Source organism: Colwellia sp. 6_MG-2023, assembly GCF_030547765.1.
Lineage (GTDB): Bacteria > Pseudomonadota > Gammaproteobacteria > Enterobacterales > Alteromonadaceae > Colwellia.
The window spans coordinates 1-97,171 of sequence record NZ_JAUOPP010000020.1 but is presented as its reverse complement, the minus strand read 5'-3'; the positions used below and the strand labels follow the sequence as shown (position 1 = coordinate 97,171).

Annotated in this window: 88 protein-coding genes, 5 tRNA genes and 4 pseudogenes; 36 read left to right on the top strand and 61 right to left on the bottom strand. The window is 35.4% G+C overall.

The window, feature by feature from the left end; genetic code table 11:
- The first annotated feature begins 297 nt into the window (after positions 1–297).
- On the top strand, positions 298–2,412 hold the full coding sequence (locus Q4503_RS13395) for a TonB-dependent siderophore receptor (protein ID WP_303602576.1): 2,115 nt from the start codon (positions 298–300) through the stop codon (positions 2,410–2,412).
- Positions 2,413–2,495: 83 nt separating this feature from the next.
- Positions 2,496–3,644, top strand: coding sequence for a DUF1624 domain-containing protein (locus tag Q4503_RS13390; protein ID WP_303602573.1), 1,149 nt, complete (start codon positions 2,496–2,498; stop codon positions 3,642–3,644).
- A gap of 135 nt (positions 3,645–3,779) precedes the next feature.
- Here the strand turns inward: Q4503_RS13390 and Q4503_RS13385 are convergent.
- The 7 genes and pseudogenes from Q4503_RS13385 to Q4503_RS13355 form a co-directional block, all read right to left on the bottom strand.
- Positions 3,780–4,316, bottom strand: a pseudogene (locus Q4503_RS13385) (tyrosine-type recombinase/integrase).
- Between the two features lie 326 nt (positions 4,317–4,642).
- Positions 4,643–5,281 carry a PEP-CTERM sorting domain-containing protein gene (locus Q4503_RS13380; RefSeq protein ID WP_303602572.1) on the bottom strand — a complete coding sequence of 213 codons (639 nt, stop codon included), beginning with the start codon at positions 5,279–5,281 and terminating at the stop codon, positions 4,643–4,645.
- 940 nt (positions 5,282–6,221) lie between these two features.
- Complete coding sequence (locus Q4503_RS13375) at positions 6,222–6,896, bottom strand: haloacid dehalogenase type II (RefSeq protein WP_303602571.1); 675 nt, start codon at positions 6,894–6,896, stop codon at positions 6,222–6,224.
- 443 nt (positions 6,897–7,339) lie between these two features.
- Positions 7,340–8,536, bottom strand: a complete 1,197-nt coding sequence (locus tag Q4503_RS13370) for a putative manganese transporter (RefSeq protein WP_303602570.1) — start codon at positions 8,534–8,536, stop codon at positions 7,340–7,342.
- 133 nt (positions 8,537–8,669) lie between these two features.
- On the bottom strand, positions 8,670–9,176 hold the full coding sequence (gene sodN, locus Q4503_RS13365; protein WP_303602569.1) for a superoxide dismutase, Ni: 507 nt from the start codon (positions 9,174–9,176) through the stop codon (positions 8,670–8,672).
- Positions 9,177–9,186: 10 nt separating this feature from the next.
- On the bottom strand, positions 9,187–9,378 hold the full coding sequence (locus Q4503_RS13360; protein ID WP_215972717.1) for a hypothetical protein: 192 nt from the start codon (positions 9,376–9,378) through the stop codon (positions 9,187–9,189).
- A gap of 131 nt (positions 9,379–9,509) precedes the next feature.
- A complete protein-coding gene (locus Q4503_RS13355; protein WP_303602568.1) occupies positions 9,510–9,830 on the bottom strand; it encodes a hypothetical protein in 321 nt (106 codons plus the stop codon).
- A 502-nt stretch (positions 9,831–10,332) separates the two neighbouring features.
- On the opposite strand from Q4503_RS13355, the gene Q4503_RS13350 reads away from it, so the two are divergent.
- A complete protein-coding gene (locus Q4503_RS13350) occupies positions 10,333–11,232 on the top strand; it encodes a LysR family transcriptional regulator (protein ID WP_303602567.1) in 900 nt (299 codons plus the stop codon).
- A 90-nt stretch (positions 11,233–11,322) separates the two neighbouring features.
- Here the strand turns inward: Q4503_RS13350 and Q4503_RS13345 are convergent, their stop codons facing one another.
- From Q4503_RS13345 to Q4503_RS13335, 3 genes are all read right to left on the bottom strand, one after another.
- The gene (locus Q4503_RS13345) at positions 11,323–13,602 is read right to left on the bottom strand and encodes an FdhF/YdeP family oxidoreductase (RefSeq protein WP_303602566.1); all 2,280 of its coding nucleotides are present in this window, start codon (positions 13,600–13,602) and stop codon (positions 11,323–11,325) included.
- A 443-nt stretch (positions 13,603–14,045) separates the two neighbouring features.
- Positions 14,046–14,492: a response regulator gene (locus tag Q4503_RS13340; RefSeq protein WP_215972721.1), complete on the bottom strand. Its 447-nt coding sequence runs from the start codon at positions 14,490–14,492 to the stop codon at positions 14,046–14,048.
- Positions 14,493–14,553: 61 nt separating this feature from the next.
- Positions 14,554–15,621, bottom strand: a complete 1,068-nt coding sequence (locus Q4503_RS13335; protein WP_303602565.1) for a hybrid sensor histidine kinase/response regulator — start codon at positions 15,619–15,621, stop codon at positions 14,554–14,556.
- A gap of 289 nt (positions 15,622–15,910) precedes the next feature.
- Between Q4503_RS13335 and Q4503_RS13330 the strand changes: the two genes are divergently transcribed.
- The 4 genes from Q4503_RS13330 to Q4503_RS13315 all read left to right on the top strand — a co-directional run bounded on the left by Q4503_RS13330 (position 15,911) and on the right by Q4503_RS13315 (position 21,593).
- Positions 15,911–17,614 (top strand): EAL domain-containing protein, encoded by a 1,704-nt coding sequence (locus tag Q4503_RS13330; protein WP_215972723.1) that lies wholly within the window; start codon positions 15,911–15,913, stop codon positions 17,612–17,614.
- A 66-nt stretch (positions 17,615–17,680) separates the two neighbouring features.
- Positions 17,681–18,907 carry a GAF domain-containing sensor histidine kinase gene (locus Q4503_RS13325; RefSeq protein WP_303602564.1) on the top strand — a complete coding sequence of 409 codons (1,227 nt, stop codon included), beginning with the start codon at positions 17,681–17,683 and terminating at the stop codon, positions 18,905–18,907.
- A gap of 124 nt (positions 18,908–19,031) precedes the next feature.
- On the top strand, positions 19,032–20,477 hold the full coding sequence (locus Q4503_RS13320) for an ATP-binding protein (RefSeq protein WP_303602563.1): 1,446 nt from the start codon (positions 19,032–19,034) through the stop codon (positions 20,475–20,477).
- A 144-nt stretch (positions 20,478–20,621) separates the two neighbouring features.
- Positions 20,622–21,593: an AEC family transporter gene (locus tag Q4503_RS13315; protein WP_303602562.1), complete on the top strand. Its 972-nt coding sequence runs from the start codon at positions 20,622–20,624 to the stop codon at positions 21,591–21,593.
- Between the two features lie 3,355 nt (positions 21,594–24,948).
- On the opposite strand, the gene Q4503_RS13310 is transcribed toward Q4503_RS13315, so the two are convergent.
- The 17 genes from Q4503_RS13310 to rlmE form a co-directional block, all read right to left on the bottom strand.
- A complete protein-coding gene (locus Q4503_RS13310; protein ID WP_303602561.1) occupies positions 24,949–25,131 on the bottom strand; it encodes a hypothetical protein in 183 nt (60 codons plus the stop codon).
- Between the two features lie 529 nt (positions 25,132–25,660).
- Positions 25,661–26,398, bottom strand: a complete 738-nt coding sequence (locus Q4503_RS13305; protein WP_303602560.1) for an NUMOD1 domain-containing DNA-binding protein — start codon at positions 26,396–26,398, stop codon at positions 25,661–25,663.
- Between the two features lie 348 nt (positions 26,399–26,746).
- Positions 26,747–27,157, bottom strand: coding sequence for a hypothetical protein (locus Q4503_RS13300; RefSeq protein WP_303602559.1), 411 nt, complete (start codon positions 27,155–27,157; stop codon positions 26,747–26,749).
- On the bottom strand, positions 27,157–27,618 hold the full coding sequence (locus Q4503_RS13295; RefSeq protein WP_303602558.1) for a hypothetical protein: 462 nt from the start codon (positions 27,616–27,618) through the stop codon (positions 27,157–27,159). The genes Q4503_RS13300 and Q4503_RS13295 overlap by 1 nt, the downstream gene beginning before the upstream one ends.
- Complete coding sequence (locus Q4503_RS13290; protein WP_303602557.1) at positions 27,615–28,049, bottom strand: hypothetical protein; 435 nt, start codon at positions 28,047–28,049, stop codon at positions 27,615–27,617. Before Q4503_RS13290 ends, Q4503_RS13295 begins: the two co-directional genes overlap by 4 nt.
- 12 nt (positions 28,050–28,061) lie before the next feature.
- Positions 28,062–28,241 carry a hypothetical protein gene (locus Q4503_RS13285; RefSeq protein WP_303602556.1) on the bottom strand — a complete coding sequence of 60 codons (180 nt, stop codon included), beginning with the start codon at positions 28,239–28,241 and terminating at the stop codon, positions 28,062–28,064.
- A 17-nt stretch (positions 28,242–28,258) separates the two neighbouring features.
- A complete protein-coding gene (locus tag Q4503_RS13280; RefSeq protein WP_303602555.1) occupies positions 28,259–28,681 on the bottom strand; it encodes a hypothetical protein in 423 nt (140 codons plus the stop codon).
- 14 nt (positions 28,682–28,695) lie between these two features.
- Complete coding sequence (locus Q4503_RS13275; RefSeq protein WP_303602554.1) at positions 28,696–28,986, bottom strand: AlpA family transcriptional regulator; 291 nt, start codon at positions 28,984–28,986, stop codon at positions 28,696–28,698.
- A gap of 102 nt (positions 28,987–29,088) precedes the next feature.
- Positions 29,089–29,943, bottom strand: coding sequence for a DUF6387 family protein (locus Q4503_RS13270; RefSeq protein ID WP_303602553.1), 855 nt, complete (start codon positions 29,941–29,943; stop codon positions 29,089–29,091).
- Between the two features lie 92 nt (positions 29,944–30,035).
- Positions 30,036–31,286 carry an integrase domain-containing protein gene (locus Q4503_RS13265; RefSeq protein WP_303602552.1) on the bottom strand — a complete coding sequence of 417 codons (1,251 nt, stop codon included), beginning with the start codon at positions 31,284–31,286 and terminating at the stop codon, positions 30,036–30,038.
- A 165-nt stretch (positions 31,287–31,451) separates the two neighbouring features.
- Positions 31,452–31,536, bottom strand: a tRNA-Leu gene (locus tag Q4503_RS13260).
- A gap of 45 nt (positions 31,537–31,581) precedes the next feature.
- Entirely contained in the window at positions 31,582–31,992 is a 411-nt protein-coding gene (gene secG, locus Q4503_RS13255; RefSeq protein ID WP_303602551.1) for a preprotein translocase subunit SecG, read from the bottom strand.
- Between the two features lie 2 nt (positions 31,993–31,994).
- On the bottom strand, positions 31,995–32,765 hold the full coding sequence (gene tpiA / locus Q4503_RS13250; protein WP_215972729.1) for a triose-phosphate isomerase: 771 nt from the start codon (positions 32,763–32,765) through the stop codon (positions 31,995–31,997).
- Between the two features lie 147 nt (positions 32,766–32,912).
- Positions 32,913–34,250 (bottom strand): phosphoglucosamine mutase, encoded by a 1,338-nt coding sequence (gene glmM, locus Q4503_RS13245; RefSeq protein ID WP_303602550.1) that lies wholly within the window; start codon positions 34,248–34,250, stop codon positions 32,913–32,915.
- Between the two features lie 72 nt (positions 34,251–34,322).
- A complete protein-coding gene (gene folP, locus Q4503_RS13240) occupies positions 34,323–35,171 on the bottom strand; it encodes a dihydropteroate synthase (protein WP_303602549.1) in 849 nt (282 codons plus the stop codon).
- A 90-nt stretch (positions 35,172–35,261) separates the two neighbouring features.
- Positions 35,262–37,217: an ATP-dependent zinc metalloprotease FtsH gene (ftsH, locus tag Q4503_RS13235; protein WP_215972732.1), complete on the bottom strand. Its 1,956-nt coding sequence runs from the start codon at positions 37,215–37,217 to the stop codon at positions 35,262–35,264.
- A gap of 191 nt (positions 37,218–37,408) precedes the next feature.
- Positions 37,409–38,050 carry a 23S rRNA (uridine(2552)-2'-O)-methyltransferase RlmE gene (rlmE, locus tag Q4503_RS13230; RefSeq protein WP_215972733.1) on the bottom strand — a complete coding sequence of 214 codons (642 nt, stop codon included), beginning with the start codon at positions 38,048–38,050 and terminating at the stop codon, positions 37,409–37,411.
- 425 nt (positions 38,051–38,475) lie between these two features.
- Between rlmE and yhbY the strand changes: the two genes are divergently transcribed.
- Entirely contained in the window at positions 38,476–38,772 is a 297-nt protein-coding gene (gene yhbY / locus Q4503_RS13225) for a ribosome assembly RNA-binding protein YhbY (protein ID WP_215972764.1), read from the top strand.
- A gap of 124 nt (positions 38,773–38,896) precedes the next feature.
- Here the strand turns inward: yhbY and glnS are convergent, their stop codons facing one another.
- The 3 genes from glnS to Q4503_RS13210 all read right to left on the bottom strand — a co-directional run bounded on the left by glnS (position 38,897) and on the right by Q4503_RS13210 (position 43,568).
- Positions 38,897–40,567, bottom strand: a complete 1,671-nt coding sequence (gene glnS, locus Q4503_RS13220; protein WP_215972734.1) for a glutamine--tRNA ligase — start codon at positions 40,565–40,567, stop codon at positions 38,897–38,899.
- Positions 40,568–40,691: 124 nt separating this feature from the next.
- Positions 40,692–42,551 (bottom strand): M1 family metallopeptidase, encoded by a 1,860-nt coding sequence (locus Q4503_RS13215; protein WP_303602548.1) that lies wholly within the window; start codon positions 42,549–42,551, stop codon positions 40,692–40,694.
- A gap of 153 nt (positions 42,552–42,704) precedes the next feature.
- On the bottom strand, positions 42,705–43,568 hold the full coding sequence (locus tag Q4503_RS13210; protein ID WP_215972765.1) for an OmpA family protein: 864 nt from the start codon (positions 43,566–43,568) through the stop codon (positions 42,705–42,707).
- 327 nt (positions 43,569–43,895) lie between these two features.
- Here Q4503_RS13210 and rnt point away from each other — a divergent pair, with 327 nt between their 5' ends.
- A complete protein-coding gene (rnt, locus tag Q4503_RS13205; protein WP_215972736.1) occupies positions 43,896–44,567 on the top strand; it encodes a ribonuclease T in 672 nt (223 codons plus the stop codon).
- Positions 44,568–44,680: 113 nt separating this feature from the next.
- Here rnt and Q4503_RS13200 read toward each other — a convergent pair whose 3' ends face one another.
- Positions 44,681–45,286 (bottom strand): peroxiredoxin, encoded by a 606-nt coding sequence (locus Q4503_RS13200; protein WP_215972737.1) that lies wholly within the window; start codon positions 45,284–45,286, stop codon positions 44,681–44,683.
- 92 nt (positions 45,287–45,378) lie between these two features.
- Positions 45,379–45,723: a Grx4 family monothiol glutaredoxin gene (locus Q4503_RS13195; protein WP_252727445.1), complete on the bottom strand. Its 345-nt coding sequence runs from the start codon at positions 45,721–45,723 to the stop codon at positions 45,379–45,381.
- 302 nt (positions 45,724–46,025) lie between these two features.
- Between Q4503_RS13195 and sodB the strand changes: the two genes are divergently transcribed.
- On the top strand, positions 46,026–46,610 hold the full coding sequence (gene sodB / locus Q4503_RS13190; protein WP_303602547.1) for a superoxide dismutase [Fe]: 585 nt from the start codon (positions 46,026–46,028) through the stop codon (positions 46,608–46,610).
- A 93-nt stretch (positions 46,611–46,703) separates the two neighbouring features.
- Here sodB and Q4503_RS13185 read toward each other — a convergent pair whose 3' ends face one another.
- From Q4503_RS13185 to Q4503_RS13160, 6 genes are all read right to left on the bottom strand, one after another.
- Positions 46,704–47,135: a phosphate ABC transporter substrate-binding protein gene (locus tag Q4503_RS13185; protein WP_252727446.1), complete on the bottom strand. Its 432-nt coding sequence runs from the start codon at positions 47,133–47,135 to the stop codon at positions 46,704–46,706.
- 10 nt (positions 47,136–47,145) lie between these two features.
- On the bottom strand, positions 47,146–48,315 hold the full coding sequence (locus Q4503_RS13180) for a porin (protein ID WP_303602546.1): 1,170 nt from the start codon (positions 48,313–48,315) through the stop codon (positions 47,146–47,148).
- 121 nt (positions 48,316–48,436) lie between these two features.
- Complete coding sequence (locus tag Q4503_RS13175; RefSeq protein WP_215972740.1) at positions 48,437–50,056, bottom strand: methyl-accepting chemotaxis protein; 1,620 nt, start codon at positions 50,054–50,056, stop codon at positions 48,437–48,439.
- 298 nt (positions 50,057–50,354) lie between these two features.
- Positions 50,355–51,068, bottom strand: coding sequence for a fatty acid metabolism transcriptional regulator FadR (gene fadR / locus Q4503_RS13170; RefSeq protein ID WP_215972741.1), 714 nt, complete (start codon positions 51,066–51,068; stop codon positions 50,355–50,357).
- Positions 51,069–51,201: 133 nt separating this feature from the next.
- Positions 51,202–51,840: a GNAT family N-acetyltransferase gene (locus tag Q4503_RS13165; protein ID WP_215972742.1), complete on the bottom strand. Its 639-nt coding sequence runs from the start codon at positions 51,838–51,840 to the stop codon at positions 51,202–51,204.
- Positions 51,841–52,038: 198 nt separating this feature from the next.
- Positions 52,039–52,416, bottom strand: a complete 378-nt coding sequence (locus tag Q4503_RS13160) for a DUF3192 domain-containing protein (RefSeq protein WP_215972743.1) — start codon at positions 52,414–52,416, stop codon at positions 52,039–52,041.
- Positions 52,417–52,593: 177 nt separating this feature from the next.
- Here Q4503_RS13160 and Q4503_RS13155 point away from each other — a divergent pair, with 177 nt between their 5' ends.
- Complete coding sequence (locus Q4503_RS13155; protein WP_303602545.1) at positions 52,594–52,908, top strand: hypothetical protein; 315 nt, start codon at positions 52,594–52,596, stop codon at positions 52,906–52,908.
- A gap of 73 nt (positions 52,909–52,981) precedes the next feature.
- Here Q4503_RS13155 and syd read toward each other — a convergent pair whose 3' ends face one another.
- Positions 52,982–53,587: a SecY-interacting protein gene (gene syd / locus Q4503_RS13150; protein WP_215972745.1), complete on the bottom strand. Its 606-nt coding sequence runs from the start codon at positions 53,585–53,587 to the stop codon at positions 52,982–52,984.
- A 56-nt stretch (positions 53,588–53,643) separates the two neighbouring features.
- Between syd and queF the strand changes: the two genes are divergently transcribed.
- The 6 genes from queF (at position 53,644) to Q4503_RS13120 (ending at position 60,752) form a co-directional block, all read left to right on the top strand.
- The gene (gene queF, locus Q4503_RS13145; RefSeq protein ID WP_303602544.1) at positions 53,644–54,519 is read left to right on the top strand and encodes an NADPH-dependent 7-cyano-7-deazaguanine reductase QueF; all 876 of its coding nucleotides are present in this window, start codon (positions 53,644–53,646) and stop codon (positions 54,517–54,519) included.
- 523 nt (positions 54,520–55,042) lie between these two features.
- The gene (locus tag Q4503_RS13140; protein ID WP_303602543.1) at positions 55,043–56,638 is read left to right on the top strand and encodes a GGDEF domain-containing protein; all 1,596 of its coding nucleotides are present in this window, start codon (positions 55,043–55,045) and stop codon (positions 56,636–56,638) included.
- Positions 56,639–56,701: 63 nt separating this feature from the next.
- A complete protein-coding gene (gene ppnN, locus Q4503_RS13135) occupies positions 56,702–58,048 on the top strand; it encodes a nucleotide 5'-monophosphate nucleosidase PpnN (RefSeq protein ID WP_215972748.1) in 1,347 nt (448 codons plus the stop codon).
- A gap of 2 nt (positions 58,049–58,050) precedes the next feature.
- Positions 58,051–58,911, top strand: coding sequence for a flap endonuclease Xni (xni, locus tag Q4503_RS13130; protein WP_303602542.1), 861 nt, complete (start codon positions 58,051–58,053; stop codon positions 58,909–58,911).
- A 65-nt stretch (positions 58,912–58,976) separates the two neighbouring features.
- Positions 58,977–59,372: a DUF3192 domain-containing protein gene (locus Q4503_RS13125; RefSeq protein WP_215972750.1), complete on the top strand. Its 396-nt coding sequence runs from the start codon at positions 58,977–58,979 to the stop codon at positions 59,370–59,372.
- Positions 59,373–59,744: 372 nt separating this feature from the next.
- Complete coding sequence (locus Q4503_RS13120) at positions 59,745–60,752, top strand: isocitrate dehydrogenase (RefSeq protein WP_215972751.1); 1,008 nt, start codon at positions 59,745–59,747, stop codon at positions 60,750–60,752.
- 95 nt (positions 60,753–60,847) lie between these two features.
- On the opposite strand, the gene rlmM is transcribed toward Q4503_RS13120, so the two are convergent.
- The 4 genes from rlmM to Q4503_RS13100 are packed head-to-tail and all read right to left on the bottom strand — an operon-like array spanning position 60,848 to position 63,989.
- Positions 60,848–61,927 carry a 23S rRNA (cytidine(2498)-2'-O)-methyltransferase RlmM gene (rlmM, locus tag Q4503_RS13115; protein ID WP_303602541.1) on the bottom strand — a complete coding sequence of 360 codons (1,080 nt, stop codon included), beginning with the start codon at positions 61,925–61,927 and terminating at the stop codon, positions 60,848–60,850.
- Positions 61,924–62,346, bottom strand: coding sequence for a DUF423 domain-containing protein (locus Q4503_RS13110; RefSeq protein ID WP_215972753.1), 423 nt, complete (start codon positions 62,344–62,346; stop codon positions 61,924–61,926). Before Q4503_RS13110 ends, rlmM begins: the two co-directional genes overlap by 4 nt.
- Positions 62,339–62,998, bottom strand: a complete 660-nt coding sequence (locus Q4503_RS13105; RefSeq protein WP_303602540.1) for an alpha/beta family hydrolase — start codon at positions 62,996–62,998, stop codon at positions 62,339–62,341. Before Q4503_RS13105 ends, Q4503_RS13110 begins: the two co-directional genes overlap by 8 nt.
- Positions 62,999–63,056: 58 nt before the next feature.
- The gene (locus Q4503_RS13100; RefSeq protein ID WP_159819514.1) at positions 63,057–63,989 is read right to left on the bottom strand and encodes a transcriptional regulator GcvA; all 933 of its coding nucleotides are present in this window, start codon (positions 63,987–63,989) and stop codon (positions 63,057–63,059) included.
- Positions 63,990–64,308: 319 nt separating this feature from the next.
- Here Q4503_RS13100 and Q4503_RS13095 point away from each other — a divergent pair, with 319 nt between their 5' ends.
- Positions 64,309–64,605, top strand: coding sequence for a hypothetical protein (locus tag Q4503_RS13095; protein ID WP_303602539.1), 297 nt, complete (start codon positions 64,309–64,311; stop codon positions 64,603–64,605).
- 331 nt (positions 64,606–64,936) lie between these two features.
- Here the strand turns inward: Q4503_RS13095 and Q4503_RS13090 are convergent, their stop codons facing one another.
- Positions 64,937–65,245, bottom strand: coding sequence for a hypothetical protein (locus tag Q4503_RS13090; protein ID WP_303602538.1), 309 nt, complete (start codon positions 65,243–65,245; stop codon positions 64,937–64,939).
- Between the two features lie 445 nt (positions 65,246–65,690).
- Here Q4503_RS13090 and Q4503_RS13085 point away from each other — a divergent pair, with 445 nt between their 5' ends.
- A complete protein-coding gene (locus tag Q4503_RS13085; RefSeq protein ID WP_303602537.1) occupies positions 65,691–66,707 on the top strand; it encodes a kelch repeat-containing protein in 1,017 nt (338 codons plus the stop codon).
- Complete coding sequence (locus tag Q4503_RS13080; RefSeq protein WP_303602536.1) at positions 66,704–67,420, top strand: Sir2 family NAD-dependent protein deacetylase; 717 nt, start codon at positions 66,704–66,706, stop codon at positions 67,418–67,420. Before Q4503_RS13085 ends, Q4503_RS13080 begins: the two co-directional genes overlap by 4 nt.
- Before the next feature lie 109 nt (positions 67,421–67,529).
- Here Q4503_RS13080 and Q4503_RS13075 read toward each other — a convergent pair whose 3' ends face one another.
- A complete protein-coding gene (locus Q4503_RS13075) occupies positions 67,530–68,849 on the bottom strand; it encodes a M20/M25/M40 family metallo-hydrolase (RefSeq protein ID WP_303602535.1) in 1,320 nt (439 codons plus the stop codon).
- A gap of 179 nt (positions 68,850–69,028) precedes the next feature.
- On the opposite strand from Q4503_RS13075, the gene Q4503_RS13070 reads away from it, so the two are divergent.
- Both Q4503_RS13070 and Q4503_RS13065 read left to right on the top strand, forming a co-directional pair.
- Positions 69,029–69,679, top strand: a complete 651-nt coding sequence (locus Q4503_RS13070; protein ID WP_303602534.1) for a YidC/Oxa1 family membrane protein insertase — start codon at positions 69,029–69,031, stop codon at positions 69,677–69,679.
- A 76-nt stretch (positions 69,680–69,755) separates the two neighbouring features.
- Positions 69,756–70,121 (top strand): cupin domain-containing protein, encoded by a 366-nt coding sequence (locus Q4503_RS13065; protein ID WP_303602533.1) that lies wholly within the window; start codon positions 69,756–69,758, stop codon positions 70,119–70,121.
- Between the two features lie 668 nt (positions 70,122–70,789).
- On the opposite strand, the gene Q4503_RS13060 is transcribed toward Q4503_RS13065, so the two are convergent.
- The 3 genes from Q4503_RS13060 to Q4503_RS13050 all read right to left on the bottom strand — a co-directional run bounded on the left by Q4503_RS13060 (position 70,790) and on the right by Q4503_RS13050 (position 73,388).
- Positions 70,790–72,400, bottom strand: a complete 1,611-nt coding sequence (locus Q4503_RS13060) for an oleate hydratase (protein WP_303602532.1) — start codon at positions 72,398–72,400, stop codon at positions 70,790–70,792.
- A 443-nt stretch (positions 72,401–72,843) separates the two neighbouring features.
- Positions 72,844–73,143, bottom strand: coding sequence for a type II toxin-antitoxin system RelE/ParE family toxin (locus Q4503_RS13055; RefSeq protein ID WP_303602531.1), 300 nt, complete (start codon positions 73,141–73,143; stop codon positions 72,844–72,846).
- Complete coding sequence (locus tag Q4503_RS13050; RefSeq protein ID WP_303602530.1) at positions 73,131–73,388, bottom strand: type II toxin-antitoxin system Phd/YefM family antitoxin; 258 nt, start codon at positions 73,386–73,388, stop codon at positions 73,131–73,133. Before Q4503_RS13050 ends, Q4503_RS13055 begins: the two co-directional genes overlap by 13 nt.
- 501 nt (positions 73,389–73,889) lie before the next feature.
- Here Q4503_RS13050 and Q4503_RS13045 point away from each other — a divergent pair.
- The gene (locus Q4503_RS13045; protein ID WP_303602529.1) at positions 73,890–76,586 is read left to right on the top strand and encodes a M14 family metallopeptidase; all 2,697 of its coding nucleotides are present in this window, start codon (positions 73,890–73,892) and stop codon (positions 76,584–76,586) included.
- Positions 76,587–76,750: 164 nt separating this feature from the next.
- On the opposite strand, the pseudogene Q4503_RS13040 reads toward Q4503_RS13045, so the two are convergent.
- The 6 genes and pseudogenes from Q4503_RS13040 to Q4503_RS13015 all read right to left on the bottom strand — a co-directional run.
- Positions 76,751–76,829: pseudogene (locus Q4503_RS13040) on the bottom strand (Type I secretion system protein TolC); the annotation flags it as partial.
- 55 nt (positions 76,830–76,884) lie between these two features.
- Positions 76,885–77,040 (bottom strand): annotated as a pseudogene (locus Q4503_RS13035) (transposase); the annotation flags it as partial.
- A 133-nt stretch (positions 77,041–77,173) separates the two neighbouring features.
- Positions 77,174–77,707, bottom strand: coding sequence for a hypothetical protein (locus Q4503_RS13030; RefSeq protein ID WP_303602528.1), 534 nt, complete (start codon positions 77,705–77,707; stop codon positions 77,174–77,176).
- Positions 77,708–78,076: 369 nt separating this feature from the next.
- Positions 78,077–78,487, bottom strand: a complete 411-nt coding sequence (locus tag Q4503_RS13025; RefSeq protein WP_303602527.1) for a hypothetical protein — start codon at positions 78,485–78,487, stop codon at positions 78,077–78,079.
- Positions 78,484–79,155: an HNH endonuclease signature motif containing protein gene (locus Q4503_RS13020; protein WP_303602526.1), complete on the bottom strand. Its 672-nt coding sequence runs from the start codon at positions 79,153–79,155 to the stop codon at positions 78,484–78,486. Before Q4503_RS13020 ends, Q4503_RS13025 begins: the two co-directional genes overlap by 4 nt.
- A gap of 110 nt (positions 79,156–79,265) precedes the next feature.
- Positions 79,266–81,041 (bottom strand): DUF4209 domain-containing protein, encoded by a 1,776-nt coding sequence (locus tag Q4503_RS13015; RefSeq protein ID WP_303602525.1) that lies wholly within the window; start codon positions 81,039–81,041, stop codon positions 79,266–79,268.
- Between the two features lie 756 nt (positions 81,042–81,797).
- Between Q4503_RS13015 and Q4503_RS13010 the strand changes: the two genes are divergently transcribed.
- The 3 genes and pseudogenes from Q4503_RS13010 to Q4503_RS13000 form a co-directional block, all read left to right on the top strand.
- Positions 81,798–82,238, top strand: a complete 441-nt coding sequence (locus tag Q4503_RS13010; protein WP_149602704.1) for a hypothetical protein — start codon at positions 81,798–81,800, stop codon at positions 82,236–82,238.
- Positions 82,239–82,617: 379 nt separating this feature from the next.
- Entirely contained in the window at positions 82,618–83,592 is a 975-nt protein-coding gene (locus Q4503_RS13005; protein ID WP_368506799.1) for an integron integrase, read from the top strand.
- A gap of 128 nt (positions 83,593–83,720) precedes the next feature.
- A pseudogene (locus tag Q4503_RS13000) lies at positions 83,721–83,891 on the top strand (peptide deformylase); the annotation flags it as partial.
- Positions 83,892–83,997: 106 nt separating this feature from the next.
- On the opposite strand, the gene kdsA reads toward Q4503_RS13000, so the two are convergent.
- The 7 genes from kdsA to hemA all read right to left on the bottom strand — a co-directional run bounded on the left by kdsA (position 83,998) and on the right by hemA (position 90,908).
- The gene (kdsA, locus tag Q4503_RS12995) at positions 83,998–84,840 is read right to left on the bottom strand and encodes a 3-deoxy-8-phosphooctulonate synthase (protein WP_303602524.1); all 843 of its coding nucleotides are present in this window, start codon (positions 84,838–84,840) and stop codon (positions 83,998–84,000) included.
- Between the two features lie 84 nt (positions 84,841–84,924).
- Positions 84,925–86,181 (bottom strand): DUF819 domain-containing protein, encoded by a 1,257-nt coding sequence (locus Q4503_RS12990; RefSeq protein WP_303602523.1) that lies wholly within the window; start codon positions 86,179–86,181, stop codon positions 84,925–84,927.
- Between the two features lie 52 nt (positions 86,182–86,233).
- On the bottom strand, positions 86,234–87,061 hold the full coding sequence (locus Q4503_RS12985) for a tetratricopeptide repeat protein (protein WP_215974471.1): 828 nt from the start codon (positions 87,059–87,061) through the stop codon (positions 86,234–86,236).
- 30 nt (positions 87,062–87,091) lie between these two features.
- A complete protein-coding gene (locus Q4503_RS12980) occupies positions 87,092–87,460 on the bottom strand; it encodes a SirB2 family protein (RefSeq protein ID WP_215974472.1) in 369 nt (122 codons plus the stop codon).
- A 24-nt stretch (positions 87,461–87,484) separates the two neighbouring features.
- Complete coding sequence (prmC, locus tag Q4503_RS12975; protein ID WP_303602574.1) at positions 87,485–88,324, bottom strand: peptide chain release factor N(5)-glutamine methyltransferase; 840 nt, start codon at positions 88,322–88,324, stop codon at positions 87,485–87,487.
- A 60-nt stretch (positions 88,325–88,384) separates the two neighbouring features.
- A complete protein-coding gene (prfA, locus tag Q4503_RS12970) occupies positions 88,385–89,473 on the bottom strand; it encodes a peptide chain release factor 1 (protein ID WP_215974473.1) in 1,089 nt (362 codons plus the stop codon).
- A gap of 166 nt (positions 89,474–89,639) precedes the next feature.
- Positions 89,640–90,908: a glutamyl-tRNA reductase gene (gene hemA / locus Q4503_RS12965; RefSeq protein WP_215974474.1), complete on the bottom strand. Its 1,269-nt coding sequence runs from the start codon at positions 90,906–90,908 to the stop codon at positions 89,640–89,642.
- Between the two features lie 219 nt (positions 90,909–91,127).
- Between hemA and lolB the strand changes: the two genes are divergently transcribed.
- From lolB to Q4503_RS12915, 10 genes are all read left to right on the top strand, one after another.
- Positions 91,128–91,772: a lipoprotein insertase outer membrane protein LolB gene (gene lolB, locus Q4503_RS12960; RefSeq protein WP_303602522.1), complete on the top strand. Its 645-nt coding sequence runs from the start codon at positions 91,128–91,130 to the stop codon at positions 91,770–91,772.
- Between the two features lie 46 nt (positions 91,773–91,818).
- The gene (gene ispE / locus Q4503_RS12955; RefSeq protein ID WP_303602521.1) at positions 91,819–92,760 is read left to right on the top strand and encodes a 4-(cytidine 5'-diphospho)-2-C-methyl-D-erythritol kinase; all 942 of its coding nucleotides are present in this window, start codon (positions 91,819–91,821) and stop codon (positions 92,758–92,760) included.
- 90 nt (positions 92,761–92,850) lie between these two features.
- Positions 92,851–93,798, top strand: coding sequence for a ribose-phosphate pyrophosphokinase (locus tag Q4503_RS12950; RefSeq protein WP_215974477.1), 948 nt, complete (start codon positions 92,851–92,853; stop codon positions 93,796–93,798).
- A 239-nt stretch (positions 93,799–94,037) separates the two neighbouring features.
- Positions 94,038–94,667 carry a 50S ribosomal protein L25/general stress protein Ctc gene (locus Q4503_RS12945; RefSeq protein WP_215974482.1) on the top strand — a complete coding sequence of 210 codons (630 nt, stop codon included), beginning with the start codon at positions 94,038–94,040 and terminating at the stop codon, positions 94,665–94,667.
- A gap of 47 nt (positions 94,668–94,714) precedes the next feature.
- Positions 94,715–95,299, top strand: a complete 585-nt coding sequence (gene pth, locus Q4503_RS12940; RefSeq protein ID WP_303602520.1) for an aminoacyl-tRNA hydrolase — start codon at positions 94,715–94,717, stop codon at positions 95,297–95,299.
- An 87-nt stretch (positions 95,300–95,386) separates the two neighbouring features.
- Entirely contained in the window at positions 95,387–96,478 is a 1,092-nt protein-coding gene (ychF, locus tag Q4503_RS12935) for a redox-regulated ATPase YchF (RefSeq protein ID WP_215974479.1), read from the top strand.
- Between the two features lie 182 nt (positions 96,479–96,660).
- Positions 96,661–96,737, top strand: a tRNA-Met gene (locus Q4503_RS12930).
- A gap of 41 nt (positions 96,738–96,778) precedes the next feature.
- Positions 96,779–96,863 (top strand) — tRNA-Leu (locus tag Q4503_RS12925).
- Between the two features lie 25 nt (positions 96,864–96,888).
- Positions 96,889–96,963: transfer RNA gene (locus Q4503_RS12920), tRNA-Gln, on the top strand.
- A gap of 131 nt (positions 96,964–97,094) precedes the next feature.
- Positions 97,095–97,169 (top strand) — tRNA-Gln (locus Q4503_RS12915).
- Positions 97,170–97,171 lie beyond the last annotated feature (2 nt).

The window sequence follows — 97,171 nt, the reverse complement described above, 5'->3', positions numbered from 1 at the left end:
CACCAAACTTAATCAAGGTAAATTAAGCTTAGTTTATGGATTGAATTTCATCCACGTTATTATGGGTGGCCTAATAAGTTGTTATGGGTGGCCAAATAAGTTAAACAAAAGAAATTCTACTGAAAATTACTACGTGTGTTGCTGTTATTCATTGAATTCATCGTTTAAAGCGAAAGTTTATCACGAATTAAATAGCCAAACCCTTTCTCTTTATTTGTGTTGTTTTACTTGTAACTCTAGGATTCTTCAGTGTTATGTTGTAACATCACTATTTTATCACAAGCATTGAGAGTGTCAGTGAACAAGCAGTTATTATTTTCATTATTCGCCATATCTAATAGTGCCTTAGCACAAGATAATATTAATCAAGCTTCAGATACACCAGAAAATATTGAACATATTGAAGTGAAAAGAATATGGCAGCCTTATCGTGGCAACGTGCCACTTATAGAAACACCACAAGCAGTTGATAGAATTAATGCTGAAACTTTAGAAATTAAGAGCATCACCCGCTTTATGGAAGCATTAGAATTATTGCCGAGTATTGTTAGACAAAATAACTCCGGTGGTATGTTTGATAGCTTTGCAATTCGCGGCTTTTCTGGTGATGAAAACAATCCAACTGGTTATCTAGTTAATGGTTTCAACTCTCGTGGTTATAACGGTAATCGTAGTACTACAAATGTTGAAACAATTGAAGTGATGAAAGGGCCAGGTTCAGCTTTATATGGTCAGGGTGAGCCAGGTGGTACTATTAATATCATCACTAAGAAACCACAATTTGATAAACAAGGTTATATCCAAGGCACCATTGGTAACTACGATAAAAAGCAATTTGAATTTGATTATACAAATGGCTTAAATGATGAAATGGCATACCGCTTAAATGGTTCGTATGAAGATTCTGATACCTATCGTGATCATGTTTTCATAGAAAGCTTACATTTAAATCCATCATTCTTATGGAACATTTCTGATGACACCAGTTTTAGCTATGAAATGGAAGTGCTTGATCAGAAAAAACCTTTAGATCGCGGTGTATATATTTTCGATAACTATTTTGATTCCGTTGACGCTGAAGATTTTTATGGAGATATTCGAGATGGTGCTCATGTTGTTGAAGCGTTAGGGCATCAGTTACTTTTAAATCACAAGCTAAGCAATGACTGGCACCTATTGGCTGGTTTAGCGTACCGAGATTCATCATTTAAAGGTCAATCATCAGATACTGAACTGTCTGCTGGTCGTCAGCTAGTTTATACCAACCCGAACTTACTATCTCGCCAACGAAGAGAGCGTGACTATCAAGCAGATGATTTATCCACTCGTTTTGAACTAAGTGGTGAACTAGAGCTTGGAGGTTTCAAAAATAATATTTTAATTGGCTTAGATTATTATCAATCTGATTTAAATACTGATTATAGCGTTTGGCGTACAGCTTGGGGTTCAGGTGATACAACCTATGCGATTGATCCAAATAATCCTGATTATACGCAGGAACAACCAACAACATCTCCGACAACGCAAACAATGGAAGAACAGGAAGGTTTAGGTTTATATGCTCAAAACCTGATAGAACTTACCGAAAAAGCAAAACTTTTGGTTGGTTTCAGAGTTGATAATTTTAAGCAAGATATATTGAATAAAATTATCAATGAAGCTCAAGATCAAGAGCAAATGGAAGTAACGCCTCGCATTGGTTTTGTTTATAGCTTAAATGACTCTATAAACTTGTATTCAAGCTATGCCCAAGGTTTTAGGCCAAATCCAGGCCTTGATGCTGATCGAAATGCCTTTGATCCTGAAGAAACTACATCTTTTGAGGTTGGCGCAAAATGGGAAAACATTGCTAATCTTTTTTCAGGCAGCATTGCTCTATTTGATGCAGAAAAAACTAATATGTTAACGTCTGAGCCTGATACAGGCCTTTCAGCAACGTTAGGTGAAGTTGAAAGCCAAGGTATTGAGTTTAATTTAATTACAGAGTTGACCGATAATACGAGTATGGAGTTAGCCTATTCTTATACTGACGCTCGCACTGCTAATGATGTGATTAATTCAGATTGGGGCGTGCCCATTCCAAAAGGATCTCGTCTAATTAATGTTGCTGATCATATCGGTCACCTCTCATTAAGACACCAGACTAACTTCATGGGTAAAGAAACATATTTAGCAACTACAGTAAGCTATATAGGCGATCGTTTGGGTGAAACAACCGATGCCAATTATATTTTACCTTCATATACCTTAGTGAATGTATCTGCGGTCATGGATCTCAATAGTCAGCTAAGTTTGAAACTAGATATCAACAACTTATTTGATGAAAAGTATTTTGAAAATTCATATCATAAACTTTGGACGATGCCTGGTTCACCTATTAACTATACTGCGAGTATTAAATATCAGTTCTAAACTATGGCGTTAGTTTCGTAAAATAGCAAAACAGCCTGAATATTCGGGCTGTTTTTTTTGTTAATATTACATAATGGTAAATGATGACAAATCTGCAAAATCTTAAAAAGCGTATTCCTTCAATCGATATTCTACGCGGCCTAGTGATACTATTTATGTTGGTAGATCATGTGCGTGAGCGTGTTTTTCTTCATCAGCAAGTTGAAGATCCAATGATTATTGATGAAACAAGCTCTACGCTGTTTTTCACCCGGTTTATGGCTCACTTTTGTGCTCCTGTTTTTATTTTACTAACAGGGTTAAGTGCTTGGTTATATGCAAATCCACAGGATAAACCTCAGCGAAATGTACATTCATTTCTCCTTAAACGAGGCTTGTTTATTATTTTCCTTGAAATAACCTTGGTCAATTTCTCTTGGTTTGGGAATTATCACGCCTTGTATTTACAGGTTATGTGGGCAATTGGTTTAAGTATGATAGCTTTAGCTGCTTTAACTTACTTACCTCATCGTGTTATTGGGCTTATAGGTATCACAATTATCTTTGGCCACAATGCTCTTGATTTCATTTCTTTTGCACCAGAGGAATTTGGCTATTCTCTATGGACGATTTTGCATGACCGAGGATATTTATTTACGAGTGATACGTTTAAAATAAAAGTCTCTTATCCTACGTTGCCGTGGGTTGGGGTAATTTGTTTAGGGTACTTTATTGCCCCTATCTTCTCTCCAAAATTTGATATTAATAAGAGAATACGCATACTTTTCAGCTTAGGGGCATTCAGTTTACTTACACTATTTATCATTCGCTTAGGTAATATTTATGTCGAACCCGTAATGTGGACTAGCTTTGATAATTGGCTTCTAACGGTGCAATCGTTTATTAATTTTACAAAATACCCACCATCATTAGGCTTTTTGTTAATTACTTTAGGTGTAGCTTTTATTGTATTAGCACTGTTAGAAAAGAGCAGTGCCGATAATTTTAACTTCCTAATACATTATGGCTCAGCACCATTATTTTTCTACTTACTGCACTTATATGTACTGCTGATTTTATATTGGGTATTAGTGAGTATATTCGGTGCTAATAAAGGAATTTATTATGGAGTAGATAGTGTTTGGCAAATATGGGCTCTTTCAATTGTGCTTAGTTTAGTACTGTATTTTCCCACGAAAAAATTTTCTAATTTCAAGAAAAACACTCACCAAGCTTGGGTAAAATACATGTAATTTTGTAATAATTATTGACTTTCCAATACCTTCGCTTCTGCCACAAAATCGTCTTTTATGGCAGTTTTATATTTCTGACGTACGTCTTCAATGGTGGCGTAGATGCCAGTTCCTAAATGTAGAACTGGCATATTATTAAGAATCGATACTTTCTGAAATCTCAAGAGCATCATCTACCTCTATTCCTAAATATCTGACTGTGCTTTCAAGCTTTCGATGGCCTAACAATAATTGGCATGCTCTCAAATTTTTAGTTTTTTTGTATATCAATGAAGGCTTAGTTCTTCTCATCGTATGAGTTCCGTATTGAGTTTGCTCTAAACCTATCGTGGAAACCCAAGCATCAACAATTCTTCCATACTGACGTGTTGATAGATGTTCTGACGAATGTATTCGTGATTTAAACAAATAATCGTTTGGGCTTAGATGAAAATTTGTAATTAAAGCTTAAACTGAATTTCGTGTAATTTCGGTAAGTTCAAATTAAACGGGTAATCCTGTCTTTTGTTGCACAATAATAGCTCTCGACTGAATAGTTTTTCCGTAGGCAATATCCCTTATTTTCAGAGTTACTAAATCGTATCCTCTTAATTAGCTATCAATAGCAAGATTAAAAAGTGCAAGGTCTCTTATATTATTTACTAACTCTAGCCTTATTCGGATTGCCCAAATTTATTGAAGCTTAAGCGGTAATTTTTGCCCTACAATTTTGTTTTTATTCCAAGGCTCGGTTGGTGTATAAACGGTTAAAGAAAACATGATAGTTCTCCGTTATTAATGGAGAACTATCATGTTTTCTTGTGAGCTTTAAGCTCAAAGCTGCCGTTGACATCAAATTTCTAAATAGCAACAGTAAGCCTAAACAGGTCATTAGATATATTAAAAAACGCCTATCTAATTGGAGGGGCGTTTCTTGATGATTATCAGCAATATTGGTTACATGTGCTTATTCAGGCATACTGTCATTGATAATTAATCTTGATACTGAATCGTTAAACTTAAAATTGCTTCTTAAAACGGCGTGATGCTAAACCAATCATTCCTAATGCAAAAATAGCAAGAGTGGCGGGTTCCGGTACGACCTCGACGTCGGACCTGACTAAATACGTGCCGCTAATCTGACTACCGTTCCCACGGTATGCGTTAAAATCATTCGCGTAATCAGGCCCATAAATTTCTAAATTACCGTCATAGGTGTCGTTCACTACACCGGCAATATTTAGGACACCATCTTCATTACTGTATAGTCCGAAACTAGTTGTGGTGCTAGTACTGGTAAACGAAAGGCCAAATAATTGTTGAAATATCTTAGCTTCGAGGCCTAACTCCGTCGTTGCTAATATACTGGTTTGATAACCACTGGGATTGTACGTAGGTGCAGTGAAGTTGTTTTGAAATAAACTCGCGATTTCTGAATTTGTCGCATGGCGCCACCCCGTAAACGCGGTGCCTGCATGGTTATAACTCATGTTAGCAGTAAGCGATAAGTCAAGCCATGTGATGCCAGATTTGTCGTCGTAAACTGCCAAATTGTCGTTAACGGCCGTATAATCGGCTTGTATTAGGCCGGCGGATGCTAAGGGGCTGAAAGATAGTACGATAGCTGTGCAAAGTATTAACAATAGTTTAGGAGTCATTCGATATTCCTTTTTGTTTTTTCAAAAATTTGGGTAAGTAACCGTTTAAATATTAATTCATTAATTCATTAATTCATTAATTCATTAATTCATTAATTCATTAATTACTGCACAATAATACCAAAGCAATAAATACGCCAAAACATAAAAAGCAATAAATGTCAATAAGATGAGTTTTTATACAATTATCTGATTCTTAAATGTGTAAAAAAAAATGACAAAACAAATAGTATAATTTGTTGAATGTATAGTATTTTTAAATATGGGTGTGATTTTAGATGGTTTTAACCTAAAAGCTTATTGCAACGATTAAATTATAAAGGTTTGGCAGTGTATTTTATTAAAATTTATGGTGTTAAATGTTGTATTTTATAGTTAATCACCCTTACAGGCCCATATATTAACCACTTAGTAACTGAATTTTAATCATATGGTTTGATAATGTATCTGTTGGTATAGATAGAGTATAAGATACTGATTTAACGTAATATATTATTAATTTACATATCTGCAGTATTAACATTGAACGAGATTTAAAAATAAACATGTGTACGAACGGAGCAAGTATCACTTGTTAGCCAGTTTAGCCCTCACCTAATCAAGGTTTAAAAAGTTAATTTTATGCGCTTTAGGTTATCAGAAACTGCAAAAATCCTCCTGTTCTGTTTTGTCAGTTTTGGAACGCTGCCTACAAAGGCGCTTTCGTCCGCTTTGTCGGATCAGCGGTCAATAATGAAAAATTATTCAGTGACCGCTGTGGTGGCATAGTTATCTATCAGGATGAGGATCGGTTTACGTCTTCTAAACAGTTAAAATAGTTATTTAAAAACTTGACACTATCACACATTGGGACACGAAGCGTGATAGTGTTTATATCCTATTTTAATAGTATATTGAAATTTATAGCCGCTGTTTGAGCTGCGATTAAATCATTAAATTATCATCTGTTACTTTTGATAATTTGCTCGGCAATACCTTCCATTGTAGACGCTATGATATCTGGTTTTATATATAAAGGATTATAGGGTGCTCCAAATCTGTCAACAAAGGCAGCTTTTAATCCAGCACTTAATGCACCATGCGTATCCCAATCATGTGCGGCAACTAATCTAATATCCTTAGCAGGAACAGCCAGTTTTTTTACCGCATATTGATAAGCATTATTAGACGGTTTGAACGTGCCAGCACTTTCAACAGAAATGGCATCATCAAAATATTCATTTAAACCCGCATTGCTTAGCTGAGATGAAAGTAAGCTTGTTGAAGAGTTTGAAAAAGCAATAAGAGTAAAACCTGCCGCACGTAATTTTACTAGCGCTGGTATTATATCACTGTGTGCAGGCAGGCTCGCCAATGTTTTAAGTATGTTAGCGTAATCATCATCAGATAATGTTAGTGCTAAACGACCCGCTATTGATTTTAATGCAGCTAATGCCAAACTTTTAAAGTCTGTTTGAACATCAGTGACTAAACATACTGTTGAAGAATGCAGGAGCATTGAAAACCATCTATCCATATGGCTTTCATCACCAAAATATTGTTTAAAGGTAGGCTTTAAAATACTTAGGTTTAAGACAGTCTCGTTTATATCAAATAAAATCACTTGATGATTCATACCAACTCCACAAATTAGCTAAAGGAAAAATGACAATGGGTAGTGATTAAAAATATTGTCAATTTGACCTTAAATAGGCGTTCAACACTACTCATTTTGGTAAAGATACGCAAGCCTGCAATTCTAATTTGTACATGAATCGTAAGGTATTGCGCGTTTTATCTTTGTCTATAACACCTAACCTTTGAACTGCTTGTATTAATAACACAAACTCATTAGCAATCTCGCTTAAATGGTCTTTGGTGACATCGATTAGATCGTGAACATCTTAATAAGTCCTCAATAAGAGATGAGCAACAAACGCGATTTTTTAACATCTCGTGAAATAAAAAATGAGAATCAATAGCGATTTAACACGTTATTTACGGTTAAAGCCGGTATAAGCAATATGAAACTAACTCGTATATTAAATTTTATATCGACGCTAAATAAATTAAGTTTCCTTATTCAAATAGCCAATAATAGCCGTAAGCAGCGGTTAATGCAGGAATGGTAGAGTAAAGAGTTGCAACCAATGCAACTTGTGGTGATAACGCAATAGCAGGAAATAAGGCATCGCCATCGTTGCTAATAGCATTACCTATTTGTGCTGATAATGGGATAGCACCAGATAAATACAAAGAAGTTGTTATAATTTGAGGGCCACAACCAGGGATCACGCCAACTAAAACGCCAATTAATGGCGAGAGCGCTCTGTATTCAATGAATATAGCGGCTAATTGAAAATCGCCATAGCGCATTGCCAATTCAAAAGCGATAAACGCCACGACAACCCAACAAACAACAAAGTTAGTATCTAAAGCGACTTTTTGAAAGACTTTATCGTGCCTGGATTTTTTATCCTCAGCGACAATTGATTCAAAATTAGTGACTTCGCTAGTAATAGCCCACAATATAATTAACACTAAGCATAAAGCTGCCCCTATCATTTGCAATGTTACATTATTCAGGCCAATTAACGAGGCAACATCAACCTGACCTGCAAATAAAAAACTAATGACGACACAAGGTATTAACAACCATTGCCATAAGAGGCCTTGTATTTTTAAGGCTTTAGGTAACTCTTTTTCTATAGGAGTGGCTTTTTCGGAAATTGTTAATTCCTTTACCGTTTGACGTAAAAAGCTAGGATCATGTATTGCATTAACAATAACACCAGATAAAATACCAACACATAAACATATAGCAACGACCATTAAACCTGTTACAGGCTTTGTTGCTAGTATAAGAAATGCGGCATCCCCCATTGTGGCAGTTAACACCGCAACAACAGATCCAAAGCCCATTTGACCTTTTACAAATTGAGTAATGACAATAATGGCACCACCGCAACCAGGTAACACTCCCATGGCACTTGCGGTTAGCACTTCATAAATAGGCTTACGTTCACCCTTTTTACTAACGTATAAACAGCTAAGCTTATTGGCAAATAAATGATAAATAGCTAATGTAAACGCGACAAAAACAGCTACTTGCCAAAAAGCATCAGCAAGTACGGTAAGCATAAGATCATGCGTTTTTGGTTGAAATAGCAGAATACAAAGAAAAACCGGTAATAGCATTCTACGATAACAAGGTAGCGATACCTTATTTGTTAAATTATAAGCTTTAGCTAATACAAAATTGAGTGAATGATTCATCATTGACTCTTTTTAAGTTTAGACATCCCTATAACTAGCCCAAAACATTGGGTTTTATTATCTGGTTTTAATTTTTCAGCAGATAAACTGCCACTCTTTTTATTTTTTACAGTTAACAATTTAAGCACAACCATTAAATCGACTTTAGTACAGGATAGCTTAAAGATTCTGCTGGTGGATAAGGGCAAATAGCACGATAAACTTCAATGCCTTTAGTTTCCCAAAAGATTTCAACAAACTGATTTACTTTATCCAATAGCTTTACACTAGCTTCACGATTTATGCTTTGTTTCGCCTTAGAAGCTGCCAACATAATTTCATGTGTTAGTGCGTGCAAATTTTGATGACTATCTAATTGAGGTTGCTTTATATAATCTCCCCAAATAATAAGTATCTCTTCCTTTACTTTATTTCCATGTGCTTCTTTCTCATTAACTAAACGAATAAATGTCGCTTGTTGCTCGAGAGTTAACGATTCACAGTCTTTTAATTCATTTAACAAATCAACCATTCTGATCATTGTAAGCACTGCTAGTTGTGCTGTAATAGGATCATAAATTTTACAAGGTATATCACAATGCGCGACAGCTTGATCGAAGGGATATTTAGTATCAATTTTAGCTAATAGATCAAAAATCATTATAAGTACCTTACTTTTTCTTGTTAAAAAAACGGTGCTTTTTTGTAAATTGATAAATAATTAAACCAATACCAATAACGAGAGGAGCAACCCAGAGTAAATGAATGAGCCCTGCCATAGGATCACTATGATCATGACCTGAATGCGAAAAGCTTGGAGCAGAAACTGATAACAATAAAATGACGATATATAACCTAAACATCTAATTTTCCTTTAAGTATTAATGAATAACGTTTTCTTGTTGCTGTAGTAATAATTTTAATGAGTCAAACCTGTCAATGCAGTCATCACAAATGACGTGCTTTTTGTTGAACAGTAGTATGGGAGATAGTATTAATGAAAGGCCTTTAAAGCAATTAACTTAATGTCTTCATCATCTACTTTAGCGTTAGTTACTTCTAACAGGTATTCGTGTGGCACCATCAAAAATCTTAATGCTAAACTGATGTTTCCTTGATGTTCATAAAGCGCAGATAAATTATGACATGAACAAACCCAAGCCATTAACGTGTCAGCACACAAAGGATTATTACGATAAGAAAAAGCTAATAAGTCATATGCTTCGCTATAAAAGTTCTCCGCTTTACTCCATTCCTTTTCATGAAAGCAATGATTACCAAGCTTTAGCAGCGACTGCCATTGTTGATGTTCCATTTATGCTACCTCACTGATTTACTATTTTAAAATAATCGAAGACCATTCAAAGCAATACTTTATTGACCTATTTGGTAGGTGTGTTTCACCTTTTAACGAACCAAATGATAATCACTCTCATTTGTATTTGCAAGTTTAATTTAATCTTTTATAACAAAACTATTAAATAGAAGCGTGCGCCAATGAAATAATTGTTACTCAGTTAGACAGTTTGATTTAGTGATATTTATTTAATGGTTGTAGTATTAATCTCTACACACAAATTTTTCTTCATAATAAATTGAAGACCGGTAATCTTTAAAAGCCTAGTATTAATAATGTACACAGACAGTTGATTCAACAACCATTATTAATGATATTCATACTACTTGACTATATTAGACACAACACTTACATTAAAAATACGAATAATAAAAACATATCTACATTCTTATAAAGAATACTATTATTAATACTAGATGTAATATTCATAATAGTGAGTTGGGGTTAGCGGGGAGATTTGATGAAAATTGATTTAAACTTATTTGTGGTATTTGAAGCCATATATTGTGAAGGAAATATTACTAAGGCGGGCTCAGCACTTAACTTATCACAACCAGCAATTAGTCATTCGTTAAGTAAACTGCGTGATCATTTTGGTGATCCTTTGTTTGTTCGTCAAGGTAATAAAATGCGTCCAACCGCGGTAGCCAATAATGTGGTTGCTGATGTTCGAGAAGCATTACGACAATTACAAGTATGTTTAGCACAATCTCGTCAATTTGAGCCTTCAATATCGCGTAAAAGTTTTAATATTTCATTACATGGCACCCTAGAAGCGTCTTATCTTCCGCCATTGATGCAGCGTTTAAAAAAAGAAGCACCATTAATTAAGCTTCAGAGTAGTAGACGGGTAAATCGTAGTAATATAGAAAATAAACTTGTTAGTGGTGATATTGACTTGGCGATAGATACACTTTTACCTGTTAGCGAAAACATTTCACATACCAAGTTAGAACAAAGTGAGTTAGTAGTTTTAGCCCGAAAAAATCATCCAGATATACAATCGACTCTAAGTTTAGACGAGTATCTTGCGCAAGATCACGTGCTGGTATCATCTCGTTCAGTGGGTACAAGTATTGAAGATTTTGAACTTGCTCGATTAGGACTTCAACGTAAAATAGGCTTAAGGTGTCAGCATTCATTTTCAGCTTGTAGAGTTATTACAAATAACAATATGCTATTTACCATAACAAAAGTTACCGCGATGATGTACGCTCAATTACTCGATTTAGTTATTTTTCCTTTACCAGTAAGTTTACCTGATGTTGATGTTCATTTGTATTGGCACAATAAGGTAGATTTAGATCCTGCAAATAAATGGTTAAGAAATAAAATTATTTTATCTGTTTCGGAGCTCTAAAATAACCTAGAGACAAAAAAGAGGCCTGCTATCAGGCCTCTTCTTGCACTTTTCTATTTCACTAATCCATTAAATTAATAACGATTAACGTTATACTTTCTCTAGTGAAATAGGAATAGATTTATAAGTGGGTGTACCACAGCCATCAGCAATACTTTCAAGTGGTACCAAAGGGTTAGTTTCAGGGTAATAAGCCGCAACACAGCCTTGTGGTATAGTATACTCAACCACTTTAAAGCTTTCGACTGAACGTTCAATATCATCGTTTGAAATTGTGGTAAGTTTAACATAATCCCCCTGCTCTAACGATAATTTTTCCATATCGTCAGCATTAACAAAAATAACTTTACGCTCGCCATAAACACCTCGGTAACGATCATCCATACCATAAATGGTTGTATTATATTGATCATGAGAACGTAGCGTTTGTAATGTCAGCACCATATTATCAGTTCTATCTTGCACCTTTTCATGCGCTAACTCTTCGGGTAATGAGGCTGTTGAGAACATCGCTTTTTTAGTTGGCGTGTTCCATTGACGCTTCGCTGCGGGGTTCGTTAAATAAAAACCTCGTCTCGCTTTTATTTGCTCATTATATTGTTCAAAACCAGGAATAACCTCACTAATATCGTCACGAATATAAGCATAGTCGCTGGCCAATTTATGCCAATTAACTGTTTTATTGCCTACTGAAGCTGCTGCTATTCCTGCAATAATTGCTGTTTCTGAACGTAAGTGCACAGAGGCTGGTTCATTTTGCCCTCGTGAACTATGTACCATACTCATAGAATCTTCTACGGTAATACATTGTTCACCGCTTTGTTGAGTATCTATTTCAGTTCGACCTAAACAAGGTAAAATCAGTGCTTTTTTTCCTGTCATCAGATGACTACGATTAAGTTTAGTACTAATTTGAACCGTTAAATCACATTGCGATAATGCCGTATATATACGTTTAGTATCAGGAGTAGCAGCAGCAAAATTGCCACCTAATGCAATAAAAACTTTAGCTTTATTGGCTAACATTGCGTGAATTGATTCAACGGTGTTAAAACCATCATCACGAGGAACGCTAAACGAATATTTTTGTGCTAATGCATCAAGAAAGTCCATAGATGGTTTTTCATTAATGCCCACAGTACGGTTACCTTGTACATTTGAATGTCCACGTACAGGACATGCACCAGCTCCTGTTTTACCAATATTACCTCTTAACATCAGTACATTAACAATTTCTCTTACTGTCGCTACTGAGTGACTATGTTGAGTAATTCCCATTGCCCATGTAAAAATTGCTTTCTTACTACTTACATAGATATCGGTTATTTGCTCAATATCTTCTCTTGTTAAGCTACATTGGCTAATTATTTTATCCCATGAGCTTAATTCAACACTGCGTTTATATGCTTCAAAGTCTTGACAATGTTCATTAATAAATTCTATATCGAGTACAGATTTATCTTGTTCAAATCTTTCAAATAAACTTTTTGCTACACCACGTAATAAAGCCATATCACCACCTAATCGCGGTGTAAAATAATATTGGCTAATTTTAGTGCCTGTAAAAAGAATCATTTCTTTTGCACTTTGTGGATCTGAGAACTTTTCTAAGCCGCGCTCTTTTAAATTATTAATCGAAACAATCGTAGCACCGCGCTTACTTGCTTTACGTAATGTGCCCAGCATACGCGGGTGATTAGTTCCTGGGTTTTGACCAAAAACAAAAATAGCATCCGCTTCATTAAAGTCTTCCATGGTAACGGTACCTTTACCAGTACCAAGGCTATTTGTCATGCCTACTCCCGATGCCTCATGACACATGTTAGAGCAATCAGGAAAATTATTAGTGCCAAGTACTCGACCAAATAATTGATACATATAGGCAACTTCATTACTTGCTCGACCCGATGTATATAATAATGCTTCATTAGGCGAAGACAAATCAGCAAGGCTATCGGCAACTATACTAAAGGCTTTATTCCAACTAACTGGTTGATAATGATCGCTCTCGCCATCATAAAACATTGGTTCAGTTAAGCGGCCACTTTTTTCAAGTGAGTGATCATCCCAGCTTTTTAATTCTGTTATTGAATGTTGCTTAAAAAAAGTAGCATCAACACGTTTACTAGTTGCTTCCCACGCAATTGCTTTTACACCGTTTTCACAAAAATCTATTTTGCCAGCCGTTGATGAATCCCCCCAAGCACAACCAGGGCAATCAAAGCCTCCTGGTTGATTTGCTCGAAGTAAGGCTTTTACGCCCTTCATAGCATTTTCACTTTGAATAATATGTTTAGTTGAACTTTTCAGTGCGCCCCAACCACCGGCAGCAGGAGAATAGGCTGGGTTATTTGAATTTGTTTTAGACATGTAATATCTCTTTTAAACGAATCGTGTTATTTCCCAGATTGAAAAAATAGCAGTTCGCTTGCGAGCAGAGCTAACAGTTAAATCAATTGGGTTTTCATAATGAAACTAAGGCTGATAAGCATACACAAGCGACGGTAGAAATTAAATAATGACTGCATTGATTTGTAATAAGACGATAAATCAATTAACGATATAGTGCTGCTTATTGGTATCTTAGCTAAGTAATTTTAGTCGAATTTAATTGTGTTATATTTTAAAAAATAACTCAATTAAATTCGACTTTTGCTGCTTTAATTTAAACATTGATTTAATAAATTTTACTTATTAAATTTTTTATTGTTTAATTAGCTTTTGGAAATATATAAATGCAATAAGAACTGTACCTATGTCAAGCATAAACTGGTATACACAGTGCTATTTTAGTATGAGGTTGTATCAATAATTTATTTTGTCGGTAACTCAGCAGTGAGTACCCAATAATAATTTAACTCCTTCATTTTCTTTGTAAAGTCTTCAAACTTTAACGGTTTAGTAACAAAACCACTAGCGCCTAAACCATAACATTCTTTTATTTCTGGTGACGTGTTTGACGTACTAATCATCACCACAGGAATATCTTTGAGCAGAGCGTCTTCTTTCATTATTTTTAAGGTAGCAATACCACTTTGTTTAGGCATTCTAATATCTAAAAATACAATATCAGGGCGAGTAAATTTATGAAGATCTTCAAATGGAGCTTCGTTTCTTAGGTAAGCAATAGCCTCCTCACCATCCATTACATGCGTTATTGAATTTTTAATATTAAATTCATTGAAAGCATCCATCATCAATTCTGCATGATCAATATTGTCTTCTACCATTAATGCCGACATTAGCTTAAGATTATCCACGTTACGTCCTCTAGTGGTTTAATTAATTTTAAAACAACCTTTTAATTACTAAAATGTGTAATCATTCTTTGTTAAATTTTAGGATAAATTGACTACCAACACCTAACTCTGAATGTGCCTCAATACTGCCATTATGATGCTCAATAATACGCTTAACGATACTTAACCCTAAACCTGAACCGCCAAATTTCATGCCATTGGCAAGGCGATTAAATGGTGAAAATATTTTTTGTACATGTTTTTGCTCGAAACCAATACCATTATCTTTCAAAATAACATCAACATGATTGCCATGCGCTCGCACAGATATATCAATAATAGGGTAACCATTATTAAACTTTATACTATTAACAATTAAATTTTGGAACAATATTTGAAGTAAAGTACTATTGCCTTGAATAGTCGTTAATTCATTAGGTATATTTAATTCGAAATCTACTTGCAGAGCACCTTTAAGGGAAGAAGTTACATTTTCAATCACTGACTTTACGCAAACGGACTCAAAAACCTGATCGGTATAACCTACAGACAGGTAATTATGCAAATTAGATACTAATTTATGTACTTCTGTTGTACTTTTTTCAATATACTCAAACCACTTCAATTCCGTTGGTGTGCAGCTAGTTCGTTCCATTAAGTCTGATTTTAATGATCTTGATACGCCCATTATACGGGTAATATGCCCGTTAAAATCATGAGATAAGCTAGCACAAAATACTTGCATATCTTGGTTGTATCCCGCCACTATTTTTTGATGACGGAATCGCTCAATAGCATATAAACATGTTTTATAAAGTAAAGCAGGAGTTAAAGAGTCTTTTGGTAAATAGTCTTGTATCCCTTTTTTCAGCAAATTTCGTGCAACATCACTACTGTTTAATGATGTTAATGTCACCATAGGTAATGGATTAGTTTGTGAACTTAGCCATTCTACGGTTTCAATTATAGTTGAATCGGGAAGTTGTAAATCACACAAGCATATATCAAAATTTTCTGATAATAGTAAACGCTTCCCTTTAGTTAAGGTATCAGCCCGAACTACCTCCACATCTATTTCCGTAATCGACATAAATGCATCGTCAATAATATCAAAATGATCAGTGTTATCTTCTATAATTATCACTCGCATGCTTTATGTAATCCGTTGTTATTTTTTTAAGAGTACATTTAATAGTTCAAAATTAGACAATATTAATATGTGCTGCTAGTGTAAAGGTACATAATAAAATGTATATTTATTAAGCATAGTCATATATTAATTTAAAGTACAAACTCTTAGTAAATAAAAACACTTTAGGGTGATTAAAATATTTTCGTGTATATATTTTTAACTTTTCCAACGACAGTTTTTTCATTTTTACTTAGAAAATAATTACTTAAAACGTCTAAAAGTTATGCTTAAAAGGATTTATTCTGCAATGAAAATACTGATTGTTGATGATAATGAAATTGATATCGCACTTGCAAAAAGAGCGCTAGGAACATCTTTAGAAAATAATTATGAAATCAAAGGAACTGATTGTGTAGCAAAAGCGCTTGTATTAATCGATGAAGAAGTATTCGATATTATATTACTTGACTATCATATGCCTGAAATTAATGGTATTGAAATGATTATTGAGATGCGTTCACGTCCCAATTTAGGTAATACAGCAATTATTGTTATTAGTGCCGCAGAAGATATATCAATCGCCCTCAATTGTATTGAAGCTGGTGCACAAGACTTTATTCCTAAAAGCGACATTTCACATATTAAGCTATCTCAAGCAATTATTCACTCTAAAAAGCGCTTTGAAATGGAACAAAGAATGCAGGAAAGTTATTTGGCCTTAAAGAATATGGCTGAAACTGATCAATTAACTGGCTTACATAATCGTCATTATTTCGATGAAACGTTAAACATTATGATTGCTAATAGTGATCGTTTAAAGCTTTCTGTTGGCATGCTCATTTTAGATCTAGATGATTTTAAGCATATTAATGATTCATTAGGTCATCACGCTGGAGACATACTTCTAGTTGAGTTAGTCGCTAGAGTCAAAAATTGCCTAAGAATCAACGATGGCTTTGCCCGACTAGGCGGTGACGAATTTGCAATAACCTTAGCGAATATAAACTCTGCAGAAGAAGTTAATATGATTGCTAGTCGTATTTTACAATCATTTCAACAGCCTTTCTTAATCGATGGTCAGAGAATGGACTGTACAGTGAGCATTGGTGCGGCGTTATACCCAGATGATGCAAATAGCCATGATCAACTAATGAAATATGCCGACGTCGCCATGTATAGAGCAAAAAAGAATGGTAAAAACACACTATGCTTTTATGAATTACATTATCAAAATGAATTTAACCGTCGTTTCTTTATCAGAAATGAAATGAATGAAATAATTAAGAACTCATCCTTTCGCTTATTTTATCAACCTATTTTTTGTGCCAACAGTGAAAACATTAAAGGCGTTGAAGCTCTTATTAGGTGGCCTGACACCCCAAACTCATATACCCCAGATGAGTTTATCCCTATTGCAGAAGAAACACGTTTAATTCATGACTTAGGCCAATGGGTCATCGACACAGCCTTAGCTAATTTAGCATCATGGCAGACTAAGTATGATAACAATTTTACCTTAGCAATTAACATTTCAGCAATCCAATTACAAAATGCTCAACTGACTCAAAAAATTAAATATGCAGCACAAAAATATGGAGTTAAACCTGACACTATCATATTAGAAATCACTGAAACCGCTTTACTAGACAACGATAATATTACTCGACAAACACTCAATTCCCTTTCATCTGCAGGCTTTAAAATTGCCTTGGATGATTTTGGTATGGGATTTTCCTCAATATCACATTTAAACAATTATCCCATTGATATCGTTAAATTAGATAAAACATTGCAAGAAGATGAATTAAATACTGATAAAAAGAATAGCTTATTAGAAGCCGTAACTCTTATGTTAAAGTTACTAAACTTTACCGTAGTTGCCGAAGGCATTGAAACGAAAAACCAGCTAAAGGTTTGCCGTAAACTTAAAATTGATAAATTTCAAGGATACCTCCTTGGCATGCCCATGCCTGCCGATTTATTAGAAGTAAAATTACAGGAACAAAGATAAATAGAAAAGTATTCTTTGTTATCAGATTTATAACAATCTATATAATTGATAAAGGAGCGTTTAGCAATGAAATCTGCACCAATTCTTGACAACGAATCCTCTCGACTGGCGGCTTTAAATGAATATCAGATATTAGATACGCTACCTGAACAAAACTATGACCAACTTACTGAGTTAGCATCAAGTGTTTGTAATATGCCTATTGCCCTTATCTCGTTAATTGATGAGAAACGGCAATGGTTCAAATCTCACCTCGGTGTTACAGTACAAGAAACCCCTCGAGATATTGCGTTTTGTGCGCACGCTATTCACCATGAACAAGTATTCGAAGTAAAAAATGCCGACAAAGATGAGAGATTTCACGATAACCCTTTAGTAACGGGGCCAACTAATATCAAGTTCTATGCTGGAGCACCACTAATAACACCTAACGGTCTTCGGTTAGGTACACTCTGTGTGCTCAACAATAAGCCATCAATATTAACTGATATTCAAAAAAAACAGCTGACAATAATCGCCCAGCAAGTTGTTTTGCAATTAGAGTTGAGAAAAGCTGTGCAAGTTCAAGATAACCTTTTATCTAAATCCAAGGCATTAGCAAAAACACTAAAATCAAAAAATAAAGAGCTAGAACAATTTGTATACGCTGTATCCCATGATTTAAAGTCGCCTTTAGTGACTATTAACGGTTTTACTTCAACATTAGCTAACGAGTTATCAACCTATACATCAGAAAAGCAAAAACATCGCTTCAAAAGAATTATTGAAAATGTAACACATATGGGGACATTACTGAGCAACTTGTTACAACTTTCAAAGATTATGAATACAGAAATAACGAAAACCTCACTTAATGTAACAAAACTCATTGAAAAAAATTGGCAAAGAGTACTGCCTGAATATAAAAAAACGGAATTTACATTAATTATATCCGAGCCTTTACACCTCTTATGGGCAAATAAAACCCTCCTGTCTCAATGTATTGATAATATCTTTAAAAATTCAATTAGATATCAAAGCCATAAACGAGATCTACAAGTAAAAGTATATACTAAAGAATGTAATACTTCTGTTTCACTATTTATCTGTGATAATGGTATTGGTATAGATAAATCAAACCATGAACGAGTGTTTCATATCTTTGAACAAATTAATAAAGATGCGAATACAGGTACAGGGGTTGGCTTGAATATCGTTAAAGCCGCAATGGAAAAGCAAAACGGTACGGTAACACTAATATCTGAATTGCATAAAGGAACGTGTATAGAGCTATGTTTTCCAAAAGCAGAATAACGAACAATTACAATAAGACAAAATAGGAATATAAATACATGAATTCAATAAAATATACACCTATAAAATTTAATAATCTTTCAACAGTTATATTGTTGGTTAGAGAGTTACGTTGTGATCACCCATGAAATCCAACAATATTATACTCGCGACACTACTACTTTTTTTTATTTCACTTGAAATATTTATAGCGTTAAATTTCGTTGCTAAACAAAAAGACATCAGACAGAGCAGAACTGAAATATATGCTTCTCTCATTGAACTTCAAAATCAAATTGGTTATGTCGGCCTAATACATAATTTTAAAAATGCTATTTTACGACCGAATGAGCCTAGCTATCGAGAAAATGCTTTTGAGAATTATCGTATTGCAAAACTTCTATTAAGTAAATTTGAGCGACAAGGCGCTTTAATACTTGGAGAGCTCAACATGCAAGATACAAGAAATATGTTATCTGCTTATAATGAGCATCTTTTATCACTTCCAGAACTCCTTGATAAAGAAATGACCACACATGAGTTAGACAAATTTCTTCGTTATAATGACGAGCCTTCTCACATTGAAATCACCTTGGCATACAATAAGATTACACTCACACTTGAAGCACTAATGACTGATTTAGTAGAGCGTAGTCTTAAATTAAGTCTTATTGTTTTGATTGCACTTCTCATAACATTAGTCGCTATTGTCAGATTCTTTTTTAAAGAACAACAACATAAGCTTAATAAAAGTAATGCATTAAATATTAAAATGGAAGCTCAAAAAACAGAGATGACACGCTCACAAGCAACTTTAGTGAGCATCATGAAAGATCTTAAAAAAGAAAAACAACAAGCCAATACGTTAAATAAAAAGTTAATAAATAAAAATAAAGAAATGGAGCAATTTATTTATACTGTATCTCATGATCTTAAATCACCATTGGTTACTATTTCAGCATTCACTCAACAACTGAAATCAGAATTGTTATCAACATTAACCGAAAAGCAAGTGCATCGACTGACTCGCATCATTGAAAATGTTAAAAATATGGAAAGCCTTTTAACTGATTTACTCGATTTATCTCGTATTGTTCAACAAACTATTGCTATTTCTCAAGTTAATGTACAAACAATAATTGAAGAACAATGTCGAGTTCTTGAAGAAGCTATAAATGAGAGCAACGCTACAATAAACATTACCGATAATTTAAATACGGTAGATGCAAACCCACGATTATTCGGTGAAGCATTACTTAACTTATTAAGTAATGCTATTCGCTACCGTAACCCATCGGTTCCTTTAGTAATAGATATATACACACAACAGACCTTATCTTCCACTACCATTTGTGTAAAAGATAATGGTATTGGGATAGACCCTAAATATCACGAATTAGTATTCGCTATATTTGAGAGACTATCAACAACAGATGGAAGTGGTGTCGGCTTAACGATTGTTAAAACAATAATGGATAAGCATAAAGGAAAAGTATTAATTGAATCTACATTAGGCAGTGGCTCTTGTTTCTGTCTTGAGTTCCCCAACATCGACAACAATAAAAATGATGACAAGACAGTAAACAGCTAAAATCGTGTATTGCGCTAGTAATATATAAAACATATAAGCACTTAATAATATAAACAATACCTAATGTTAACCGAGTTTTTATGGGAGAAATAACGTAAAATAAAAAGTTAATCGCTAGTAAAATAAACAAAGACCAAACGCACAATGGAATATAACCAAAATATTTTTTCACTCTTACCTATAGCCCTCCAAATCACCGCGCCAATATTTATCTTAATAACGTTAGGTACATGGTTATTTCATATAAGATTCATTAATAAAGAGTTTATTCGTATCTCGTCTAAATTCATTTTCAATATTGGTCTACCTATTATCTTATTTACCAGTACTGCATCTCATGATTTTAAACAACTTATTAATGTTTCCCATATTGCATTAATATTATTAACTACCGTTATTGTATTCATTATAAGCCATTATACGGCATTCAAGTTTGTTGGTGCTGAGCGGGATAAAGGTGTTTTTGTTCAAGGAGCTTTTAGAGGTAATTTAATTATTGTAGGTTTAGCTTTATGTGCGAATGCTTATCCGGATAAAGGCATTGCTATCGCGACAATACCAACAGCAGCAACGATTATTGTATATAATTTACTGTCTATTTTTACCCTTAATAATAGCTTAAATCAGCAAAGTGGCTCTATTAAAAAAAATATTCAAGATATTATTAAAAACCCATTAATTATTGGAATAACCGCGGGTTTAGTTGCAAACTTAATAGGCTTCAAAACCCCTGCTCTAATTTTACAAAGTAACCAGTATATTTCACAAATGACTCTACCTTTAGCGTTAATCGCCATTGGTGGGTCATTAAATTTTCAACAATTAAAGCAAAACTTGAAGCCTGCCTTGATGGCAAGTTTTGGTAAGATTATTTTAAGCCCACTAATTTTGGTAATATTGCTATTTATTTTACCAATCGATCCTAAAGCAGCTGGTGTGTTATTTTTGTTAACAGCGTCACCCACAGCAACAGCTAGTTTAATTATGGTAGAAGCGATGGGCGGCAACGCTGATTTAGCTGCGAAAATAATCATACTATCAACATTAATCTCTCTTCTCACTGTAACTATTGGTTTTGCTCTATTGGTATCTACAGGTTTAATCGCTATTAGTTGATCTAAAATCATTTAATTTTAAAGTTAGTTAGTAGCGAACTATTAACTAACTTTAAAAGTTTCAACCAGTTGCTGTAATTTCTCAGCCATTATATCTACTTGCTTAGAGCTTTCAGTAAGCTCTTGAAGAAATTCAGCCATATGCTCAGTCATTGTGTTACTTGACTTGCTGTTTCACCATTACGAGCACCTATCCTTTCAATAACACGAATAACCTCAGACATTTATCAAAAAAATAAGCAATCTGCTATTACTGCAAAGTATCTCTGAGCTTAAACTTTTAAGGGATGCAGCTAAAAGTAACTACAAGAGTAAATTATGTTGTCAGTAATACCTGTTTCATTAATTAAGTGAACAATTTTATACGTAGAAAAATTGCCAAATACAAAGCATTTATTTCAATAACTAGTTGTTCTAATTATTAAATAAGGATGTAGTTGGTGATTTTAGCAAGTAGAAATAATCACATAGTTAGTGAGATTGGTATAAAGCAGTATGATGGGAGTATTAAATAAAATTATGTTAATAGAAAAATAAAGCTTATAGGTAACAATCAATAAAACTAGGTTAAGTTTGAAAATAAACGATGAATCGTTAAATAATCGAAAGTATTTAAATATAATATATGGGAAATCGGACCAAAAAAAAGAGCTTATATAAGCTCTTGATTTTAAATATAATCTAGTGGTGCGGATGGGGAGACTCAATAAAGACATATAATAGATTGTTTTAAAAGGAATTACACAAAATAAAATAACACCAATGTTACCTCTAGTGTTACTAAAAACAAAAGTCATAGTTTTTATTGTTTATTCTCATTAATCATCAAAACATTATTTATTGATAAACATGAATCGCCCTATGCTTTACTGCAAAGCAACCTCTTAATGAAGTGATTGTTCTGTTGATTTTTCGGGACGGTGTTCGGGACAGCACCACATTTACCGCCTTTGTTTATATGGTTTTCATTCGGGACGGTATTCGGGACGGTATTCGTGATTGTTCTAGTGGTTGTTGTGGTGATTGTTCGCGTGATTGTGGAGTTACTTTCAGCCCTCTTTTTTTGTGGTGCTTCGTGATTGTTCTGGTGATTGTTCTGGTGATTGTTCGCGTGAATAATAAGATATTTTGAATAATCCCACCAGAAGTTTTGAACAGGTTTCCAAAGCCCGTTAGAAGGCTTAGCAAATATACCGTAGTACTACGGTAGCACACTGGTATAAATCACCAGACAAATCGAAATTAATCACCAGACAAATCGAAATTAATCACCAGACAAATCGAAATTAATCACCAGACAAATCGAAATCAATCACCAGGTAAACCGAAATCGGTTATAAGCATGATTAATATTACCTAAGATCAAACCTATTTACCTTGTATCGGGTTTTATTAAACCTTATTTCGGGTTTTATTAAACCTTGTTTCGGGTTTTATTAAACCCTGTTTAGGGGTATTCCTTACCCTGTTTAGGGGTATTCCTTACCCTGTTTAGGGGTGATGCTTAACCGATTTAGGTTATCTGCTTAACCTGTTCAGGTTGCCAAGATTAAAAACGCTTTAATAAGTCAGTGGTGAGACGTCAGTAGAGTTCCAGTTCCGCTTTAAATTTAACTATTAATCATTTAGAACTATAATTTTTCATCAATCTATCAATGAATTACAAAATATATTTTCATATTTAAAACCGGAACCGGAACTGGAAATAAAAAATTTTTTTCAAACGCTTAAAACGTCGAGCTTCGAATTACCCTTCATGGCCTGTACCATTGGAGAGGACCCAAAAAAACAAAAACGTCTCGTGTATCACTAAAATAATATTTATTTTCATAAAAGATGTAATTTAATACCTAAATTAATAAACATAAATTTATTGAATAATTATCGCGTGACAACTTTAGTTGTCACCAGATTTTATTAGTTATATTACTAGTGATATTACTAGTTATATTCTATAGGAAGTTTTGAACAGGTTTACCGGAAGTTTTGAACAGTCTTACCGGAAGATTTGAACATTCTTACCGGAAGATTTGAACAGGTTCACTGAACCTGAAACGGGTTCAAATGAACAAAAAAGGTTCAGCTAGACTTACCACCTAGTATAAATAGACTTAAATAATAACCATTAAAAACCCTGCCGCCCCTTCGTTCATTGCGGTAAAAGTTCCATAAACCGTAAGTAATAATATTATTGCAAAAAAGTTTTCTTATTTTTCGCGTATAAAAATGTACTTAGGCGGCTGTACTGTGCACGCAATGCAAAATAAACAATTATATAGCCCCCACCATATGGTAATAAGTTTTTACCTGGTATATGTGTTGTTTAGTGTGTGTGTTGTGTGTTGCCTTTCCTCTGCATGTGTTACCGTGAGTGACTATTAGTGTGTTAATCAAATGCAATCAATAGCATTAAGTATAAAGGTGACTACATGGCGGTATGGTCACCTTCGTAGGTATTAAGTTCAGGAGTTGAACAGCTTTCCAAAGAGGGTAAAAGTCCTTATGTTCGGAGTTAAAAGTCCTTATGTTCGGAGTTAAAAGTCCTTGTTTAGGGAGTTACTCACCCCTAAACAGGGTAGGAATCACCCCTAGACAGGGTAAGAATCACACCAAGACGTTATCTAACGGCTAAAGCACCGTTAAATAACGATAGATTACCGAAAGTGTATTCAACACCAAGACTCTTGAATGTTGCGCTTTTTGGGTTTTACTTATTAATAGTAATAAAATATAGTCTTTCACAAATTAGACGCCTATGTAAGCATTTAAGAGGCATCCCTCATATCTAAGTAGTGAAGCAAACTATTTAGCTAATATCAGCCTTATACCTTAACCAAACAGGTGTTTATTGCAGGGTTAGCGTGTAAATTATTCGTGTGGCCAATAAAAACTGCTGTTTAAGGTGATACATAATGCGATTAGCTTAATGTATATAATCACTAGATAGGTGTATCGTTAACCGTATCGGGCTTTAACTCTAGCCCCATACTGAGGTAGGCTCTTGCGTATCGATCGGTATTCGTAGGATCCGTTCAGTTGGACTCTAGAATCCACTCCCCTGGATAGGTTGCCGTGTCGGTTTCTCTATCAATAGTATGGACCGGCACGACTGTAACCTAATACAATTAAATTATTAACCATATTAGGTTATAAACCTCGTTATATCACTAGCCCTATGGCGAATAGCGTTTGCAAACCTGTATAATTTACTAACTATGCATATACGCATAGTTTCTTTATATTAGTTATGGGGCCATGCTACAGGATGAACACCTTTATTCAGGGTGCTATTAAACCCTAGGTGGGGTTTTATTAAACCCTAGATGGGGTTTTATTAAACCCTAGATGGGGTTTTATTAAACCCTAGATGGGGTTTTAGTAGGCTTTTTATTTGAGTAAACATAGTCCTCGGCAATATCAGGATTACCAAAATAATGGTTTATCTTTTCAATTGCGCTGTTACATGCTTCTGGTGATTCTGGATCAATATGACTTGAGAGTTCAAGCCAAGTTTTTACAAGTGAGATTGGTAGTTTCATGCTTGTGCTTCCTTGCTGTATTTATTTTCCAAGTGTAGTAAATGAACTTAATTTTAACCAGGTAGATGTTCAGGCTATCTTATTCAGCAATAATAAATCAATGAAACAATCACCGTAACACTCCTGTAATAAAAGCACAGACACCTTGATAACAATCAACTAATGGTGTCAGTTTAACCCGTTATTAATCATTTAATATATTCCGTTGTTAGATACACTTAAAGTGCTACATTCCTTATTACTATCAAATAATTAACTAAAACCACAAGCAACACTGGGTCAGATTTGGGTCAATAAAAAACAATCACCCCGAAACACGCAATAGAAAAGACTATCTAAATTATTCCGTTAGCGGATACCTCTGAACCTTCATACAAACCTTGGTATTATTAGGCCATTAACACCTGACCTGTTTTTTCGGGGTTGACTCAAGGTTGAGAAAAGAGACTTTTTATTCTTCGCAACTTTACCAGGTCAAATAAGTTGAAGGTGGGCTTTTATCTACAAAATATTATCCGTGATTACTCAGTTAAAGCCCTTGAACAAATGCATGTAGTCTTTTTTCCTGCACACCACTTAGCCAAATAAAAAAATCTTCCTGAACTTTTTTACCTTCGTTGAGTAATTCAATTTGAATTTTCCACCCTTCACTAGTCATTACAAGCGCTTTATTTCTCTCAAGCCTATCTAGGCATCTTGTTAGAGTATTGCGCCTTATATTCAATCTAGTGGCTAACGATGAAATCGAACTGTATTCTATGATATAACTGTCTAGACTAGCTGCAAACCATGCAAGGCTATTTATGATATACGCCAAAGTTAAGTCACCAAGCGCACTTATAGAATCAAGTTGAACTAATTGAAATTTAGGGTTGTTAACATAATCCTGATCAATGCTTCCTAAGTCATTACTCGAGTGTTTATTATTGAAAATATCTTTGTATGTCTGATAAGCGAACTTTGAATTTTCATGAGTTGATTTAGAGTATTTATAGGCACCTAACCCACCACCGGATAACCTTGTGCGTTCTTTATTTAAAAAGCTTTTTTCGGTTAGTGATTTAATATGCTTACCAATTGTTTTTACAGATACACCTAACCATTCAGCCCAATTTTTATAAGTTCTCCATGGGTTTTTCCCCTGTATAAACCAATAATTTAAATCAGCAAGTATTGCAGCCTCAACTAACCCGACCGCCTTAACTAAATCATTAGACAAAAATAAATGTACAGGTCTACTTGCTTGCGCCTTACTTGGTGTTTCCATTTTCTTGCACCCTCAGTACAAACCCCAATTAAATAACTAAGCCTAGGCGGTGAGGTACCGCCTTTTTCGGGAGCTACCCTAGGCTTAATTAAACTCGTTAAACTTTGCTCAGCAATGCCATTTTAAATCTATTGAACACTTTAAACACCAATGATCTTAGATGTTGTCATTTCAGCACCTTTTAAGTTTTCATATGACAATAAAGAAACATGTAATAATGGTATATGACGGCCTTAACATGAAGCAAATCATTACTAAGCAATATTGATTTATACAATGGCGGCCTACTTTTGAACTCATGCTTTGAAACTACTTCAAATTTATACTCTGGCTTGTTTTGGGCGTAATTCATGATGTAACCTCCATGATTTTCTCAAACTCACCAACCATCTTTGCAACAATCCCATAAGCAGCAAAAGCAGCGCAAATACCTTTTTTGTGTAAGAATATCGCATCTTTATAAACAGGGGGATCTACTATATTTTCATTGAATAATTCTTGAGTGCGCTTCAAGTAATCATAAAAACGTTGAATATTTAACTCATCAATTGGCCTACCAATTGCCGCGGTCTCTTTTTCAATAATACCAACTAAAAGCTTCAAGTAATGTTCAATACTATACAGCTCGGCCGACAAGCAACCAAAGGCTTCGTTTTCGGTATTTTTTGCCATAGCTCGAACACAAACAATAACCCCGTAAGCGTTATCAATTTCGCAATCAAAGGTATCTATATTCTTTTTAAGTAAATCTAAATTCATTATAACGCCCTCCCTTTTTGACTAACGAACAGCAACGGCAATCCTTTTAATGATAAGCGTGCTTGTTGCTCAGTTTTAGCGCAAACTGATATTTTTCGAGAGGTGTTTAGTTCTGCCAGTTTGTTTTTATTGGCAATAATAAAGGTGTAAATCATGGTAAGAGTTCCTGTATAAATAAAATAATACAGGTGGATAACAAGCCGCAAAGACAATGCGCTATACAGGAAAGCGCAAGGGACGGGAGCATTTGCGGTCAAACCGCTTGGCTCGTTATCCTGCCCCCGTATTTGAGATACACTAACCCTAGGGTAATGTATTAAATGGGGTGCGAAATAGCCTGTATGTTCATTGCCAACGGGTGTCTTATATCCGCCTGCTATGTCGTTGGGTGTCTTAAGTCCAACTGAGCCAACAATAAACACTTTTACGTAATTTGTAAAGCAACCTTTTAAAATAATCATGCTGCCACCTCACCACGATCAGGAAATTTATCAGCAAGTAAGCGCATAGCTACCTCATCAATACAGGTTAACTCAAAACGCTTGCAATGATGAATTATTAGGTCTACTAGCTTATGTGCTTGTTCTGCATTTTTAAGCTGATAAATACTGTAATAACTGTTTTCTTTATCCTGTTTTCTTAAGACCGGGTTCACCAATAAAATATCATGTTCACGTTGAATGTAGGTGGGGTAATTTCGCCCACTCATTACGTGAGCCGCTTCATTGATGCTTTTTTCTGTGACCCCTTTCGGGCTATATAAAAAATGAATTAATACTCTTAATTTTTTATATGCTGTTTTATTTTTTATGTTATTCTTATCGTCGTTATTGTTTTTGCTATGTTGATTTGCGCTGCTTTGGTTCGCCGTAGTGGCGCTCTTATTATCCATATATTAATTCGCTTATGGTTGGCTAAATAATAATTCTTCGTAATGATCAAGCATGATAATCGTCTGCTCTAATACTGTAATACTGTTAGAATCGAACTTTTGAGTAATAATGAGCTGTGCTATATGCTCTCTCGTTGCTTGAATATTGATACTATTTACAGGAATTGTAACTAAGGTACTTTCTCTGCTCATTTTGAAGTCCCGGCCCTTTAAATTTTCGCGTTAATAACGGAGTCAAGAAACTCGTCTTCAAGTTCGCGTTTTTCTCTTTCAGCCTTTATTCTGGCTTGCTCTCTTTTAAGTGCCTGTTTGCGTTTTTCTTCTTTATGTTTAATATGTTCTTCATACTCTTTTGTAGCTTCTAAAGTTAACTTTTTGTGCTCTTCCTCTAAAAGCGCCTCTGGCTTTCTCATGTTAATACGAATATTTCCCCCATAGTTGGTGGCACTATCAACAAGTGGCGTATATCCTTCTTCTATACGCTTTAAAAACACCTCAAAAAAGTGGATTGTATATTCCCCATAAACTGAAATATTTTTAATGTTTTCATTGATCGCTCTTTCAATTCGTTTTGCCAAGTCTGCTTCATTAGCAACGATAGGTGTTAATATTGATTTATCTAATGTAGTCATGGTTTTTTTTCCTCTTATGCTGCTAATTGTTGACGTTGTTCTACTAAAGTTTTAACGAGTTCTTTTAATTCGTCTTCGTTTTTTCCTGCTGCCATAGCCAGTAACACTGATATAACTTCATGCTTAAAATAGCCAACGGAATTAGCACCAAGCGCGATCGCTCGAGGCAATAGCCCAGCATTTAATTTAATGTGAAAGTTACTTTTAGATATGCCAAGCATCTTTAATACTTGAGGTTTGCGGATTATTTGTAAATCAGGGTTTTGCACAGTGGTAGATATTGGGTTGTGTGCTGCATGTGTCATAGTTCACCTCAGTTGTTTTGGTTTGGATTAACTGAGGGGGATTATCAAGCTATACAAAAAGGAGTTATCCCCGTTTTTGTGATTTATTTTTTTGGGGAGAATCTATTTTATTGGGTTTAGAAAGGGCAATTTAAAAATATTAAATATTTCTGGGTTGTGCTCGAGCTTTTCTTTACCTATGCATTTTAGGATAAATGCCTTTATACGCTCATCGTAATAATCGTCACAGATAGGTACTAATTCACCTTTACGGTTTGTTCTAAAAAAATCTTTATAAACAACATCAAAAATAACCTTTCTACTCATTTTTTTACTGTGTATTGTCTGCCATATAAACAAATCTATTAAGGGCAAAACTTTGTACTGTAGAATCTTACTTTTATATGTATCATTAACTAATTGTCCTTTGCTAGGTTCATTTAAACGAGTTTTTGCTCGCCACTTATTAAGTGATGTGCTAATAATATCGAGTATTTCTTTATTCGTTGAAAACTCTAAGTCAATATTTATACTAAACCCTTGGGTGTAGATAGCATCCTCATCTGGTTCAAGTTTTCTATTTTCGGTATAAAGATCGTTATTAACAAAGTATTGCCTATTGTCTTCATAAGCCCACCTTTCCCCCTCAAAAAAACCCTTCTCTTGAAGCGCTAAATAATGGTTTACGGCATCCTCTGAGCTTGTTGGTGTGACGGGTTTATGTTCAAACCTTTCATTATCCGACAACCCATTAATGACTGGTTCACCTGCCCAGATCTTCTTTATCTTACATATACCATCATTTAGTATATCAAAGTGTAGTGGTGTAGATGTTTTGTCCTTGGCAATACTCACAACGCTACTGTGAATCATTATTCTTTCATCAAATTGCGCTTTTAGTTCTCTTGGCGTTAAGTCCGTTAATACTTGGTAATTATCAAGATCAAACCATTCTGGTAATTCTTTTAAAAAAGACATTTTCCACCCTCAGTACAAACCCCAATTAAATAACTCAGCCAAGACGGTGAGGTACCGCTTGTTCGGGAGCTACCCTAGGCTTGATTAAACTGTTAAGCGTTAACTACGCTAAGTCCTTTACGGTAACTCGTCGATAGGCTCATATTGCCCGTTGCGGCTTTTTCAATATGATTAGACCACCAAGTCATTACAGCCCGTCTACGTTCTAAATATTCACTGCGGTTGTATGCTCTGCGCACTTCGTTATTATCAATGTGCGCCAAAGCTGATTCAATTACGTCACCGTCAAAACCTTGTTCGTTTAGTGTTGTACTAGCAATTGAACGCATACCATGCGCGACCAATCGACCTTTAAACCCCATGCGTGATAATGCTTTATTGGCTGTTTGAGAATTACTAGGTTCATTTGGTTTTCTGTCGGCAGGAAAAACATACTCCCTCTGGCCACTTATAGGGTGCATAAATTCAAGTAAACTTAAACATTGCTCAGATAAAGGGATAGTATGTGGGCGCTTCATTTTCATTCGTTCTGCAGGTATTGACCAAGTTTTATTTTTTATATCAATTTCTGACCATTTCGTACCTGATGCTTCGCTCGGTCTAACCATCGTATGAAGTTGCCACTCAATTAAACAACGTGTAGTAATTTTTATACTAGCACTGGCTAACGTTTTCATTAACTCAGGTAGTTCCGTTGGTAGTAAAGTTGCCATGTTTATAGTTTGAGGTGTTTTAAATGCTGCTCTAATACCTGATAAAGGGTTGTGATTAAGTAAGCCAGTATTAACCGCATGAGTCATTATTTCATTTAAGTAGCCAATGATTTTACTGGTTAATTCTAAACTACCTTTAGCGGCCAATGGCTCTAATGCCTTTATGGTTTCTGGCGCGTTAATTTTATCAATTGGCCTGTGACCTAATGTAGGTAATATGTGATTTTCAAGGCTGCGCCATAAGCTTGTCGATGTCGTATCAGCTATTTTAGTTTTCTTAATTTCAAACCAATTTAACGCAACAAACAAAAAGGTATTGCTTGCTTTATAGCGAGCAGCTACTTGTTGATCATTTCGGTATTCTTGTGGGTCGATATTATCAGCTAACAGCTCTTTCGCTTCGGCTCTTTTCTTTCTGGCATTGGCTAAAGATAAATCAGGATATTGCCCTAAACTAAGGTTTTTACGCTTTTTAGTGATAGGGTGGTAGTAATTGAATAACCAACTTTTAGTGCCTGTTGGTTTAACTCTCAATATTAAGCCGTAACCATCGGCAAGGTTATATTCCTTATCTTTTGGTTTTGCCTTATCTATTTCCGTATTGGTCAATGGTTTGGTGGTTTTAGCCATTTTTGGTAACACCCAATTTAAGTTATTGCGCCAGTGTTACTTCCAATGTTACCAAAAATACGGACTTTTACAAGTCGGCTTTAGACTGCTACGGACATAAAAAAACCGCTAAGCCTTATTTATAAAGGGTTAACGGTCTTGTTTGTTCTTCTTAATACAATCTAGTGGTGCGGATGGGGGGACTTGAACCCCCACGACCTAAGTCACCAGCCCCTCAAGCTGGCGCGTCTACCAATTCCGCCACATCCGCGCAAAACTAGGTTTATATTATAACTTGAAAAAGTTAACTCTGATGCTAGTTAGGTATATCGCCATCTTCTACTTTAGTAGCAACATCATCAGCAGTTGGAACGTCTGAGTTTTCACTCATCATAGCTTCCGCACTTTCGATATCGCTTGGAATAGCATCGGTAGGTATAGTTTGTTCGCTAACAGGAACACTTAAGTCATTCCATTCATCAACAGACTTAGTACGATTAGCCGTTAGGTTACCTAAAACTAAACTAATAACAAAAAAGCCAATAGCTAACCAGGTTGTTGTTTTAGTTAAAAAGTTACCTGAACCACCTGAGCCAAAAACTGTTGCTGATGAACCAGCACCAAAAGAGGCACCCATATCAGCACCTTTACCTTGTTGAATTAGCACTAAACCAATTAAGGCTAAGGCGATAAGTACGTAGGCTATAATTAAAACTTGATACAACATTTTTACTTTCCTTTAGCGGCTGAACAAATTATTTTAAATTGTTCAACTTGTAAACTAGCACCACCAATAAGACCACCGTCTATATCAGGTTGTGCGAATAATTCTTCACAGTTTGACGAGTTAACGCTTCCACCGTATAACAAAGGCACTTTATCCGCGACATCTTTATTAGCTTTAGCTAAAAATTGACGAATAAATTTATGTGTTTCTTGTGCCATCTCGTTTGATGCTGTTTTTCCTGTACCTATAGCCCAAACGGGTTCATAGGCAATAACAACATCAATAAATTTTTCTATACCTATTTCATCAATAACAGGCTGTAATTGTGAAGCAAGTACGGTTTCTGTTTGTTCAGTTGCTCGTTCAGCTTCGCTTTCACCAATGCATATAATAGGTGTTAAACCTGCATTGAGTACGGCATTTACTTTATGTGCAACTTGAGTAGAGGTTTCTTGATAATAACGTCTACGTTCAGAATGACCTATAATAACAAATTCTACTGATAATTCCTGCAACATTTTTGTAGAAATTTGACCAGTGTAAGCTCCACTTTGGTGTTCACTAACATTTTGAGCACCAACATGTATAACAGCACTTAAATTATTTGAATTTCTTTTAGCAACAAACTCAGATAAATAAGGGGAACTAGGACAAATAACCACACTAACATTATCTTGTAATTTCACGTTAGTTAAACCAGAAATCATAGTGTCAACTAATGCTAAATCACCATTCATCTTCCAGTTAGCAGCAACGATTGCACGTCTAGCCATATATTATCTCCTATCCACTTTCTAGTGCTTTGTAAATGAAGCCGCGAGATATTAACTAACCTGAGATTAACTTACAAGTACTAAGTTAAAATCAATGAATGATCAATTAAATTTATTGGACAATCGCTGCTTTTATCAGCAAATTTGCTAGCTTGCCAGTTTAACTGACTCTGCAATTTCATTTGCTAAGGCAGTAACTTCTTCAAGTTCGGGGCCTTCTACCATCACTCTAATTAAAGGCTCTGTTCCTGATTTACGTAATAATACTCGTCCACGGCCTGATAATCGAGCATTAACTTTATCAACAGCTGCTTGTACACTTAGTGAATTAATAGGATCACTATCACCGGTAAAGCGTACATTAACCAAAATTTGCGGTAACATAGTCATACCTTGACGCAATTCAAATAATGATTTTTCTTGCTGTTTAAGTGCTGTTAAAACATTTAAAGCCGCAATAATACCATCTCCAGTTGATGTATGACTTAAATTAATAATGTGTCCTGAGTTTTCAGCACCTAACTGCCAGCCTTTCTCTCTTAGTAATTCCATTACATATCGGTCACCTACGTTACTGCGGGCAAAAGGAATGCCTAATTCTTCTAAAGCAAGTTCAAGACCCATATTACTCATTAACGTACCAACAACACCGCCTTGTAAACTACCAGACTGCAAATCGTTACAAGCAATAATATAAACGACTTCATCACCATCAATAACATAACCTGTATGGTCAACCATCATTAAACGATCGCCATCACCATCAAGTGCAATACCAAGATCGGCTTTGTGTTCAACAACCGCCTCACTAACCATCTTCATTGATGTAGCACCACAACCATCATTAATATTAGTGCCATTAGGTGATGTGCCTACTTCAATAACAGTTGCACCTAATTCACGAAAAACATTAGGAGCAATGTGATAAGTAGCACCATGCGCACAATCGACAACAATTGTTAAATTTTCCAGCGAGAGTTGACTTGGAAAGTTACTCTTACAAAACTCAATATAGCGTCCTGCTGCATCTTCAATGCGGCTTGCTTTTCCTAAGTAAGCAGAATCAACACACCCCATAGGTTTATCAAGCTCGGCTTCGATTGCTAACTCAACCTCATCAGGGAGTTTTTCGCCATCTTGTGAGAAAAATTTAATGCCGTTATCATAATAAGGATTATGAGATGCACTAATAACAATCCCGGCCTCAGCGCGAAAAGTTTTAGTCAAATAAGCAATACCGGGTGTCGGCATTGGGCCTAATAGGCCTATATCGATGCCTGCTGCTGAAAATCCGGCTTCTAAAGCTGATTCAAGCATATAACCTGAAATACGTGTATCTTTTCCAATAAGTACCTTCTTAGTACCTTGTGCAGCTAATACTTTACCTGCAGCATAGCCTAATTTCATCACAAACTCAGGTGAAATTGGATACTGACCAACTAAACCACGTATTCCGTCAGTACCAAAATATTTACGACTAGCCATTATTTTTCCTTCTTATTAAATTCTCAATGTATTAGCTTATAACCAGCTAAGTTTTCAATTCATTGCATCCTACTAATGATGTTTTGCAACAGCATTTAAAATTTTGATTGCATCGACAGTTTCTGCTACATCATGTACACGTACTATATTAGCTCCTTGTTGAACGGCAAGAATCGCAGTAGCTAAGCTGCCAGCTAATCGCTGATCAACGTCACGATTAAGTAAGTTGCCTAGCATTGACTTACGCGAAGTTCCGGCAAGCAAGGGCAAGTTAAATTTTTTAAATAAAGAAAACTGAGCTAACATTTGATAATTATGTTCAAGTGTTTTACCAAAGCCAAAACCAGGATCTAAAATTAAACGTTCAGAGTTAATTCCTTTTTCTTTGCAACTTCTAATACGTTCTTCAAAGAAAGTAACAATATCATCAATGATATTCGTATATTGAGGGCTTTGTTGCATTGTTTTTGGCAAGCCTTTCATATGCATTAAACATACTGAAACATCACTTTGTGCAATAACATCAAGACAGCCTTCATTTTGCAACGCTCTAACATCATTAATCATATCTGCACCATAAGTTATGGCTTCATTCATGACGACAGCTTTACTCGTATCGATAGAGACGCAGATATTAAAACGGGATTTAATCGCTTTAAGCAAAGGGATAACCCGTGTTACTTCATCTGTTTCACTTACCTCAATTGCCCCAGGACGAGTTGATTCACCACCAATATCAATGATATCGACTCCGTTTTCGATCATCAATTCGACTTGTTTTAATGCTTGATCAAATTGAGCAAACTTTCCGCCATCAGAGAAGGAATCAGGAGTAACATTTACAATCCCCATCACTTGTACATTACTTAAGTCGGCTAATGCGGCTTGGTTTGATTGTTTATTTCTAGAATTTTCGGACATAATTTTAGGGTTAGCTTTAAAAAACAAAGCCTCGATAAATACTTTAATTAAGTAAATATCAAGGCTTATTAATTGGACCCACGATACTAATTATTTAGCAGGTGTATCACTACTTGGCTCTGATAGATCAGGCGTTACACTTTTTTCTGACTCTTCTGATTTTTTAGCTGAGCCACCTTCACTAGAATTTGAGCTAGAACTTGGAGAATCAGTATCATCCCAATCAGATGGTTTTCTAACATCAACTCGTGCCATTAAATCATCAATTTGCAACGCATCAATTGTTTCATATTTCATTAATGCATCTTTCATTGCATGTAAAATATCTAAATTGTTTTTAATTAAATTTTCTGCACGCTCATAGTTGCGAGAAATTAGTAACTTAATTTCTTCATCAATCAACTTCGCTGTTTCATCAGACATATGTAATGACTTCGACGATGTACGTCCTAAGAACACTTCGCCTTCTTCTTCAGCAAAAAGCATAGGGCCTAATTTTTCTGAAAGTCCCCATTGAGTAACCATTTTACGAGCAATACTTGTTGCGCGCTCAATATCGTTCGAAGCACCAGTAGACACTTTATCACTACCATAAATAACTTCTTCAGCAATACGTCCACCATACAAAGAAGAAATGTTACTTTCTAAATGTTGTTTAGAATGACTAAATCTGTCTTGCTCTGGCAAGTACATAGTTACCCCTAACGCTCGGCCACGAGGAATAATACTTACTTTATAAACAGGATCATGATCAGGGACTAAGCGACCAATAAGTGCATGACCAGCTTCATGATAAGCAGTCATTTCTTTTTCGGACTCACTCATTACCATGGACTTACGTTCCGAGCCCATCATAATTTTATCTTTAGCTTTATCGAACTCATGCATACTTACTGTGCGTCGTGAAGTACGAGCAGCCCATAATGCAGCTTCATTTACTAAGTTTGCTAAATCTGCACCAGAGAAACCTGGCGTACCACGTGCAATAACAGCAGCTTTAACATCGTCTCCTAAAGGAACTTTACGCATGTGTACTTTTAAGATTTGTTCACGGCCACGAATATCAGGTAAACCAACAGTTACTTGGCGATCAAATCGGCCAGGACGTAATAAAGCCGGATCTAATACATCTGGACGGTTAGTTGCAGCAATAACAATAACGCCTTCATTACCTTCAAAACCATCCATTTCAACGAGCATTTGGTTTAGTGTTTGTTCACGTTCATCATGACCACCACCCATACCTGCGCCACGTTGGCGACCTACAGCATCAATTTCATCAATGAAAATTATACAAGGTGCTGCTTTTTTAGCTTGTTCAAACATATCACGAACACGTGATGCACCAACACCCACAAACATTTCAACAAAATCAGAACCTGAAATAGTAAAAAAAGGTACTTTCGCTTCACCGGCAATCGCTTTCGCTAATAATGTTTTACCTGTACCTGGTTGACCGACAAGTAAAATACCTGAAGGAATACGACCACCTAACTTTTGAAATTTTGTTGGTTCTCTTAAGTAATCAACTAATTCTGCAACATCTTCTTTAGCTTCATCACAACCAGCAACATCAGCAAATGTTGTTTTAATTTGTTCTTCACTTAGTTGACGTGCTTTTGATTTTCCAAAAGACATAGCGCCTTTACCGCCCCCACCTTGCATTTGGCGCATAAAGAAAATCCAAACACCAATTAATAAGATCATTGGAAACCATGAGACAAAAATGGTGGTTAAAAAGCTTGTTTCTTCTGGTAATTTACCTTGAGCACGAACCCCCTGCTTTACTAGGTCGTTGATTAAATCACGATCATATCCACCAGGAATAGTAGTAGTGTAGCTTTCACCGGTACGTTTTTCGCCAGTAATTACTCCGTTTCTGTCTACGCTAGCATCACGGATTTGTCCTTGACGAACATCAGTGATAAAACGCGTGTAGTCCATTTGTGCTTCATTTGCTGTATTAGGAGAAAAACTCTGAAAAACAGACATTAAAACAACGGCTATTACTAACCATAAAATAAGATTTTTTGCCATATCGCTCAACTTAATGACCTCATTGGGGGTGAAAATTTAATATAAATTGGTCAGAGTTAGTTCTAACCTAAATTATTATGTTGTGCCTAATTTACTACAATTCAAGCTTTGTCGCTAATTTACTTTAGTCGGTATTTACAACTAGTAACATATTAACGCACTTAGCTTGAATAAAGTAGAAACAAAATTAATTTTTACATCTAGCCAGTAAAACCCGTAGCGACAAGGTAAACTTCACGTGAACGCGCGCGTGAAGATTCTGGTTTACGTGTTTTAACTGTTTTAAATACCGCGCGAGCAGCTTTCATAAAGTCTTCAAAACCAGCCCCTTGGAACACTTTAACAACAAACGCACCGTTAGGCTTTAATACTTGATGACACATATCTAACGCGAGCTCGACTAAGTACATACTACGTGCTGAATCAGCACTTTCGTTACCAGTCATATTAGCGGCCATATCTGACATAACTACATCAATTGTCTTACCATTAATTCTTGTTAACAAAGCGTCAAGTACGGCTTCTTCTCGAAAATCACCTTGTAGAAAATCGACTCCGGCAATCGCGTCCATAGATAAAATATCACAAGCAATAACTTGTCCACTATCACCTACCGCTTTAACTGCATATTCAGACCAACCACCTGGCGCAGCGCCAAGGTCAACCACCTTCATGCCCTGCTTTATCAATTTATCTTTATTATTTATTTCTTCAATTTTGAAAACTGCACGAGAACGTAAACCCAATTTTTTCGCTTTTTTTACATATTCATCTTCAAAGTGTTCATCAAGCCAACGTTGCGAACTGTTAGTATGTTTTTTCTTTACTGGGGGTTTTGCCATATTTTTTTTGCCATATTAAAAGTTTTTTCGACTATTAATAAAGATTATATCAAGTCTCATCAGTTATTTCCCCACCCAACGAGAATTAAAAAATTAGATTTGAACATAAATTGCAGGTAACTAATATTTCTATACTAGCTTAATGATAGTTAACCATAAGGTATTGAAATTGATTTCTAGTTATCAATTATCTGACTGTAAGAGAGGTACTTCATTAACAACTGAATTTTTTTTATTCAATTAATTAATCATTCTCGCGCTAAATACAAGTAGCACATAGAATAATGATCGTTAACTAAACTTTTATTTGTTATAAGCTTACTAATGTTCTTTATCACTAGGAATAAATTGAATAGAATTGGTATTAAGTGTTAGATAAGGGTAAAATAGCGTTAATTCAAGTTAACGACTATCGAAATTTTTTAATGACTATAAATAAGAAACAAATACAATATTTAAGAGGTGTTGCACACCCACTAAAACCTGTTGTTTTACTTGGTAATAATGGCTTAACAGAAGCTGTTGTTGCTGAAATTGATTATGCGCTTAATCATCATGAATTAATTAAAGTGAAAATACCAACTGACGACAGAGATACAAAGGGCTTAATAGTTGACGCTATTTGTCGTGAAACTCAAGCGATAAAAGTACAAGTAATTGGTAAAACACTAATTATTTACCGTCAAAGTGACGAGAAAAAAATTCGCATACCTAAGCTTTAACTGCATATAAAATCAATAAACAAGTAAGTTTTTATTTGTTTATATAAAAAGACCGTAGGTTACAGGTAATTAACTTGTAACCTACGGTCTTTTTTTATGTTTATTAAAACTTTATAACAATAACTTACTGAGCTATCTTAGCCCATGTATCACGTAAGCCTACAGTACGGTTAAAAATAAGTTCATCTGTATTTTCAATCTTATTATCTAAACAAAAGTAACCTTGGCGCTCAAATTGAAAAGCTTGTTCAGGCTTCGCTAACTTTAATGAAGGCTCTACTTTAGCTTTTTCAACTTTAATCAATGATTCAGGGTTCATCACTTTATAAAAATCATCTTCAGCTGCAGGATTTGGAACAGTAAATAAACGGTCATATAAACGTACTGTCGCATCAAGTGATTTATCAGCGTCAACCCAATGAATAACACCTTTGGGCTTAGTACCATCAGTCGGATTTTTACCTAAAGTATCGTCAAGGTAATTACAGTAAACCGTCGTAACATTACCTGCTTCATCTTTATCACAACGTGTTGCCGTAACAACATAAGCACCACGTAAACGCACAGCTTTATCGAGTACTAAACGTTTATATTTTTTATTGGCCTCTTCTCTAAAGTCTTCTGCTTCAATATAGAGTTCACCACTAAATGGCACAATGCGTGTACCTTGGCTATCGTCACTTGGATGATTCTTTACGACAAGCTCTTCAGTTTTACCTTCAGGGTAGTTTTCTATCACTAATTTTATAGGATCAAGCACTGCCATAGCACGAGGAGCATTATCATTTAAATCTTCACGAATACATGCTTCTAAAACACTCATTTCAACTGTGTTTTCCATTTTAGTGACGCCAATTCGCTTAGCAAACTCTCTAAGTGAAGCAGGTGTATAACCTCGACGCCTAAAAGCAGCAATCGTTGGCATACGAGGATCATCCCAGCCATCAACAAGCTTTTCTTCCACTAAAGTATTTAACTTACGTTTACTCATTAATGTATATTCAAGGTTTAAGCGTGAAAATTCATATTGTTGAGGCTTTACTGGCACAGAAACATTATCAATAACCCAGTCATATAAACGTCGGTTATCTTGAAACTCTAACGTACATAAAGAGTGAGTCACACCTTCAATAGCATCGGATAAACAGTGTGTAAAATCATACATTGGATAAATACACCATTTATCACCAGTTTGATGATGATGAGCAAATCGTACACGATAAATAATAGGATCACGCATACACATAAAGCTTGATGTCATATCTATTTTAGCACGTAAAGAACACTCACCTTCTTTGAATTCACCGTTACGCATCTTGGCAAATAACGCTAAGTTTTCTTCAATAGACGTATCACGATACGGACTATTTTTACCTGGCTTGTTTAACGTACCACGATACTCACGCATTTCATCGCCATTTAAAAAACAAACAAACGCTAAGCCTTTGCTAATCAATTCAACCGCAAAATCATGTAATTGCTCAAAATAGTCTGATGAATAATGAACATCACCTGCCCATTCAAAACCTAACCATTGCACATCTTTTTGAATAGCGTGCACATAATCAATATCTTCTTTTTCCGGATTGGTGTCGTCGAAACGTAAGTTACACGCACCATTATAATCTTGAGCAATCCCAAAGCTTAAACAAATAGCTTTTGCATGACCAATATGCAAGAAACCATTTGGTTCTGGCGGAAAACGTGTTTGTATTGAACTATGTTTGCCACTAGCAAGATCAGCATCGATAATTTGACGAATAAAATTTGTTGGGCGGTTTTCAACTTCCGACATCCACAGAGCCTCTAAAGAAAATTAACGTAATTGATATTATTATATCAAGAGTTCTAATCAGCGAATAGCAAAAAGGCTCAACAGAGCCTTTAATTTATTTCACTGAAGTTATATATACTGATATTTATTTTTTCAAAATATCATCAACAGTACCTTGAGCTAAACCATGATAACCAGGGCGTGCTTTTTGATAAACCTTAAGCGCCCATGCTTTACCCTGTTCTGTTTGAGCTAATTCTTTATATAGTGGCACTATTAGCTTACGACGCCCGATAGCCACTAAATACTCAGACATTTCTGGATAAACAACATCGTAACCTGCTCTGATTGATAATAAAAACCAAGCATGTGCTATTTCAGCATTTTTACTCTGTGTTAAGTTAAAAGCTTTATCAATTGCAACCATACGTTCGATGTTAATATCTGTAGGCAAATTATTGATAAAGTGTAACCATTCATGCAATGTCCAATTTGCTGTAGGTAATTGGGTTAATGTTATACCTTCTGCTAGCCATTGTGATATTTGCTGATCAATCGTACTAAAAGCTGTTGAGGTAGGCTTAGGTACAAACGTAGGTAAACCTTGTCCATAAATCCATTCATTAACATCTTCATCGCTAACAATGTTTGGATATTTATGCGTTAAATTAGCTTTAAGGTATTTAACAAAGTTATTCGTACCTAAGCTTTGAAATGCATGACTGTCAAAATATTCGAGTACGAAAGCATCAAAACGCTCACGACCAAACTTCTTCTCAAGATAAATTAAAAATAATTGTCCTTTAGTGTAAGGAACACCTGAAAAAGCATCATCAGGATCACGTCCCTTTAGATCGATATATAACTGAGTGTCACCAGCAGATAATTCAGCTATTTCATTATTCAAATTTTGAGCATCTAGCGATTGCTCCATAATAGCTCTGTTTTTACCAAACACAGCTTCCATAATGCGATTTTCAACATAACTGGTAAAACCTTCGTTTAACCATAAATCACGCCAGCTTTCATTGGTGACTAAATTACCAGACCATGAATGCGCTAGCTCATGTGCAATTAAGTTTACTAAGCTTTTATCCCCTGCGATAACAGTTGGTGTGATAAAAGATAAACGTGGATTTTCCATACCACCAAAAGGAAAGCTTGGTGGTAATATTAATAAATCATAACGACCCCAACGATATTTTCCATACATTTTTTCAGCTTTATCAATCATCGCCTGAGTATCATCAAACTCAGCTACTGCCGCATCTAAAATATTAGATTCAGCATAAATACCAGTTTGATGGCTCATTGATTTAAAATGTAAATCACCGACACCAATGGCAATTAAATAAGCAGGAATTGCTTGTGGCATAGAAAAGAAGTAATCGCCATCTCGCTCAGTATCTGGTTCATTATTAGCACTCATTACTGCTAATAAATCTTTATCTGTTGTAATTCTAGCGGTGTAAGTAACACGAACACTTGGTGTATCTTGAATAGGAATCCAAGAGCGAGCATGAATTGCTTGATTCTGGCTAAATAAGAATGGTTGTTTCTTACCTGCAGTTTGCTCAGCAGATAACCATTGTAAACCAGACGCTTTTTCGGTTGAATTATAATAAACACGTAATTTTTTAGCTTTGAATTTTGTATCGATCGTCAGTTTTGAACCTAAAACAGAATCTCGTTCAGCAAGTGTATAATTTACCTTTTGCCATTCATCTTGAGCATTTTGGGCAAGAACGTTATGAATAACCAGATCACGTGTATCTAAAATGATACTTTGTGGTGTATCACTAAGCCATTTTAATGATAGCTCAGCAAAGCCTGTTAATGCTTTTTCTTCGAAATTGACCGCTAGGTCTAAATAAAGGTGGGTTGTGATAACTTGATCATAATTTGAATAGGTATAAGCATCGTTTAATACTGGCTTATTATCCGCTGTTGCTAATTGCGATATAAATAATGTTGCTAACAACATAAACCGCTTAAAAATTTTCATTAAAATAATCCTAAAAAACTCACAAAAAAATAGACTTGTAGATTACTTTGAATCAACAAGTCTATTCAACTATTTTGTATTATTAATATATTCAGCAAATTGAAAGAGTATAAAGAAATATTTACAATCGGCTTTTGTATAAATAGGTCGACTTTAAAGTTTTTGCATTTGAATGACTACACGACGGTTTTTACCACGTCCGAGTGTTGAGGCATTAGAAGATATATGACGTTTTTCACCATAACCTTTGGCCTCAATACGGCTTGCATCTATTCCATTTTTGACAAAATAATCACGTATTTTAAGCGCTCTACGTTCAGATAGTTTAAGGTTAGGCCAACGGGCACCATAACTATCTGAATACGCATCTACCAATACTAGTTCTAGTTTAGGATCTAAACTTAAATACTCTCTGATCATATCAACACGTCGTTGCGATGCTTTCGTAAATTGCTCACTATTTGATTGATAATTTAATACGGTAAAAGCGATGTCTTCAAAACTGTAATTTAATAAATTTCCGACACAAGCAACAAAATTTTTATATGCACCTTTAAAACGTGCGGTTGATAAGCCAACAGATATTTCATCGTCTTCACTATACCAATCATTATAATAAAAAGTTGGACTCATTCCTTGCTCTAACTCACTTAACATAGTCCAAGCAACCTTCTTAGGTAAACTAGGGTTGAATTGTTTCTGAAGCTTCATGTTCGCTAAAACTTTTCCGCCATAGCCAGGACGCCAGCTAGGTGACTCACTTCGTACTTGCGCAAGCGAATAGCTATCAGGTAGAAGCATCATATCAAGCTCAAATTCCATATTCAGTTTACGACTTGCTTTTGCTGAAAAACGTGCTTGTCCATAATTAGGAATTTGATGTGATAACGTACATTGTAAGCGAGAGTCATCAGCAAGTTGCCATTTTGAACTATTAAGATCAGCGCTGTATTGTCGAATATTAGCTTGCGCCTGTGTTACGAAAAACATGAAATACAAGGCGATAGAAGCTGTCATAAAAAATGATGAAGAGAAGAACAATTTATATGTATTTGGAGAGTATATTTTCATAATATTGATTACATAATTAATTAATGACATTAGTTATATCGTCTCAAACTAAAATTACTTTAACACTTTATCTCTATTTTTTCGTTATTTTAGTGTTTTATCACTAATTTATTATTTTTATACCGAATTAAATATTACTAAAAAACCAAACTAAATTCACATTTAGATTATAAGCGACTCATAAATGTAATCAGGTAAGTATTACTATCGTGTTTACAATAATTTTCTGAGATAATTACTCATCCAAGTTTTCTCTTAAGCCAAATTTATAATATGTCAGATACTGTAGAAGTAAAAGAAGATAAAGAAATAAGTAAACCATTATTAGCACAACGATTTCGTGGTTATTTCCCTGTAGTTATTGATGTCGAAACAGGTGGCTTTAATGCCCAAACTGATGCCTTACTTGAAATTGCAGCCTCTGTATTATCATTAGATGAAGTTTCAGGTAAGTTATCAATTGATGAAACCATACAATTTAATGTTCATCCTTTTGAAGGGGCAAACCTAGAGCCTAAAGCACTTGAATTTACAGGGATTGATCCTACACACCCATTACGTGGTGCTGTTGACGAAGATGTGGCCTTAAAAACATTGTTTAAATTAGTCAGAAAAAAAATGAAGCTTGCAGGGTGCCAGCGCGCAATTATTGTGGCTCATAATGCAGCTTTTGATTTAGGGTTTTTAAATGCCGCAACAGCACGTTGTAACATTAAACGTAGTCCTTTCCATAGCTTTGTGAGTTTTGATACGACCACATTAGCCGGTCTAGCATTAGGTCAAACTGTACTAGCAAAAGCTTGTGAAGCTGCTGAAATTGATTTTAGCAATAGTGAGGCACATACCGCAATTTATGATACTGAGAAAACTGCCGAGCTATTTTGTCATATTGTTAATAAATGGCATGAATTAGGTGGCTGGCCTTTAGCTATACCAGCAGAGTAAATAGCAAATCATAAAAAAAGCTAGTGTCATAAACACTAGCTTTTTTATATGATTTTTAGTGACAATAATTAAAAAAAGTTGAAATAATTGTCAATTTAGTCGCTTAAAAACGATTAAAGTTTATCAGCGTTATCGGTAAGGTAAGCTGCAACACCATCTGGAGAAGCTGTCATACCTTTATCACCTTTATTCCAACCTGCAGGACATACTTCACCGTGCTCTTGGTGGAATTGTAATGCATCAACCATACGTAGCATTTCATCTACATCACGGCCAAGTGGCAAATCGTTGATTACTTGATGACGTACATTACCTTCTTCATCAATTAAGAATGAACCACGGAAAGCAACACCTGCTTCAGGATGTTCAACGTCATATGCTTTACAAATTTCATGTTTAGTATCTGCAACTAAAGTATATTGTACTGGACCAATACCACCTTCATTTACAGGTGTATTACGCCATGCATTATGAGAAAATTGTGAATCAATTGAAACACCAATAACTTCAACACCACGACTTTTGAACTCTTCCATACGGTGATCAAAAGCTAAAAGCTCTGACGGACATACAAAAGTAAAATCTAACGGGTAGAAAAACACAACAGCTTTTTTACCTTTAATTGCTTCACTTAACGTAAAAGTATCAACAATTTCACCACTACCTAACACTGCCGCTGCAGTAAAATCTGGTGCTGGACGACCAACTAATACACTCATTTTGTGCTCCTTTCTATTATTAATAATTAAGAATTTATATTGAAAATAATGAATAACAGCTCATTATCTTATCAATTTACTTCTTGATAAATTTATTCTGCGCTTGTTTCTTCAGAAGCATTTTTAGCTGATGCTTCCTTAATCAAAGTTTGCAACTCACCTTGTTGAAACATTTCCATGATAATATCACAACCGCCAACTAATTCACCTTCAACCCAAAGTTGTGGAAATGTAGGCCAGTCTGCATATTTTGGTAATTCAGCTCTGATATCAGGGTTTTGTAAAATATCAACATAGGCAAATTGTTCACCACATGAGATCAAGGCTTGAGATGCTTGTGAAGAAAAACCACAACTTGGAAGTTTTGGTGAGCCTTTCATATACAATAACACTGTATTCTCACTAATTTGTTCTTTAATACGTTCGATAGTTTCCATGATAACCCCTAAAATAATAACCTCTAAAAATAATACTCATTATACTGAGCTGAATTCTTAGTAAAACTGACACTAGAAATATAATGGAGACGAAGTTTCACTTTTCAATTCAATATAATAAATACTTGAAAATAAATTTATATACTTGAAAAATAGATAAAGAAACCTTATACACTCTATACACTAGTTATTCAAAATAGTATAAACTTAATACCTGAGTATTTTACTCAAGTTTTATTGGAAAATACACCCTTTATTCACGAATACACTGTAACTTTAAAACAAAGAACTTGGAGAGCACAATGGCTATTGAATTACCTGCATTACCTTACGAACAAGATGCCCTAGAACCACATATTTCTGCAGAAACTTTATCGTTTCATTATGGAAAACATCACAATACTTACGTAGTGAAATTAAATGGTTTAATTGAAGGCACTGAGTTTGCTAACAAATCATTAGAAGAAATAGTGAAAACTTCTTCAGCAGGCATTTTTAATAATGCAGCACAAATATGGAACCATACTTTTTACTGGAATAGTTTAAGCCCTAATGGCGGTGGTGAACCTACCGGTGCTTTAGCAGATGCTATTGTTGCTAGCTTTGGATCTTTTGCTGAATTTCAAGCAAAATTTACTGACAGTGCAATTAATAACTTCGGCTCAAGCTGGACATGGTTAGTTAAAAATGCAGATGGTAGCTTAGCGATTGTTAACACTTCTAATGCTGCAACACCATTAACAGACGAAGGTGTTACCCCATTACTTACTGTTGATTTATGGGAACATGCATACTATATCGATTACCGTAATCTTCGTCCTAAGTACATGGAAGGTTTTTACGCACTAGCTAATTGGGATTTTGCTAGCAAAAATTTCTCAGCGTAATAGCTATTAGCTGAAATTTTTAATAAAAAAACGAGCTAACTAAGCTCGTTTTTTTTAAACAACAGTACATTTAGACTATTAGGTTACAAGTAATTAAAAGGTTTTTAATACTTTCACTGATGCATCAACGCTCGCAGCATCAACATAACCAATAGCGCCGGCATTAGCAGCGATATGTTTTAATACCTCAGCATCTGACCCTAATTCTGTTGGTGGCTTACCTCGACCTGAGAAGATCAATTTAGACCAATAAGCCTTCATCTGACTTGAACTTTTATTTAATACTTTTTCTTCGAATTCACTGCGTACTGCACTACCTGAAACTGAATTAATCGGTTCAATGGATCCACCACTTGGAAATGCTTTCATTTTGCCCATAAAAATTCGCGCTATATCACTATCATCAATAATATCAGCGTTAGTTGAGTTAACAACAACCGCAACATCAGCTATAGAAGAGAAACTAAGAAAAAAAACAGATGTACATAATAAAAGTTTACTTTGAGTACTTTTTAAAAATTTCATTTTTCAACTCCTAAAATACAGTTACTAATGCTGTTCTAAACAAGCCTGAGTCACTATTACTATCGAGATCGTCGCTAAAAGAGGTATATTCAAATTTTAATGCCGCAGATTGGTGGAAATCCCAACGCAGACCTAATGTGATATAACTGGTGTCTTCATCTGTCGCGGTATCTAAACTTTCGGTACCATAAATCAAAGTTTGTAAGTCTACAGGTAAAGATTCAAATGCCGTGCCATCTGGTATACCTGGTATTTGATAGTTTAACGTAATAGGATCTTGGTCATCTTCATCAACCCCATAAGTTACATGTACCATCATATTATTAAATCGATAACCGGCCATCAAATAATAAGACTCTTGATCAGGTAAAGCTGTATCATCTAATGATAATGAAGAGTATTCACCTACTAAAATAATTTGGTCAAAATCAAGTTGGAAACCAAGCTCAATAAACTCACTGGTATCTGATGCTATATCAATTTGACTAGCAATATGATTTTGGCCTAATCCATTCCAACCATCTACTAAAGGTTTAATAGCCAACAAATCAATATTCATTTCTGTTTGGAAATAAGCACCTCTAAGTGTTAGCCAATCACGTGTTAACGTTAACGAGGCACCTGCAAAATTTGTAAAATCAGCACTACTCTCATTATCGAACACTTCTATATCTGAATTATTACCACCATAAATAGCGTGTAGTGTTGTATCAAAATCACCAAGCTGCGTCGAATATATAGCGGCAATCCCATCGAAGGTATCAAAAGGTACGTCATAAACTCCTCTTGGCGGAGTAATCCAAGGGTAAGCATAAGACACATCTAAAAAATCAGAGTACATATAAAAAGGTATACGTTGACGACCAGCCAATATTTTCAAATTATCATTGACTTGATAACCAACATAAGCCCATTCAAATTTAGGATCCCAATCATCGGCACCTCGGGATAGTATTTGGGCGGTAATACTTAAACCTTCGCCTAAATCGCTTGATGCTTGTAAAGCAAATAGTGAATCAGGACTAAAATCGATTGAATCGTCATAGCCATATAAGCTTTCATCACTTGCTGTTGTAACACCAGCAACAATACTAGCAAAACCATTTAATGTGATTTCAGCATTGGCACTACCTGCTAATAAAATACCTGTTAGCGCAAGCGCTATTCTATTATGCTTCATTATAATATACCTATCATTATGTTGAGTTATGTTAAATCCGTTTACTGCTTTATTGAAACTACAGTTATTATTATTAAATATTACTTATTGTTCTTAGTTTAAATAGCAATATAGCTAAAAATTAGACCTTAAATTGACGAGCTACAGACTCTAACGCTGAAGCCAAAATCGTTAGTTGCTCACTTACATCACCAATTTCACGTGATGCTTTAGAGGCTTCATCAGCACAAGATTGAATATCTTCAACATGACCAACCATCAATCCAGAAACTTGATGTTGCTCTTCTGTTGCAACAGCTATTGCTCCATTCATATCAGCGATAACATTAACTGTATCCGTTATAACAACTAAGCTATCACCGGCTTCAATAGCCGTTTTCACACTTTCTTCAACACTCGTGCGTGAGCTTTCCATCATAGTTACCGCTTTTTTAGCTGCACCTTGTAACTGCCCCAGCATTTGATTAATTTCTTCTGTAGATTCTTGTGTGCGTGATGCTAGATTTCTAACTTCATCTGCAACTACAGCAAAACCACGGCCTTGTTCACCTGCTCTTGCCGCTTCAATAGCAGCATTAAGTGCTAGCAAGTTGGTCTGGTCAGCAATACCACGTATGACTTCAAGCACAACATTTACCCTATCGGTATCTTCCTGTAATTGATTCACAGTTTCTGCTGCTTGCGTTACATTTTCGGCTAAAGTTCTAATACCTATTACCGTTTGCTCAACAACGTCCTTACCTTTTTCAGCTTCTATATTTGCATTTTTGGCTGCATCAGCTGCATCTGCTGCATTAGTCGTAATTTCAGCAACACTTTGGCTCATCTCTTCGACCGACTGTCTTGATTGAATAACACTATCTGATTGGCGGTTAAACGAGCTGATGGTACTACTCGATAGTTGCGAAATTGTATTTGCGGTTTCAGCTAATGGTAAAGCGGTATCTACTACATTTTTAATAACACCTTGTAGTTTTTCAATAAAGCTATTGAACCATAGAACTAACTCACCTATTTCGTCTTTACTGTTAGTGGTAAGCCTAACAGTTAAATCTCCATTCTCTTGGGCAATACCTTTCATTGACTGAATAATATTTTGTAAACTTGAACTAATTGTTCTCGCAACAGGAATAGCAACAGCAAACAACGATAAGATAGTAATAGCGCCAACTATCATACCTGTGGTGGTATTTGACTCTGCCTTTTCATTAACAGACTCAAACGCTTGAGTAAAAGATTGATATCGCTCTGCGCGAAAGGTATTTAATTTATTTTGCAAATTAGTAAGCTTTTCGGACATTGCTTGACTTCGCTTCCCTAACGTAGAAAAGTCAGCAGAACCATCTACCATCTCACTTGAAAGTGCAAAAGCTAATTGATAATATTCATTAAAATCATTGAGTAACGAGCGTAAATAATTCGCATTCTCTGCATCTGACTGAATATTATTTTGAAGTTTATCACGAGTTTCTTGCGCATAAGTATTAGCAGCATCAAGTAAATCGGTTTCTCCCATAGTTGCAGCATTACCTAACGTTTCTTTCAACTTATCCAGCCTAACAAGGCTATATTCAGATGTTTGTAATAACTGATATTCGATACGATATGCCTTATCTAATTGTGTCACTATGTGAGACATAGCCATAAGTGTTATAGCTAAATACACACAGAACCCAATAGCCCCAACAAATGGGATTAAAAGTATTTTATAGCGAATCGATAATGTTTTAAATAAATCCATATTTGCCTTCTAGTTATTGTTAATCAACAATTTTTTTATACATAATAAAGTGAGTGTAGTAAAAAAATCATATTACGCAAATTTTAAAATCAAGAGTTTGAAGTAAACAACTCAAACGAATAATTAATGAGCAATCCATTGTTCTAATGCATGTTTATAGATAATAAAGACCTAATTTGAATAACTATATTAGTAATGGGAGGGGGTGATTCTTTTATAATTTAAACTGTGTATTCATAATAAAAGCAAATAGTATAACTAAATTGTCTATTTGCTTAAATGTGTGTAAATAAAATGATTAATCTACAGTAAGCTCTTTAAGCACATCATCCTTTAATTCAGCCCAAAGTTTTCCAGATTCTATGCCGTACTTACGAACTTCAAAAATAGAATCATCAAAACGTCCTTCGTTCGCTAGTTCAATAAGCTTTTGGTAATAAGCCCTTGATATTTCACGTCCTGTTGGGTGCGCAAAATACAAACTACCAATGCGCGAATACAATCCTTTAAAACCATTTAATATTAGTAAATAAATAGAATTTTCTGAGGCTATTGCCAATTCTTTATTTAGTTGATAATCAAACTCAGCAAATGCTTCACCATTATCTTCAATATCAGTATAAGCACTCAACAATTCAATAGTCTTCTTAGGATTGTTTTTTATAGCACCACGAATATAAATAGCACTGATATTAGTACGAGCTGATAAGAGATTATCCACTAAATCAGGAACACCTTCTTGGTCAAGATGCGCTAGCGTTTCTAAAATATTTAAACTTGACGTGTCCCAAAAGTTATTCACTTTTGTTGGTTTTCCATGTTTAATAGTCAACCAACCATCTCTAGCCAAGCGCTGTAGTACTTCTCTAAGGGTTGTTCTAGTTACACCAATTAGCTCTGATAATTCACGCTCTGCTGGTAAAATTGAACCAGGAGGAAAACCACCATTCCAAATTGATTCAACAATATATTGCTCGGCAAATCCGGCAGGGCTTTGAGCTTTTATAACCATATTCGTAAACGACCTAAAAAAGATAAATTAATAAAACTGATTGTACCAGAAGATTGAATTGGTACAAGCGTAATAGAAAAGACTGGTCTAACCAAGCTCATGACATTATAAAAGATAAAGGTTAAGCAGCTAATTATTCTCTGTAATGTACCATTAAAGCACCAGAAACTTTACCAACAGTTAAATCTTTAATAAATTTATAATTTGCATCTTCAAAAAAAGTTCTAAACTTTCCTGATGTTGCATAAACTGCAACACCTTCACTATCACTATGCTCTTCAAGAACAGTATTTACTGCTGCCATTAGATAATGACCAAAGCCATGATGTTGATGCAAAGGGTGAATAGCAATAAAGGATAACATATGAAATTTTTTTAATGGGATAGAGGCAAGGACAACTTTTTCTTTTTCTATCATCTGTTTAGTGCTTAAATATCCAGCACTTAGCAACATTTTTAAACGCCAATGCCAGAATCTTTCCGTACCTACACTATCATCTGGACTATTCAAACAAGCAACACCTACCATCGACTCGCCCAAATACAAACCTACCATGGGTTGCTTAGCTTGCCAGAAAGCGTTTAACTCTTCTCTGATTGATGCTCTTAATCTTTGCTCATAACCTTCTTTGTCACTGTTGAATATATCTAAAAAAACAGGGTCATCATGATAGGATTGAAAAAGGAGCGAAGCCGCTACTTTAAGGTTCTCTGCACTAAGGTAAGTTGCCTTTATATCAAGTTCACTATCTACCGAAACAGTCGCTGACATACAAGTTCTCCAATCCAACAATTATATTTATTTTTTTTATCCTATATTCACCATACCAGTTTTTTTAATAATAGGTAAATAAAATTCAACTGTCATAATTATAGTGCAGGGTTATAAATATAAAATAACTTGGTATAACATCATGTCATACCAATATTATTTCATTTAATATACTGCTCGGTGTATTGCTATTTTTAATTATAGTAATTTTTTATATTCGTCACCGTTACCTGTTTGAGTTAATGTACCGTCAACAAATTCTAAATAAGTACATTCATCCTTAGTCGTTAACCCATCTTTATGCTTGCGTTGACTTCTATAATATAAAACACGAATAGTTTTTTCATTGTAAGTGTAAGTTTCAGAAAAATCAGCAACACCTAACTTTTCTTGCATATCGACAACACTTGTACCGAGTTGAACTTGTGCTATAACTTTACGGTTTTTATAACTTCTGTCTTCACTATCCCCCATAATTGAATGATCTACTTGACCATCTTTTACTGAGATAACACAGCCAGTTAACGTTGTTGTTAACGGTAAAACAATAAGTAATGCCAACAATGATTTTTTCATATTTACTCCTAATAGAATTATACTTTCATACGTAATAAAGCAAAAAACAAACCAACAACACAAAAAAACATAACCAACTGATTATATTAAATAAAATAGAAAAACTAAAAATAACAACTGACATAAATAGTAACATTGGCTAAAATATAGTGAATATTACAAAGACAATTAATCAAAATGACAATAAATGATGAAATTTCAATCGTTGCTAATAAAATAGCAAATGAAGGCAATAAACCAAGCGTTGCACTAATTAAAACCAAGTTAAATAAAAAAGTTCCTTTACCTACCATAATATCAGTATTAAAAAATTGGCAGCATGAACCAAGCTTTATCTCGTTACCTGAAGAAAAGCATACTGATGTTGAATGTAAAACGGATAATCCACCAACAGAAAAAAGATCTTTTGAGAAAGACGTCCGTGATGAATTAACAAGTTTAAAAGAAGAAGTATTAGAATTAAAAGCCCTTATAAAACAAATACTTAAATAATCACTTAAGTGGTAAATTAATAACATGTGCTTTTAACCTTAATATTACTCATTATATTAAGGTCGCGCTATTACTATTGAGGCACTATAGGGGTCAGTGTGTTTATAAACTCAGCAAGTGAATCAGCTAGCTTTTTATGAGGCTTACATCCAACACGCTCAACCCACACTGTTCCAGTGTCATTTTCAACTGAGATGATCATATCTTCTTCATCCGTGACAGCAACAAAAACAGTTTCAGCTTGTTTCAACCTCTGCTTCATTAAAATATGGCCAATCAAGTTCTCTTGTAAGCGCTGAAAGTCATCCCGATTCCACGCAAATAACAAAGATAAATTACCTTCTTCACAGGTAGCATCAAGATTTTCACTGTATAAAGTCGTAAAGTATGTTTTGATATCTGGGTGCAAAGTCATTTCTAAAGCGGTTTCAACATTATCAAAGTTTAACTCTTGCACCTTTTCTATATTAACCGGTCGCCAATAGACTTCCCCCGAAGATAGCGCTTTGTATTCAGTGGACATGTCAGTGTATGCATCTTCACAAGGTGAAAGCCATTGCTCGTCTTGCTCTACTTTCGGAGGGTGAGAATAGGTGTTTTGATAATTTTTTACATACTGCTTAGAAAATTGTTGCAAAATGTCTACTAAATTGAGTTTAGTTTGATTTGATGATGTCATCTAATTCAGAGATCCTTTAAAATAGTCTATGAAGTTTCATATAAAATAAGAAAATTATGGCAACCTACCAAAATTCAAAAGAATTAAAAAATTTAACGCTTGGTAAAGCAACCGAATATTGTAGTGAATATAACCCAAATCTATTACAAGGTGTACCAAGAAGCTTAAATAGAGATGATTTATCACTTGTTTCAAATACATTACCTTTTATAGGTGAAGATGTTTGGTACGGATATGAATTATCTTGGTTAAATAATAAAGGCAAACCTATTGTCGCTGTCGCAGAATTTCGTTTTCCTTGCACAAGCCCGAATTTAGTCGAGTCAAAATCATTTAAATTATATTTGAATAGCTTTAACCAAAGTAAATTCTCTAGTTTTGACGAAGTTAAAAATATATTGATCAAAGATTTATCTGCAACCGCAGGTGCTCAAGCACTAGTAACTTTATTCCCAGTTGAGCAATGCCCTGCTCTGGCCATTAAAGTGAGTGGTAAAGACGTTATTTGTATTGATGAAGCTGATATCACCGTAGATAATTATCAATATACAGCTGAGCTACTAAAATATGCGCAAACAGACATAACTTCAGAAGCCTCTTCTGCCAAAACAGAAAGCGAAAACCTTGTTAGCCATTTATTAAAGTCTAATTGCTTAATTACCAATCAACCTGATTGGGCAAGTGTTTATATTAGTTATGAAGGCGCTCCGATAGATCACAGTATTTTATTACAATACTTAATATCATTTCGTCAACATAATGAATTTCATGAACAATGTGTTGAACGAATATTTTGTGATTTACAAGAATATTGTCAATTATCAAAATTAACGGTATTTGCTCGTTATACTCGTCGTGGCGGATTAGATATAAACCCTTTTAGAAGCACACATATAGCTTGTGCTCCAACAGCAAGAACCTTAAGGCAGTAACACTCACAATATTAATTATCAGTGTTAAATTAAGTTTCTATTCCATGATCTGTTACATATTTTTATAAGGTTGCATATTGCCAGCTCCATTGAGGTAAATAAAAGGTAGCTTGATTGGTATTAAATCTGTCAAAATTAACATAGCTATATTACGTTTGGTTAACCATTATATCGATCGCTACCTCATTAGCCTGTACCAATACTGTATAAAACGTAAGCTTGTTATCGATACTTTAAAAAGGTAATAATCAATAATAAAACCGTTCAAAATAACAGGGATATTTTAATAATTTTCAACTAAACTTCTTATAAAGTAGAAAGTAGTAAATAATATTATTGTAATTTAACGGCTTAATTTACGTTAAGCAAACGTGAATCTGATTAAGTCAGTATAGTCATGTGTTTACACATAATTTATAATAAATCTATTGATAATGTTGTTGTTACTGTAAATTATTAATAATTAAGGGCATAATCAAATTGCTTAGTAAAAAAAGATAAAATAGAAGGATTAACTAAGGATATGAATACTAAAACTGTTGCTGTTAATGAATCAAAGGTGTTACAAAAAAAACTTAATGCAGCAATAGCATCTAGAGCTTCACTTGAAGAAGACTTTAAAGCGCAATCTAGTATGCTAATAGAGTTTATTAATAAACTATCTCAAGTATCCAAAGGCGTCGATATAAAATTAGATAATCGACTCGCTCAACTTCGAATATTGTTGACAAAATCAGCGCCAGTATCTGATATTGAATTAAAAATTAATGAAATATCAACGTTATTACAACAACAAACGACAACCAATAAAAAAAATATTTCTCAATTGCATACTCAGTTTAATAGCGCTGGACAGAGTTTACAAAAAGTACAAGGATTACCGAGTGACTTGCGGAGAAAATTACGAACCTTGTTACAAGAAAGTCAGTCAACCAAAGAAAGTATCACTCAATATGCTCCTCTTGTAAGTAAGCTTTTAGCTTTTTATAGTATTGCTCTACAATCAAAATCAAGTGTTTCATCATCAAATACCGCCAAAGAATTAACACAAGATATTAGCGCTACAACAAACGCAACACCGGCTATTAATAGCGTGCTTATCGGTAAAATATCCAGTTGCTTAAGTAAATTACAGCTCTCTACACAGTACAGTAAAGAATTATTGGAAATTAATAAAAATTTGCTAAAAGACACAACTCATGATGATGTGTTATTACGATTTATTGAAATATTTGATGTAATATTTGCCGATTTACAGCATGAACGAAATAGTGCAAAACACTTTTTAAATACCTTAAGTGAAACATTAACGACAGTACAGCATGCGGTAAAAGAAACACTTTCGACATGTAAGACCGCACAAGACACTAACCTTAAAATTAATCAAAAATTGCAAGGTCAATTATTAGATATGGCTGGCTCGGTCAAAACAGCACTTTCGTTAGAACAAGTTAAAGTTGATATCAATGGTAAGATAATTAATATAGCAAAAACATTAGAGAAAAAAACAAAGCTAGAGCTACAAAACCAGGAAGAACTGGCTAGCCAATTAAGTAAAATGGTTAAAAAAGTAGAAGCTTTTGAAGAAAAAAGTAAAGAATATGAAAGTAAATTAGCCGAACAAAAGCGTAAAAGTATGCAAGATGCTTTAACCAAATTAAGTAATCGTGCCGCTTTTGATGAATATTTTACTCAAGCGATGGTTGCTTTCCATCATAAACCTTTTAATTTAGCACTTGCTGTTATCGATATAGATGACTTTAAAAGTATCAATGATAATTATGGCCACACAGCTGGTGATAAAACCTTGCAGGTTATCGCCAATACGATACAAAAGAAGGCTGATAAAGATGCCTTTATTGCACGTTATGGTGGAGAAGAATTTGTATTGATTTATAAAAATCATAAAGAAGATGAATTAGTTAAAGAATTAAACTTTTTAAATAAGAATGTTTCCATTTTACCTTTCAAATTTAAAGATAATAAAGTAAGCATCACCTTATCTATAGGGGCTACCCATATATCTCAAGAGGATAATATACATACCGCATTTGAGCGCGCCGATGAAGCCATGTACAAAGCTAAAACCCAAGGTAAAAACCAAGTTATTTACGCTTAATTAAAAGCACAACTCATACAGTCTTGGTCGTTCCAAAGCCGAAGAAAAACAAAGGAATTTTACATGCATACTCAGCTTAACCCTGTCGGAAACATGAATATACTGTCGCAAGCAGAAGTGGATCAACTTCAACAGTCTTCAACTAGCGAACTTTACAATCTTTATCGAAGTTGCTCACTCGCAGTACTTAATGCGGGGAGTCATACCGATGATGCAGAAGTGATTTATCAGCAACATAAAGATTTTACGATAGAAGTACTCAGGCGTGAGCGAGGTGTTAAAATTGACCTTAAAAACCCACCTGCAAATGCCTTTGTTGATGGCAAAATAATTAGAGGTATTCGCGAACATTTATCTGCTGTTCTCCGTGATATTTTATATATACACAATCCTTACCAAAATATGCATTGTGCACCTGACTCTCTAACTGACGCGACTTTTGGTATATTGAGAAACGCCAATACTATTTTACCTGAGACCGAAGCTCGTTTAATTACTTGTTGGGGTGGTCATTCAATTAAAAATGATGAGTATAGATATACTAAATCTGTCGGCTATCAGCTAGGGTTGCGTGACTTTAATATTTGTACTGGTTGTGGGCCAGGTGCCATGAAAGGTCCAATGAAAGGTGCAACAATTGGCCATGCTAAGCAACGAAATAAAGCTGGTCGATATATTGGTTTAACAGAGCCAAGCATTATCGCAGCAGAGCCACCTAATGCTATCGTAAATGAACTTGTCATTATGCCAGATATAGAAAAACGTTTAGAAGCATTTGTACGAATGTCACATGGTCTCATTATTTTTCCAGGTGGCGCAGGAACCGCTGAAGAGCTCCTTTACATATTAGGTATTTTGTTAAATGAAGAAAATAAAAATCAAATATTACCTATTATCTTAACTGGCCCAGAAAGTGCCCGTGAATATTTTAAAGAAATTGATGAGTTCATCGGCGCTACATTAGGTAAAAAAGCACAAAACCTTTATCAAATAATTATTGATGATGCAGAAAAAGTAGCACAAGTTATGTCAATCAAATTAAAAGAAGTGCTTGCCTATCGCACAAAAACAGGAGATGCTTTTCACTTCAATTGGTCTTTAGTTATCGAGCATGATTTTCAACAACCATTTGAAGCAAATCATAAAAACATGTCTGAGTTGAATATTAGTCATGACTTACCTACTGCTGAGCTTGCTGCAAATTTACGTCGTGTATTTTCTGGTATTGTAGCCGGAAATGTAAAATCGGATGGTATAAAAGCGATTAGAGAGCATGGGCCTTTTCAAATATCAGGAGACAAAAAAATTATGACATTAATGGATAAATTGCTCTCTTCATTTGTTGACCAAGAACGAATGAAATTACCCGGCAGTAAATATATACCTTGTTATAAAGTATTAGAGGGGTAAACGTGTCAGCTCATTTAGTATTAATTGATGCCCTTAACTTAATCCGACGAATTTATGCCGTTCAAGAGCGCCCATTTGTCCAAAGTAAAAATCAACTTGATGGTGAATTAGCAGAAAAAACACAGCAACAAGTATTATTTAACACCCAACAAGCCTGTAACAAAGCATTGGAAAACATCTTGAGCTCTCATCAAGCTAGTCACGCGCTAGCGGTATTTGATAGTCAAAACCCTTGTTGGCGTTACAAGCTATACCCTGACTATAAAAAAGGCCGGAAGAAAATGTCTCGCCACTTAGCTGATGAGCTTCCCAATATCCAGGATGCCTTCCTTAACTTAGGTGTTGATTCATTACTGTCTGAAGAAGATGAAGCAGATGATCTGATCGCAACATTGGCAACTAAAATGGCATTACATGGACAAAATGCCACGATTGTTTCTACCGATAAAGGCTTTCTCCCATTATTAAGTCCGAACATTAATATTTATGATTATTTCAATCGTCGTTACTTAGACGAAACCTATGTTAAAGAAAAGTTTGATATAAAACCAACACAATTAGTTGATCTTTGGACATTAACAGGTGATAACACAAATAAGATCCCTGGCGTTGCAGGTATTGGTCAAATTACCGCGGCTAACTTACTCAATGAATATAGCTCCCTTAATGCCATTCTGACCAGTAATGATCTTAAACCCTCTATCAAAGAGAAACTCGATGCAAGTGAAGAACAAATTACATTAAATAGAAAGTTACTCACACTTAAACGAAGTATTCCCCTAGGCTTTAACCTTAAAGATATTAGGTTAAAAAAAACTAACCCCGAATATGGCAATAAACTAAATAAACAAGAAGCACTTTAAACTAAATCAATAACTAGTTATCATTTCAATAACAATTTATAAAAAATAATAAGACAAGAGGCACAATGAATAAAAAGGTTATTACTCGTATATTTCTTGCATTAGCCGCATACGGAATTTTCGTTTTACTCGTTGTTTCATTTTATGATGATAGTCCTGATAAAATGCAATGGGAAGACAGGGAAGCTTATAACAAACAATTTATAGCAAAATTACAACTTGAACAGTTCACTTTTGAGCAAGCAATAGAACAACTTGGTAGCCCAGATATTACCGAAGCTAAAAAAGTTGCAGCAGATAAATTTCAAGTAATGTTTTATCGTACACAGCATGTAAAGTCTGATGGCATTACCACGCAAGATGAGTGTACTTTCTTATTATTTGTCAACGGCGCCCTTAAAGAAATTGGTTTAGGAGATAATTATCCTAAAAACTGGGGAATTATTGAAAGTTATCAATAGTTTTTATCGTTTTTTTGAAATATTAACACTGTGTTTAATTAAATTTTTTAATAAAAACATAATCTAATATATTCATCCAATATGCTATAATAAATCGTTAAATGTAGACTAACGTAAACTTGATACACTCTGGATTACCTTTTAGAGTCGTTTTATTTAGCTCTATATATGACCACTTTACTGGTCATTCATCGCATGAATATTGCAAATAGAAATATCGAATACGTATCACAAATACTTACATGATATAAAGCACACCATAGACGTATTAATTAGATAATTATCTCTAGTTAATACGTTATGAACAATAAATAACATTATTTATTAAATACTTAAAGCTTAGTATCTCCCTTTTATCACAAGGCAAAAAAAATGACCAAACGAACTATTACAGTAATCCCTGGCGACGGGATTGGCCCAAGCATTATAGAAGCAACAATTAAAGTTTTAGATAAAGCTGGTTGTGACTTTACCTATGAATTTGCCGATGCGGGCCTAACTGCATTAGAAAACCATGGCGAATTGGTGCCACAAGAAACCATGGATCTTATCGAAAAAAACAAAATAACATTAAAGGGTCCATTAACTACACCAGTTGGTGAAGGATTTACTTCAATTAATGTTACATTACGTAAACAATTTAAGCTTTACGCAAACTTACGTCCAGTTTTGTCTTTTAAAGGCACAAAAGCACGTTATGAAAACATTGATATTTTAACTGTACGTGAAAATACTCAAGGTATGTATTCTGGTGCAGGTCAAACGGTTTCTGAAGATGGAACACAAGCAGAAGCTATGAGTATCGTTACTCGTGACGGTGCTGAAAAAATCTTAACCTTCGCTTATGAAACAGCTCGCAAAGAAGGTCGTAAAAAAGTAACAGCGGTACATAAAGCTAACATTTTAAAGTCAACATCAGGACTATTTTTAAAAGTAGCTCGTGAAGTAGCAGCACGCTACCCTGACATTGAATCAACTGAAATGATAGTTGATAACTGTTGTATGCAGTTAGTCATGAATCCAGAGCAATTTGACGTTATCGTTACTACCAACCTATTTGGTGATATCTTATCTGATCTATGTGCTGGTTTAGTTGGTGGTTTAGGTATGGCACCAGGTGCAAACATTGGTGAAGATTGCGCAATCTTTGAAGCTGTTCACGGTAGTGCTCCTGATATTGCAGGTAAAAACCTAGCTAACCCAACGTCTGTTATTTTAGCTGCATTACAAATGCTTGAATATTTAGAAATGAGTGATAAAGCAGAAAAAATCAGAAACGCATTAACAGATGTTATTGCTACTGGCGATCGTACAACTCGTGATTTAGGTGGTACGCATGGTACAACTGATTTCACTGAAGCTTTATTAGAAAGACTGTAAATAAACACTTAAAGTAACAAATTAGTTGCGAGTCTATATTACTCGCAACTTTCAACTAGATTACTAGATTACTAGATTACTAGATTACTAGATTACTAGATTAGTCTTGCATGCACCGTGACTTCTTCACGATCATAATACAAATGTTTTGCATATAATTCATACTTCACTTGATGCTTAGCAAACGCATCTTTAATTGTTTGTAAATCTTCATTGACTTGCTGGTAACGACCTTTCATAGGTAACTTCAAATTAAACATAGCTTCTTTACAATGACCATCTAATAGCCATTCACTCATTAATTTAGCAACCTTTTGTGGTTTCTCAATCATATCACAAACAAGCCAATAAACATTTTTCTTCATTGGAAGGTATTTAAAGCCATCCATCATTTTATGCTTTACTTGCCCTGTTTCCATTAACGATTCAGCCATAGGACCATTATCGATAGCCGTAACCATCATGCCTCGACGCACAAGTTGATAAGTCCATCCACCAGGCGCAGAGCCTAAATCAACAGCATTCATTCCTGAAGTTAAACGAGTATCCCATTCTTCTCGCGGAATGAAGTATAAAAAGGCCTCATCAAGTTTTAAGGTCGAGCGACTAGGGGCTTGGCTTGGAAATTTAAGACGCGGAATTCCCATAACATGCGGCGAACTATTATCTGCCAACGAAAACCCTAAAATAACTTCTTGGCCAGATAAAAACAATGCATGTAATACCGCACCGCCTTCCTCTGCTTTAAAGTCAGTTTTTTTATTCGTTAATATATTTGCTTTACGAAGTCCTTGTCGTAATGGTACCGCCAATTTCCGACAAAACTTACTTAATTCTTTACCATCATTCGTGTCTGGCATTTCCATGCGCAGATCATCATACTGCCATTCCTTTCCTAATGACTCAACAATAGCTTCAACGCGATTATAATCCGGTAAGTCAATCTTTTCAGTTAAGGTCACAAACCATTGACGCGTAAAAATAAGACGTTTAAGTGGCAATTTTTTTAATAAAGCTTCACCATGCTCTGATACTTGTAGATGAAAAAAGACTAAGCCTTGATTCTTTTTTAATTCTAAATAGCCATACATTTCATTCCATGCGGCTTTTTCTTGAATTTCAGCGCCACACTCTTTTTCAAAGCCTGGTCGACAATATAATACGATAGAAGTCATAAGTTGTTTTTACCTTCAATTGACAAGAGTAACCAAGCAACTGCCAATGATATTCCGCCAAATGGCGTTAGTTTACCAATAATGGGAAAACTGAAAAATGTTTTAATATAAATGCCACCGCTAAAAAACATAATACCAATCACAAAACCGGCACAAGCAGCTAACAATATATTAGAGGGTTTTCTAATGGGTAAGTTAGTTATAGCCCAAATTAATGCTGCTAAAAGAGCTAAAGTGTGAAATAACTGATATTGTAATGCTGTTTTTAATGTTGATTGCACGTTAACAGATAACGCCTGTCCTGCGTGAGCAAGCCAAGCGCCGAATAGTACAGAAAAGCAGCCACTAACGCCAACAAAAATCATTAAATATTTTATTATACTCGTCTTATGATGTCCTATTTGCGCCTCTTTATTCATTTTGGGTATTTTCCTGAATAAACTGTTTGATAATGTCAACTGAACTTTGCATATGTTGAGCGTGGGTAAATCCTGATTTCACTCTTGGTTTTAAACTATGATCGCCGTCGTTTAAGAAAACGCACTGACACAAGTTAGATAACTCATAATTCATAATTTCATCTTCAGAGCCTAAGGCATCACGTTCACCTTGTACTATTAGCACTTTTTTTTGTGTCTCTTTTAATGGCTCCAATCGCAATTTTTCAGTATTTTTAGCTGGATGAAACGGATAGCCTAAACAAAAGACACCTTGTATTTTATCTAAAATATCATCATCACTTGCTAAGGTTGCTGCAACACGAGAACCCATTGATTTACCGCCAATAAATAAAGGTAACGGTTTAACGCTTTTAGTTGTAGTGACTAAGTCATTAATAACGTCTTTATAACACTCAATTAGCTTTGGCATTCTATCAGGCGGGTAGCGCTTTCCAAGCGCAATACGTTTATCCATAAAAGGAAAATTGAATCTTAATACATTAATGTTAACCTGATTAAATAAATCAGTTATTTGCTGCATAAAATCATGATGCATATCTGCGCCAGCACCATGAGCAAATATAATTTGTGCGATAGGATTATCAACATTATTTTCTAGCTTACTTATCATTGTCGCCTGTTACTCCGGTGGATAAAATTTTTCACTAAGGAAAATTGAGTTGAATACCTTACGTAATTTGACCATTTTTAACTTGCTCTTGCTCTGATTCAACCATATCAAGTAACCAATCCCTAAACGCTTCTATTTTACCTATATCTTTTTGAGATTCGCGACAGACAACAAAGTATGAGTTTTTACTCACTAACACATCATTAAAAGGGCAAATTAAACGACCAGAATCTATATCCGGTTTCGCTAATACACTATAGGCTAATGCTACACCTTGACCATATAAAGCAGCTTGAACTACCATAGCAGAGTGACTAAAAATAGGACCATGATTCACATTAGTTCCCTTAACACCTACTTGCTTAAACCAACGCTTCCAATCTCTACGCGACGTATCATGCAATAAGGTATGATGTTGTAAGTCATCTAACGATAATAATGGCGGTTTACCACTCGCCGCCCCTTCTTGCAGTAGTAAAGGAGAACAAACAGGAATTAAATACTCAGTATGTAATTTATCGGCATGAATATTTGGCCAACGACCTCGACCATAATAAATAGCGACATCAACATCTTCAGTGAGTGAGTTTTCAGCTTGATCTACCGCTTTTATTCGCACATCAATATCGGGGTGTAAGGCGTTAAAAGCACTAAGACGTGGCACAAGCCATTGTATGGCAAAACTTGCTTGTGAACTAACCGTAATAGCCCCTTTAGCACCACGAGCAAGTAACCTTTCAGTTGCATCATAGAGTGAATTAAAAATATCTTTTATATCTAAATAATATGACTGCCCTTCTTCCGTCAATAATAAAGAACGATTTTTTCGCATAAACAATTTAATACCTAAATGCTCTTCCAGTGCTTTGATCTGGTGGCTTACAGCTGCTTGAGTAACAAACAACTCCTCTGCTGCTCGCGTGAAACTTAACTGCCTAGCCGATGCTTCAAATGCACGCAATGCGTTTAATGGTGGTAATCTACTAGCCAAGTTACACCTGATTCCATATTAATATAAAAGTGAATTTACACATAAATTATTTAGAATACAGCATACCAACTATTCATTAGTTTTTCTAATGAATAACATGATTATTTGTCGTTTTAAATTCTATGCTTTTTTAAGTATTATAGCGCCAATAGATGAAGGACATCATCTCAAGGTTCTAACAAAAAGTGTGAGCAGTGCTATTTTATCTCTGCTTGCATATTGCGAAAAAGAGCAAGCGCGAGGAAAGTCCTAATAAATCTATCAGCCGAAAAGATGGCACCAACGAAAAATTTATTATTAGGTCAAATAGGAATAAGACATGAAAAGTATTAACATATATAAACTAGCTATTGTAGCTACATCAGCCGTAATGGTTTATTTTGCTTCTGGATTAGCATCAATTGCCCAAGCCTCTGACTTAATTAAAGCAGAGCCGATTAAACAAGAAAGCTTGATTAACCAAGCACAAGCTAACTTAGCCGTAACATTTTCAACTATTACTATCACCCCTAGCACTATACAAGATAATGCTAGTGAGATGATAGCAAAAGAAAGAGTTGTTGCGAATCAAAGCGAAGTAATAACGCTAAGCAAAAATAATATTATGAGTGAGTAAGTACGACTTACTGATAAAATAACCGATAAATGCTCGCACATTTAAATAAAAAAGGGCGTAATACGCATTGTATTACGCCCTTTCTTTATCTGCTAACTTATTGAGTAGGTTAATACCAATCTCGCTAACGATGTAATCATTGCTACTTGTTAAAATCACCAACATATAGACAATATAGGGGACAGTCACTCAAAGTATTGCTAGAACACAGTGATGTATTAACAGATTACTGTGAGCACAAAGGTTTGAAGCAACGAACCAATATTAATGACTGTAATAAGCTTTTGGCGTAACAACTTCTAAAAACTAAATCCTGAACACTTACAGTGCATTAGTCGACGAAAGTGTTCTCTGTTAGGGCAAAGCCTACCTTTTTCTTTTGTGATTGCAGCTCTAAAAATGTCTCTTGTATAACTCTGGCATCCCAGCTTGCACGGTGTCGACCTGCGCCAATTTTCTCACGAACCATTGCTTTGGTTTTGTCCCAACTCAAGAAATCTTCCTCTTTTAGTACCATTTCCAATGCACTTACTCTGAAAGTAATATCTTCTCGACCAGCTTGAAATAAAGTACGTATCCAGGGGTAGTCGACAGTCCAACCGTCAGAGTAAAGTGTTTCCCCTTTTAGTAGCGCGTTCAAGCTCTGGCACACTTCTTTGGGGCTTTTTCCATTTGCAATTAGTTTGTCTCTACTCAGGCCGTGAAGAGCTTCAGCTTCAGGATCCCAATGTAGCCATGTAGGATCTGGGGCTATCAGTGAACAGTATCGCTCGCCATTAGGTAAGGCTATGCCTATTTCGACGGGATAACTTAAAGAACCGAATCCAGAGGCTTCAACATCAACAATAATGGGTACGTATGGTTTCACCTGTCTGATTCCTGTTTGATATAGCATAAAAATATAAAAGCTAAAATCGTGCCATTATTGGATTTAATGGTTTTAGGTTATTAATTTGAATATAACTTTAATTTTTGAACCTAAATTTAAGGGGGAGTCGTTTAGCCAATTTACAATAATAATACTTTCTCGTAATGAAAAAATAATTTAACCTAAGCATATAAATTACTAGTAAATTTTTTATCTTATGAGTCTTTTTTTATCTCTTGCGTTATCAACCCTTCCCCCTTTATCTGAACCCGTTACCAATAATGCTGTTGCCAAAGTTACCTCACAAAACCACACCTATTTTTTAAGCTTTATGGGATTAAGTAAAAATAAACAATATAACGATGTACACAATAAAGTATGGACACTAAGAATAGGTGATGAACAATGGCAAGCAAAAGCTAACGTGCCTTCAAGTTTAACAATAAAAGGACGTTTAGCGAGCACTGCTGTTGGGTTAGGAGAATATGCCTACCTATTTGGTGGTTATACCGTAGCGAGCGATCACAATGAAGTTTCAAGCCCAGATGTTTATAAATACGACGTAATAAAAAACACATATACACAGCTAGCAAGTATGCCTGTGCCAGTAGATGATAGCGTAGCACTAAGCTATAAAGCTCGTTACATATATTTAATTAGTGGCTGGCATAATGATGGAAACGTAAATTTAGTACAAATTTATGATATTCAAACCAATACATGGCAACAAGCTTCGCCATTTTTAGGTGAACCTGTATTTGGGCAGGCCGCTGCTATTAGTGGCAATACTATTGTTGTTTGTGATGGTGTAAAAACTCAAGCAAATCCTGATTCTCGGCGTTCATTTAAAGGTTTAGCACAGTGTTTAAAAGGTACAATTGACCCCGTTAATCCCCAAAAAATAGACTGGCGCACCTTGCCGCACCCAACTGGCAGCGCACATTACCGCATGGCTGCAACTAATTACAACAATGACATTTACATGCTAGCCGGCTCTAATACGCCTTATAACTATAATGGCATTGGTTATAATGGTAAACCTGCCCCCGCAAGCAATCATGTATGGCGTTTTAATATAGAAAAAAATGAATGGAAAACATTATCACCTACTAAGATACCCAGTATGGATCACCGTGGATTGCTTGAACACAACGGTATTTTATATCGTATTGGTGGTATGAATGACAAACAACAAATAACAGCTGACGTACTAGGTTATGAGGTAGAAAAGTGAATACACTATACATTACAGGTGCAGGAGTAAGTGCAGCGAGTGGAATTCCCACTTTTAGAGGCGAAGATGGCTATTGGACTATAGGTAGTAAAAATTATACTCCGATGGAAATGGCGACTAGAGCAATGTATGAAAATTCACCAAAAGAGTTTTTAGCTTGGTATTATTATCGCTTTGCAACTTACCGCAATCATGGCCCAAATGATGTTCACCATTGGCTAAGTGATAAAAACGTAATAACACAAAATATTGATGGGCTTGACGGTAAAGCTGGTAATAAAAACTACATTGCTATTCATGGCAGACTCGACCAAATGACGCTATTTCATGAGCAAAGCGAGGATGTAACACCACTCAATGCACCATGGGAAAGTGTTGATGAAAGCCGTTTACATGCCTCTTTATTTGACATATTTAATATTCAAGAAAAAGCGCCTGTACTTAATCAATCTTTTAAGCCCTTTGTACTTTTATTTGATGAATACTACACCGAACTTTACAGAATAAGTGAAGCGCAAAAACGAATGAGAGACGCCGATAAAATAGTATTTATGGGGACATCATTTAGTGTGAATATTACGCAAATGGCTTTAGATATTGCGCGTAATTACAATATAGCCGTTGAAGTTGTTGATCCAAACCCTGTTCATATTTTGCACTCAAATGTTAGTTATAAAAAAATGAGTGCACTTGAGTATATTCAAAACTCTTAACTTACTTATTTACTTAAACCACTTATCAGAAAATATTTTACAGAGTATAAATTCAACAAGTGGTTTTAGTTAACCTAATTATGAGCACTTTTTATGCTGAAACTTAAATTCATCGTTTTAGATTTGCAAGTCTATAAATAAGTAATGCTGTTTTTTTTATGTTTTTGTCAAGGCTGGTTAAGTCGGCTTTTTCGTTTTTAGTATGTGCGCCACTGCCCATTAACCCTAAACCGTCGAGTGCCATATCAACATGGTTGGCAGCAAACGAAATATCGGCTGCGCCAGCATTTCTAGGGTTAGCTGCGACCACCTTGTTGTAGCCTAAATTTTGACTAGCTTCGCTGTATAATGCTAATAGTTTTTTATTCCCTTCAGTCAACGCCATTGGCGGATAACCGTCTTCAAAAACCAGTTCAGCTTTACTACCATTTAAATTTTTATCCACAATTTGCTGCATTACTTTTTTTGTTTTTTCGACTTGCTCAGGTGAAAGCGCGCGTAAATCGCCAGCGACATGTACCGTTTGAGCTATCACATTACTTTTACCGAATGCTGTCGCTGATGAATTAACGCTATCGTAGTCAGCGTTAGTGCCACCTACAATTAACCCTGGATTAAAGGTTAAATTAGGTTGTGTTGCAAGTTGCTCTCTAAAGCTATTTAAAATGCGTGATGCTTCGTAAATAGCACCATACCCGACATTTTCACTAAAAATTTGTGATGAATGTGCCGCAGCTGCACTTATATTTAGTCTCCAGCCAACATAACCTCGTCGAGCAGCCATTGCGGTTTTAATATTATTATCGCCATTTTCATAACCAAGCGCTACATCGGCCCACTCAGCCGCGTCAACAATTGCTTTTTTAGATAAATTTAATGGGCGACCACTACTTTCTTCATCACCCGTCAGTAATACTTTTATGCTAACGTTCTCAAGTAAATTAAGGGCTTGTAAACTTTTAAGCGCGGTAATTATTATGGTATTACCGCCTTTCATATCAGCAACGCCTGGACCGCTAGCTTGATTAGCTCCAAGTTGTTTATAAGTAGTAAAATCATCATGTTTTGCAAAAACTGTATCAAGATGGCCGATCATCAGTATTTTTATTGCGCTGGGATTTCTACTTTCATGTGTTGCAAGTACATGCCCTGCTCGCTTGAATGCACTGCCATCAAGCCATTCTACTTTAAATCCAATTGCAGCTAACTGTTCGCTTGCAAGCTTACCTACTTTTTTAACACCTTCAATATTCAGTGAACCACTATTAATATTTACAGCTTGTTCTATTTGTTGGATCGCTTGGGGAACATTGATTTCAACCTGCTTGACTATTTGTTTTTCGTTTTCATCAAGTTCAGCGTAACTTGTCAGTGGTAACGTACAGGCAAGCGTAATAATGAGCCTGTGACTAAATTTTAAAAATGACATAACAGCATAATATAGAAGTAAAAAGTGTATTAAATATGAAGCAAAATTACGTAGTATTCAATATAAATTATGCATCGGTAGTACACCAATAAAACAGAAAATAATTTAACAGAACCCATTGACATAATATGTCACAAGAGCTACCTTGACATATTATGTCTGACGGATGAGTTGTTAAAATGGATATTTGGAATATATTTATAGCGTTTATTGTACAGTCTATCGAGTTTGTTTCTTATGAGGCAGGTATTAGTGAGGCGATAGCAATTATTTGTGTAACGCTTATAGGCCGCTTAATATTAATGCCTGTTAATATTTTTGCTATGGCAAATATGTACAAAAATAAAAAAGCAATCGCTACAATACAGCCAGAGCTGGAAAAACTAAAAGCGCTTCATAAAGATAGCCCTAGTGAGATTGCTAAACATACGATGGCGTTATATAAAAAACACAATATTAAATTTTTAGATAAAAATAGTGTGATGAATATAGCAAGCCAAGGTGTATTTGGATTAGGTATGTTTCAAGCTCTTCAACAAGTAATCTTTAATAGTAAGTTTGCTTGGATTGTTAATATTGCAAAACCTGACGTAGCATTGGCATTACTTGTTGGCGTTATTACTTATTTTTCTATGGTTGTGATGCCCGGTAGCGCAGAACAAACTAGCACCTTGTTATTTGTTATTCCCGCAATTATTTGTATTATTACCTTAATCAATTTTCCATCTGCTATCGGTTTATATTGGGCAACCTCAAGCGTTACCAGTTTACTGCAATCATTGGCACTTAATCGCTACTTTCATCAACAGGAAGCAGGCAACACTATTTAACATTTATAAGCTCATTGTTAGGCTAAGCTAACAATGTCACTTTAATACGGTCGATCATTAAATAGGATAAATAAACATGAATAACGATGTAATTAATTTTAAGGATAAGTTCACGAAGTTTACCGAACATTGGTCACCACGTGTTATTGCCGAAATGAATGATTATCAATTTAAGTTAGTAAAAGTTGAAGGCAGTTTTGTTTGGCATGAGCATCCTGATACTGATGAAGTCTTTATTGTTATAGAAGGTACACTTAACATAGAATTTCGCGACGGTATTGTCACATTAAATTCGGGAGAAATGTTTGTGATCCCTAAAGGTGTAGAACATAAGCCGGTTGCTAACAATGAATGCAAAATTATGATTGTTGAACCTAAAGGTGTTGTAAATACAGGCGACTCTGACAGTACACTTACTGCCCAAAATGATGTTTGGATATAATGATTACGTAGCAGAAAAATAGATGGTAAACGTTTAATTAACCCCGACCTTATGACGCGACTAAGTCAATCTTTAAATACTAAAGCGCATATCGCGGGGTCAACTATTGGCTATGGTTTAGCATTTGCCAACAGAGAAAGAAAGAAAGAACGTGCTTGGAATGTCTCACCGAGCACAACTTTTAGTTTTCGTGCTTACATTGGCTTTTTCCTGATGAAGAAAAGGAATATTTTTACGCCGCAAATACTGATAATGGAACAGCTGACTATAAAAAGTTTAATAAGCTTTTTATTCGTAAACTAGACATCGCTACTATACTGATTGAAAAACCTATAGAAATAAATATTAGACTATCAACCCTAAAGGGAATTTACTTACCATCCCCAAGCAATATGGCGACATTTGAGTTTATTGATATGCTTTTCAATTTCATTTGGCTCGAACATTCAAATAAACAACTTATCGTTAAATCATTACAGAATACGGATAAGCGATTAATTCAAATTAACGAACATCTATTTCGAGACATTAATAATATACATGAGAATTAACACAGAAAAGCGTTACAATTAACCTTTACAAACTAACTCCCCTTGATTTCAGGGGAGCGTCCATATAAGGCCTTGTTATTGTTACACGTTATTTTTAAAACGAGCGTTCCTGGGGAATTAACTTAAAATTGCTTTTACATTTTTTAAGTTATCCCATAAATGGTGTTGACCAAAGTACATTTCAGGTGGTTTTATTGATGGGTCTATTAATTTGTTAATGGCTAATATAGCCCCTCGAACACTATATTCGGTTGTGAAAACTATCCCATCTGGTATTTCAACAAATTGTCCTAACAGTGCAAAGTTTTGCGAGCCTTTAGGGACAACAGGAGGTCTGTCACCTTCGGTTCTAGGTAAAAACTGAGAAATCCCGTAAGGTAATCTACAAGGTATACAATAAGATGTTTCAAGAAGTTCTGTTTTTTCGTTTTCGTCTAGATCTGCCCATAAATGTCCTAAAAGCTCTTCTAAAATTTCTTTTCCAGTACATTCATACATCGGTTTTTTTACAAATTGACCAATATTATCTTCACCTAACGCTGAAACCCAAATTACACAAGTATCAGCCGCTTGACCTGGGAAAAAAGGCTGGCGATAGGTGTGTAAATGCATTATCCACGGAGATTGTGTTAAAGGTAACGGGCTTTGTACTCCCATTTGTCGTTCAACTAACCATTGGAATTTTCTTTCAAAAAGGTTTCCTCTAAACGTTACGGTAAAGTGCATCATTCTGGAAAGTGAAACGTCACGTAAAAAACGGTCTGGCCTACCTAGGTCTGTTTGTTTTGATACTATGTTTTGCCATAATTGATAAGCTTCGCCTGGTTTTTCTACCGGTGTTGTAGATACAGGCTCATCATGAGAACCATAAGAATGATTAGAAACAATTGACCCGATTGTCAAAAATGCTTTATCTTGTGGTTTAACCTCTATTGAGTCTAAGGTTTCATCTTCTGCATTTTTTAAATGTAAGCGTTCCACCCAGCGTTTATCATCACTTTCTTTAAAATCAACATCCGTAATACAAGTATTATAATGTATTTGAACGCCTTTTTTTGTTATGAGTTTAATCGCAGGCAGAATGAACGAGTGGTAGTTTGTGTAACGTGTACGTTCTAAAGAGGTCATTTTATCCATATCAGACATACGGTGATAAAATAGTTTCATGTAACGCTTCATCTCTATCGCAGAGTGCCATGGCTGAAATGCAAAAAGAGCACGCCACATGTACCAGTAATTACTCTTAAAAAAAGCGTCACTAAAATAATCTGTGATTTTAGCATCCGCTGGTATTTTAGATTCTGGTATTTCTATTAATCGAGCCATTTGAAGCGCTTCAGTAGCACCTAATCCAAGATCGTGTCCAGTATCTTTCTCTCCGTTTGCATGTAATAGACGAACCACAGTGTCCATATTGCATTCTTTAGCATTAGCTTCATAGTCGTCTAGGCAAGACCTAAGTTCGTCATAAGGTATTAATGACCAAAATTCTTTGGTGCAGCAATATACCTTATCTTCGTACATACGGCTGCCTCGCATTATGTAAACAGGCTTGCCATCAACCATTTTAAAAGATGCATCCATTGACCCACCAACTAAATCCGTTTCCGTGTTTTTTTCAAAAATGTGAATATTTTCGGGGTTGAAGCCAACTTTCTGCACTAAGTAAACTGCAGCTGATAAGGAAGCTAATCCTAATCCGTTTAAATAAATTTTAGAGTTGCTCATAGTATGTACTTCGTTAAAAAAATAATTTAAGAATAAGTAAAAATATACTCTTCGTTTTTTTTCAGTCAAATGTTTGTTTTAACGAATTTAAGTTTAAATGATATAGAACAACTTTAGTCAGTTTTTAGGGAAAACTGTTTGCATAGCTTAGCTTTATGTAGTCCAGTTATTCATTTAAGTAGAGGCTCAGAAAGAACAACAATCAATGAGAGCTGAGAGAACTTAATAGGCCAGCCATGATAATGTGGATTAACGTCTGATAATTCAGTGTTATAACGGTTTCTATGATGTGGCGTTGGACTTTTAACCCTTAATGCAGGTGTTGCTTAACTTTTCAATATTATGAACAAGGCAATGTTATTATGGGTGGCCTAATTAAGTCAGTTGAGGTACAAAACACAGCCAACGCTTATGTCTCATCTTAATACGCTTGTATGCCGTATTTAGCTCTGTAGAAGAAATCTACGTAGATCTCGTTCTTGTCGCATGACATGCAAAATATAAACTTTGTCACCATCAACTTTATAGAAAATGCGACAGGGATTAACATTAACTTCGCGATAATTTAAGTTAATTAACTCCTGTGGCCTTTTACCAGATTCAGGATGACTTTCTAATCTTGATATTTTATCGAAAACTTTTTGAACCAACTTTTTAGCCGCAGGAATATTACTTAAAGCAACGTATTCAGCTATATCATTTAAATCATCAAGAGCTGGTGATGTCCATATTACTTCAGCCATTTGCTCATTTTCTCTTTCGCAACTTGATTTGAAAATGTATTATCATTTTTAATTGCTTGCTCACCGCGTGCTACTCCTTCAAGGATAGCCATTCTCTGTTGCATAAACTCATAATCATCAACATCAACTAAATAAGCTGATGGTTGCCCATGTTCCGTAATTAATACTGGTTCTTTGGAAATATGAAGATCAGCCAAGATTTTAGTCGCTTGACGTTTAAGTGTTGTTACGAGTTCAACTCTCATGATAAAACCTATTTAAAATAAAATAATGTATCATTATAGTATCACACAGACTCGAGGTTACAACTATACGGCTAACGAGCTTGTAGAATAACTCGTTTTCATATTATTGATTAATCAAAATACCCTAACTGGATTGTTTTCTTTTAACAATCAAAACGTTTACGTTTTTGGCGATTTTATTTTTACATCGTTAACTTAAAGAAATAGTGGATTAACGTCTGATAATTCAGTGTTATAACGGTTGCTATGATGTGGCGTTGGACTTTTAACCCTTAATGCAGCTGTTGCTTAACTTTTCAATATTATGAACAAGGCAATGTTATTATGGGTGGCCTAATTAAGTCATCTTGTTGATGACTTCCTCACCCTGTTTAAATTTATCAACTACCTCTATTATCTGGCAACTTAGCGTTTTTTTATTTCTTTCATCTCAATAGTTTTGTAATGTTGCTTTTTTTGTACTTACTTTTTTATTTAAGCTTCCTTCTAGGTGGAATATCAATGATAGTAAATCGACTAATTATAGCGGTATCAATGTGCCTTTTGGCCGCCACTGCTGATATTAATGCCAACGAAAGTAATACCGACGCTATGTGGCCCGGTACAACTTACAACGCCAAAATACCAACGTTTAAGCAAGTACTCGGCTACGATGTAGGCGAACGAATTGCTAACTACCAAGAAATGCGTCGTTATTTTGAGGCGCTACAGCAAGCGGCTCCAGATCGTATTAAACTGTTTAACTACGCCACCAGCTGGGAAGGACGAGAGCTCATATATGCTGTAATTGGTAAAGCCAAGAATATTAAAGCACTGGATGATATTACCGCTCGAACTCAAGCTTTAGCTGACCCAAGAGTCACCAGTAAAAAACAAGCAGATAATATTATTAAAAACCTCCCTGCGTCTGTATGGTTACAGTATGCAGTGCACGGCAATGAAATCAGCACAACAGATTCTGCAATGTTTACCGCTTATCATTTACTGGCAGCGCAAAATCAAAGCACCAATCAAAACATCCTCGACAACACGCTAGTCTTTATTGATCCATTACAAAACCCAGATGGACGAGAGCGTTTTGTTTCTCGCTATTACGCCACCGCAGGTATGCAACACAGCGCAGATAGATTAAGTGCAGAACATAACGAACCTTGGCCACGAGGACGAGTAAATCACTATTTATTTGATATGAACCGAGATTGGCTAGCGCTAACGCAACCAGAGACTCAAGGTAAAGTGAGTGTCATCAATAAACACAAACCTCAGGTAGTCGTTGATTTGCATGAAATGGGCGGCGATCAGTCCTTTTATTTTGCACCTGCGGCACAACCGTTCAATCCATTTATGACTGAAAAGCAAATAGCCAACATGGATGCAATTGGTCGCAACCATGCTAAGCACTTTGATAAATTTGGGCACGACTATTTTACTCGTGAAATTTTTGATGCCTTTTATCCAGGATATGGTGACAGCTGGCCGGTATTTTATGGTGCGTCTGCTTCTACTTATGAAGTAGGATCTTCTCGTGGTCATTTGTTTGAAAAGAAAACTGGCGATACCCTTACCTTCCTTAACACAGTACAAAGAAACTTTATTGCATCTATCTCTACCGCAGAAGGTACAGCTAACGCCCGTAAGAAAATACTTGCTGACTTTTATCAATATCAGCGTAATGCAATTGCAGCTGGTAAAAAAAGCGAAGAAAGAGTTTACATTATGGCCGATGAAACTAACCGTGAAGGTAATCACAGGTTAGCAACATTAATGGCCAAACACGGGGTTGAAGTTCAGCAGGCAACCGCTAACTTTAAAGCCTGTGGCGTAAATTATAAAGCCGGTAGTTACTTTATAGATACTGCACAACCGCGCGGAATGTTTGTTAAAACCACTTTTGCGAACCAAGTTGATATCGCTGAAGACTTTATTAAAGAGCAAGAAAGACGCAGAGCGCGCAATTTAGGTGATCAAATTTACGATGTAACGGGTTGGTCATTACCTATGATGTTTAATGTCGACACCAACACCTGTGATGATCAAATTAAGGTTGCTAGCAATAAGGTAAATCAACAACACAATTTAGTTGGTAAGGTTATTAATCCAAATGCCAGCGTAGCTTACTTGGTAGCATGGGGAGATATGGCTTCAGCAAGATTTTTAACCGCTGCATTACAAGCTGGTATTAACTTAAAAAGTGCTGATGAAGCTTTTGTTCTTAACGGTAAATCAAGTTATCCTGCTGGTAGCTTAGTTATTGAAACTCGCTTAAATGACGATACTTTACTCACAAAAATTAACAACATAGCCAAACAAACCGGAGCTATTGTTGAAGGCGTTAACACAAGCTGGGTAACTGACGGCCCAAGCTTTGGCAGCGGAAAATCGGTTCCTATGGTCGCCCCGAAAATTGCAATAGCTTGGGACACTCCAACCTCTGAGCTAAGTGCTGGTAACACCCGTTTTGTGATTGAGCGCCAACTTGGTTACCCTGTTACCGCTATTCGTACCCCAATGCTCGCATGGGCTGATTTAAGTGACTATCAAGTACTTATTTTACCAGAGGGCAACTATCAAAGAGCATTAGGTAAATCAGGGGCAGAAAATCTAAAACATTGGGTACAAGGCGGAGGTACATTAATCGCCTTAGGTAGCGCTAACCGCTTTACCTCCAATGCTGAATATGGCTTGTTAGACATAAAACGTGAAAATGCATTTCGCAAAGAGAAACCAAGCTCAAAAAATGATGATAGTGAAAACAAGATAGCAGGACAGTTATTTGAGTCCAAAAGCGATTTAGCTAAGTCAATTGTTGAAGCTGAAACCTCCCCTGACTATGTAGCTGGTGTACTGGCAAATATTGAAGTAGACCAAGAGCATTGGCTCACAGCTGGTATAGACAAAAAGTTAGTTACCGTTGCTTACGGTAGAGATATTTACACGCCAATCACGCTAAATTCTGGCAAAAACTTAGCTTGGTTTGCAGCAAAAGATGAAGTGTTAGCAAGCGGTTATTTGTGGGAGCAAAATAAAGCGCAACTGGCTTACAAACCACTGTTGGTTCACCAACCTCAAGGTAAAGGCATGGTCATTGGTTTCACTCAATCACCAACTTACCGCGCTTACTTAGAAGGCATGAACCTGCTATTAACAAACACCATTTTCCGTGCGGCGGCTCATGCTAAAAGTGGCAGGAATAATTAACAAACTAACCACACATTAGCCATTCAATTTTGTACTGTGCATTAGGTAACTAATGCACAGTACAAATAGATTAAATGATTTCCCATAACCAAACCTAAGCATGGCTTAATGCTAGGCGTGAATAACGTGGTCATCCACTCTAATTTTGTGTTCCATAAAATAGTATCTAACCAACCCCTTCTATGCTCAAAGCTTTGACCTGTATATTTATCTTCTCCGCATAAAAAAAGCCCTACGTACACAATTAACAAAGACACTCACAATTAACAAAGACACTCACTTAAATTTTTATTAAGGCCAATAACTTCTCTTCTAACCAACCCCTTCTATGCTCAAAGCTTTGCCTTGTATATTTATCTTCTCCGCACAAAAAAGCCCTACGTCCACAGCGTGAAATACAGTGATAGTAAGGCGTATCTTGTAAACTAATTTGTCTTTTTCTTGCGGTAGCCATAATAAAAAACCTCTTCCTTTAGATTGTTATTTAACCATAGGCAAGAGGTTTGAATTTATCAATTATAAGTGAGTGTCTTAGTTAATTTTAAGGAGCAAAAACCAACTGTTTTTTGTCCTTGTTTAACAGCTTGTTAGCTAGCATTTTGCGACACAAGTACTCGTTTGGCAATGTATGATAAATAGCGCTGTAGTATTGCCAAAAATATAATGGGCAAAACAGCCGCAAAAGTACGATTACCCTCAAAAATAATTGCAAACGGAATCATTGAAATTGACGCTAAAAGTAAATAAACGGAAAATTTACGGTTACTGCCTTTGACAGCAATAAAGCCTGAAGATGAGGCAAAGGTGGTTAAGCTGCCAACAATAACCATTAATATGATAATAGCTGATTCGCGCAATGAGTCGTAAATGTTCAAATACCACCATTGCTGAAAGAAAGCGGCTAAACCTCCAAGAATTAGGTAAATATTACCAGCTAAAACTAAGCGATTTAGAGGTTTTTTCTGAGGCAGTAAAATGATTAGTTGAATTAAGCCTAGCAAAGCTCCTAGCTGAAAAGCTTCAAGCCAACGATCGTTAGATGGAGCACCATTCCAAAATGCGAAAGTAGCAAACGTAGATAAAGGTAAAAATTGAATTAAAGCAAATATCCATTTACTCATAAGCCTGACGAGATCCTTTGCTAGCTAACGCTTTGCTAAGCGGCAATAAAATAGCTGGCTAAAATTAGCGAGGAACGAGCAAAAGCCAGCTGTTTTTTGTCCGTTAAAGCAACTTGTTAAGTTTTTTTACGCAAAACTTCAGATAGGTTATCGTGTTCCAACAATGGTTTGTTTAAAAACTCACTGTAAGTGAGAAAAGTTATATCAATTTGTATTTCGATTTTGTTAGACAACATATCCAAATCTTTTTTAGCTTCCAAGTATGTATTCAATGGCGACTTAGCATCTGGGGTTGATACTAACAATAAATCTATATCATTATATTTATCAGACCGAAAGAAAGAACCAAAACCAAAAACACCATATAAATCACGATGCTTTAATAGAGTAGATTGGATTTCCTTCTCGATCTTTTTTGTGGTAATTCCAAAAGTCACTTTTCCACAATGCTCCTGCCATTTCACCGGATATAAACATACCAATGTTTGAATCTAAACAATATTGTTTGGCTTCCATAGTATAACTATTCCAGCCACCACCAATATATATGATGTCTATATGCCCAAACTCTGCTTGCGCCCTTTGAACCATAGTTAAACCCATAGTATATTCTCTCAAACATAAGATACGTAAGTTGTCACCTTGTGCCTTTCTAGTTACTTCAAAAAGAATATCTTCACTTCTAGTGATGGCCGATAAATTATCATGTTGTTCTAAAAGGCGGTTTAGCCACATTATGTGACTAAACGGTACATTCCAAGTATTAGTTCCATTCCTCATAATTCAAATACCTCACTAAACTCCTTTGGGAAGGTGACATAGTTATCTATACGCTCATACTGGTTTGCTTCAAAAGATGAAGCATGTGTTTTAAATTTAATAAATGCTTTGAAGGCTTGAATAGCAAGAAGAGATTTGTTGGTTTCAATTAGATTTATTATTTTTAGATTAGTTGGTATAACTGAATCTAGTTTCCTCAACTCCCAAACTTTAAAAGCATTTGAGCCTGGATCTTCTTCCGCTACTTTTGAATTGGGGCCATAGCTCTCCCATAGCATATGATTCTCATATAATAGTTTTGACACTTCTTCCTTTAGTTCATCAAAAGTAGAAAAAATGACATCACTATTAACAGATCTTATATTAGATTCATGAGTTTCTTTCCATTGAAATAGCTGTTCAACGGTAAATGTTCCTTCTGGGGATTTATCAATATGACGATGGCATGTTGGGCATAGGAGAACTAGGTTCTCATATGTATCAGCACCCCCACCAATTACCCCGCGAGGACCTTTTTCACTCCTAGCTACGATATGCGCCATTTCACCAACATTATAGCTTCTAGTTTCTTGTAATATTGCTGTGAGATCTGCTTGACAATTAGGGTTCGAGCAAATTCCTGCGGCTCTTCCCCATAATAATTTTGCGTCTCCATCAGAAATGGCCATATTATTCCCTTAGTTGATGTTACAAATATACTCGATAAAAACTTAACGCCGCCATAAGCGGTGAGTAACAGTTGGCTATAATGTGTAGCGAAGTGGAACCGAGCCAACTGTTACGAATCCGACTTAATGGCTTTGTTAGCTGCATCTTCTGGTTTGTAGTTCTGTTTCCAGTGACTACCTAAAGGCAACATAACAATATGTAAAACTAACCACCAAAGAAAAATCGGTGCTACGCCATAAAAGTGACCTGCCGGCATATAGCCATGAGACATTTGGTTTCTTAAGTCTCCATATATCTTATCTATTAGAATCGCTTGAAGATTTCCGACAATATCTTGACCTAAAACTTCAATAATAACAGGATGATCTAATAAAAATTTCAGGCCACTTCTTTCTTGAGAACCATCACCATGCAATGTTGTTGGTTCCTCTCCTTGACTTCGTGCCACGTACCTAAGTGAATTTTCAATCTGTGGAATAAGAATATGACACGCACTTAGGAAGTCTCCTTCAAGGCCGAACGTAATCCCTTTAATATAAAAATATTCGTGCCCATATGGTATGAACGGATTATTTTTCAAAATCGATTCTAGAGCATATTCAGAAACATGGTGCTGAGTCATTAGCTCATTTAGGGCTGGCCGTATCTGCCCTTGGACAGCTAATTGATGATCAATTCCAATATTTTTCATCATCGTAGCCCAAGTAACAGGGCCATCTTGACTCTCATTTAGTCCCATACCAGCGGGAACAGTTGCAACTGTGATACCTTCGTGATCTATATGCGTTCCACCAAACATCCATGCAATACTACTTTGCATCTGTTCGATTGCTTGCTCTTTCAGCTTGTTAATATCTGTAGGTCTTGACACCAAAACACCAAGCCTAAAAAGCATATCAAAGAAATCTTTACCTTGGACTTGCATCTTTGCTTGATGAACAATTTCACTAATGTCTTGTGCTGGCGTTGAAAACTCATGAAGTTGATGTAGAGATTCAATTTGGTGATCCCTCATTGTCTCATATAGTTCAAGTCTTTCTTGTCTAGTATTAGGAACTTTAGACAATGCATCTATTGCTTTAAGTATGCATCCGGCAGCTATCAGTCCACCATCTTGAAACTCTGAACCTTTAACGTGGCAAGCTGCTATTTCTCTCCATATATCTTGCTGTTTACTTTTATTTCGAGTTGAGCTAGCAGAGTTTAGTGCGCACTCCCATCCATTTATAGCTGTTCTAGTATCACCTAATTTAAAACGAGTTTGAGCGATTTCCTCTGCTGTATTAAGAATCCAGTCATCATCTCCAACGCCACATTCATGTGATAACTTCAATAGGCGTAATGCATAAAAAGGAGAATCATCTAATTTTTTACTATCTACCTCAGATATAATAAAGCCTGCTAGTTTTTTGAATAAATCAGGTCGCTGTGTGTCTCTTCTGAACATACAGCTTAACCTTAAGGCTCGCTCGATTCTCTCTGCTGGATATACCCATGATTCACCTATAGCTAATAGTTGTTTTGCTGATTCAAGATATGCCTCTATTGCTATATATGCATGATCAACACTTCCAACTTTAGTAACCCAAGAAATATCTGCTAACCGTGCTTGTAACTCAGGTATTGTCACGGAGCGACAAAATTGAGAAAGTGCATTTAAAGACTCTTTAGAAAAATCATTGGCAATAAGACCTCTGCGGTCTTGCATTATAAACTTAGGTGAAAATGGCGCTTTCGGATTTTCAGGTTTTAGGTGCATCGAACAAGCGGCAGATAGCAACTTTGCGGCATTAGAGCCTTTAACACTCCCAAAAGCTGACTCTAATTCATAATACACAGGACTTTTACATGAACTGAGTATTTGATCTTGTTCTAGTGATTGCAACTCCTCCAGAGTTACCTTAACTTCTTGAATAGACACATAACCTCCGTGTGTAGATTGCAGCTAACGCTTACCACAGCTGCATTTTATGGAGTTGATTTTTTATGTTATAGCGAAGCGGAAACATAAAAAAGCGACGGAGTAAAATGTCCGCTGGTGGTACTTGTTAGCACAACCTGCTTACGTAGTACTTACTGTAGGCTGGCACGATTTAACTTGATGATTTACCCACGATTTCATTTAAGAAATCAAGGAAATAAATCACCACCAAATGTCTTTTTATACAATATAAAAACTATAACCCGCCTCATGACAAAGCGATATGGGATTGTACAAAAAAAGGGCAGAAAAGTGAAGCGATTACCCTTGATAATACAACAAATCTCACCACAATTACTCACCGAAGAAAAAACTTAAACGAGGGATTTTTCTGGTTTTTTATCATAAATCCCTATGGTCTTTTTTAAAACCACCTAGGGTGCTAACGCCCCACTAAGAGGCAAATGATAGTTGGTTAAAATAAGCGACGAAGGAGCAAAAACCAACTGTTATTTGTCCTGCTTGAGTGGCTTGTTAGGGCTTGAATAGCACAATACTTGCCACAATTACCTATTAGGTGGCAAATGTTTTCCTGTTAAACCAATAAATTAATTATTAAATACGATTTTATGCAATATATTGCGCAATGTATAGTTGGTTAGGTTTTTGCTTAGTAAATTATAATAACCGCTGATTTTATATTTAAATAAGGAATTTTTCATGCATATAAACAATAGCGCTCAATTAAATCAAATTTATAAAACACAAAGCCCAAGTTATAACATGTTAAGCAATGCGGACAGAATAACTGAAAATAAAGCATTAACAACAGATACTGTGGATATAAGTAATGCTGGTTTAAATGCAAAAAAAAATTGGCAAGAGATAGCCAAAAAATTTGATGTTAGTAATATATCCCAAAATGAAATGGGTGATATGGTTTCTAACTTGGTGGATAATAAATTAATTTCTTCGACTGATAGTTTATTCTTAATGGCGCCAACTAGCATGAACCAAGATCCAGAAATTAAATATGATTTATTAGAGTCTATGCGTAAAAGATTAGATTCAGCTATTGCAAATGGAAACACTCAAGACCAAATTAAAAAAACAGAAAATGCTTTTAATATTATTGAGCAACTAAAAAATCTATCTAATTAGATTCGAATGTCAAAGTGATGACTAGCGACGAAGAGCCCTAACAGTATATTATCCATAATTCACGATAGTAACGGATTATGAAATAAAAGAATAACAAAACAATAATAATTAAATTATTACTTGTCAAAGCTTTATAGTTAAACAGGTGGTTTTATTTTAAACATTAAGTTTGTAGAAACTAAGCACTGCGTCATACTCAGCTATTTTGTGCTGAGTATGACGCAGTGCTTAAAAAATTAAATACTAAAAATCAATAAATTAAAATTTTACCTATGTAGAAAGTGAGCATATTAATGCTCACTTTCTACATAAAAAATTGCGTTTTTAGGGAAAATATATTATAACTGTATATACATACAGTTTAGTGAGGTGTTTTTTTATGATCATAAAATCTCCTTTTTTACAGTCTCTTCGAGATGTAATTCGAGCTAAACGCTATAGCTTACAAACAGAAAAAAGTTATTTATATTGGGTTAAATTTTTCATTATGTTTAATGACAAACGTCACCCCAAAGAGTTGGGTGCAGCAGAAATAAACCACTTTTTAACTCATTTAGCGGTCAATCGCCGTGTTAGTGCAGCTACACAAAATCAAGCTTTATGCGCGTTAGTTTTCATGTATAAGCACATGTTAGATCAACAATTTGATGGTTTAATTTTTTCATACGCTAAGCGACCTAAAAATATTCCAACGGTGCTTTCTGCAAATGAAGTAGCTGCTATTATTGCTAACTTAAAAATGCCCTATCAATTAATCATTTCTATTTTGTATGGTTCGGGTTTACGGTTGAATGAAGTATTGAGGTTACGAATAAAAGATATCGATTTTTCAAATCAAGCTATATTTATTTTTAGAGGAAAAGGCCAAAAAGATAGATTAACAATATTACCTAAAGCGCTTAATGAAATAATTACAGATCAAATAAATCATGTTGAAGTTATACACAAACAAGATTTGCTTGATGGATTTGGTTTAACATCAGTACCAGCTTCACTACATAGAAAATATAAAACAGCAATGAAAAATTTTGCATGGCAATATATTTTCCCTTCCTCCACTCGTTGTGAACATCCTATCGATGGATATATTTGTCGCCACCATCTTCATCCATCAACGCTAACTCGACATTTACGACAAGCTGTTATAAAAGCAAAGATTCCTAAGAAAGTATCAGCACACACATTTCGTCATAGCTTTGCAACGGCTTTATTACTTAATGGAACGGACATAAGAACAGTGCAAACACTACTTGGGCATTCTGACTTAAGAACAACTGAGCTCTACACGCACGTCATTGGTGAAAGGCATGCTGGAACGATTAGTCCATTTGACAACATTCATCATAAATTTTAAGTGTAAGTAATCACAACTAAATCAACGAGGTCAGTGACATGGATTTTAAAAAAATTACAAAGGACAGCCACTCACATTTGAACAACACTGATATTTCAACTAACACCTTATAAGTACTTGATAGTAAAGAAAAAGACATAACAATTGAAAATGATGATTTTCTAGCGATTGTTATGCAACATGAAATAAACCTCTTGAAAGACAAACTATTTATTGATTACCTTCCCCCTCTTAAAAAACAACCTTTACATAAAAAAGATTTAAATCAACCAGTTAACCAAGTTAAACATCAAAACTGAACGGTTTAAAAAACAAAAAAGGCCAGAAGCAAAAGCTACTGGCCTTCCATTAAAACCGTCAACGTATTTCAGGACGAAACACCGTCACTGTCTTTATAGCTGACAATTAATCGGTGATTAATGGGTCAAACCCTTTTACTAAATCGTCAATCGCTTTCATTTGCGCTAAGTAAGGTTCAAGTTTATCAAGTGGTAATGCACAAGGACCATCACATTTAGCTGCAGATGGATCTGGATGCGCTTCTATAAACAAACCTGCAATACCAATTGCCATACCGCTACGTGTTAATTGAGCCGCTTGTGCACGACGTCCGTCAGCACTATCACTTCTACCACCTGGTTTTTGTAATGAATGCGTTGCATCAAAAATAACAGGGGCATAGCTTCGCATTTCATCCATTGCTAACATATCAACAACAAGATTGTTATAGCCGTAACAACTACCGCGCTCGCAAAGTAAAATATTTTCGTTACCAGCTTCACCAAACTTAGTAATAATATGCTTCATTTCATGAGCAGCTAGAAATTGTGGTTTCTTCACATTAATAACAGCGCCGGTTTTAGCCATAGCAACAACCAAATCTGTTTGTCGGGCAAGAAAAGCTGGTAGTTGAATAACATCAACAACTTCACTTACCGGTTGTGCTTGGTAAGGCTCATGAACATCAGTGATGATCGGCACATTAAACGTTGATTTGATTTCTTCAAATATCTTCAAACCTTCATCTAAGCCTGGTCCTCGATAAGAGTTGACAGAAGAGCGGTTAGCTTTGTCAAAAGATGCTTTAAATACATATGGAATATTTAATTTCTGCGTTACTTCAACATAATGCTCCGCAATTTTCATGGCTAAGTCACGAGATTCAAGTACGTTCATACCACCAAATAGTACAAATGGTTTATCATTGGCTACATCAATACCACTTACTTTAACTGACTTTATTGTCATTATACTTCCTAATAAAGAATCTAATAAAAAATCGATTTAAAAATGTTATCTATAAAATAAAAATACAAAATAAAATTTTACACGTTAACTGCCAATAATACGTAGCAATTGTCCACACATCCACGCCATATAGGTACCTAAAACATAACCTAATACCGCTAATAACACCCCAACAGGTGCTAATGAAGGATGAAATGCCGAAGCAATAACAGGAGCAGAAGCAGCTCCACCAACATTCGCTTGGCTACCTACGGCTAAATAGAATATAGGCGCTTTGATCATTCGACCAACAATTAACAATAAAATGACATGTATTGCCATCCAGATTAGGCCGATAACAACATATTTTGGTGCTTCAACCACTTGTGTAACATCCATATGTAAACCGATGGTGGCAACAAGTATATAAAGAAAGCTACTACCTATTTTTGACGCGCCAGCAGCTTCAAGTTGTCTTGCTTTAGTAAAGGACAATGTTAAGCCAATGGCCGTTACTAAAACGATAACCCAGAATAATTTACTGTGTAAGCTGAATTTTTCTAATTCAGGGTAATTGGTTGTGAAAAAAGGTACTAATAAGTCGGCAGCAAAATGGGCTATACCGGTAGCGCCAAAACCAATAGCAATAATAAGCATAAGATCTTTTAGCTCAAACCGTCTCGCATTATTGCGTTCAAAATGTTCAACTTTATCAATGAGTCTATCAATGCCCGAGGTATCAGCACCACTTTTCGCATCAATACGCTTATGGTTAGCAGCAAAATAAAGCAAACAAGCCGTCCATAGATTAGCAACAACAATATCAACGGTTACCATGATGGTAAATATTTTACCGTCAGCACCATAAATTTCTTTCATAGCAAGCATATTTGCACCGCCACCAATCCAACTACCAGCTAATGAAGCCATACCACGCCATACTGCATCAGGGCCAGTTACACCTATTAATTCAGGCCAAACGGCAGACACTGCTAATAAGGCTATCGGTCCACCAATAACAATACCAACAGTACCTGTAAGAAACATAATAATTGCTTTATTACCGAGCGCTGCAATCGCTTTAATATCAATACTTAGTGTTAATAAAACTAAGCAAGCAGGTAATAAATAATATTTTGCAATATCATCAACGCTACTGACTTGGGCACTAACAATACCAAAAGTATTCAATAATGAAGGAAGTAAATAACAAAGCAATAATGCGGGTACATATTGATAAAACTTCTTCCAAACAGGATGTTGACTATTGGAAGTATAAAAAATAAAACCTAAAATCAGCGAAAGTAAACCTAATACAACGGCATCATTTGTTATTAGTGGCATAGCCAAAGAGGTAGACATTTATTTTCCTATTTTTTTAACTGTATAAATAGCTATTTATAAATAAAAGGGATTAATGAAAAGTAGTTTCACTTAATGTAATGTTATCAAGTTGCGCTTTTAATAATTGTGCCGCAGGATCTTTTGGACACTTCTCAACAAAATAACGATAATCATCAACCGCTACTTTAAAGCAATCTAACTGGTGAAGCAAAAAGCCACGATCACGGCGTTGAAGTGGATCGTCAGGATTTAATGACAGTAATAAATCAACACATGATAATGCTTGTTCAAAAGCCTTATCACGAATTAAAGCATTCTTTAATGCACTTAAATGCTCTGCCAAAATGGCTTCTCTATTCATGCTAGAAAATTCATGTTGACTAGGGTCCCCCTCAAGCTCTTCAAGACGTAAATCAAGTTCGTGCCAATCTAAAGATTCTCCTGTAACAGGATCAAAAATAATAGCATATTGCTCATCACAACAAAGACGAACCATAACTTTATTTGGTACAAAAACTATATCAGCACTAAAATCGCAAGCATTGATAATTTCGCAAAGAAGAACTGCTTTAACAATAGGCGACATTGAACGTTGATTTAAACTAGCTGCCACTTTAAAAGCGCTTATCGGCCAATGTTTTTTATGATTATCAATAAATAGGTGTTGATAGAAAAGTTCATTCATTAACACTTCACTTTTATCTAAAGGCGATACAATTTCGGCAATAACAGCTTGGCATTGTTCAATAATAGTTTCTAAAGTATCAAGTGACGGATCAAAACTACTTATAAACTGTTCAGCTGAGTTAACCTTAAAAATATAATCTTCAAGTAACACCAGTGTTTCTAATAAATCTTTTTCTTGAGATTGAATTTCGGAAAGCAACAATGTATTCATAATGTTTAATTAGTAGTGTTATTAGTATTATTATAAGAAAAAGATTGCTTCGCGTGTCATGGCTAGTTTCATTATTAACATAAACCATCCAACAGCACCAAAGTAACCTAAAATTCGCATAAATTTATTTCTAGCAAGCTTCAGCGCATAATAACCCGTGAATATATAGGCAACTATTGCTAATAATTTTTCTCCTAACCATAACTGCTCAAACGGGTTAATTGAATATTGAACAGCCATAATTACGCCAAGCGTTAGCAATAATGTATCAATAATATGGGGGGTGATTTTTACCCACTTAGCTTGCAATTTAGGTGAATTAGCTAGTAACCATATAAAGCGTAAAGTTAAAAAACTTATACTCACTACTGCTAAGGTCATATGTATATGTTTAAACATAATTAACTCCTGTTATTATTTTATTTATTTATTTAAAAAAGTAGCCCATGTAATACGATCATGGCCATTTAAATCCTGTTCTGTTTTCGGATTATCAAAGCCTAATCCAGTTAATATATTTCTAACGTCCTCTCCTTGAGCAAAACCATGTTCAAAAAATAATTGTCCTTTCACCGTTAAAAAGCTACGTGCTAGTGTCGCAATATGCTTTATATCAGCCAAACCATTCTCCTTAGCAATAAGTGCAGAGTCCGGTTCAAAGCGAACATCACCTTGTGTTAAATTATGATCATCGCAATCAATATAAGGTGGATTTGAAACAATTAAATCAAATTTTTTATTTGCCTCTACATTAGAGAACCAATCACTTTGAAAGAAAGTGACCTGTGGTAATCGACAGTTCTTTGCATTAAGTTGTGCTAGCGTTACCGCTTCCATATTAAAATCAAGGCCACTGACATTCCATGTTGGGTTTTCACTTGCTAAAGCTAATGCAATAGCCCCAGTGCCTGTACCTAGATCAAGGCAACGAATGTTTTCTTTATTCTGAAATTGCTCAAGCACTGATTCAACCAAGGTTTCAGTATCAGGTCGAGGAATAAGTGTTGCTTTAGATACAGATAAAGGTAATGACCAAAACTCTTTTATACCGGTAATGTACGCTATTGGCTCGCCTTGAATACGACGAACAAGTATCTGTAGAAATGAATGTAATTGTTCATCACTGAGTAATTTATCAGGCCAAGTAAGTAAATAACTACGGTCTTTGTTAAGGACAAAAGATAATAAAATTTCGACATCAAGCTTGGCACTATCAGAAGTTTCTTCTAACAGTGCGTAGCCTTGTTTAATTAAATTAGCAATCGTGTTATCACCAATTAATCGTACTTGGTAGGACGCCGATGATAATAAATTAGCCACAGATTAATGTTGCTCAGCAAGCTCAGCCAATAAATCAGCTTGATTTTCTTGCATAATAGGCTCCATAATCAACTGTAGACTACCTTCCATAATTTCATTTAAACGGTATAGAGTTAAATTAATACGGTGATCACTCATGCGGCCTTGAGGAAAGTTATACGTTCTAATACGCTCAGAACGGTCACCACTTGCTACTAAGTTACGACGAGAAGACTCTTCTTCACTACGACGCTTCTCATCTTCAGCTTGTTGTAACCTTGCTTGTAATACAGACATAGCTTGAGCACGGTTTTTATGTTGCGAGCGCTGATCTTGACATTCAACCACAACACCAGAAGGAATATGCGTAATACGAATTGCTGAATCAGTTTTGTTAACATGCTGACCACCCGCTCCTGACGCTCTAAAAGTATCAACTTTTAAATCAGCTTTATTAATTTCAATGGCTTGCGACTCAGGAATTTCCGGCATAACAACTACGGTACATGCTGACGTGTGGACTCGACCTTGAGATTCAGTTTCAGGAACACGTTGAACACGGTGACCACCGGATTCAAATTTCATGTGTCCATAAACACCTTCACCATTAATTTTCATAATTAATTCTTTATAACCGCCCTGCTCACTTTCGTTGGTATTCATTACTTCAATTTTCCAACCTTGCTTTTCGGCATAACGACTGTACATACGAAATAAATCACCCGCAAAAATAGCCGCTTCATCACCACCGGCACCAGCGCGAATCTCAACAAAACAGTTATTATCATCATTAGGATCACGTGGTAGTAAGAGAATTTGTAATTCTTCAGCTAGATCGGTAACAGCCTTTTTAGCTTCTTTAAATTCTTCTTGCGCCATTTCACGCATATCAGGATCATCATCTTTAAGCATTAATTCTGCAGTGGCAAAATCATCTTCTGCAGTTTGGTATTGATGAAATACGGAGGTTACTTCATCCAAACGTTTGAATTCTTGTGATAAAGCACGAAATTTTTCTTGATCACTAATAGTTTCAGGATCGGATAATAAGGCTTGAACTTCTTCAAAGCGCTCAGCTAAAGCTTCAAGTTTTTGATAAACGGACGATTTCATTAAAATAATCTTTCTTATAAAAGGGGGTTTACACTAGGTTTTAAACTAAGGAAAACTAAACTGAGGTTATTCTAGCACAGACATTATTTTTCTACAGCAGCTAGTTTATTGTCAGAGAGGATTAGTTTTACTATCAGATGTACCTTACAACTTATGACGTTGAAACCTACTCTGAATTGTCGATATTAAATATGTCGCGAAGATAAATTAACTTATCTAATTCACCGCCTTGTGCAGCCGATTGTAGGGCACTCGTCGGCGCATGCATAAATTTATTCGTTAATTTAGTCGCTAATTCACCGATAACGGCTTCTGAATTTTTACCACTTTTTAATTGTATCAATGCTTTTTCAAGTAGTTGATCACGCTCACGTAAGCACTGTTGTCTAAAATTAATCACGGTATCTTGAGTATTTAACCCTCGAAGCCACGACATAAAGACATCAGATTGATTATCAACAATACTTTCTGCTTCCACGGCAGCTTTACGACGATTCTCTAAATTTTGCGCAATAATGCTTTGCAAGTCATCAACGGTATATAAAAACACATCATCTAAATCACCTACTTGCTCTTCTATGTCTCGAGGTACAGCTAAATCAACCATAAAAATAGGTTGATGACGCCTTTTCGCAATGGCTTGTTCAACCATACCTTTACCAATAATTGGCAAAGTAGAGCCTGTTGAGCTAATAACAATATCTGCTCGACACATGTGTTCAGGAATTTGTGCTAGCGTAATAACTTCAGCACCAATTTTCTTCGCCATTACTTCAGCGCGTTCAATAGTACGATTAGCAACCGTAATTTTTCCTACGTTATTTTCATATAAATGTTTAGCAACTAATTCTATTGTTTCACCTGCACCAACAAGTAAAACTTTGGTTTTACTTAAGCTGGCAAAAATATGTTTAGCTAAATTAACACTAGCAAAGGCAACAGAAACAGCACTTGCACCAATCTCTGTATCTGTACGGACTTGTTTCGCCACACCAAAAGTACGTTGAAATAGTCTGTCCATTACTAAGGCCATAGAGCCGGCAGCCTTAGCTTGGCTATAGGCTTGTTTCATTTGCCCTAGAATTTGAGGCTCACCTAATACTAAAGAATCTAAGCCACATGCGACTCGCATCATATGATTAACAGCATGTTTATCCTGATGCCAATAGAGACTAGGTAAAATAATAGAAGCAGGAACATTGTGATAACTTTCTAGCCATTCAACTAAGCGTGCTTGAGTTACTTTAAAATCTCCCTCTTGCACAATATATAGCTCAGTTCGATTGCAAGTCGATAAAATAGCGACTTCACGGCACCCTACTGCTGATAACATTTCTTGTAAGGCAGCAGAAAGCCTATCTGGGTTGAAAGATATTTTCTCTCTTACCGCAACAGGGGCAGTTTTGTGATTAATTCCAACAGCAACTATGGACAATGTAATAAACCTATTGATATTTTACTTAGTAACGACGTAAGTATAATGCAAACGTCACTTTTAAAATATGATCTGTGATAAATATCACAATAATAATGAATATTTTACAAAATAACCGCGCTAATTAAAAGGAATTGCACAGAGTAAAAAAGTTATCTTGTTGAATTGCATAAATTGCTGTGTTCAAATACTTATCTATTTTTAGTGGCGCTACAAAAAATGTTAAGATTATCTCCTTCATTATTCAGAATACTATTGCTTATCAGTTTCCTCGTCTCTGGCTGTGCCACTAAGCCTATTACACCATCACAAAATCACCATGAAATAATGACAGAACAGCAAAGATCAGCCCAACTATTGAGCAAAAGTGCATGGCAATTAAACGGGAAAATAGCCTTTATTCAACAGCTACAAAACAAAAGTAAACGTGAAAGCGCCTCATTAATTTGGCAAGTAAATGAAAAGCAACACACACAAGAATTGAATTTAACGAGTTACTTAGGCATTAATGTTCTTCATCTAAAATCTAATAAAAATCAACATTTAATTAAAGTCGACGGTAAAGAGTATCGAGGTACAAATTTATCAAACTTAATATATTCTCTAACCGGCCTAACTTTACCGACACAAGCATTAAACTTTTGGTTAAAAGGCTTACCATATCAAGCAGATGACAAGCTTCAAATTAATGAAATTACACGTTTACCTGTAAATATATCAAGTTATTACAATAACGAATTATGGCAAATAACATACGCTAACTATGAATATTTTAATAACATAAACATGGCCACTCAATTTACAATAGAAAAAGATGATTTATTAATAAAAATAGCTGTTAAAAATTGGCATTTTATTGATTGATCGCAACATTTAATTCCCTTTAGCTTCAGAATTTAAGTCAATATAAATGAACAATAGTATTAATAAATACACGAATAAATTTTTTTCGTTCCCATCACCAGCAAAATTAAACTTATTTTTACATGTCGTAGGGCAACGTAGCGATGGTTATCATGAACTAGAAACATTATTTCAATTTCTGGATTATAGCGACACAATAGAAATATCAGTTACTGATGACGCAACGATTGATCTATTAACACCTATTGATGGTGTGAAAAATGAAGATAATTTAATTGTAAAAGCAGCATTGTTACTTAAACAAGAAGTAATTAATCAAGCTGAGTCCGAACAACAGGCTATTATATTAAAGTCGTTGGGTGCAAAAATACGTATTGATAAAAAACTACCTATGGGTGGTGGTTTAGGCGGCGGCTCTTCCAATGCTGCGACGATTTTAGTTGCATTAAATTACCTTTGGGACTGTCATTTATCAACAAATGAACTGGCAAAATTAGGTGTTACTTTAGGTGCTGATGTACCAATTTTTATACACGGATTTTCTGCCTTCGCCCAAGGGATTGGGGAAAAGCTAACCCCTGTAGCACCTGAAGAATGTTGGTATTTAGTCAGCAAACCCAACATCAGTATTTCAACTGTCAGTGTTTTTACCTCACCCGACTTACCAAGAAAAACAACTAAATTAACAGCTAACAATTTTGACTCAATCTATTGTGATAAAGATTTATTTAACGATGATAAGTATCATAACGATTGTCAAATTATGGTAATTAAACATTACGATGAGGTTGCCAAGCTACTAGCTTGGTTGATAGAATACGCACCGTCTAGAATGACAGGAACAGGTGCTTGTGTTTTCTCACGTTTTTCTAGTGAGAAAGAAGCCATTGAATTACAAAAAAAACTTCCTTTAGGGATAGAATCTTTTGTTGCCCAAGGCCTTAATAAATCACCCTTTACTTCTGTTTTCGAGAGTTTAGAAAAATAACGAATCAAATAATTTGTTAGAATGAACGCTCTCAATACGCGTGAATTTTAGCTACTACGATTAATGTCAAAAGTTTCTGAGGAACTGACTGTGCCTGACATGAAGATTTTTGCGGGTAATGCCACCCCTGAACTGGCCAAGCAAATAGCAAATCGCTTATATATTACTTTAGGCGACGCCAAAATTGGTAGTTTTAGCGATGGTGAAATAAGTTTTGAAATAAATGAAAATGTTCGCGGTAGCGATGTTTTTATCATTCAATCTACCTGTGCACCTACTAATAATAACCTAATGGAATTAATTGTGATGATCGATGCATTTCGTCGTGCATCAGCTGGCAGAATTACTGCCGTTATTCCTTATTTTGGTTATGCTCGCCAAGACAGACGTGTACGTAGTGCTCGTGTGCCAATTACAGCAAAAGTAGTTGCTGATTTCTTATCAAGCGTTGGTGTTGACCGTGTATTAACGGTTGATTTACACGCAGAACAAATTCAAGGCTTCTTCGACGTACCTGTTGATAATGCTTTTGGTACCCCTATTTTATTAGAAGATATGAAAAACCGTGAGTTAGATAACCCGGTTGTTGTTTCTCCTGATATTGGTGGTGTTGTTCGTGCTCGTGCTGTTGCCAAATTACTTGATGATGCTGACCTAGCGATTATCGATAAACGTCGTCCGAAAGCTAACGTTGCACAAGTAATGCATATTATTGGTGATGTAGAAGGCCGTGATTGTATTATTGTTGATGATATGATTGATACCGGCGGTACATTAGCTAAAGCAGCAGAAGCATTAAAAGAACATGGCGCAAAACGTGTTATTGCTTATGCTACTCATCCTGTTTTATCAGGAAATGCTGCTGAAAATCTTAGAAATTCTGTTATTGATGAAGTTGTTGTAACTGATTCAATTCCATTATCAGAAGAGATTAAAAAGCTTAAAATGGTTCGTCAATTAACATTAAGCGGTATGTTAAGTGAAGCCATTCGTCGTGTATGTAACGAAGAATCGATTTCAGCGATGTTTGATCACTAAAAGTTAGTGCTCCATTGAATATAAAAAGCAGATATTATTTTTTTAATATCTGCTTTTTTATTATCAATTAACAACAGAGTTAATAATTGATAGCTTTACACTAAGGCTAGTGTTATCATGCCGCGCCTTTTTATCTAGATAATCGTCTTTATTAACGATTAAACGAGTTAAAAAGCAAACATCCTTGTTTTTGGTCGCAAAAAACAAGATTAAATTTTTTATACAATATAAGAGTATATATCATGACTGATTTATTTACTTTGGATGCAGAAGTACGTACAGACTTAGGGAAAGGTGCGAGCCGCCGCCTACGTCACGCGAATAAAGTTCCTGCTATCCTTTACGGTGAAGGCAAAGAATCTATTTCTTTGACTTTAGAACACAAAAATGTTTTACGTGCTCAATTAGAAGAAGCTTTCTATTCTCACGTATTAACATTAAATGTTGACGGCAAGCCTGTTGAATGTCTAATTAAAGATATGCAACGTCACCCGTACAAAAACATTATTATGCATTTAGATTTTATTCGTATTGATGCAAAACATGCTATCCATACGAACGCTCCGATTCACTTCCTTAATGAAGAGAACGTTGTTAAGCTTGGTGCTACTGTAGCTCATCATGTTACAGAAATTGCTATTTCTTGTTTACCAAAAGATTTACCTGAGTTTGTTGAAGTTGACCTAGCTGATTTAGAAGTTGGTCAAACACTACATTTATCTGACATTAAATTACCTAAAGGTGTAACATCAGATGAATTAGCAAAAGGCGAAGCTCACGATCAAGCTGTTGTTACTGCTAACGCTGCTAAAGCGCAAAGTAGTGATGACGAAGATGAAGCCGCTTCTGAAGATGCAGCTACTGAATAATCAATATTTATTCAGTTAGCTATTTAACATAAAGATGAATAGTTAATATGACTATTAAGTTGATTGCGGGGCTAGGTAATCCTGGCCCCGAATATACAAAAACACGTCACAATGCCGGTGTTTGGTTTGTAGAAGAACTAGCACAGCGCAACAATATTACCCTCCGCCCTGAAAAAAAATACTCCGGCATTTATGGTAAAGGATTAATTGGTGGTGAACTAGTTCACTTAATCATTCCAACTACCTTCATGAACCGAAGTGGCCAATCTGTTGCTCCTTTAGCAAATTTTTTTCGTATCCCTGTAGATAATATGCTTATTGCACATGATGAATTAGATATGTCTCCTGGTTGTATTAAAATAAAGCAAGGTGGTAGTCATGGTGGTCATAATGGCTTAAAAGATATTATTGCGCGTATGGCAAATAATAAAGATTTCTATCGTTTACGTATTGGTATCGGTCACCCTGGTCATCGAGATAAAGTTACCGGTCATGTACTCGGTAAAGCACCAAGTAGCGAGCAAATCCTTATTGATAATGCTATTGATGAAGCAAGTCGTTGCTTTGATATTTGGCAGACTGAAGGCTTACATAAAGCCCAACAACGCTTACATGCCTTTAAAGGGGTGTAATCCAAACTTATTTTGACAATAATTTACTAAATACATAAATTATTGTCGTACCAATCAAATATACACCAACCAAAACAGGTAAAAATTATGGGATTTAAATGTGGTATCGTTGGCTTACCCAACGTTGGAAAATCAACTTTATTTAATGCACTGACCAAAGCAGGTATTGAAGCTGCTAACTTCCCTTTTTGTACTATTGAACCAAATACTGGTGTAGTACCCGTACCTGATCCTCGCCTTGATCAACTTAGCGCTATTGTAAAACCAGAACGCGTACTTCCAACCACTATGGAATTCGTTGATATTGCTGGTTTGGTAGCTGGTGCATCTAAAGGTGAAGGTTTAGGAAACAAATTTCTAGCAAACATCCGTGAAACTGATGCTATTGGCCATGTAGTACGTTGTTTTGAAAATGACAATATTATTCATGTTGCTAATAAAGTCAGTCCTATTGATGATATAGATGTTATTAATACTGAATTAGCATTATCAGATATGGACACAGCAGAGCGTGCTATTTTTCGTTTAGCTAAAAAAGCGAAAGGTGGAGACAAAGATGCCAAGTTTGAAATACCAGTATTAGAAAAAGTATTAAAACACGTTGAAGAAGGTAATATGCTTCGTTCTTTAGAATTATCTAAAGAGGAAAAGGCTGCAATTGAATATTTAAACTTTTTAACAATTAAGCCTACTATGTATATTGCTAATGTTAATGATGACGGTTTTGAAAATAATCCTTACCTTGAACAAGTTCAAAAGATTGCCGATGCAGAAGGCGCTATTGTAGTTGCTGTATGCGCTGAGATTGAAAGCGAATTATCTGGAATGGAAGATGAAGACCGGATTGAGTTTATGGCTGATCTGGGTTTAGAAGAACCAGGATTAAATCGTGTTATTAATGCCGGGTATTCATTATTACACTTGCAAACTTACTTTACTGCTGGTGTAAAAGAAGTTCGTGCATGGACTGTTAAACAGAATGCTACTGCCCCACAAGCTGCTGGCGTTATTCATACCGACTTTGAAAAAGGTTTTATTCGTGCAGAAGTTATCGCATTTGAGCATTTTATTGAGTTCAATGGCGAATCTGGTGCGAAAGAAGCAGGAAAGTGGCGACTTGAAGGTAAAGATTACTTAGTTAAAGATGGTGATGTGGTTCATTTCCGTTTTAACGTGTAAATAAAGTAAGTACAATTTTTGCGGCTTATCCGTTATTTATACATTTTTCTGTGTAGTTAACGATCAAATTGCGCATCCATTAGCCAAACAAACAAAAAACTGTGTTTTTTTAAAAAAAACGGTTGACGGATGCCAATCAGATTAGCATAATACGCGCCACTTGCTGAGAGGCAAGATGGAATGGCTACATAGCTCAGTTGGTTAGAGCACATCACTCATAATGATGGGGTCCCAGGTTCGAGTCCCGGTGTAGCCACCATTTCATTTAACTTAGGTTTTATGAAGTATAAAAAATATTGTGCGGGTTTGGCGGAATTGGTAGACGCGCTGGATTTAGGTTCCAGTATCGCAAGATGTGAGAGTTCAAGTCTCTTGACCCGTACCATTTTTTATACAAGTAAATACATTGCAGGGATATAGCCAAGCGGTAAGGCAGCGGGTTTTGATCCCGTCATTCAGAGGTTCAAATCCTCTTATCCCTGCCATTTACTTAAAAGTGTAAAGAGTTAATTGTCAAAACGATTTTGCTCCGCATCGATGTCAGAGGTTCAAATCCTCTTATCTTTGTAATTTACTAAAATCTATTAAGTAAATAAAATGTAATTACTCCCCCTGTAGGGATATAGCCAAGCGGTAAGGCAGCGGGTTTTGATCCCGTCATTCAGAGGTTCAAATCCTCTTATCCCTGCCATT

Excerpts from the sequence above, each read along its gene's own strand:
- queF (WP_303602544.1), top strand. The coding sequence starts at position 53,644 with ATGGCAACCTACCAAAATTCAAAAGAATTAAAAAATTTAACGCTTGGT.
- tpiA (WP_215972729.1), bottom strand. The coding sequence starts at position 32,765 with ATGGCTAGACGTGCAATCGTTGCTGCTAACTGGAAGATGAATGGTGAT.
- Q4503_RS13335 (WP_303602565.1), bottom strand. The coding sequence starts at position 15,621 with ATGCGAGTGATAATTATAGAAGATAACACTGATCATTTTGATATTATT.
- ychF (WP_215974479.1), top strand. The coding sequence starts at position 95,387 with ATGGGATTTAAATGTGGTATCGTTGGCTTACCCAACGTTGGAAAATCA.
- Q4503_RS13030 (WP_303602528.1), bottom strand. The coding sequence starts at position 77,707 with ATGAGTAAATGGATATTTGCTTTAATTCAATTTTTACCTTTATCTACG.
- lolB (WP_303602522.1), top strand. The coding sequence starts at position 91,128 with ATGTTAAGATTATCTCCTTCATTATTCAGAATACTATTGCTTATCAGT.
- Q4503_RS13345 (WP_303602566.1), bottom strand. The coding sequence starts at position 13,602 with ATGTCTAAAACAAATTCAAATAACCCAGCCTATTCTCCTGCTGCCGGT.
- Q4503_RS13320 (WP_303602563.1), top strand. The coding sequence starts at position 19,032 with ATGAAATCCAACAATATTATACTCGCGACACTACTACTTTTTTTTATT.
- Q4503_RS13120 (WP_215972751.1), top strand. The coding sequence starts at position 59,745 with ATGACCAAACGAACTATTACAGTAATCCCTGGCGACGGGATTGGCCCA.
- Q4503_RS13330 (WP_215972723.1), top strand. The coding sequence starts at position 15,911 with ATGAAAATACTGATTGTTGATGATAATGAAATTGATATCGCACTTGCA.
- Q4503_RS13095 (WP_303602539.1), top strand. The coding sequence starts at position 64,309 with ATGAAAAGTATTAACATATATAAACTAGCTATTGTAGCTACATCAGCC.
- Q4503_RS13180 (WP_303602546.1), bottom strand. The coding sequence starts at position 48,315 with ATGAAGCATAATAGAATAGCGCTTGCGCTAACAGGTATTTTATTAGCA.
- glmM (WP_303602550.1), bottom strand. The coding sequence starts at position 34,250 with ATGGCTAGTCGTAAATATTTTGGTACTGACGGAATACGTGGTTTAGTT.
- sodN (WP_303602569.1), bottom strand. The coding sequence starts at position 9,176 with ATGATTTTTGATCTATTAGCTAAAATTGATACTAAATATCCCTTCGAT.
- syd (WP_215972745.1), bottom strand. The coding sequence starts at position 53,587 with ATGACATCATCAAATCAAACTAAACTCAATTTAGTAGACATTTTGCAA.
- prfA (WP_215974473.1), bottom strand. The coding sequence starts at position 89,473 with ATGAAATCGTCCGTTTATCAAAAACTTGAAGCTTTAGCTGAGCGCTTT.
- rlmE (WP_215972733.1), bottom strand. The coding sequence starts at position 38,050 with ATGGCAAAACCCCCAGTAAAGAAAAAACATACTAACAGTTCGCAACGT.
- pth (WP_303602520.1), top strand. The coding sequence starts at position 94,715 with ATGACTATTAAGTTGATTGCGGGGCTAGGTAATCCTGGCCCCGAATAT.
- Q4503_RS13275 (WP_303602554.1), bottom strand. The coding sequence starts at position 28,986 with ATGACACATGCAGCACACAACCCAATATCTACCACTGTGCAAAACCCT.
- Q4503_RS13370 (WP_303602570.1), bottom strand. The coding sequence starts at position 8,536 with ATGAATCATTCACTCAATTTTGTATTAGCTAAAGCTTATAATTTAACA.
- ppnN (WP_215972748.1), top strand. The coding sequence starts at position 56,702 with ATGCATACTCAGCTTAACCCTGTCGGAAACATGAATATACTGTCGCAA.
- Q4503_RS13045 (WP_303602529.1), top strand. The coding sequence starts at position 73,890 with ATGATAGTAAATCGACTAATTATAGCGGTATCAATGTGCCTTTTGGCC.
- Q4503_RS13290 (WP_303602557.1), bottom strand. The coding sequence starts at position 28,049 with ATGGATAATAAGAGCGCCACTACGGCGAACCAAAGCAGCGCAAATCAA.
- Q4503_RS13305 (WP_303602560.1), bottom strand. The coding sequence starts at position 26,398 with ATGGAAACACCAAGTAAGGCGCAAGCAAGTAGACCTGTACATTTATTT.
- Q4503_RS13375 (WP_303602571.1), bottom strand. The coding sequence starts at position 6,896 with ATGAATCATCAAGTGATTTTATTTGATATAAACGAGACTGTCTTAAAC.
- Q4503_RS13195 (WP_252727445.1), bottom strand. The coding sequence starts at position 45,723 with ATGGAAACTATCGAACGTATTAAAGAACAAATTAGTGAGAATACAGTG.
- Q4503_RS13325 (WP_303602564.1), top strand. The coding sequence starts at position 17,681 with ATGAAATCTGCACCAATTCTTGACAACGAATCCTCTCGACTGGCGGCT.
- Q4503_RS13105 (WP_303602540.1), bottom strand. The coding sequence starts at position 62,998 with ATGATAAGTAAGCTAGAAAATAATGTTGATAATCCTATCGCACAAATT.
- Q4503_RS13125 (WP_215972750.1), top strand. The coding sequence starts at position 58,977 with ATGAATAAAAAGGTTATTACTCGTATATTTCTTGCATTAGCCGCATAC.
- Q4503_RS13055 (WP_303602531.1), bottom strand. The coding sequence starts at position 73,143 with ATGGCTGAAGTAATATGGACATCACCAGCTCTTGATGATTTAAATGAT.
- fadR (WP_215972741.1), bottom strand. The coding sequence starts at position 51,068 with ATGGTTATAAAAGCTCAAAGCCCTGCCGGATTTGCCGAGCAATATATT.
- Q4503_RS13270 (WP_303602553.1), bottom strand. The coding sequence starts at position 29,943 with ATGTCTTTTTTAAAAGAATTACCAGAATGGTTTGATCTTGATAATTAC.
- secG (WP_303602551.1), bottom strand. The coding sequence starts at position 31,992 with ATGTTGTATCAAGTTTTAATTATAGCCTACGTACTTATCGCCTTAGCC.
- Q4503_RS13005 (WP_368506799.1), top strand. The coding sequence starts at position 82,618 with ATGATCATAAAATCTCCTTTTTTACAGTCTCTTCGAGATGTAATTCGA.
- Q4503_RS13185 (WP_252727446.1), bottom strand. The coding sequence starts at position 47,135 with ATGAAATTTTTAAAAAGTACTCAAAGTAAACTTTTATTATGTACATCT.
- Q4503_RS12985 (WP_215974471.1), bottom strand. The coding sequence starts at position 87,061 with ATGAATACATTGTTGCTTTCCGAAATTCAATCTCAAGAAAAAGATTTA.
- Q4503_RS13140 (WP_303602543.1), top strand. The coding sequence starts at position 55,043 with ATGAATACTAAAACTGTTGCTGTTAATGAATCAAAGGTGTTACAAAAA.
- Q4503_RS12990 (WP_303602523.1), bottom strand. The coding sequence starts at position 86,181 with ATGTCTACCTCTTTGGCTATGCCACTAATAACAAATGATGCCGTTGTA.
- Q4503_RS13390 (WP_303602573.1), top strand. The coding sequence starts at position 2,496 with ATGACAAATCTGCAAAATCTTAAAAAGCGTATTCCTTCAATCGATATT.
- Q4503_RS13050 (WP_303602530.1), bottom strand. The coding sequence starts at position 73,388 with ATGAGAGTTGAACTCGTAACAACACTTAAACGTCAAGCGACTAAAATC.
- Q4503_RS13295 (WP_303602558.1), bottom strand. The coding sequence starts at position 27,618 with ATGATTATTTTAAAAGGTTGCTTTACAAATTACGTAAAAGTGTTTATT.
- ispE (WP_303602521.1), top strand. The coding sequence starts at position 91,819 with ATGAACAATAGTATTAATAAATACACGAATAAATTTTTTTCGTTCCCA.
- Q4503_RS13025 (WP_303602527.1), bottom strand. The coding sequence starts at position 78,487 with ATGAGGAATGGAACTAATACTTGGAATGTACCGTTTAGTCACATAATG.
- yhbY (WP_215972764.1), top strand. The coding sequence starts at position 38,476 with ATGACTATAAATAAGAAACAAATACAATATTTAAGAGGTGTTGCACAC.
- Q4503_RS13075 (WP_303602535.1), bottom strand. The coding sequence starts at position 68,849 with ATGTCATTTTTAAAATTTAGTCACAGGCTCATTATTACGCTTGCCTGT.
- Q4503_RS13160 (WP_215972743.1), bottom strand. The coding sequence starts at position 52,416 with ATGAAAAAATCATTGTTGGCATTACTTATTGTTTTACCGTTAACAACA.
- Q4503_RS13355 (WP_303602568.1), bottom strand. The coding sequence starts at position 9,830 with ATGGAACATCAACAATGGCAGTCGCTGCTAAAGCTTGGTAATCATTGC.
- Q4503_RS12980 (WP_215974472.1), bottom strand. The coding sequence starts at position 87,460 with ATGTTTAAACATATACATATGACCTTAGCAGTAGTGAGTATAAGTTTT.
- Q4503_RS13155 (WP_303602545.1), top strand. The coding sequence starts at position 52,594 with ATGACAATAAATGATGAAATTTCAATCGTTGCTAATAAAATAGCAAAT.
- rnt (WP_215972736.1), top strand. The coding sequence starts at position 43,896 with ATGTCAGATACTGTAGAAGTAAAAGAAGATAAAGAAATAAGTAAACCA.
- Q4503_RS13280 (WP_303602555.1), bottom strand. The coding sequence starts at position 28,681 with ATGACTACATTAGATAAATCAATATTAACACCTATCGTTGCTAATGAA.
- Q4503_RS13085 (WP_303602537.1), top strand. The coding sequence starts at position 65,691 with ATGAGTCTTTTTTTATCTCTTGCGTTATCAACCCTTCCCCCTTTATCT.
- Q4503_RS13300 (WP_303602559.1), bottom strand. The coding sequence starts at position 27,157 with ATGAATTTAGATTTACTTAAAAAGAATATAGATACCTTTGATTGCGAA.
- Q4503_RS13175 (WP_215972740.1), bottom strand. The coding sequence starts at position 50,056 with ATGGATTTATTTAAAACATTATCGATTCGCTATAAAATACTTTTAATC.
- Q4503_RS13210 (WP_215972765.1), bottom strand. The coding sequence starts at position 43,568 with ATGACAGCTTCTATCGCCTTGTATTTCATGTTTTTCGTAACACAGGCG.
- folP (WP_303602549.1), bottom strand. The coding sequence starts at position 35,171 with ATGTCCGAAAATTCTAGAAATAAACAATCAAACCAAGCCGCATTAGCC.
- Q4503_RS13010 (WP_149602704.1), top strand. The coding sequence starts at position 81,798 with ATGCATATAAACAATAGCGCTCAATTAAATCAAATTTATAAAACACAA.
- glnS (WP_215972734.1), bottom strand. The coding sequence starts at position 40,567 with ATGTCGGAAGTTGAAAACCGCCCAACAAATTTTATTCGTCAAATTATC.
- Q4503_RS13070 (WP_303602534.1), top strand. The coding sequence starts at position 69,029 with ATGGATATTTGGAATATATTTATAGCGTTTATTGTACAGTCTATCGAG.
- sodB (WP_303602547.1), top strand. The coding sequence starts at position 46,026 with ATGGCTATTGAATTACCTGCATTACCTTACGAACAAGATGCCCTAGAA.
- Q4503_RS13200 (WP_215972737.1), bottom strand. The coding sequence starts at position 45,286 with ATGAGTGTATTAGTTGGTCGTCCAGCACCAGATTTTACTGCAGCGGCA.
- Q4503_RS13065 (WP_303602533.1), top strand. The coding sequence starts at position 69,756 with ATGAATAACGATGTAATTAATTTTAAGGATAAGTTCACGAAGTTTACC.
- Q4503_RS13315 (WP_303602562.1), top strand. The coding sequence starts at position 20,622 with ATGGAATATAACCAAAATATTTTTTCACTCTTACCTATAGCCCTCCAA.
- Q4503_RS13350 (WP_303602567.1), top strand. The coding sequence starts at position 10,333 with ATGAAAATTGATTTAAACTTATTTGTGGTATTTGAAGCCATATATTGT.
- rlmM (WP_303602541.1), bottom strand. The coding sequence starts at position 61,927 with ATGACTTCTATCGTATTATATTGTCGACCAGGCTTTGAAAAAGAGTGT.
- Q4503_RS13110 (WP_215972753.1), bottom strand. The coding sequence starts at position 62,346 with ATGAATAAAGAGGCGCAAATAGGACATCATAAGACGAGTATAATAAAA.
- Q4503_RS13215 (WP_303602548.1), bottom strand. The coding sequence starts at position 42,551 with ATGAAAATTTTTAAGCGGTTTATGTTGTTAGCAACATTATTTATATCG.
- Q4503_RS13060 (WP_303602532.1), bottom strand. The coding sequence starts at position 72,400 with ATGAGCAACTCTAAAATTTATTTAAACGGATTAGGATTAGCTTCCTTA.
- Q4503_RS13020 (WP_303602526.1), bottom strand. The coding sequence starts at position 79,155 with ATGGCCATTTCTGATGGAGACGCAAAATTATTATGGGGAAGAGCCGCA.
- Q4503_RS13285 (WP_303602556.1), bottom strand. The coding sequence starts at position 28,241 with ATGAGCAGAGAAAGTACCTTAGTTACAATTCCTGTAAATAGTATCAAT.
- Q4503_RS13165 (WP_215972742.1), bottom strand. The coding sequence starts at position 51,840 with ATGTCAGCGACTGTTTCGGTAGATAGTGAACTTGATATAAAGGCAACT.
- kdsA (WP_303602524.1), bottom strand. The coding sequence starts at position 84,840 with ATGACAATAAAGTCAGTTAAAGTAAGTGGTATTGATGTAGCCAATGAT.
- Q4503_RS13310 (WP_303602561.1), bottom strand. The coding sequence starts at position 25,131 with ATGAAACTACCAATCTCACTTGTAAAAACTTGGCTTGAACTCTCAAGT.
- Q4503_RS13360 (WP_215972717.1), bottom strand. The coding sequence starts at position 9,378 with ATGTTTAGGTTATATATCGTCATTTTATTGTTATCAGTTTCTGCTCCA.
- Q4503_RS13265 (WP_303602552.1), bottom strand. The coding sequence starts at position 31,286 with ATGGCTAAAACCACCAAACCATTGACCAATACGGAAATAGATAAGGCA.
- Q4503_RS13380 (WP_303602572.1), bottom strand. The coding sequence starts at position 5,281 with ATGACTCCTAAACTATTGTTAATACTTTGCACAGCTATCGTACTATCT.